General features: G+C 33.0%; 101 protein-coding genes, 1 tRNA gene and 1 riboswitch (1 of these 103 running past the window's edge). Of the genes, 38 read left to right on the top strand and 64 right to left on the bottom strand.

Annotation, left to right across the window (positions count from 1 at the left end; translation table 11 throughout):
- Window positions 1–232, bottom strand: the beginning of a protein-coding gene (locus FJV36_RS10350) for a fasciclin domain-containing protein (protein ID WP_158729740.1). Its footprint begins 323 nt before the window's first position; the window shows 232 of its 555 coding nt (coding positions 1–232); it begins with the start codon at window positions 230–232; the stop codon falls past the left edge of the window.
- 199 nt (window positions 233–431) lie between these two features.
- Here FJV36_RS10350 and FJV36_RS10345 point away from each other — a divergent pair, with 199 nt between their 5' ends.
- Window positions 432–950, top strand: coding sequence for a biopolymer transporter ExbD (locus FJV36_RS10345; RefSeq protein ID WP_158729741.1), 519 nt, complete (start codon window positions 432–434; stop codon window positions 948–950).
- Window positions 951–1,277: 327 nt separating this feature from the next.
- Here FJV36_RS10345 and rpsA read toward each other — a convergent pair whose 3' ends face one another.
- Window positions 1,278–3,056: a 30S ribosomal protein S1 gene (rpsA, locus tag FJV36_RS10340; RefSeq protein WP_144891072.1), complete on the bottom strand. Its 1,779-nt coding sequence runs from the start codon at window positions 3,054–3,056 to the stop codon at window positions 1,278–1,280.
- A 302-nt stretch (window positions 3,057–3,358) separates the two neighbouring features.
- On the opposite strand from rpsA, the gene FJV36_RS10335 reads away from it, so the two are divergent.
- Entirely contained in the window at window positions 3,359–3,958 is a 600-nt protein-coding gene (locus FJV36_RS10335; RefSeq protein ID WP_158729742.1) for a hypothetical protein, read from the top strand.
- 70 nt (window positions 3,959–4,028) lie between these two features.
- On the opposite strand, the gene FJV36_RS10330 is transcribed toward FJV36_RS10335, so the two are convergent.
- The 4 genes from FJV36_RS10330 to lon all read right to left on the bottom strand — a co-directional run bounded on the left by FJV36_RS10330 (window position 4,029) and on the right by lon (window position 10,044).
- A complete protein-coding gene (locus FJV36_RS10330; protein WP_158729743.1) occupies window positions 4,029–5,405 on the bottom strand; it encodes a nucleoside permease in 1,377 nt (458 codons plus the stop codon).
- A gap of 77 nt (window positions 5,406–5,482) precedes the next feature.
- Window positions 5,483–6,178, bottom strand: coding sequence for a (d)CMP kinase (cmk, locus tag FJV36_RS10325; protein ID WP_158981069.1), 696 nt, complete (start codon window positions 6,176–6,178; stop codon window positions 5,483–5,485).
- A gap of 33 nt (window positions 6,179–6,211) precedes the next feature.
- Complete coding sequence (gene porQ / locus FJV36_RS10320; RefSeq protein ID WP_158729745.1) at window positions 6,212–7,234, bottom strand: type IX secretion system protein PorQ; 1,023 nt, start codon at window positions 7,232–7,234, stop codon at window positions 6,212–6,214.
- Window positions 7,235–7,593: 359 nt separating this feature from the next.
- Complete coding sequence (gene lon / locus FJV36_RS10315) at window positions 7,594–10,044, bottom strand: endopeptidase La (protein ID WP_158729746.1); 2,451 nt, start codon at window positions 10,042–10,044, stop codon at window positions 7,594–7,596.
- Window positions 10,045–10,329: 285 nt separating this feature from the next.
- Between lon and FJV36_RS10310 the strand changes: the two genes are divergently transcribed.
- The 4 genes from FJV36_RS10310 to FJV36_RS10295 are packed head-to-tail and all read left to right on the top strand — an operon-like array spanning window position 10,330 to window position 13,214.
- Window positions 10,330–10,884 carry an RNA polymerase sigma factor gene (locus tag FJV36_RS10310; RefSeq protein ID WP_158729747.1) on the top strand — a complete coding sequence of 185 codons (555 nt, stop codon included), beginning with the start codon at window positions 10,330–10,332 and terminating at the stop codon, window positions 10,882–10,884.
- Window positions 10,881–11,417, top strand: a complete 537-nt coding sequence (locus tag FJV36_RS10305; RefSeq protein ID WP_158729748.1) for an anti-sigma factor — start codon at window positions 10,881–10,883, stop codon at window positions 11,415–11,417. Before FJV36_RS10310 ends, FJV36_RS10305 begins: the two co-directional genes overlap by 4 nt.
- Window positions 11,401–12,462, top strand: coding sequence for a hypothetical protein (locus tag FJV36_RS10300; RefSeq protein ID WP_158729749.1), 1,062 nt, complete (start codon window positions 11,401–11,403; stop codon window positions 12,460–12,462). Before FJV36_RS10305 ends, FJV36_RS10300 begins: the two co-directional genes overlap by 17 nt.
- A 17-nt stretch (window positions 12,463–12,479) precedes the next feature.
- Window positions 12,480–13,214: a head GIN domain-containing protein gene (locus FJV36_RS10295; RefSeq protein ID WP_158729750.1), complete on the top strand. Its 735-nt coding sequence runs from the start codon at window positions 12,480–12,482 to the stop codon at window positions 13,212–13,214.
- A gap of 33 nt (window positions 13,215–13,247) precedes the next feature.
- On the opposite strand, the gene FJV36_RS10290 is transcribed toward FJV36_RS10295, so the two are convergent.
- From FJV36_RS10290 to FJV36_RS10265, 6 genes are all read right to left on the bottom strand, one after another.
- Entirely contained in the window at window positions 13,248–14,576 is a 1,329-nt protein-coding gene (locus tag FJV36_RS10290) for an MFS transporter (protein ID WP_158729751.1), read from the bottom strand.
- A gap of 158 nt (window positions 14,577–14,734) precedes the next feature.
- Complete coding sequence (locus FJV36_RS10285) at window positions 14,735–15,547, bottom strand: M48 family metallopeptidase (RefSeq protein WP_158729752.1); 813 nt, start codon at window positions 15,545–15,547, stop codon at window positions 14,735–14,737.
- A 78-nt stretch (window positions 15,548–15,625) separates the two neighbouring features.
- The gene (locus FJV36_RS10280; protein ID WP_158729753.1) at window positions 15,626–18,031 is read right to left on the bottom strand and encodes a glycoside hydrolase family 31 protein; all 2,406 of its coding nucleotides are present in this window, start codon (window positions 18,029–18,031) and stop codon (window positions 15,626–15,628) included.
- Between the two features lie 160 nt (window positions 18,032–18,191).
- Window positions 18,192–20,099, bottom strand: a complete 1,908-nt coding sequence (glgB, locus tag FJV36_RS10275; RefSeq protein WP_158981067.1) for a 1,4-alpha-glucan branching protein GlgB — start codon at window positions 20,097–20,099, stop codon at window positions 18,192–18,194.
- A 38-nt stretch (window positions 20,100–20,137) separates the two neighbouring features.
- On the bottom strand, window positions 20,138–21,418 hold the full coding sequence (locus tag FJV36_RS10270) for a glucose-1-phosphate adenylyltransferase (RefSeq protein WP_158981065.1): 1,281 nt from the start codon (window positions 21,416–21,418) through the stop codon (window positions 20,138–20,140).
- A complete protein-coding gene (locus tag FJV36_RS10265; RefSeq protein WP_158729756.1) occupies window positions 21,415–22,836 on the bottom strand; it encodes a glycogen synthase in 1,422 nt (473 codons plus the stop codon). The genes FJV36_RS10270 and FJV36_RS10265 overlap by 4 nt, the downstream gene beginning before the upstream one ends.
- A gap of 309 nt (window positions 22,837–23,145) precedes the next feature.
- On the opposite strand from FJV36_RS10265, the gene FJV36_RS10260 reads away from it, so the two are divergent.
- Together FJV36_RS10260 and msrB are read left to right on the top strand one after the other, a co-directional pair.
- Window positions 23,146–23,844: an alpha/beta hydrolase gene (locus tag FJV36_RS10260; RefSeq protein WP_347752963.1), complete on the top strand. Its 699-nt coding sequence runs from the start codon at window positions 23,146–23,148 to the stop codon at window positions 23,842–23,844.
- Between the two features lie 20 nt (window positions 23,845–23,864).
- Window positions 23,865–24,251, top strand: coding sequence for a peptide-methionine (R)-S-oxide reductase MsrB (msrB, locus tag FJV36_RS10255; protein ID WP_158729758.1), 387 nt, complete (start codon window positions 23,865–23,867; stop codon window positions 24,249–24,251).
- Between the two features lie 397 nt (window positions 24,252–24,648).
- Here the strand turns inward: msrB and FJV36_RS10250 are convergent.
- A tRNA-Val gene (locus FJV36_RS10250) sits at window positions 24,649–24,723 on the bottom strand.
- Window positions 24,724–24,934: 211 nt separating this feature from the next.
- Between FJV36_RS10250 and FJV36_RS10245 the strand changes: the two genes are divergently transcribed.
- Window positions 24,935–26,722, top strand: a complete 1,788-nt coding sequence (locus FJV36_RS10245) for an ABC transporter ATP-binding protein (RefSeq protein ID WP_158729759.1) — start codon at window positions 24,935–24,937, stop codon at window positions 26,720–26,722.
- A gap of 61 nt (window positions 26,723–26,783) precedes the next feature.
- Here the strand turns inward: FJV36_RS10245 and FJV36_RS10240 are convergent, their stop codons facing one another.
- The gene (locus FJV36_RS10240; RefSeq protein WP_158729760.1) at window positions 26,784–27,953 is read right to left on the bottom strand and encodes a proline dehydrogenase family protein; all 1,170 of its coding nucleotides are present in this window, start codon (window positions 27,951–27,953) and stop codon (window positions 26,784–26,786) included.
- Window positions 27,954–28,612: 659 nt separating this feature from the next.
- Between FJV36_RS10240 and aroB the strand changes: the two genes are divergently transcribed.
- The 6 genes from aroB (at window position 28,613) to FJV36_RS10210 (ending at window position 35,531) form a co-directional block, all read left to right on the top strand.
- Complete coding sequence (aroB, locus tag FJV36_RS10235; protein ID WP_158729761.1) at window positions 28,613–29,680, top strand: 3-dehydroquinate synthase; 1,068 nt, start codon at window positions 28,613–28,615, stop codon at window positions 29,678–29,680.
- Window positions 29,681–29,970: 290 nt separating this feature from the next.
- Window positions 29,971–31,371: an arginine decarboxylase gene (locus tag FJV36_RS10230; protein WP_158729762.1), complete on the top strand. Its 1,401-nt coding sequence runs from the start codon at window positions 29,971–29,973 to the stop codon at window positions 31,369–31,371.
- Between the two features lie 93 nt (window positions 31,372–31,464).
- The gene (locus tag FJV36_RS10225) at window positions 31,465–32,436 is read left to right on the top strand and encodes a deoxyhypusine synthase family protein (RefSeq protein WP_158729763.1); all 972 of its coding nucleotides are present in this window, start codon (window positions 31,465–31,467) and stop codon (window positions 32,434–32,436) included.
- A gap of 9 nt (window positions 32,437–32,445) precedes the next feature.
- The gene (locus FJV36_RS10220) at window positions 32,446–32,847 is read left to right on the top strand and encodes a DNA primase (protein ID WP_158729764.1); all 402 of its coding nucleotides are present in this window, start codon (window positions 32,446–32,448) and stop codon (window positions 32,845–32,847) included.
- A 90-nt stretch (window positions 32,848–32,937) separates the two neighbouring features.
- Window positions 32,938–35,049 (top strand): DNA helicase RecQ, encoded by a 2,112-nt coding sequence (recQ, locus tag FJV36_RS10215; protein ID WP_158729765.1) that lies wholly within the window; start codon window positions 32,938–32,940, stop codon window positions 35,047–35,049.
- A gap of 8 nt (window positions 35,050–35,057) precedes the next feature.
- The gene (locus FJV36_RS10210; protein ID WP_158729766.1) at window positions 35,058–35,531 is read left to right on the top strand and encodes a DNA-deoxyinosine glycosylase; all 474 of its coding nucleotides are present in this window, start codon (window positions 35,058–35,060) and stop codon (window positions 35,529–35,531) included.
- Window positions 35,532–35,535: 4 nt separating this feature from the next.
- Here FJV36_RS10210 and FJV36_RS10205 read toward each other — a convergent pair whose 3' ends face one another.
- The 4 genes from FJV36_RS10205 to FJV36_RS10190 form a co-directional block, all read right to left on the bottom strand.
- Window positions 35,536–36,051 (bottom strand): DinB family protein, encoded by a 516-nt coding sequence (locus tag FJV36_RS10205; RefSeq protein WP_158729767.1) that lies wholly within the window; start codon window positions 36,049–36,051, stop codon window positions 35,536–35,538.
- Between the two features lie 11 nt (window positions 36,052–36,062).
- On the bottom strand, window positions 36,063–38,648 hold the full coding sequence (locus FJV36_RS10200) for a phosphoenolpyruvate carboxylase (RefSeq protein ID WP_158729768.1): 2,586 nt from the start codon (window positions 38,646–38,648) through the stop codon (window positions 36,063–36,065).
- 88 nt (window positions 38,649–38,736) lie between these two features.
- The gene (locus tag FJV36_RS10195) at window positions 38,737–39,216 is read right to left on the bottom strand and encodes an Lrp/AsnC family transcriptional regulator (RefSeq protein WP_072943262.1); all 480 of its coding nucleotides are present in this window, start codon (window positions 39,214–39,216) and stop codon (window positions 38,737–38,739) included.
- Window positions 39,217–39,292: 76 nt separating this feature from the next.
- Window positions 39,293–40,447, bottom strand: coding sequence for a M14 metallopeptidase family protein (locus FJV36_RS10190; protein WP_158729769.1), 1,155 nt, complete (start codon window positions 40,445–40,447; stop codon window positions 39,293–39,295).
- 310 nt (window positions 40,448–40,757) lie between these two features.
- Here FJV36_RS10190 and FJV36_RS10185 point away from each other — a divergent pair, with 310 nt between their 5' ends.
- A complete protein-coding gene (locus FJV36_RS10185; RefSeq protein ID WP_158729770.1) occupies window positions 40,758–41,228 on the top strand; it encodes a helix-turn-helix transcriptional regulator in 471 nt (156 codons plus the stop codon).
- Between the two features lie 78 nt (window positions 41,229–41,306).
- Here FJV36_RS10185 and FJV36_RS10180 read toward each other — a convergent pair whose 3' ends face one another.
- Window positions 41,307–41,858 carry a 1-acyl-sn-glycerol-3-phosphate acyltransferase gene (locus FJV36_RS10180; RefSeq protein ID WP_158729771.1) on the bottom strand — a complete coding sequence of 184 codons (552 nt, stop codon included), beginning with the start codon at window positions 41,856–41,858 and terminating at the stop codon, window positions 41,307–41,309.
- Between the two features lie 61 nt (window positions 41,859–41,919).
- Between FJV36_RS10180 and FJV36_RS10175 the strand changes: the two genes are divergently transcribed.
- Window positions 41,920–42,585 carry a spermidine synthase gene (locus FJV36_RS10175; protein WP_158729772.1) on the top strand — a complete coding sequence of 222 codons (666 nt, stop codon included), beginning with the start codon at window positions 41,920–41,922 and terminating at the stop codon, window positions 42,583–42,585.
- A 12-nt stretch (window positions 42,586–42,597) separates the two neighbouring features.
- On the opposite strand, the gene kdsB is transcribed toward FJV36_RS10175, so the two are convergent.
- From kdsB to FJV36_RS10155, 4 genes are all read right to left on the bottom strand, one after another.
- Window positions 42,598–43,323: a 3-deoxy-manno-octulosonate cytidylyltransferase gene (gene kdsB, locus FJV36_RS10170; RefSeq protein WP_158729773.1), complete on the bottom strand. Its 726-nt coding sequence runs from the start codon at window positions 43,321–43,323 to the stop codon at window positions 42,598–42,600.
- Between the two features lie 103 nt (window positions 43,324–43,426).
- Complete coding sequence (gene ygiD, locus FJV36_RS10165) at window positions 43,427–44,257, bottom strand: 4,5-DOPA dioxygenase extradiol (protein ID WP_158729774.1); 831 nt, start codon at window positions 44,255–44,257, stop codon at window positions 43,427–43,429.
- Between the two features lie 98 nt (window positions 44,258–44,355).
- On the bottom strand, window positions 44,356–45,777 hold the full coding sequence (locus FJV36_RS10160; RefSeq protein ID WP_158729775.1) for an ATP-dependent RecD-like DNA helicase: 1,422 nt from the start codon (window positions 45,775–45,777) through the stop codon (window positions 44,356–44,358).
- Between the two features lie 152 nt (window positions 45,778–45,929).
- Window positions 45,930–46,211: a hypothetical protein gene (locus FJV36_RS10155; RefSeq protein WP_158729776.1), complete on the bottom strand. Its 282-nt coding sequence runs from the start codon at window positions 46,209–46,211 to the stop codon at window positions 45,930–45,932.
- A 485-nt stretch (window positions 46,212–46,696) separates the two neighbouring features.
- On the opposite strand from FJV36_RS10155, the gene FJV36_RS10150 reads away from it, so the two are divergent.
- From FJV36_RS10150 to FJV36_RS10130, 5 genes are all read left to right on the top strand, one after another.
- Window positions 46,697–48,277, top strand: coding sequence for a bifunctional response regulator/alkaline phosphatase family protein (locus FJV36_RS10150; RefSeq protein WP_158729777.1), 1,581 nt, complete (start codon window positions 46,697–46,699; stop codon window positions 48,275–48,277).
- 72 nt (window positions 48,278–48,349) lie between these two features.
- Complete coding sequence (gene tsaE, locus FJV36_RS10145) at window positions 48,350–48,757, top strand: tRNA (adenosine(37)-N6)-threonylcarbamoyltransferase complex ATPase subunit type 1 TsaE (protein WP_158729778.1); 408 nt, start codon at window positions 48,350–48,352, stop codon at window positions 48,755–48,757.
- Window positions 48,758–48,763: 6 nt separating this feature from the next.
- Window positions 48,764–49,237, top strand: coding sequence for a GNAT family N-acetyltransferase (locus tag FJV36_RS10140; RefSeq protein ID WP_158729779.1), 474 nt, complete (start codon window positions 48,764–48,766; stop codon window positions 49,235–49,237).
- Between the two features lie 81 nt (window positions 49,238–49,318).
- On the top strand, window positions 49,319–50,518 hold the full coding sequence (locus FJV36_RS10135) for an alanine dehydrogenase (protein ID WP_167496929.1): 1,200 nt from the start codon (window positions 49,319–49,321) through the stop codon (window positions 50,516–50,518).
- A 35-nt stretch (window positions 50,519–50,553) separates the two neighbouring features.
- The gene (locus FJV36_RS10130) at window positions 50,554–50,928 is read left to right on the top strand and encodes a DUF4258 domain-containing protein (RefSeq protein ID WP_086453736.1); all 375 of its coding nucleotides are present in this window, start codon (window positions 50,554–50,556) and stop codon (window positions 50,926–50,928) included.
- A 160-nt stretch (window positions 50,929–51,088) separates the two neighbouring features.
- On the opposite strand, the gene ung is transcribed toward FJV36_RS10130, so the two are convergent.
- Both ung and FJV36_RS10120 read right to left on the bottom strand, forming a co-directional pair.
- Entirely contained in the window at window positions 51,089–51,769 is a 681-nt protein-coding gene (gene ung / locus FJV36_RS10125) for a uracil-DNA glycosylase (protein ID WP_158729780.1), read from the bottom strand.
- A 48-nt stretch (window positions 51,770–51,817) separates the two neighbouring features.
- Complete coding sequence (locus FJV36_RS10120; protein WP_158729781.1) at window positions 51,818–52,153, bottom strand: nuclear transport factor 2 family protein; 336 nt, start codon at window positions 52,151–52,153, stop codon at window positions 51,818–51,820.
- A 199-nt stretch (window positions 52,154–52,352) separates the two neighbouring features.
- Here FJV36_RS10120 and FJV36_RS10115 point away from each other — a divergent pair, with 199 nt between their 5' ends.
- Window positions 52,353–54,518 carry a DNA mismatch repair protein MutS gene (locus tag FJV36_RS10115; RefSeq protein ID WP_158729782.1) on the top strand — a complete coding sequence of 722 codons (2,166 nt, stop codon included), beginning with the start codon at window positions 52,353–52,355 and terminating at the stop codon, window positions 54,516–54,518.
- Window positions 54,519–54,583: 65 nt separating this feature from the next.
- Complete coding sequence (locus tag FJV36_RS10110) at window positions 54,584–55,000, top strand: thiol-disulfide oxidoreductase DCC family protein (RefSeq protein ID WP_158729783.1); 417 nt, start codon at window positions 54,584–54,586, stop codon at window positions 54,998–55,000.
- A gap of 126 nt (window positions 55,001–55,126) precedes the next feature.
- Here FJV36_RS10110 and ettA read toward each other — a convergent pair whose 3' ends face one another.
- From ettA to holA, 3 genes are all read right to left on the bottom strand, one after another.
- On the bottom strand, window positions 55,127–56,821 hold the full coding sequence (gene ettA, locus FJV36_RS10105) for an energy-dependent translational throttle protein EttA (RefSeq protein WP_158729784.1): 1,695 nt from the start codon (window positions 56,819–56,821) through the stop codon (window positions 55,127–55,129).
- 53 nt (window positions 56,822–56,874) lie between these two features.
- Window positions 56,875–57,051 (bottom strand): CAL67264 family membrane protein, encoded by a 177-nt coding sequence (locus FJV36_RS10100; RefSeq protein ID WP_086453741.1) that lies wholly within the window; start codon window positions 57,049–57,051, stop codon window positions 56,875–56,877.
- Window positions 57,052–57,117: 66 nt separating this feature from the next.
- Window positions 57,118–58,122 (bottom strand): DNA polymerase III subunit delta, encoded by a 1,005-nt coding sequence (gene holA / locus FJV36_RS10095; RefSeq protein WP_158981063.1) that lies wholly within the window; start codon window positions 58,120–58,122, stop codon window positions 57,118–57,120.
- 93 nt (window positions 58,123–58,215) lie between these two features.
- Here holA and FJV36_RS10090 point away from each other — a divergent pair, with 93 nt between their 5' ends.
- The 5 genes from FJV36_RS10090 (at window position 58,216) to FJV36_RS10070 (ending at window position 62,146) form a co-directional block, all read left to right on the top strand.
- Window positions 58,216–58,665, top strand: coding sequence for a type I restriction enzyme HsdR N-terminal domain-containing protein (locus FJV36_RS10090; protein ID WP_158729786.1), 450 nt, complete (start codon window positions 58,216–58,218; stop codon window positions 58,663–58,665).
- Window positions 58,666–58,679: 14 nt separating this feature from the next.
- Window positions 58,680–59,663, top strand: a complete 984-nt coding sequence (locus tag FJV36_RS10085) for a glycosyltransferase family 2 protein (protein ID WP_158729787.1) — start codon at window positions 58,680–58,682, stop codon at window positions 59,661–59,663.
- A gap of 73 nt (window positions 59,664–59,736) precedes the next feature.
- Complete coding sequence (locus FJV36_RS10080) at window positions 59,737–60,570, top strand: OmpA family protein (protein ID WP_158729788.1); 834 nt, start codon at window positions 59,737–59,739, stop codon at window positions 60,568–60,570.
- Between the two features lie 185 nt (window positions 60,571–60,755).
- The gene (locus FJV36_RS10075) at window positions 60,756–61,562 is read left to right on the top strand and encodes a DUF3822 family protein (protein WP_158729789.1); all 807 of its coding nucleotides are present in this window, start codon (window positions 60,756–60,758) and stop codon (window positions 61,560–61,562) included.
- Window positions 61,559–62,146, top strand: a complete 588-nt coding sequence (locus FJV36_RS10070) for an RsmD family RNA methyltransferase (protein WP_158729790.1) — start codon at window positions 61,559–61,561, stop codon at window positions 62,144–62,146. Before FJV36_RS10075 ends, FJV36_RS10070 begins: the two co-directional genes overlap by 4 nt.
- A gap of 58 nt (window positions 62,147–62,204) precedes the next feature.
- Here the strand turns inward: FJV36_RS10070 and FJV36_RS10065 are convergent, their stop codons facing one another.
- The 19 genes from FJV36_RS10065 to FJV36_RS09975 form a co-directional block, all read right to left on the bottom strand.
- Window positions 62,205–62,762 (bottom strand): hypothetical protein, encoded by a 558-nt coding sequence (locus tag FJV36_RS10065; RefSeq protein ID WP_158729791.1) that lies wholly within the window; start codon window positions 62,760–62,762, stop codon window positions 62,205–62,207.
- A gap of 344 nt (window positions 62,763–63,106) precedes the next feature.
- Complete coding sequence (gene hisIE / locus FJV36_RS10060; protein WP_158729792.1) at window positions 63,107–63,706, bottom strand: bifunctional phosphoribosyl-AMP cyclohydrolase/phosphoribosyl-ATP diphosphatase HisIE; 600 nt, start codon at window positions 63,704–63,706, stop codon at window positions 63,107–63,109.
- Between the two features lie 231 nt (window positions 63,707–63,937).
- A complete protein-coding gene (gene hisF / locus FJV36_RS10055) occupies window positions 63,938–64,693 on the bottom strand; it encodes an imidazole glycerol phosphate synthase subunit HisF (protein ID WP_158729793.1) in 756 nt (251 codons plus the stop codon).
- A gap of 99 nt (window positions 64,694–64,792) precedes the next feature.
- Entirely contained in the window at window positions 64,793–65,518 is a 726-nt protein-coding gene (gene hisA, locus FJV36_RS10050) for a 1-(5-phosphoribosyl)-5-[(5-phosphoribosylamino)methylideneamino]imidazole-4-carboxamide isomerase (protein ID WP_158729794.1), read from the bottom strand.
- A gap of 88 nt (window positions 65,519–65,606) precedes the next feature.
- Entirely contained in the window at window positions 65,607–66,188 is a 582-nt protein-coding gene (gene hisH, locus FJV36_RS10045) for an imidazole glycerol phosphate synthase subunit HisH (RefSeq protein WP_158729795.1), read from the bottom strand.
- Between the two features lie 77 nt (window positions 66,189–66,265).
- On the bottom strand, window positions 66,266–67,402 hold the full coding sequence (gene hisB / locus FJV36_RS10040) for a bifunctional histidinol-phosphatase/imidazoleglycerol-phosphate dehydratase HisB (protein ID WP_158729796.1): 1,137 nt from the start codon (window positions 67,400–67,402) through the stop codon (window positions 66,266–66,268).
- Window positions 67,403–67,426: 24 nt separating this feature from the next.
- On the bottom strand, window positions 67,427–68,476 hold the full coding sequence (gene hisC, locus FJV36_RS10035; RefSeq protein WP_158729797.1) for a histidinol-phosphate transaminase: 1,050 nt from the start codon (window positions 68,474–68,476) through the stop codon (window positions 67,427–67,429).
- On the bottom strand, window positions 68,466–69,758 hold the full coding sequence (gene hisD / locus FJV36_RS10030; RefSeq protein WP_158729798.1) for a histidinol dehydrogenase: 1,293 nt from the start codon (window positions 69,756–69,758) through the stop codon (window positions 68,466–68,468). Before hisD ends, hisC begins: the two co-directional genes overlap by 11 nt.
- An 86-nt stretch (window positions 69,759–69,844) precedes the next feature.
- A complete protein-coding gene (hisG, locus tag FJV36_RS10025) occupies window positions 69,845–70,702 on the bottom strand; it encodes an ATP phosphoribosyltransferase (protein ID WP_158729799.1) in 858 nt (285 codons plus the stop codon).
- Between the two features lie 264 nt (window positions 70,703–70,966).
- Window positions 70,967–71,470 carry a hypothetical protein gene (locus FJV36_RS10020; protein ID WP_233264601.1) on the bottom strand — a complete coding sequence of 168 codons (504 nt, stop codon included), beginning with the start codon at window positions 71,468–71,470 and terminating at the stop codon, window positions 70,967–70,969.
- Between the two features lie 53 nt (window positions 71,471–71,523).
- On the bottom strand, window positions 71,524–72,642 hold the full coding sequence (locus FJV36_RS10015) for a VIT1/CCC1 transporter family protein (protein ID WP_158729800.1): 1,119 nt from the start codon (window positions 72,640–72,642) through the stop codon (window positions 71,524–71,526).
- Window positions 72,643–72,656: 14 nt separating this feature from the next.
- Entirely contained in the window at window positions 72,657–73,772 is a 1,116-nt protein-coding gene (locus tag FJV36_RS10010; RefSeq protein WP_158729801.1) for an efflux RND transporter periplasmic adaptor subunit, read from the bottom strand.
- A gap of 10 nt (window positions 73,773–73,782) precedes the next feature.
- Window positions 73,783–78,117, bottom strand: a complete 4,335-nt coding sequence (locus FJV36_RS10005) for a CusA/CzcA family heavy metal efflux RND transporter (protein ID WP_158729802.1) — start codon at window positions 78,115–78,117, stop codon at window positions 73,783–73,785.
- A gap of 66 nt (window positions 78,118–78,183) precedes the next feature.
- Entirely contained in the window at window positions 78,184–79,569 is a 1,386-nt protein-coding gene (locus FJV36_RS10000) for a HAMP domain-containing sensor histidine kinase (protein ID WP_158729803.1), read from the bottom strand.
- Between the two features lie 6 nt (window positions 79,570–79,575).
- Window positions 79,576–80,238 carry a response regulator transcription factor gene (locus FJV36_RS09995; RefSeq protein WP_158729804.1) on the bottom strand — a complete coding sequence of 221 codons (663 nt, stop codon included), beginning with the start codon at window positions 80,236–80,238 and terminating at the stop codon, window positions 79,576–79,578.
- 25 nt (window positions 80,239–80,263) lie between these two features.
- Entirely contained in the window at window positions 80,264–81,640 is a 1,377-nt protein-coding gene (locus FJV36_RS09990) for a DUF3570 domain-containing protein (RefSeq protein WP_158729805.1), read from the bottom strand.
- Between the two features lie 39 nt (window positions 81,641–81,679).
- On the bottom strand, window positions 81,680–81,892 hold the full coding sequence (locus FJV36_RS09985) for a DUF4266 domain-containing protein (protein WP_158729806.1): 213 nt from the start codon (window positions 81,890–81,892) through the stop codon (window positions 81,680–81,682).
- A gap of 11 nt (window positions 81,893–81,903) precedes the next feature.
- The gene (locus FJV36_RS09980; protein ID WP_158729807.1) at window positions 81,904–82,890 is read right to left on the bottom strand and encodes an FAD:protein FMN transferase; all 987 of its coding nucleotides are present in this window, start codon (window positions 82,888–82,890) and stop codon (window positions 81,904–81,906) included.
- The gene (locus FJV36_RS09975; RefSeq protein WP_158729808.1) at window positions 82,887–83,324 is read right to left on the bottom strand and encodes a thioredoxin family protein; all 438 of its coding nucleotides are present in this window, start codon (window positions 83,322–83,324) and stop codon (window positions 82,887–82,889) included. Before FJV36_RS09975 ends, FJV36_RS09980 begins: the two co-directional genes overlap by 4 nt.
- Before the next feature lie 161 nt (window positions 83,325–83,485).
- Here FJV36_RS09975 and FJV36_RS09970 point away from each other — a divergent pair, with 161 nt between their 5' ends.
- Window positions 83,486–85,585, top strand: a complete 2,100-nt coding sequence (locus tag FJV36_RS09970; protein ID WP_158729809.1) for an LTA synthase family protein — start codon at window positions 83,486–83,488, stop codon at window positions 85,583–85,585.
- Between the two features lie 59 nt (window positions 85,586–85,644).
- Here FJV36_RS09970 and FJV36_RS09965 read toward each other — a convergent pair whose 3' ends face one another.
- From FJV36_RS09965 to FJV36_RS09940, 6 genes are all read right to left on the bottom strand, one after another.
- Window positions 85,645–86,643, bottom strand: coding sequence for a zinc dependent phospholipase C family protein (locus FJV36_RS09965; protein ID WP_158729810.1), 999 nt, complete (start codon window positions 86,641–86,643; stop codon window positions 85,645–85,647).
- 140 nt (window positions 86,644–86,783) lie between these two features.
- The gene (locus FJV36_RS09960) at window positions 86,784–87,674 is read right to left on the bottom strand and encodes a YeiH family protein (RefSeq protein WP_158729811.1); all 891 of its coding nucleotides are present in this window, start codon (window positions 87,672–87,674) and stop codon (window positions 86,784–86,786) included.
- A gap of 159 nt (window positions 87,675–87,833) precedes the next feature.
- A complete protein-coding gene (locus tag FJV36_RS09955; RefSeq protein WP_158729812.1) occupies window positions 87,834–88,730 on the bottom strand; it encodes a LysR family transcriptional regulator in 897 nt (298 codons plus the stop codon).
- 12 nt (window positions 88,731–88,742) lie between these two features.
- A complete protein-coding gene (locus FJV36_RS09950) occupies window positions 88,743–90,770 on the bottom strand; it encodes a hypothetical protein (RefSeq protein ID WP_158729813.1) in 2,028 nt (675 codons plus the stop codon).
- A 94-nt stretch (window positions 90,771–90,864) separates the two neighbouring features.
- Window positions 90,865–91,611 carry a 3-oxoacyl-[acyl-carrier-protein] reductase gene (gene fabG, locus FJV36_RS09945; RefSeq protein ID WP_158729814.1) on the bottom strand — a complete coding sequence of 249 codons (747 nt, stop codon included), beginning with the start codon at window positions 91,609–91,611 and terminating at the stop codon, window positions 90,865–90,867.
- 184 nt (window positions 91,612–91,795) lie between these two features.
- Window positions 91,796–93,118 carry a Na+/H+ antiporter NhaC family protein gene (locus tag FJV36_RS09940; protein WP_158729815.1) on the bottom strand — a complete coding sequence of 441 codons (1,323 nt, stop codon included), beginning with the start codon at window positions 93,116–93,118 and terminating at the stop codon, window positions 91,796–91,798.
- A 54-nt stretch (window positions 93,119–93,172) separates the two neighbouring features.
- A riboswitch (SAM-I-IV-variant riboswitch) is annotated at window positions 93,173–93,269 on the bottom strand.
- Window positions 93,270–93,499: 230 nt separating this feature from the next.
- Between FJV36_RS09940 and FJV36_RS09935 the strand changes: the two genes are divergently transcribed.
- Window positions 93,500–94,681 carry a cytochrome-c peroxidase gene (locus FJV36_RS09935; RefSeq protein WP_158729816.1) on the top strand — a complete coding sequence of 394 codons (1,182 nt, stop codon included), beginning with the start codon at window positions 93,500–93,502 and terminating at the stop codon, window positions 94,679–94,681.
- A 55-nt stretch (window positions 94,682–94,736) separates the two neighbouring features.
- On the opposite strand, the gene FJV36_RS09930 is transcribed toward FJV36_RS09935, so the two are convergent.
- The 11 genes from FJV36_RS09930 to FJV36_RS09880 all read right to left on the bottom strand — a co-directional run bounded on the left by FJV36_RS09930 (window position 94,737) and on the right by FJV36_RS09880 (window position 108,269).
- Complete coding sequence (locus tag FJV36_RS09930; protein ID WP_158729817.1) at window positions 94,737–95,159, bottom strand: hypothetical protein; 423 nt, start codon at window positions 95,157–95,159, stop codon at window positions 94,737–94,739.
- A gap of 200 nt (window positions 95,160–95,359) precedes the next feature.
- Window positions 95,360–96,232: a succinate--CoA ligase subunit alpha gene (gene sucD / locus FJV36_RS09925; RefSeq protein ID WP_086454387.1), complete on the bottom strand. Its 873-nt coding sequence runs from the start codon at window positions 96,230–96,232 to the stop codon at window positions 95,360–95,362.
- Between the two features lie 96 nt (window positions 96,233–96,328).
- The gene (locus FJV36_RS09920) at window positions 96,329–96,691 is read right to left on the bottom strand and encodes a nuclear transport factor 2 family protein (RefSeq protein WP_158729818.1); all 363 of its coding nucleotides are present in this window, start codon (window positions 96,689–96,691) and stop codon (window positions 96,329–96,331) included.
- 1 nt (window position 96,692) lies between these two features.
- A complete protein-coding gene (locus FJV36_RS09915; protein ID WP_158981061.1) occupies window positions 96,693–97,622 on the bottom strand; it encodes a UDP-3-O-(3-hydroxymyristoyl)glucosamine N-acyltransferase in 930 nt (309 codons plus the stop codon).
- Window positions 97,623–97,695: 73 nt separating this feature from the next.
- The gene (gene efp, locus FJV36_RS09910; protein ID WP_158729820.1) at window positions 97,696–98,262 is read right to left on the bottom strand and encodes an elongation factor P; all 567 of its coding nucleotides are present in this window, start codon (window positions 98,260–98,262) and stop codon (window positions 97,696–97,698) included.
- A 167-nt stretch (window positions 98,263–98,429) separates the two neighbouring features.
- Window positions 98,430–99,215, bottom strand: a complete 786-nt coding sequence (gene lpxA / locus FJV36_RS09905; RefSeq protein WP_158729821.1) for an acyl-ACP--UDP-N-acetylglucosamine O-acyltransferase — start codon at window positions 99,213–99,215, stop codon at window positions 98,430–98,432.
- A gap of 71 nt (window positions 99,216–99,286) precedes the next feature.
- Entirely contained in the window at window positions 99,287–100,675 is a 1,389-nt protein-coding gene (locus tag FJV36_RS09900) for a bifunctional UDP-3-O-[3-hydroxymyristoyl] N-acetylglucosamine deacetylase/3-hydroxyacyl-ACP dehydratase (protein ID WP_158729822.1), read from the bottom strand.
- The gene (lpxD, locus tag FJV36_RS09895; RefSeq protein WP_158729823.1) at window positions 100,668–101,711 is read right to left on the bottom strand and encodes a UDP-3-O-(3-hydroxymyristoyl)glucosamine N-acyltransferase; all 1,044 of its coding nucleotides are present in this window, start codon (window positions 101,709–101,711) and stop codon (window positions 100,668–100,670) included. Before lpxD ends, FJV36_RS09900 begins: the two co-directional genes overlap by 8 nt.
- 40 nt (window positions 101,712–101,751) lie before the next feature.
- Window positions 101,752–102,981, bottom strand: coding sequence for an HD domain-containing protein (locus tag FJV36_RS09890; protein WP_158729824.1), 1,230 nt, complete (start codon window positions 102,979–102,981; stop codon window positions 101,752–101,754).
- A 209-nt stretch (window positions 102,982–103,190) separates the two neighbouring features.
- A complete protein-coding gene (locus tag FJV36_RS09885) occupies window positions 103,191–105,113 on the bottom strand; it encodes an amino acid permease (protein ID WP_158729825.1) in 1,923 nt (640 codons plus the stop codon).
- Between the two features lie 240 nt (window positions 105,114–105,353).
- Window positions 105,354–108,269: an FAD-binding and (Fe-S)-binding domain-containing protein gene (locus FJV36_RS09880; RefSeq protein ID WP_158729826.1), complete on the bottom strand. Its 2,916-nt coding sequence runs from the start codon at window positions 108,267–108,269 to the stop codon at window positions 105,354–105,356.
- 226 nt (window positions 108,270–108,495) lie between these two features.
- On the opposite strand from FJV36_RS09880, the gene FJV36_RS09875 reads away from it, so the two are divergent.
- The 7 genes from FJV36_RS09875 to FJV36_RS09845 form a co-directional block, all read left to right on the top strand.
- Entirely contained in the window at window positions 108,496–110,031 is a 1,536-nt protein-coding gene (locus FJV36_RS09875; RefSeq protein ID WP_158729827.1) for a glycoside hydrolase family 10 protein, read from the top strand.
- A gap of 13 nt (window positions 110,032–110,044) precedes the next feature.
- Entirely contained in the window at window positions 110,045–111,370 is a 1,326-nt protein-coding gene (locus FJV36_RS09870) for an MFS transporter (RefSeq protein WP_158729828.1), read from the top strand.
- Window positions 111,371–111,527: 157 nt separating this feature from the next.
- Complete coding sequence (locus FJV36_RS09865; RefSeq protein ID WP_158981059.1) at window positions 111,528–113,150, top strand: glycoside hydrolase family 3 protein; 1,623 nt, start codon at window positions 111,528–111,530, stop codon at window positions 113,148–113,150.
- Between the two features lie 126 nt (window positions 113,151–113,276).
- Window positions 113,277–113,915 (top strand): peroxiredoxin, encoded by a 639-nt coding sequence (locus FJV36_RS09860; protein ID WP_086453956.1) that lies wholly within the window; start codon window positions 113,277–113,279, stop codon window positions 113,913–113,915.
- Window positions 113,916–114,040: 125 nt separating this feature from the next.
- A complete protein-coding gene (locus tag FJV36_RS09855; RefSeq protein ID WP_158729830.1) occupies window positions 114,041–114,349 on the top strand; it encodes a co-chaperone YbbN in 309 nt (102 codons plus the stop codon).
- 110 nt (window positions 114,350–114,459) lie between these two features.
- Entirely contained in the window at window positions 114,460–114,717 is a 258-nt protein-coding gene (locus FJV36_RS09850) for a hypothetical protein (RefSeq protein WP_158729831.1), read from the top strand.
- A 149-nt stretch (window positions 114,718–114,866) separates the two neighbouring features.
- Window positions 114,867–115,343: transposase (locus tag FJV36_RS09845; RefSeq protein WP_199251037.1), on the top strand; the 477-nt coding region annotated here is incomplete at its 3' end.

The raw sequence follows: 115,343 nt of genomic DNA, 5'->3' as shown, positions 1-115,343 counted from the left end.
TTGTTGGGGCAAAAACGGTGAATGGTCCTTTACTTTGTAATGTTTCTACTAGTCTGGCTGCTTGTACTGCTGCAACTAGCGTGGTATGCTCTTTTGAGTTTACAGCATTTTCAACTATGTTTTTTGAAGGATACATGGCAGCTCCACCTACCATTACTGTTTTTTGAGCGAAAGAAGTTGCTCCAAATACTAATGCCATAAAAGCAACTGATAAAAATTTTCTAGTTTTCATAATATTTATTTTTTTAAAGTTATATAAATTCATTTACGCACCTTTTGTAAATATGGTTTTAAGTAAACAGCAAAGAAAAGTAAATAAAAACCATAAATATTTGATTACCAATATATTAATAAATATACATATAAATAAATTAGCACTTTTTTAACAACTGTAAACTATTTTTACTATCTTAGGATATAAACTTTATGCTATGAAAAACCTACCTGAAAAAATTAGAAGCAAAAAATTAGAAGCAAGAGTAGATCTAACCGCCATGGTTAGCGTGTCTTTCCTTTTGATAGTGTTTTTTATGGTCACTATTAATTTGGCAAAGCCTAATGAAATACGACTAGATTTACCATATCATGATGAGTCAACTTGTGGAAAAATCTCATGTATTAGTGAATACAGAATAATTACAATGCTATTAGATGACAACGACAAGTTAATAAGCTATCATGGGCTTTTATCTTACCCTACTGAAAAACCCAAAACGTTATCTTACGGCGAAAATGGAATTCGTCAAGAGCTCCACAATAAAAAGAAATCAATTCAAGAGTTTTATGGTGATACTTCAAGAGGACCAGTTGTAATCATAAAACCCAGCTCAAAATGCAATTATAAAAATCTAATTGATATATTAGATGAAATGGCAATAGCTAACATTGATACTTACAGTATCATTAACGAGTTCACTCCAGAAGAATCTCAATTATTGGCAGCTAACTAGAATATAGCTTATTAGAGATTTACTCATAAAAAATAAAACACGAATTTCACAAATTCACACGAATAAGATTCAATAAAATCCGCGGTGAGAAAAAGTTGAACGATGCATAATTAAAAAACTAAAATGATTAGTAAAGAATATCCACTAAAAACTAATTCCCTAGCCCTGATAGCAGCGTAAATCCTTTTTTATAGTGTGCAGCCTTTTGAGGGCTGTACGCTATAAAAAAGATTGCAGCGAATAGCAGGACAAAGCTCCTAGAAAATACAACCACAAAAAAAAGTCCCACATTGCTGTGGGACTTTCTATATTCAAAAAATCAAGAAATTACTTTTTCTCTGATTTTTCCATTTTAGCTTTCAATGCAGCTAACATATCATTATTATCTCCTAAAGTTGCAGCAGGTGCATTTGTAGAAGAGTTAGATGATGTGTTTTCTGAAGCTGATTTCACATTTTTCTCTTCTTCTTCACGGAAGATAGCAGTGTGAGATGCAACTACTCTTTTGAATTCTTTGTTGAATTCGATTACTTTGAAATCAGCAGTATCGCCTTTTTTCAATTTCTTTCCGTCTTCTTTTTCAAGGTGACGAGTTGGAATGAAAGCAACGATATCATCTCCGAATTCTACAGTAGCTCCTTTGTCAACAATTTCAGAAATTTCACCATTGTGGATAGTTCCTACAGCGAAAGAATCTTCATACTGATCCCAAGGATTAGCAGTAGTTTGTTTGTGACCTAAAGATAATTTACGTCCATCAACATCCAACTCTAATACTACAACGTCAAGTTTTTCACCAACGTTTACGAATTCAGATGGGTGTTTGATTTTCTTAGTCCAAGATAAGTCAGAGATGTAGATTAATCCATCAATTCCTTCTTCTAATTCTACGAAAATTCCAAAGTTTGTAAAGTTTCTAACGATACCTGTGTGCTTAGAACCTACTGGGTATTTAGCAGTGATATCAGTCCAAGGATCTTGAGACAATTGTTTGATACCTAATGACATTTTACGGTCATCTCTATCTAAAGTTAAGATAACAGCTTCAACAACATCACCAACTTTTACGAAATCTTGAGCTGAACGCAAGTGCGTAGACCAAGACATTTCAGAAACGTGGATTAAACCTTCAACACCTTCAGCAACTTCGATAAATGCACCGTAATCAGCGATTACAACTACTTTACCGTTTACTTTATCACCAATTTTCAAATCAGCATTTAAAGCATCCCATGGGTGAGCGTTTAATTGTTTCAATCCTAATTGAATTCTTGTTTTCTCATCATCGAAATCAAGGATTACAACGTTCAATTTTTGATCTAATTCAAGAACTTCAGATGGGTGGTTGATTCTAGACCAAGAAAGGTCAGTAATGTGAATCAATCCATCAACTCCACCTAAGTCAATAAACACACCATAAGAAGTAATGTTTTTAACAACACCTTCTAATACTTGTCCTTTTTGTAATTGACCAATGATTTCTTTTTTCTGGATTTCAATATCCGCTTCAATAAGCGCTTTGTGAGATACAACTACGTTTTTAAATTCGTGGTTAATTTTCACAACTTTGAACTCCATCATTTTGTTTACGTATACATCGTAATCTCTAATTGGCTTAACATCAATTTGAGATCCTGGTAAGAACGCTTCAATTCCGAAAACGTCAACGATCATACCACCTTTAGTTCTGCATTTAACAAAACCATTAACGATTTCACCTGTTTCGTTAGCCGAAATAACTCTATCCCAAGATTTGATAGTACGTGCTTTACGGTGAGATAATACTAATTGACCTGTTTTATCCTCACGGATATCAATTAATACCTCAACAGTATCACCTACTTTTAATGCTGGGTTGTAACGGAATTCATTCAATGAAATTACACCTTCAGATTTAGCGTTGATATCAACGATAACGTCTCTATCTGTAATTCTTACAACTGTACCTTCTACAACTTCCTCTTGATCAGTTGCAATAAAAGTTTTAGAAACTAATTCTTCAAACTCTAATAAGTTTTTTTCATCAACAGCATCAATACCTTCTTCGAAATTGTGCCAGTTAAAATTTGCTAAAAACTCTTCTTGTGATTTTACTTGTTCAGACATGCTGATTAAAAATTTGTATTCTGTATTTTCTCGAGTTTCATAATGTGATAGAAAACAGCAGAAGTTGTTTGTATATTTTATATAACCCTAAAGGAAACTCTTATTCACCTTAAGGACTGCAAAAGTAATACATTAATTTTGAATACCAAAATTTTAAACACGAGATAATTGTTTGAAAATCAGGAGCGAAATACTGAGCTGTACCGGTTGGTATTGTTCAAGATAGGAATGTAATACGATGTAATCCTCTTTATCAGTTCAATTTCTTACTAATTACATATATTTGTAAGAAAAAAACGTTTATGTACAATTCATTTCAAATTTTTATACCTGATAAAAACAAACTGACAATCAACACTAATATAGCTTTTTATATCCCTTTGGCATTTTTTGTAACCTTGTTTTTGAATATACGAGTACAACCCTACCATGGTATTTTTTCCTTCATATTAATAATTTTCGCTATAATTTACTTCTATTTAGGTATAACAAGAACAGACAGAATCAAGCCAATCAAAGGCAAATTAGAGGGATTCATTCTTTTTGAAAAAGAATACCTTGTGGCAAACAATACTAAAATTGATTTGTCAGAAATTCAATCAGTTCAAATATCTGTTGGGGATTTTATTGGTGAAATATATTACAAGAGTAATCTTGATCGTTTAGATTTACAACCACTAGCTTCAAACGGTACAAATAATTGGATTGAATATTGTTTACAAAATGGTGTCAAAAATAAAATCTTTTTCAGACAAGAATATGAGGCGCAACATGAATCAATATACCCTTTTTTACGAACTTTAATTCAAAGAAAGATAATAACACTACCTGAAGTTTTGAAAATTCTGGATTTCGAAAGTGAATATAATCTGCAATCCTTTAAAGACTCCTTAAAGGAATAATTGATTTGAAATTATAAAAAAAACCCGAGAACAATTCTTTGATCTCGGGTTTTTTATATTGATATACTATTTAATGACTTACGTTTTCTACATCCAAAGGATTGTGCTTGTGCTTAAACAAAACCGCAAAAGCTATTGCAATTGCTAGCGCGTACAAAGCAAAAGATAGCCAAATTGTGTGCCAATCTTTCATAAGTATAACCGAATCAAAAAGGCCGTCTGTACCGATAGTTTTACCTTGACTTGTAACAAACTCTGCCATTTTTGCATTAGTAGGTTCCGTTTGCAAGAAAGCTGCTAAATCGCCAGTTCCCGCAAATGATTTCGTAAAAAATTTATCAATTGCCCAACCAGAGGTAAAACTACCTAAAACCGCTCCTACTCCATTGGTCATCATCATAAACAATCCTTGAGCTGACGATCTGTTTTTGGTATCTGTATTTGTTTCAACAAATAAGGATCCTGATATATTAAAAAAGTCAAACGCCATTCCATACACTATACATGACATAATAATCATCCATAAACCACTTGTAGGGTTTCCGAAAGCAAACAACCCAAAACGCAATACCCAAGCGAGCATACTGATTAACATGACTTGCTTAATTCCAAAACGTTTCAAGAAAAACGGAATTGCTAAAATAAACAAAGTCTCTGAAATTTGAGAAATCGACATGATAATTGTAGAGTATTCTACTACAAATGAATCGGCGTATTTAGGAAAATGCTTGAACTCATCCAAGAAAACATCTCCGTAAGCATTTGTTAATTGTAATGCTCCTCCTAAAAACATGGAGAAAACGAAGAACAACGCCATTTTATAATCAGCAAACAATTTAAAGGACTCCAATCCTAAAGTCTCCATCAAAGAAGCATTTTCTTTTGACAATCGTTGTGGTTTACATGGTGGCAAAGTAAATGCATACAAACCAAGTGCTACAGCTGCCAATCCCGCAATATAGAATTGATATTCAGTTGCTTTATTGCCTGTTAAATTAGTAATCCACATAGCTGCTATAAAACCAACTGTTCCCCAAACTCTTATAGGTGGAAAATTCTTAATGACATCCTTATTGTTTAATTTAAGCGCGTTGTAAGAGATTGAATTACTCAATGCAATAGTTGGCATATAAAAGCACATAGCCAAAAGCATGATGTAAATAAAATTTTCAGGTGTTGTAACTTGAGGAATGTAAAACAATACTGCTGCATAAAATATATGTAACACTCCGTACAACTTTTCAGCATTGATCCATCGGTCTGCCAATATACCAGTTAGAGTTGGCATAAATAATGACGCTATTCCCATGGTGCTAAAAACCAATCCAAACTGGGTTCCTTCCCAACTTTTTGTACCAAACCAATAATTTGCAATTGTAATCAACCAAGCTCCCCAAACAAAAAACTGGAGAAAACTCATTATGATCAATCTATTTTTAATTCCCATGAGATGAATTGTTTTTTTTTTACTTTAAAAAATTTACAAGGCGTAAATCTACCATTAAAAATGATATCTGCAAATAATTATATCGTTTTAGTGATATCGTTGACCATTTCTAAAACTTGAGCAAATTGTTCCTCACGACTCAAATGTGAATTATCATTTTCAATTGCATCTTCAGCCATCACTAAGGGTGAATCTTCGCGATGGGTATCTATGTAATCTCTTTCTTCTACATTTTTTAGGACTTCATCATATGTTACTGCATCACCTTTAGCTATTAACTCATCATATCGCCTTTGTGCTCTCGTGCTGGCGCTTGCTGTCATGAATATTTTAAGCTCGGCATCAGGAAATACCACAGTACCAATGTCTCGTCCATCCATAACAATAGCCTTGTTCTTGCCCATTTCTTTTTGTTGTTCAACTAATTTAGCTCGAACTTGCGAAACCTCTGCAACCTTGCTCACAAAACGCGATACTTCAATGGTTCGAATTTCGGTTTCAACATTGAAATCGTTCAAAAAAACCTCTGCAAATCCTAACTCCGCATTAAATTCAAAATGCAGTCTTATTGCAGGCAAACTAGCAATTAAAGAGGTACTATCAAAAGCATCTGTATTGATGTACCCTTGCTTCATAGCAAAAAAAGTTACTGCACGATACATTGCTCCTGTGTCTACATAAATATATCCTAAATGTTTCGCTAATTGTTTTGCTAGCGTACTTTTTCCCGTTGATGAAAATCCATCTATTGCAATGGTAATTTTTTTTGTCAAAATATAAAATTTAAGGTAATTGAAATGAATAAACTATTCTTGAAAATTTATGGTTAGCCCAAAAAGACTTGTGTTTCCAGCAGGCGTATATCTGGAATAGGAATAATTGAACTTGAGTTTATTTAATTTGAGTCCAAAGCCAAAAGAAAGTCCAGAAAAATTACGTTGTTCCAGAATGCGTAATTCCTCGGCTCGCCTAAAATTGTAACCCAAACGCAAGTTAAATCCTCTTTTTGGGAACAACTCTACTCCAGCAATTACATGCCTCAAAGCATTATTTAAGAAAGATACTTTTTCAGGAGTTGTTGTTCCATCAAATGATTGTTCTGATCGCGCTGGATTAGCAAAAGCAATATTCCATTGTTGTAAATTCTCTAATGTTAAATGCCATCGAATAGGAACATTTTCTAACTCTTGCGACACTCCTACTAAAACCTCCAAAGGTAACTTTTCTCGAACACCATTGTAAGTTGAAAATTGAGTACCTAGATTCCGTATGACCAACGCCCAATTGACATCGTTCCGTTCATCAATATATAAAGCACCAATGTCTAATGCTCCTCCAAAAGAATGATAGGTTTCTAGACTAGACGAAATCAACTTGGCACTAGCTCCAATGTGCAAATCGGTATAAGGAACATTGTATGCATACCCCATAGATAAGGATACTTCGCTACCTGAAAAGGCAGATGTGGCTTGACCATTTTCGTCATAGCCCTCAAAACTACCATAATTAATATAATTCACACCGGCTTGAAACGTTTGCAGGTGTCTGTCATAGGTGTACGCATACGAAGCAGTTCCGTACGTAAGCGCACCATAGTAATTTCCGTAATTCAGTGCTAAATGATTATCCATCTCGGCATTGATTGTGGCTGGATTAAAATGAGCCTGATTCACATCATTATCATATATAGTCAAAACCTTACCTCCTAATGCCGCTTGCCTTGGAGAAGCAACGAGATTTAAAAACTGATATATTGTTTTACCGCCTATCTGACCGATTGATGCGGTACCGTAGAGTAATAAAGTGAATATCAATATTTTTTTAAACATGTTGCAAAAGCGCCAAAAGTATACAATGATAACGCCAGTGCGAAGATATTATTTTTTAGAAAAAGAAAAGTTTAAAAAGGGACAATTCGGTCTTTAAAATCAATAGTTCAGTTTAAAACCTTTTTGAATCATTTGGTTTACATCCAGTTTTGACAAAGAATTCAACCCTATAAATAAAAAAGAACTTAAGCTATATGAAGGCGACCAATTGAAATAACTATAATTATTCCCAACTATTTTCATACGAAAAGTAAACGCACTATTGCAATAACGATATCCCATTTATAAAAAAATCCAAATTCTTGAGCTGAAAAACAGTTTAGGAATTTGGATTTCTATTGATTTCGAAAACGACTTATTTACAAAGTTTTTGCGTTTTTTACTTTTTGTTCTGTAAGTGCAAATTCCAATACTTCGCTCATTTCCTTTACATAATGAAAAGTTAGTCCTTCAAGATATTCTGGTTTGATCTCGTCAATATCATTTTTATTTTCATGACATAAGATGATTTCTTTAATATTTGCTCTTTTAGCAGCAAGAATTTTTTCTTTGATTCCGCCTACAGGCAATACTTTACCACGCAAAGTAATTTCGCCAGTCATGGCTAAGTTCTTCTTGATACGTTTTTGAGTAAACAAAGAAACTAATGACGTCAACATAGCAATACCTGCACTTGGTCCATCCTTTGGCGTAGCTCCTTCAGGAACGTGCAAATGAATGTTGTATTTAGAAAGCATATCCGATTCTAATCCTAAAAGTTTGGTATTGGCCTTAATGTATTCCAAAGCAATTGTAGCCGATTCTTTCATGACAGTACCTAGATTACCAGTAATAGTCATGGTACCTTTCCCTGGAGAAAGTAAAGATTCGATAAACAAAATATCACCACCAACTGAAGTCCACGCTAATCCAGTAACTACACCCGCTACATCATTATTCTCATATTTATCGCGTTCTAAACGCGCAACACCAAGTGTTTTTACAAGATCTTCATCGGTTACTTTTTTATTATATTCTTCCTCCATTGCAACTGACTTGGCTGCATTTCGAATCACTTGCGCAATTTTACCCTCAAGTCCACGCACGCCCGATTCTCTGGTATAGCCTTCCACAATTTTTTCCAATTGTTTTTTACCAATAGTCAAATCTTTAGTAGTTAAACCATGTTCTTTTAATTGTCTAGGAAATAAATGCTGACGCGCAATTTCTACCTTTTCTTCAATGGTATAGCCAGACATTTTGATGATTTCCATTCTGTCTCGCAAAGCAGGCTGAATGGCTGCCATATTATTTGACGTTGCAATAAACATTACTTTTGAAAGATCATAGCCCATTTCTAGGAAATTATCATAAAAAGAATTGTTTTGCTCCGGATCTAAAACTTCAAGCAATGCTGATGATGGATCACCTTGATGACTGTTTGACAATTTATCAATTTCATCTAAAACAAAAACTGGATTTGATGTACCCGCTTTTTTCAAACTTTGAATGATTCGGCCTGGCATAGCGCCAATATACGTTTTTCGGTGACCACGAATTTCAGATTCATCACGCAAACCACCCAATGAAATTCGCACATACTCTCTACCCAACGCTTCTGCAATAGAACGCCCAATAGAAGTTTTACCAACACCCGGAGGTCCTGTCAAACAAATGATTGGCGATTTCATATCATTACGCAATTTCAACACAGCAAGATGTTCTATCATTCGTTTTTTCACATCTTCGAGTCCAAAATGGTCTCTATCTAAGATTTTTTGAGCGCGTTTTAAATCAAAAATATCTTTGGAGTATTCGTTCCAAGGCAAATCTAGAAACAACTCTAAGTAATTTCTTTGAATACCAAAATCAGGTGCCTGAGGATTCATTCGGCGCATTTTAGAAAGTTCTTTTTCAAAATGCTTTTTGGTTTTATCGTCCCATTTTTTGGTTAAGGATTTTTGCAGCATCTCGTCCATTTCTTCCTCTTGCGAAACGCCACCCAATTCTTCTTGAATGGTTTTCATCTGCTGATGCAAGAAATATTCTCGTTGTTGCTGATCTAAATCAAAACGAACTTTAGACTGAATATCATTTTTTAATTCGAGTTTTTGCAACTCTATATTCATGTAACGCAAAGTTTCTAATGCTCTTCCTTTCAGTTCATTGATAGCCAGTAAATCTTGCTTTTCTTTAACTAATAAATTCATGTTTGAAGTCACGAAATTGATTAAAAAAGATTGACTCTCTATGTTTTTTATTGCAAAAGTTGCTTCGCTAGGAATATTAGGACTTTCTTTGATAATTTGAATCGCTAGTTCTTTTATGGAATCAAGAATGGCTAAGAATTCCGTATCATTTTTCTTCGGACGTTTTTCTGGAACTTCTTTGATTTTGGCGGTTAAATACGGTTCCTCTGAAACTACCGAATCAATTTCGAAACGTTTTTTACCTTGTAAAATAACAGTCACATTGCCATCCGGCATTTTTAAAACGCGTAAAATTCGAGCAACAGTACCTATTTTATGAATATCATCCTTGGTTGGATCTTCATCTTCCTCGTTAATTTGAGCCACTACTCCTATGGTTTTACCCGCAGCATTAGCATCATTTATCAATTTTATAGATTTATCTCTACCGGCTGTAATAGGAATTACAACTCCTGGAAATAAAACCATGTTTCGTAAAGGTAAAATGGATAGTAATTCAGGCAAAGCTTCATTATTCATTTCTTCTTCGTCCTCTGGAGTCAATAATGGAATTAAATCTGCTTCTGAATCAAATTCTTGAAGTGACAAATTGTCAATGGTAAGTATTTTATGATTTGACATATATTTAATTAAGTCTTTTTGTCATTAAAAAAAGTTTTTGGATCACAAATATAGGATTTCAGAATCGTCTTTATTGAAAAAAACAAGGATTAATCTTTATTAAATGACCATAAAGTAAAAGTCTCAATCTTTATGCCAAAAGAAATGAATCAAATGCTAATTATCTTATAAATAAGATTCATAAAAACAAATGGTTTGCGGTAAATCAATATCTTTAAAATTTATTTTTATACAAAGTGTAACATTTGCACCATCGCCAAGTCTTTATTAAAACGAAAACATTATTTGAACATTAACCAATGTAATATCGAGGAGCTGATTGTATTGTGCAAGCAAAACAATCAAAAAGCACAATACGAAGTATACAATCGTTATGCTTCTGCTATGTATAATGTAGCTATAAGAATTGTAAAAGACAGTCATTATGCTGAGGATGTTATGCAAGAAAGTATTTTGAAAGCATTTTCAAAACTAGAACATTACAAACAAGAAGTTTCATTTGGCGCTTGGTTAAAAAGAATTGTGGTCAACCAAAGCATTGATTTTTATAAAAAAAATAATCAGTTTAAGGCGGAAGATTTTGAGGTGACTTTACATAAAATTGAAGATGTAGATTCGGATTTCTCAATTGATAGTGACTTTACTAATTTAAAAGTCAAACAAATTTTAGAAACCATAGCAACTTTAAAATACAACTATCAGATGGTTTTGACATTATTTTATATTGAAGGATATGACCAAGAAGAGATTAGTGAAATACTTAATATTAGCTACGTAAATTGCAGAACAACCTTGAGCCGAGCAAAAGACAGTTTGAGAAAAAAATTAGAGGAAATATGAAAAGGAAAGAAGACCCCATAGACGAACTCTTTAGTAAACACCAATTTCAATGGGACATTGAGAATTTAGATGCAAATCATGAAGTGCGTTTTAAAGAAAAATTAAGTCAAAAGAAATTTAATTGGAGATTCATAGTAAGTATTGGCATTGCAGCGTCAATAGCAATATTTCTATTTACAACTATTGGTGATACAGCTTATAAGAAACCCTCGGAATTACAATATGCATCAAAAGAAACCATTCAAACCGATTCTATTTTTACAGTTCTAATTGAAAGAGAATTAGAAAAAATTAACGAAAAAAAATCTCCTGAGAACAAAAAAATCATAGTGGATGCTTTAAGTCAAATGAAAATTCTAGATGCTGATTATGATAAAATTATTCAGGAATTAGAAGCCAATGGCGAGAGTAAGCAGATTATCTATGCCATGATTAGCAACTTACAAACTAGGATTTCTTTTTTACAAAAAGTATTAGAACATCTTGAAATTAATGAACAAAAAAAAGTACTTCCTGATGAAAAAACGATGTAACCTATTATTCATATTGCTCTTTATACCATTTTTGTCGCAGGCCACGAATATAGATTTTGTGCATTCGAAACAAAAAAACATCAAAAAGGCCTATTATGTCAATCCTGATGCCATACTTGCGGTAGACAATTCTTATGGCGCACTTGTAGTAACAACTTGGGACGAAGATAAAATAGAACTGGACATCCAAATAAAAGTTAGTGGCAACAATGAAGATTGGGTAAACCAAAGAATCGATGCTATAACAATTGAAATCCAAGCATTAAAGGGATTAGTTGCTGCAAAAACAATTTTGGGAAATTCAAATTTTAAAAGTCCCGGAAAAAAAAATAGTTTTGAAATAAATTACATACTTAAAATTCCTAGAAACGGCAGTATAAAATTGAATAACAAGTATGGAAATATCACTACAACAGATATTGATGCAAATGCGGAAATAAAATGCAAATATGGGAAAATTACGACTGGAAAATTACAAGGAAATAGTGAGGTAAGTATAGAATATTGCTCTAATTCTAGCGTAGAATTCATAAAAAACGGACAAATAAACGCCCGATATTCAAGTATTAAAATTAATGAGGTTGCCAAACTACAATTGTCTTCTGACTATACTGATATTGAAATTCAAACTGCTGATGTGATTGCTTATAAAAGTGATTATGGCAAAATTAAACTTGCAAAAATAAGAAACCTAGAAGCAAGCGGAGATTATCTCACAATTCAAATAGGAGACGTCATGGGAACTATGTCTATGAACACAAAATACAGTTCCCTGAACATTACTTCCATTAATTCGAAAGCGAAATCCGTTTTTATTACATCCTCTTATACTGGGATTTCTATTGGATATCATCCTAGTTATTATTTTGACTTGAACGCTGTTTTAAAATACGCTAATTTAAAATACGATAGTTCTCTTGAAATGGATAGTAAAGAGGACGCCATGCAAACAAAAAAATACACTGGTTTTCATAAAAGAAAAGGCATGAACAATCTGAATATTAATTCTAATTATGGAAACGTTATACTAACACAAAACCAATAAACTTAACTAAATTAATTATGAAAAAATCACTTTTATTACTTGCAGGTTGCGCTTTATTATCAACAAATTTAGCCTTTGCTCAGTGGTCTAGCAAAAGTAAAATTCAAGGAAATGGAAACATAGTTTCTGAAAAAAGAACCACAACAAATTATGATGCCATTGCTGTATCTGGTTTCTTTGATGTAGAACTGGTTTCAGGAAAAGAAGGAGACATTACTGTTAAAGGAGAGGAAAATTTAATTCCTTTCTTAAAAATTGAAGTTGTAAACAATGTGCTTAAAATTAGTTCCGAAAAAAATAAATACTTCAGCACGAGTCAAGGCAAACAAATTTTGATTTCGGTTCCCTTTGAGGAAATCAACAAAATAAGTTTGACTGGATCTGGTGATGTTAATACAAAAAAAACGATCAATAGTAATTCGTTATCAGTGCAGTTAACTGGTTCTGGAGATATTAACTTAGAAGTAGCATCAAATTCAGTTGCAATAGATGTAACAGGATCCGGAGATGTCACTATTTCAGGAACTACAGCGGAACTAAATACAGCTCTAAACGGTTCTGGAGATATAGATACTTCAAAACTGAAGGCTAAAAACGTTCATACTGCCGTATCAGGTTCAGGAGATACTACTGTTTTTTGTTCTGATAACTTACACGCTAGAGTTTCGGGTTCGGGTGACATTCAATACAAAGGTGATCCAAAGAAAAAAGACACCAAAGTAAGTGGATCAGGAAGTATATCGAAATCCTAAAAAACCTATTTTAAAAGATATTGAAAAGGTGTTTTACGATTGTAAAACACCTTTTTTTGGAACTTTGCTCAAAAGAATTACAGCAATTATAAAGAAAAGCGCCAATATAGCAATAGCAAGTCTAGGACTTCCAGTCTTTTGATCTACAATTCCATAAACTACCATTCCTATAACAATACCTATTTTTTCGGCTACGTCATAAAAACTAAAAAAAGATGCCGTATCTGTAGTTTGAGGCAACAACTTTGAATAAGTAGACCTAGATAATGACTGAATGCCACCCATAACAAGTCCTACGCAACTGGCCATAATATAAAATTCCTTTGGTTGTGTGATCAAGTAAGCTGCAAGGCATAATAATACCCAAAAGCAATTGATAAAGATTAAAGTTGGAATATTACCAAATTTATTAGAGGCTTTTGACGTTAAAAATGCGCCTAAAACTGCGACCAATTGAATAAGCAAAATACAAATTATCAAACCTGTTGTACCTTGTTCTTTAGTTGGCCATTCAATTTCTTGAGCACCAAAATAAGTTGCTACCAGCATCACGGTTTGAACTGCCATACTTGACACGAAAAAACTTCTTAAATATGCTTTTAAAGCTTTATTTTCTTGCAATAAAAGCCATACTTTTTTGAGTTCATTAAAACCATTAAACACTACTTGACGGGTAACTTTGTGACCATTATTTTTGTTTCCATTTGGTAGATAATAATATGAATATTGGCTAAAAAGAATCCACCAAACACCTACCATAACAAAAGAGTAGCGCATTGCCTTCATTGCAGCTTCTCCATCAGTGCCTGAAATTCCAAAAAGCTTAGGTTTCATAATCATTAATAAATTAATAACTAATAGAATAACACTCCCGCAATATCCCATGGAATAGCCTTTGGCACTTATTTGATCTTGTTGGTCTTCATGGGCAATATCTGGTAAATAAGAGTTATAAAAAACCAAACTCCCCCAATATCCTATTAGTCCTAATAAATAAAATAATAAACCAACATATATATTATCAAGGTCAAACCAATACAAACCCATACAGGATAAGGCCCCCAAATAACAAAAGAATTTCATAAACGCCTTTTTATTTCCAACATAATCAGCAATCCCAGATAATAACGGAGATAAAAATGAAACTAGCAAAAAAGCAAAAGCTGTGATAAAGCTTATCAACGCTGAATTCTTAAGGTGCATCCCAAAAACATCAATATAATGACTGCGGTCGGCAAACAATGCATCATAAAAAATAGGAAAAACAGCTGATGCAATTGTTAAGGTATAGACGGAGTTTGCCCAATCATAAAAAGCCCAGGCATTTAATAATTTTTTACTTCCTTTTTCTAATTTAGCCATGTGCTTTTTTTTGGTTACGAATGTATTTATTTTTTTTCAAGAACAATGCAAAACCTTTATTTTTTACACATTAAGAAATCATTATTCATGAAATCATCTTTTATAAACAAGAAAAGCTATCCATTACGGATAGCTTTTCTTGAAAACAAATTTATATACTATTTCAGTACTCCTATTTTAGCAGCTATTGCTTTAGCTTCGGGTATGTATGCTTGTAAATTAGTAATTCTGGTCGCATCAGATGGGTGCGTACTCATAAATTCTGGTGGTGCTTGACCATTAGATTGAGCCGACATACGCTGCCAAAAAGAAATAGACATCTCAGGATTATATCCTGCAATAGTCATTAAAACCAGTCCTATTTTGTCAGCCTCTGTTTCATGACTTCTACTAAAAGGAAGCATACCGCCAAACTGAGACCCTAAACCATACGCCTGACTCCATATTTGTTGTGTTTTTTCACTTTTGCCTCCAGTGGCAACTGCTACTCCAACGGCGCCTAATTGTTGCAACTGAGATGCACTCATACGTTGCGCGCCATGATCTGCAAGAGCGTGTGAAACTTCATGCCCCATAACCGTCGCCAGACCTGCATCATCTTTAGTAACAGGTAAAATCCCGGAATACACTACAATTTTTCCTCCAGGCATACACCAAGCATTTATCTCTTTATTCTCAATTAATTTGTATTCCCATCGGTAGTCTGCTAAATACTGTCCTTGACCTAAATACTTTAAATATTTTTCTGCAGCCGCTTTAATTCGGAAACCAATAGTTTCTACTTTCTTTGCATCAGCAGTTCCTGTAATTACTTTATTCTCTTTCAGGAATGTATCATATTGTTGAAAGGCTGTTGGGAACAACTGATTATTTGGTACAAAATTGAGTGTTTTTTTACCTGTAATGGGATTGGTAGCGCAAGAATATATCAAACCTAAAGTGATCATACCAACTAATACGTATTTTTTCATAACTGTAATTTTATAAGAATCAAAAATACAATAAATGCACCTTCTGTACTTACATAATTATTAAAAATAGTTTCAATATTAATCCAAGTTACCCATAATATGAAAAGATGTAAATCCTTTTTCAACAAGAATATATCCTTCTTTTTCTAAGGTATTACTATCAAATGCGACTGCTACATTATCAATTTCTAAAGTTTTAACCTTAAAAGGCAATCCTATTAAATTCATTTTATACTTTGAATAATTGGTAACGTACTTCCCTTCTTGATGCGATTGAATGATCAATTCATTTTCTTTACCAGTAGCTTGGAAAGACATAAAACTGTAGCGCCCCTTTTTATAATCATAACCGTCTTGCGCATCCTCATACACCACGGATAATTCTTTACCCTCTTTGTAAAAAATATCTAGTATCAATTCATCAAACTCAAGTTCTCCCACGTACTGTTGAACCGGATATTTTGGAATAATAGATCCTGCTTTTATAAAAATTGGAATTTGATCAAACTTAGTATCCACCCAAATTTCTTTTCCTCCTTTACACAACTCGTTAGTCCAATAATTATACCATTCGCCACGTGGTAAATACATTCTTCTACCTAAAGCATTGGGTTCTAAAATGGGACAGACTAATATTTGATTGCCAAAAACAAACTCATCATTTCGATAGTGGGTTTGAGGATCTTCTTGATCAAAGTACACTAATGGCTTCAACATTGGTACACCTTCTTCGATGTACTGCCAAAACATGGTATACAAGTAAGGCAACAATTGGTATCGTAAATTTACAAACTTTCGAGTAATATCAATCACTTCATCATCAAAAGCCCAAGGTTCTTGATCGCCATGATCTCCAGAAGAATGCGTTCTACAAAAGGGGTGAAATACTCCTAATTGTATCCATCTAGCATACAATTCCCCCGAGGGTTGCTCTGCAAAACCACCAATATCTGAACCTGTAAAACCCATTCCTGAAATGGACATACGCTGTACTTGTATGTTTGCAATCCATAAATGCTCCCACGTAGCTACATTGTCACCTGTCCATGAAGAAGTGTAACGTTGTGCACCAGCATAAGCTGATCGTGTAATAACAAATGGCCTCTTAGGGTAGGCAAAACGTTTTACACCATGATAAGTGGCTCTAGCCATTTGAGTACCATAAATATTGTGTGCTTTCCTATGGCTACATGGATTTCCATCGTAATGATGACGCACGTCCATAGGAAATGTTTTATTAGGAACTTCCATAACGGCAGGCTCGTTCATATCATTCCAAACTCCTTTTACACCAATATCCGATATTAATTCTTTAAATAAACCCGCCCACCATTCTCTTACAGTGGGATTTGTGAAATCAGGAAAATTACATTCACCTGGCCAAACTTTCCCTTTCATATAAGGACCATCGGCACGTTTACAAAAATAATCATTTGCCAATGCTTCTTTATAAATGGAATATTCCTTGTCTATTTTTATCCCTGGATCAATAATTACTACTGTTTTAAAACCATCTTCGGCAAGTTCAGCTACCATTTTTTTAGGATCCGGGAAATAGTTTTTGTTCCATGTAAAACATCTAAAACCGTCCATATAATCAATGTCAAGATACAAAGCATCGCAAGGAATCTTTAGCTCTCTAAACTTAGCAGCAACATCTTTTAAATTACTCTCGGGATAGTAACTCCATTTGCATTGGTGGTAACCTAATGCCCATAAAGGTGGTAATTCTGGCTTACCTGTTAAATCCGTGTAAGTTGTTACCACATCTTGCATTTGTGGACCGTAAATAAAATAATAATTCATCTCTCCACCTTCGGCCCAATAACTAGTTACGTTACGACGTTCATGACAAAAATCAAAAAATGTTCTAAAAGTATTGTCAAAGAAAATTCCGTATGATTTTTTGTTGTGTAAACCTATGTAAAACGGAACTACTTTATAAAGTGGTTCTTGATCTTTTTGAAATGCATATTGATCTGTTGCAAAATTTTCAATACGTTTTCCTTTAAGATTCATTTGAGTGGCTTTATCACCTAAACCGTAAAAACATTCGCCGTCTTTTGAGGACTTACTCATTTTTACAATGTTCCCACCATATTCATAACTTTCTTCCCAGTGAAATCCTAGTTCGTCCACGAGAATAATTGTATCTTCTAAGTCATAAATAGAAAGTCTCATGTCTGATTTTTCAATCCTACATTTAACTTTGCTTGTTTTTATTTGGTAAAACTCTTCATGTTCACTTACCTCAAGAAAATTATACCCATGCGAATGGCTTTTATCAATAGCATACGAAAAATCATTGCTAAAATAGCCTTTGGTGGTAAACCTAAAACGTATTAAACTATCCCTTAATACTGTTACTTTTAGAATAACACTGTTGGATGTGTGAAAAAAAACAGAATCAACATCATGTTCAAACGATACTATTCTTTTAGGATACATGTCTCCTTTATACTCTAGTTCTGTATTTGTAATCATGTGGTATGGTATTTATTTAGACTTGTTTTTAAAAATCAAACATACAAAAAACGAACGTAATCTATTTAAAACCTGATATTTATTAACGAAAACGTTATATATGATTCTTGATATGCGCTATCCGTTTTTTAAATAAAAATGAAAATTTGTACATCAATATTTATTCAATCTGGAAAGTAATAACACTCAATGGAGGAAGAGTCAAAGCAACTGAATAATCTTTACCATCATAAGGAATATTTTGAATTAACATCCTGTTTGAGTTTTGCACACCACTACCTCCATAAATCAAGTCGTCACTATTAAAAATTGAATTTAAAGATCCTGGCTTTGGAATACCAATACTATAGTTTTCTCTAACCACTGGCGTAAAATTACACACAACAACTAAATCATCTTCTTGATTATTTCCTTTTCTTATAAATGAAAAAACTGCATTTTGATGATCTGAATAATTAATCCATTCAAAACCATCAGGACTAAATTGTTTTTCATATAATGCAGGTTGTGATTTATACAATGCATTCAAATCTGTAATAATCTTTTTAATTCCTTTGTGAAAAGAAAATTCAAGTAAATGCCAATCTAAGCTTTTTTCAAAATTCCATTCGCTACTTTGACCAAATTCACCGCCCATAAACAGGAGCTTGGTACCTGGATGCATGAACATATAGGCATATAAAAGTCTAAGATTTGCAAATTTTTGCCACTCATCACCGGGCATTCTTCCTAAAATAGATTTTTTGCCATAAACCACTTCATCATGTGATAGTGGTAACATAAAATTTTCTGTAAAGGCATATGTCATGGAGAATGACAATTCATTTTGATGGTATTTTCTATAGATAGTATCTTTTTTAAAATAGTCCAAGGTATCATGCATCCAACCCATCATCCATTTCATACCAAAACCTAAACCACCTATTGAGGTAGGTCTTGAAACCATTGGAAACGATGTACTTTCCTCTGCAATGGTTTGAACACCTTCATAATTAAGATAAACTGCTTCATTAAACTCTTTAAGAAAACTAATTGTATCCAGATTTTCCCGACCTCCGTAAATGTTGGGCTCCCACTCTCCTTCTTTTCGAGAATAATCTAAATACAACATCGACGCCACTGCATCTACACGCAATCCATCTGCATGGTAATGCTGTAACCAAAACAATGCGTTACTGATCAAAAAGGAACGAACTTCATTGCGTCCGTAATTAAATACCAAACTTTTCCAATCTGGATGATAGCCTTTTCTTCGATCTGGATGTTCAAAAAGATTAGAACCATCAAAATATCCTAAACCATGCGCATCATCTGGAAAATGAGATGGCACCCAATCCAGAATCACTCCTATTCCCTCTTGATGTAATTTATCTATCAAATACATGAGATCTTGAGGGTTTCCAAATCTTGATGTTGGAGCAAAATATCCTACTAACTGATATCCCCAAGATGGATCGTAAGGATATTCCATTATAGGCATAAATTCTACATGAGTAAACCCCGTTTCTTTGAGATATTGAACTAAATCAAGTGCTAATTCTTGATACGAAAGAAAACTATTATCCTCAACGTGACGTTTCCAAGACCCTAAATGCATCTCGTAAACAGAAATAGGTTTGTTTAAACTATTACTTTCTTTTCTGTTTTGCATCCATTTTGCATCGTTCCAATCGTAATCAAGATCCCATACAACAGAGGCTGTTTTTGGCGGTTGCTCACAAAAAAAAGCAAAAGGATCTGCTTTCTCAGTGATAATACCATCAATATTAGATTGAATTTTGTACTTGTAAATGGCACCTTTTTCAATATTAGGAATAAATCCTTCCCAAATTCCTGATGAATCCCATCTTACGTTCAACAAATGTTCATTTTGTTGCCAAAAATTAAAATCGCCCACTACAGAAACAGAACTTGCCGATGGTGCCCAAACTGCAAAGTAAACCCCTTGCACTCCGTTCACAGACAAAATGTGTGCACCTAGTTTTTCATAAAGTCTAAAATGCTTGCCCGCTTTGAACAAGTCAATATCAAAATCAGTAAAAAGAGAGTGTGTGATAACAGTATTCATATAGGATTTGTGCACATTTAAATGATGTACTATTTAAATTATTTAATACTAAAATTATCTGGTAATACGGCTCCTTTTTTTATTACGACAATACCATCTTTAATGGCATATAAATCTGCAGAGAAATCAGCTAGATGACTTCCTCCGTTTATGTGAACATCATTCCCTATCCTACAATTTTTATCTACTATTGCATTATTGATGTAGCAACGCTCACCAATTCCTACTAATAGTTTTCCATTGGTAATGTCATGATCCATCTCATCAATGTTTTGATAAAAATCATTTCCCATAATATAACAATTCTGAATAATTGTTCCAGTACCTATTCTTGAACGAATTCCTATAACAGAATTGTTTATTTCTTTGGCGTTCAAAATACAACCTTCAGATATCAAAGAACGTTCAACCATGGTCTTTTGAAATTTAGAAGGAGGCAAAAGTCTCGGTCTTGTAAAAATCTTATTGGTATCATCAAATAAATTAAACTTTGGTAAATCCTCGGTTAAGCCAATATTTGCTTCAAAGAAAGAATCAATATTTCCAATATCAGTCCAATATCCTTCATATTGATAACTTAGTATTTTTTTACTGCCCACTGCTTGGGGAATAATTTCTTTACCAAAATCCTTTGTTTCTTTATTAGACATGATGTCTACTAACAAATCTTTGTTAAAGATATAAATACCCATTGAGGCTAGGTAATGCTTACCCTCCTGTTTCATTTGGTCACTTACATCTGATTCCCAATCTGGCAATAATTCTTTAGCCGGTTTTTCAATAAAAGATTCAATACAACTTTCAGAATTAGTTTTAAGGATACCAAATTCGGGTGCATCTTTTGCATTAACTGGTAAAGTTGCAATGGTAATATCGGCTTGTCGTTTGATATGTTCTTCAACCATCTCATTAAAGTCCATTTGATACAATTGATCTCCAGAAAGAATCAATGCATAATCAAACTCATGATTTAAAAAATGGGGCATACATTGTCTTACAGCATCTGCAGTGCCTTGAAACCAAGTTGGGTTATCTGGAGTTTGCTCCGCAGCCAATATGTCAACAAAAGAATGACTAAAAATGCTAAAGTTATAGGTGTTTTTTATGTGAGCATTTAAGGACGCCGAATTGAATTGAGTCAATACAAATATTCTATAAATATCTGAATTCATACAATTTGAAATAGGAATATCTACCAATCTATACTTCCCTCCAATGGGCACAGCAGGTTTAGATCTCGACTCTGTTAAAGGATATAATCTGGAACCTTGTCCACCACCTAAAATAATTGCAATAACATTTTTCTTTTTAGCGTTCATTTTTTGTCAATTATAGCATTGTACATTTCTAAATATTCTTGACAGACACGTTCCCACGAATTGTCTGTTTTCATTCCTCTCTCAATAACTTCGTTAATTGCTTCTTTGTCTTGAAAAAGCTGTTTTGCACGCCGTATTGAATAACAAATATCCACAACAGATGCCTGATCATGACAAATACCGTTTCCATCATCACCAAAATCAATTACCGTATCTCTTAATCCTCCTGTTCTTCTCACAATTGGAATTGTCCCGTAACGCATAGCATACATTTGATTCAGTCCACAAGGCTCCACTCTTGATGGCATTAACATAAAATCAGAACCTGCATAAACTAAATGGGCTAGGGCTTCATTGTAACCAATACTGGCATTAAAATTACCTTTAAATTCCGGAATAAGATTTTTTAATTTGTCCTCTATAACTTCGTTTCCTGACCCTAAAACAAAAATATTGATTTCTTTAGCGTGTTCATTTAAAGCATAGTAGGCTGCATCTGGTAATAAATCACCTCCTTTTTCATCAAATAATCGTCCAATAAAACTAAAAAGCGGTTTTGTGGAGTCAAGATTAAAGAGCAAACAAAGCTTTTCTTTATTGGTCATTTTCCCCATTTCAAAGTCAGCCATTGCATAATTCCTTTCTATCATTTCATCCGTCAGAGGATTCCAAATCTCTACATCTATTCCGTTCAAAATTCCTTTGGACTTGTACCGTACATTTTGAAACAGCGATTCTAATCCATTGGCAAAACCATTTATTTCGTCTAAATAACTAGGAGAAACGGTTGTAACTCCACCTGCACATTTTACGGCTACAGCCAATGAATTAATACAATTATCCCATTCTAAAATGTTTTTATGAATCAAATCAAACTCTGGAATGTAATTCATTTTTTCGAATCCAAATTGCCCTTGATACAAGCCATTATGAATTGTAATCACGGTGGGAACTGCTCGGAGTTTTTCATATTTAAAGCTATACAACATCATAAACGGAATTAAACCTGTATGATGGTCATGGCAATTGATAATATCTGGAATTGTATCTCTATTTGAAATAAAATCTAAAGCAGCTATCTGAAATGCCAAAAAGCGTTCAATATCATCTTGAAAACCATATACTTGCTTCCTATCAAATAATTCAGGTATGGCAATCAAATACAATTCAAATCCTAATTTATTAGTTGCTTCTTTGTGAACACTAAAAGGAAAATTTAAATTACCTAAAGATACATTTCCATTAAAAACCGTTTCAAATGCATTTTCATTTATAAAAACCACATCATATTCAGGGATTATAACCCGAACCTCATGACCTGCTTTAGCTTGATACTTAGGTAATGCCCCAACAACATCGGCAAGACCACCAACTTTTGCAACGGGAAAACATTCTGCACTAATATGAAATAACTCCATGAATTTAAACTGTGTTTCAAAAAAATACTTTTTGTTAAAAAAACATTTAAATATCTTTTAAAGGTGTAAAAAAAAGTACTTTTATATTTTTCTAAATTTAGTAAAAAAATTACAAAAAAATAATCCTAACGCAAATTTAGTATAATGACAAAAAAGAGTACCGTTCATACACAATCCTTAAAAATTCCCAAGATAATTTTACATACAAGCAAATTAATCGCTTTTTTCTCTTCAAAATTAGTGACCCTATTTACTGCAAAACTATTCACTACACCCACAAAATATAAGGTTCCCAAAAGAGAACTCACAATGGAAAGTAAAAGTTTAAAAAGTAAATTATACGTTCCTGCAATTAACAAAGAAATTTTCCTCTATAAATATGGCAATAGCGAAAGAAAAATACTACTTGTGCACGGTTGGGCTGGTCGTGGAACACAACTATTTAAAATAGCAGATGCTCTTTTGCAAAAAAATTATCAAACAATTAGTTTTGACGCACCTGCACATGGAAAATCCCAAGGCTCATCAGCAGTGATGACGGACTTTATAGCATCAATAGTTGAAATTGATAAAATACATGGTCCGTTTGACGGTATTGTTGGTCATTCATTAGGAGGAATGGCAGTACTAAACGCTATTAAAAATGGAATCAAAGTCAATAAAGCAATTATTATTGGTAGCGGTGATGTTGTGTCAGATATTATAAATGACTTTATTGCTAAACTAAAACTAGACCCAAAAATAGCTATTTCATTACGCGCTCATTTTGAAGAAAAATACAAGGATGATATGAATAATTATTCGGCATCTCATGCAGCAAAGGAAGTACATATACCTGTTCTAGTAATTCATGATGAAGATGATCCAGAAGTTCCAGTAACTGCTGCAAAGAACATTCACAATCATTTAAAAAAAGGAGAATTAATGGTAACAAACGGTCTTGGACACCGAAAAATATTAGGAAACTCAAAAGTAATTGAAGCAACAATAGATTTTTTAGAAAAATAAATTTACAAACTACTTATAACATGAAATATCCAATAGAAAAAACAGAAGAAGAATGGAAAGCGCTTTTGGGAGAAGATAGATATCGAATTTTACGTCTCAAAGGCACCGAATATCCACATACAGGAACGTTCAATTTGCACTTTGAAAAAGGAACCTATACCTGTGGAGCTTGCAATGAAAGTTTATTTGAAAGCAATACAAAATTTGATGCACATTGCGGATGGCCTTCTTTTGATGAATCAATACCCGGCAAAGTACAGTATATTGATGATGTATCTCACGGAATGAAACGTACTGAAATTTTATGCGCCACTTGCGGCAGTCATTTAGGACATGTATTTAATGATGGCCCTACAAAAACAGGTCAAAGATATTGTGTGAATTCGCTCTCTATCAACTTTAAGTAAACGATAAAAAGGGATTAAGTCATTCGTACTTAATCCCTTTTTCTATTTAACTCAAGAAAGAAGCTTTATATATGGTCTTGCTGTTCATTGTGTAGAGGCTTACTTAAAATAAGGCATCGCATTTTCTTGGTTTGAGTTATTAAGATCAAAGACGTTCTTTACTGTATTTACAGTAGTGTTAGCAAAAGCTAAATACTGATTGAGTCCGTCCTTGAATTCCTATTACAATACTTGAAACATAGCTTATCCTAGTTTAGAACAGAAGGGATTTAGATTTCTTCAGATTTAGATTATCTAATCTTTTTGCATAATCCCCAACTTTTGAACTTGATCCCACATTACCTTATTAATTAAAAAAAGGACAAAAAAAAACTTCTCAATTTCTTGAGAAGTCTTGTGGGCGATGAGGGGTTCGAACCCCCGACCCCCTCGGTGTAAACGAGGTGCTCTGAACCAGCTGAGCTAATCGCCCTATTTTACTAGGTTGCTATCATTACCTGATTGCGAGTGCAAATATAGGCTTAGAATTTGATTCTGCAAGCCCTTTTTGCAAAAAATTTAAAAAAAAAATCGAATTAAAACATAATAATTTGATATACAGTTATTTGAATACAAAGCAAAACTACATATATTTTTTGTATTGATATATGATAGTTCTACATTTGCAGTATAAACAAATATCAATGGCTAGGTTCAAAGAAAACGATTTACCAAAATCAAAAATTACGGCATCATCCTTACAAAAAGCAACTGTAATTTTTCGCTTTGCGGGGAAACATCAATGGAAGTTTTATGTAGGTTTACTTTTTTTAGTTTTTACAGGAGGTACAGCTTTGGCATTTCCTAAGTTAATGGGGATGCTGATTGATTGTGTGAAGAATAAAGACAACGACCAAGCAAATCTAATTGCAGGAGGATTACTTGTGATCTTATTTCTTCAATCTATTTTTTCATTTTTCAGATTGTCCTTATTTGTGAATTTTACCGAGAACACACTTGCAAATCTAAGACTGGCATTATATTCTAATTTGGTTAAATTACCCATGTCTTTCTTTTCGCAAAAACGTGTAGGTGAACTTAACAGCCGAATTAGCTCTGATATTACACAAATACAAGATACACTTACATCAACCATTGCTGAATTTTTACGCCAGTTTATCTTAATTGTTGGAGGAGTTCTTCTATTGGCCAATGAAAGTATAAAACTTACCCTTTTGATGTTATCAGTTGTACCGCTGGTTGCAATTGCAGCTGTTGTATTTGGTAGATTTATCAGAAAATATTCTAAAAACGTTCAGGATAAAGTAGCAGAAAGTCAAGTTATTGTAGAGGAAACAATGCAGGGAATTAGTATTGTAAAAGCTTTTGCAAATGAATGGTATGAAATTGCTCGTTACAATTTAAAAATTAAAGAAGTTGTTTCAATTGCTATTAAGGGCGGTAAATACCGTGGATATTTTGCTTCCTTTATTATCTTCTGCCTTTTTGGGGCTATTGTGGCAGTAGTATGGTATGGTGTTCAATTGAGTATTAGTGGCGAAATGAGCGTGGGGCAATTGATTTCATTTGTTTTATACTCCACCTTTGTAGGCGCTTCTTTTGGTGGTATAGCAGAGCTTTATGCACAAATTCAAAAAGCAATTGGAGCAACGGAGCGCGTGTTTGAACTACTTGATGAAACTCCAGAAAAAATAAATTCAGCTGAAGCAATTGCTGCGATTCAAAAAATTGAGGGTACAGTAGAGTTCAGAAACGTAGCCTTTAGTTATCCGTCAAGGAAAGAAATAAAAGTATTAAAAAACGTGAATTTTTCGGCAAGTTTTGGTCAAAAAATAGCAATTGTAGGACCTAGTGGAACAGGTAAATCTACAATAGCTTCGCTCCTGCTTCGTTTTTACAATATTGACGGCGGTGAAGTTTTAATTGATGGAAAAAACATTTATGATTATGATCTTGAAAACTTGAGAGGAAATATGAGTATTGTTCCTCAAGATGTTATTCTTTTCGGAGGAACTATTAAAGAGAATATTGCTTACGGAAAACCAAATGCAACGGACCAAGAAATTTTAGTGGCAGCAAAACAAGCTAATGCATATCAATTTATAGAAAGTTTTCCAGAAAAATTTGAAACAATAGTAGGTGAAAGAGGAATAAAACTTTCAGGCGGACAACGTCAACGCATTGCAATTGCTAGAGCTTTATTAAAAAATCCTAGTATTTTAATCCTAGATGAAGCAACATCAGCTCTTGATAGTGAAAGTGAAAAATTAGTTCAAGAAGCTCTTGAAATTTTAATGGAGGGTAGAACCAGTATTATTATAGCACATAGGCTTTCTACCATTCGTTCTGCAGATCAAATATTAGTTTTAGATAATGGTATAATTGCTGAAAAAGGAACACATCAAGATTTAATTGTTCTTGAAAATGGAATTTATAAAAATTTAAGCAATCTTCAGTTTAGTAATTCTTAAATTATTTTTAGAACCAAAAAAAAACTCCAATTTGATAACAAATTGGAGTTTTTTGGTTTTATTATTTTCCTTTTCTTCTATTTCTTTCCGCTTTAATCATCATTAACTCTCGGCTTGTTTGACCGGCTACTGATGTGTTTTCTTCTGCGCGACGTATTAAATAAGGCATAACATCTCTTACAGGACCAAAAGGTAAATATTTAGAAACATTATAGCCTGAATTAGCCAGATTATAACTGATATTATCACTCATACCGTACAATTGCCCGAACCATATTCTATTATCATTTGATTTAATCCCTTTTTCAAGCATTAAATTCATAAGTGTATACGTACTTGACTCATTGTGAGTGCCAGCAAATATTGACATCATATCTAAGTTTTCAGTCATGTAACTAATGGCCGCATCATAATTAATATCCGTAGCTTCTTTAGAGACACAAATAGGTGTAGGATACCCTTTTTCTTGAGCACGTACATTTTCTTTCTCCATATACGCACCACGAACTATTTTCATACCTATATGAAATCCTTCATTTTTAGCTTGCTCATGTAATTTTTTCAGATAATCCAATCTGTCCCAACGGTACATTTGCAAAGTATTAAAAACAATTGCTTTTTCTTTATTGTATTTGCGCATCATTTGAGTCACAAGATCATCGGCAGCATCTTGCATCCAACTTTCTTCACCATCTATTAATAGTGACACATTTTTTTCATGAGCTTCTTTACAAACCAAATCAAATCGAGCTACCACTCTATTCCATTCAATTTGTTCTTCTTCATTTAATTTTTCATTATTACCTAGCTTTTCATACAATTCAAATCGTCCAAAACCTGTTGGTTTAAAAACGGCAAAAGGAATTGCATCTCTTTTCTTAGCAAAATCAATTGTTTTTAATGTCATCTTCAAAGCAGCATCAAACTGATCTTCTTCTTCTTTTCCTTCTACTGAATAATCCAATACAGAAGTCACGCCTTTAGTAAACATTTTATCTACAACGGTAAGACAGTCCATTTCATTGATACCACCGCAAAAATGATCAAAAACCGTAGCTCTTATTAATCCTTCTACTGGTAAATTTGCTTTGATTGCAAAATTGGTAACTGCAGTTCCTATTCTAACAAGAGGTTGATTAGCTATCATTTTGAATAAAAAGTAAGCACGATCAAGTTCTGTATCGCTTTTTAATGCAAAGGCAACTTGTGTATTATCAAATATCTTTTCCATTATCTGTTTTAATTTTATACAAATATAGGCAGACTTTGAATATTTTTATAAAATTTGATGCCAAAAAAAAGAAAAATGCAATATGAACTTTTTTAAAATATTAAATAATTTAAGAATTGATAAATTTATACATTTGACACTTCAAAATAAGATGTAAAAAAGATGCGAAAATATCAAACAACAATCTAATTAAGACAGTGAAATTGGGATGTTTTTTTTTTTGAAATGAGGTCAAGGCATAGTAAAGCTTAAACATGGCTTTCGACATTAAGCTAATTCTCACTATAATTAGCCGGAATGACCCCACTAAATAATGATACTAGGGCAATTTTTAAAATCAAAAAACTTTTTAGTAAATACTCACGCATGCCAAAAAAACATAAAAAAATCAGCTGCTCCGTTAGAACAAGCAGAATACAATGGAGTACAGATAGCGGTTTTTATTTTCGATGGATTAAATAAGAAGTAAACTGCTACAGGTTATTTGTTTAAAATTATAAACGAACCAACACGTAATGATTTTAAAACCGAATATTTGCTGTCAGGATTTTTTTAGGAAATACACGATAAAATAAATTATTGCAAGTGCATGAATATAACAGCTAATAAAAATGACCCGCAACAAACCTATTTAATAAACTTTATAAATAAAAATAAAAATGCAAACCATACAAGCCAATAATTATCCCATATACTTTAATGAAAATGCATACGTTGCACTAAATGAATATATCGCTAGTAATAAGTTTTCTAATATTTTTATTATTGTAGATAGTAATACAAATGAACATTGCTTGCCTATTTTTTTACCAAATCTTGAAACCGATTTAACGATCGAAATCATTGAATTTGAATGCGGAGAGGAAAATAAAAATATCGAAACATGTGTTCAAATATGGAATGTCCTTACGGAATTAAAAGCCGATAGAAAATCACTAGTTCTTAATTTAGGTGGTGGTGTTGTAACTGATTTAGGCGGATTTATTGCGTCTACTTTTAAGAGAGGTATTGAATTTATTCACATTCCTACTACACTACTGTCTATGGTTGATGCCTCTGTGGGAGGTAAAAACGGCGTTGATCTTGGTAATTTAAAAAACCAAATTGGGGTTATTAATGTTCCTAAAATGGTATTGATAGACACGCAATACTTAGAAACAGTGCCACAAAACGAAATGCGCTCTGGTCTTGCTGAAATGCTCAAACATGGCTTAATTTATGATGCAACGTATTGGAAAACATTCACCAATCTTGATGCCTTTGATTTTGCTGACTTTGACAAACTCATATATCGATCTGTTGAAATCAAAAATGAAATTGTAATGCAAGACCCAACAGAAAATAATATTCGAAAGTCTCTTAATTTTGGACACACATTAGGTCATGCAATTGAAAGCTATTTTCTAGAGAATGAATTAAAAAAAACACTACTACACGGTGAGGCAATAGCAGCTGGAATGATTTTAGAAAGCTATCTATCATGGCAAAAAGGGCTGTTGAAAACAGATGAATATTCTCAAATAAAGACAAGTATCAAACACATTTACGAAGATATTGTATTTGATCAAAAAGACATCGATCCCATCCTTGAATTACTTGTACATGACAAAAAAAATGAATACGGCGAGATACAATTTGCCTTAATTGAAGGCATTGGTAAAATTAAAATAAATCAATTGGTTGAAAATGAAATGATTCTTCAAGCCTTTCAGGATTATAAATCCTAAATATTTTTTTATAAAAAAGGATTGCATTACGTATATATTATTTTTTACATTTGCAGCAATGAAAAAAAGCCGAAACAAATTCAAGTATTGCTCTAATAAAAACAGTAACAAAATGTCCTTTTTAAGGATGTTAAAGCGTTTTTATTCTATTAAGGGAAATTTTAGTTTTGATGTTTTTCAATACATGAAATCAGAAACTGAGAAACTTCAAATTGTGTATGCTAATATTAGGGTTTGAATGATAGATTACACTATTTTTTTTAAATATTTAATCTACAAAACCCACATCCATGAATACTAAATATTCTGATTTAATAAATCAAACATACTATTTTCCTCAAGAAGAATTTACACTAAATAAAGACCACCTACTTTTTCATAATATTGATTTAATGAAATTAGTAGAGCAATACGGTACGCCTTTAAAATTTACCTATTTGCCTCAAATTTCTAATAACATTAGCAAAGCAAAAAGCTGGTTTAGAAAATCAATGGAAAAAAACAAGTATGAGGCAAAATATTACTATTGCTATTGTACTAAAAGTTCTCATTTTGAATACATTATGAATGAGGCTTTCAAGAATAACATTCACATAGAAACCTCTTCAGCTTTTGACATTAACATTGTTGAAAATTTAATGGAGAAAGGCAAAATAAACAAAAGTACCTATGTAATTTGTAATGGTTTTAAAAGAGATCAATACATAGAAAATATTGCTCGTTTAATTAATAACGGACATAAAAATACAATACCAATAATTGACAATTTTGAGGAGTTAGACTTGTTACAAGGTCAAATTAAAAATAAGTTCAAAATAGGTATTCGTATTGCTGCTGAAGAAGAACCTAAATTTGAGTTTTATACCTCAAGACTTGGCATTGGGTACAAAAATATCGTTCCCTTTTACAAAAAGGAAATTAAAGAAAATAAAAAATTGGAACTGAAAATGTTGCACTTTTTTATTAATACAGGAATCAATGATAATGCATATTACTGGAATGAATTAGTAAAATGTATTAAGGTTTATGTAGCGCTCAAAAAAGAATGTCCTACACTTGATGGATTAAATATCGGTGGAGGTTTTCCAATAAAAAACTCATTAGCTTTTGAATATGATTACCAATATATGATTGATGAAATCATTAATCAAATAAAAATTGCTTGTGATGAAGCTGAAGTTGATGTGCCAAATATTTTTACTGAATTTGGATCGTTTACAGTAGGAGAAAGCGGTGGTGCAATCTATCAAGTTTTATATCAAAAACAACAGAATGATAGAGAAAAGTGGAATATGATTGATTCATCATTTATCACCACTTTGCCAGATACTTGGGCCATAAACAAAAGGTTTATTATGCTTGCAGTGAACCGTTGGAATGACACTTATGAACGGGTACTGTTAGGTGGAATGACTTGTGATAGTGATGATTATTACAACTCTGAACAAAATATGAATGCCATTTATTTACCTAAATACAACAAAGAAAAACCATTGTATATCGGGTTTTTTAATACCGGAGCTTATCAAGAAACTATTGGAGGTTATGGTGGTTTACATCACTGTTTGATTCCGCAACCTAAACATATCTTAATTGATAGAGATGAAAATGGTATTCTAGCAACAGAAGTTTTCTCAGAACAACAAACATCTCAAGATGTTTTAAAAATTTTAGGTTACGATCGAAAATAATTCTTTCTAAATAAGTGAATAATCCAAAAAAATGTTAAATTTGAGATGATTTTAACATAAAATAAAAAAAAAGATTTTAAAATTTATATAAAAATGAGTAAAGGACCAATCAGTCAGTTTATCGAAAAGCATTATTTGCATTTCAACTCTGCATCTTTAGTTGACGCCGCAAAGGCATATGAAGACCAATTAGCAAATGGTGCAAAAATGATGGTAAGTATGGCTGGAGCTATGAGTACTGCTGAGATTGGAAAGATATTCTCTGAAATTATTCGCCAAGATAAAGTACATATTATATCGTGTACTGGAGCAAATCTAGAGGAAGATATCATGAATCTTGTTGCTCACTCTCATTACGAAAGAGTTCCAAATTACCGTGATTTAACACCTCAAGATGAATGGGATCTTTTAGAGCGTGGTTTAAATCGTGTGACAGATACATGCATTCCTGAACATGAGGCTTTTAGACGCTTACAAAAGCATATTTACAAAATTTGGAAAGATGCTGATGATAAAGGAGAGCGCTATTTTCCGCATGAATTCATGTATAAAATGTTACTTTCTGGAGTCTTAGAAGAGTACTATGAAATTGACCTTAAAGACAGTTGGATGTATGCCGCTGCCGAAAAAAACTTACCAATTATAGTTCCAGGATGGGAAGATAGTACCATGGGTAACATTTTTGCTTCATATGTCATAAAAGGAGATTTAAAAGCATCTACCATGAAATCTGGAATTGAATATATGGTTTACCTTTCAGATTGGTACCCAAAAAACAGTTCAAATGGAATTGGATTTTTTCAAATTGGTGGAGGTATTGCGGGAGATTTCCCTATATGCGTTGTACCAATGTTGTATCAGGATATGGAAATGCATGATGTTCCATTTTGGAGCTATTTCTGTCAAATTTCTGATTCAACTACAAGTTATGGTTCTTATTCAGGAGCAGTACCAAATGAAAAAATTACTTGGGGTAAGCTAGATATTAAAACACCAAAATTTATTATTGAGTCTGATGCAACTATTGTTGCCCCATTAATATTCGCTTATTTATTAGATCTATAATATACATTTATGAAAAGAGTAATTGTTGATTACGCAAAACTTACGAATGAAATTTTAAACCTTCTTGTTGATAAATTTCCAGATGGTTATGATGATTCAAACGTTATTAGTTTTAGAAACGCCAAAAATGAATTAGTGGAAGCAGTGGAAGTTCGAACTGAAGATACCATTTATTTAGTAAAAGTAAGTACTAAACTAGCTGATAGAATTGAAAACTACGATGAAGATGATGAAATAATGATTGATGACGTGGTAGAACCAATTAAAGGTTTAGACCTAGATGACGACATTGATGACGATGATGATGACGAAGTAATTGACAAGCCAGATACTGATTTAGGTGATGATGAAGATGAAGACGACGTTGATTCAAAAGATTACGCAGACGATGATGAAGAAGAGGAAGATTAATTAACTCAAATTTTCTACCTATTGATACAAAAGGAACTCATAATAGAGTTCCTTTTTTTATTACTTATAAGAATGTAACTATTTTAACAAATGACCCAAGCTGTATTACACGCTAAACTAAAAGAAAGTTTTGGATTTGAAAAATTTAGACCAAATCAAGAAGACATAATTAACAGCATTCTTTCAGGACAAGATACGCTAGCAATTATGCCCACAGGTGGCGGAAAATCAATTTGTTTTCAATTACCTGCTTTACTTTTTCCAGGGATTACAATTGTCATCTCACCTCTGATAGCTTTGATGAAAGATCAAGTGGATAGTTTAAAAGCGAATGGAATTGAAGCTTGCTTTATCAATAGTAGTCAAACAGAAAGTGAAAGAAATTTTTATACGGAACGTTTACAATCAAATACTATCAAACTAGTTTATGTTGCGCCTGAAAGCTTGTCTTTTTTAGATAATCTCTTTAACACGTTAACTATTAGTTTAATTGCAATTGATGAAGCGCATTGTATTTCATCATGGGGACATGACTTTAGACCTGCATATACCAATTTGGGTTATTTAAAAAACAGGTTTCCCTCTACTCCTATCTTGGCGTTGACCGCCACAGCCGACAAAGCAACTCGCAAAGATATAAGCAATCAATTAAATTTAAAAAATCCGAAATTGTTTGTTGCTTCTTTTGATAGGAAAAATTTAAGCTTAGAGGTGCGTCCCGCACTAGATCGAGTGCAGCAAATAATAGAATTTATTCAAAATAAACCAAATGAAGCGGGAATAATATACTGCTTGAGCAGGAAAACAACCGAGGAACTTGCCGAAAAACTTCAAAAAAATAGCATCAATGCAAAAGCATATCATGCTGGTTTAGATAGTAGCGTTCGTTCAAAAACCCAAGATGAATTTATAAATGATGATTGTAATATCATTTGTGCTACTGTTGCTTTTGGAATGGGGATTGATAAATCAAATGTTCGCTGGGTTATTCACTACAATTTACCTAAAAACATTGAAGGCTATTATCAAGAAATTGGTCGTGCAGGTAGAGATGGTTTGCCATCAGAAACAATTATGTTTGAGAGTTACGGAGATGTTATTCAGCTTCAAAAATTTGCATCACAAGGATTAAACGCTGAAGTACAATTGGCAAAACTGGAACGTATGAAGCAATATGCCGATGCACTAAGCTGCCGAAGAAAAATACTCTTATCCTATTTTGGTGAATTAGTATCCGAAAATTGTGGAAATTGCGATATTTGTAAAAATCCACCATTATTTTTTGACGGAACAGTTCTGGCTCAAAAAGCTCTTTCAGCTATCGTTCGATTGCAAGAACTAGAGCCTTTACCTGTAATTATTGATTTTTTAAGAGGATCTAAAAATGCTTATATTTTTGAAAAAGAATATCAAAATTTGAAAACCTATGGCGTAGGTGCTGATCAATCTTGGTACGATTGGAACCAATACCTAATTCAGCTAATCAATTTGGGCTATTGTGAAATTGCATTTCATAGACAGAACAAGATTAGACTTACCACTTTGGCAAAAAAAGTTTTATTCGATAATGAAAAGGTCCAATTAACGGCTGTTCAAAAATTAAATGTAGAAAAACAAGAAACTAAAGTAAGTAAAAGTAAAACAGTAGCAAATTCTCTTTTTGAAAATTTAAGGAAATTGCGTTACGAAATTTCTAAAGAAGAATCAGTTCCTGCGTATGTCATTTTTAGTGATGCGGCTTTACGCCAAATGGAAACCGAAAGACCTACCAGTGAAAATGAATTACTAGCCATAGATGGTGTGGGTAAAGCTAAATTAGAAAAATACGGGTCTGCTTTTATACAAGCAATACTTGATTTTCAAAAATCCAAAGGTGTTAAAAAGAAAAAAGAGGCTACAACATATAAAGAAACTTTTGATCTGTATCAACAAGGATTATCAGTTGAAGAAATTGCTCAAAAAAGAAAACTAGGTTTAAGCACGATTATGTCGCATCTAGCAAAACTTTTTGTTGACGGTAAAAACATTGATTTAACTCCATTTATATCTGATGATGAAGTTATAGAAATTTCGGTGGCCAAAACCAAACTTGAAGCACCAAGTACATTAAAACCTTATTTTGATTACTTTGAAGAAAAAATAGATTATGGTAAAATCAGATTAGGATTGGCAATTTTAGAAAAAGAAAATTCAGTTCTATAAAATTTTATATGATTCATTCATTCCCTCCTTTTGTAAATGCACAAACTAAAATTTTAATTCTAGGAACTATGCCAGGAATAGCTTCATTAGAAAAGCAAGAATATTATGGAAATAAAAGAAATCATTTTTGGAAAATAATGTTTACGCTATTAGATAGTTTTCCTGCAGCTGAAGAATTTGAACAAAAAATTCAAGTGCTTCAAGCAAATAATATTGGGCTTTGGGATGTTTTAAAAAGTTGTGATAGAAACGGAAGTTTGGATATTCATATTAAAAATCACAAAGTGAATGATTTTGAGACTTTATTTATCCAATTTCCATCAATAAAAACAATTGTGTTCAACGGAAAAGAGAGCCATAAGTATTTTTTGAAGAAATTTGGACAAATAAAAGGCATCACGTATTGTGTGATGCCTTCTACGAGTCCTGCAAATACAATGTCGTTCGATAACAAACTTAAAATTTGGTCAACTGCTTTTTAATACATTATAAATATCTTTCTTCAAAAACTTTTTGATGATGTTTTTGATGACCAATCATAATGAATCCAATTGCTCTAACTGATATTGCTGAGTTAGATGCAGTTCCAATTCTTGTAAATTGATCTGAACTTAAGCTTTTAAAAAACAATAAATTAGAATGACGAACAGCAGATAATTCTGTAAGCAATTCTTGAATGCTTCTTTTAGAAGCCTCAGTATTGATTACATACGTATTTTCATCAAAACCAGGTAAAGGCGTTTGATCGTTTCTAGAGATTCGTAAGGCTCTATATGCAAAAATACGCTCCGTATCAATTACATGCTGAATAATTTCTTTAATATCCCATTTTCCATCAGCATACCTGTAGTCAAACTTATCCATAGGAATGTTTTGAACAAATTTAATGAACTCATGTAATGAAATTTCTAATTCGTCAATAAGATCTACCTCTCCTAAAGCTTGAATATATGGAGCATAGAAGGGAGCATATTCATTAATTGGTAACTGTGTTGATTTCATATTTGTATTGTTTAAGCAGAGTTTCTACTGGCGTTTGTATTTCCAAATAAAGAACGGGTTACTATTTTCTCGTATACCTTAATTAAAGCTTCGTCTGGTTTCGATTCTTTATTCAATTCATTTATTCTTAACAGTGCATATTGTTGTATTGTTAACAATGGCAATACAATACGCTCTCTTATTTGAATTGATGCTTTTCCATCAGGATAATTCTCCATTAATTCCTTATGACCAGCAATTTTTAATAATAATCGTTTTGTTTCTAAAAATTCGTCGTAAATAATTTGCCAAAAAGGTCCAAATTTGGGGTCCTTTTTCATATAAGCTGTTAAAGGAAAAAACGATTTTGCCAGTGCCATCATGCTGTTTTCTAGTAATGTTTTAAAGAACAAAGAATTGTCATATAAATCTTGTACTTTATCCCATTGATTAGAATCTTCAAAGTGTTTTAATGCAGAACCTACTCCGAAAAAACCAGGTACATTTTGCTTCAATTGACTCCAAGAACCTACAAAAGGGATTGCTCGTAAATCCGCAAAATCTAATTGAGCTGATTTACTTCTCTTAGCTGGTCGACTCCCTATATTAGTCTTAGCATAGTATTTTAGCGTACTCATTTCCTCTAAATAAGGAATAAAATGAGGGTGATTTTTAAAACTTAAATATTTTTCGTACCCCAAATTTGCCAGTTGATCTAGAATATCCTTATCGCTAATAGATAATTCGTTTTGATTATGATCAAAAACTTGGTTACTCACTCCGGCACTCAACAAGTTTTCTAAATTGTATCGGCAGGAATCCAACGTTCCAAAATTAGAGCTTATTGTCTGACCTTGAACAGTAACTTGAATTTCATTATTCTCAATATTAGGTCCTAACGAAGCATAGAATTTATGTGTTTTTCCTCCACCACGAGCTGGAGGTCCACCTCTACCGTCAAAGAAAATAACTTTAATATTGTATTTTCTAGAAATCTCCGTAAGCATTTCCTTCGCTTTATAAATACTCCAATTTGCCATTAAATACCCACCATCTTTTGTTCCGTCAGAAAAACCTAACATAATAGTTTGCTTATTGTTTCTGTTTTTCAAATGCTCAGCATAAATGGTATTGGTATATAATTTTTCCATTATAACATCAGCATTTTGTAAATCCTCTACTGATTCAAAAAGAGGTACAATATCAACAGTAGGATTTTCCCAATTACTCAAACGAAACATAGCCATGGTTTCCAAAACATTCAGCGCACTTTCATTGTTACTAATGATATAACGGTTTGCACCAAATTCACCATTATTTGATTGTATAACACGAATAGCATTAATTGATTCTAATGTAGATTGTGTAATTTCATTTTGAAATACTTTTGGATCTAAATTTCCTCTAACGGTTTCTAGGACTGCAATCTTTTCGTTCTCAGTAAGGTTTTTGTAGTTTTTTGGAAAAGTAGTTGATTCAATTTGGTGACAGTGATCCACGATGTCACTAAAAACAGCATCATGAATTTTACTATTTTGTCTAATGTCTAGCGTAGCAAAATGAAAACCAAATAAATTCAATTTTATCAATAAAGCATCTAATTCATCCAAATATAGTGATTGGTGCTGCTCAATAATAATTTGTTTAATTTTTAATAATTGAGTGTTGAAATCTTCAAGAGTTATATAAATATCACCTTTTGAATAAAAAACAGAACGATATAGTTTTTGTTCAAGTTCCGTAATCAAAGTATCTACACCAGAGAACGTTAACTTTCTTTTTAAATTTCTTATCTCGATATAATAACACTTTAAAATAGATGTCCTTAAACGTTCAGCTACTTTCAAAGTAATCTCTGTAGTTACAAATGGATTGCCATCACGGTCGCCCCCAGGCCAAAACCCTAATTTTATTAAAGGATTTTTTATAGAATTAGAATTAAAGATATTTTTTTGCAAGTACTGGACAATCTCACCAGAGGTTTGATAAAAAACATTTTCTAGAAACCAAATCAAACTTACTGCTTCATCAAATGGGCTAGGTTTTTCTTTTTGAATAAAAGGAGTTTTTCCTAATTGGGCTAATAATTGTTTAATATCAAGAAGATCATTTTTACGAATGGCTTCGGTTAAATCATTAATTATTCCAAGCACTGCTCCAGGATAAAATTGAGTAGGATGAGCCGTTAAAACTGTTCTAACATTAAAATTCTCCAAGAATTCTACTAATTCCTCTTCATTATCCTTTGAATCTGATTTTTCTTTTATATCCCTTAATGAACCAAGTCCTTCCATATTATTTACAACTGGGAACGCAGCGTCTTCAATAGCATCAAAAAGTACAATTTGACGTTCAATGTATTGGATAAACCGAAACATGATATCTATTTTACCTTGTTCCGTTGCATTATGTAAATATCTCTCTGAAAAAAAATCTACTATCTCTTTAGGTGTCTCTTGTTTTTTAAAACCAGTATCACAAATATCAGTAAAAAGCGGCAATAACGCTCCTGTATTATCTATCGAGTGAAAAGGCAAGGTAATAAAAACACTGTTATAAATATGGTATTTAGATAAGACGTCCTGGTTGAAACGTTCAATTTTGGGTAAAGTATACATAGTTTTATGAAGTTGGTTTAGTTAATTTTTTATAAAAAAACCCCAAGAATAAACTTGAGGTTGTATTTAATTACAGCGCATTCAAGAATTACATGTTTTTGAATATGGTATGCATTAAGCGCTTCTTATCATTAATGCTTTCTTCAAGAGAAATCATAGTTTCTGTACGGTAAACGCCATCAATATCATCAATCATAAAAATAACATCCTTAGCGTGTTTAGTGTCTTTGGCTCTTATTTTGCAAAAAATATTAAACTTACCAGTAGTTACAGAGGCTACAGTTACAAATGGAATTTCATTAATACGTTCTAATACAAATTTTGTTTGAGAAGTATTGTTTAGAAAAACACCCACATAAGCAATAAATGAATACCCTAATTTATCATAATCAAGAACAAGTGAAGAACCCATTATAATCCCTGCATCTTCCATTTTTTTTACCCTAACGTGCACCGTTCCTGCTGATATCAATAGTTTTTTTGCGATATCTGTAAAAGGAACCCTTGTATTGTCTATCAACATATCTAAAATCTGGTGATCTACTTCATCTAAACGAAATTTACTCATAACTCTCTAATTAACATTATTAACTGCTTTAACAAAGCATAAAATTATACATAAAAACAATAAAAAGAGAAAAATATTAAATATTTATCATTCCATTAACAAATTTTATGTTATTATCTAAACAAAAATCGGCTTTTTGATTCAAAATAGGCAAAAACCCGGTGCTGTCAGAATATTTAGCACCATTTGCATCATACTCATAATGACCATGATAGTTTTCCAAGTCGTCTATTTTAGAAAAATAAGCATTAAAAAACAGCTGATTACCAACAATTTCTTCTTTATATTGCGCGGCAAAATTCGTTATTTTTTCGATACCATCATAATTTATCATGACATTTTTATAAATAAAATCATAAAAAACGACCTTATTTTGAGGAATATTCAAATATTTATCGATTCCGTTGCTAACTATATCGTTTTCGCTTAGCGCTTTAAAACCCAAAACAAAAGCTATGAAGACAAATTTTCGTGCTATTTCTCGATCATAATCATTAGGGAAATGACCAGCTTCAAATAAAAGCGTAGGAACTCCTAAAAACTGAAAAGTATCACCAATACAATTAATATTGAAGGAATCGTCAAACCTGCCTATTTGACTTGGCAAATAGTGCATCATACCTTCATTTATAGTTGCTATTAAATCAATTGCTTTTAACCTACAATCATTAATTTCACGAGCATCATTATAAGAAGGAGCCAAGAACGATAATGTAGCAGGCTGACCACTATCGTCTACTCCAAAAATAGTTCTTTGATCGTGCAGATTAAAACAATAATCGGGCTTAAAAGTTTCAAAAACTTGTCTTAAAATCTTGCTTTCTGGCTGAGATAAAAGTTGAGAATCCCTATTTAAATCAATACCATTTGCATTTTCTCTAGTGTACGCCTGCGCTCCATCGGGATTTAACATCGGTAAACATAAAAAAGTGATATTGTCTAACATTTTCGTCGCTAAAGAGTCACTACTCTTTAAAAAAAACAAAAAATCAAGCAATGCTTTTGTAGTTGTACTTTCGTTCCCATGCATTTGAGACCAAAGGAAAACTTTAATTTTTCCTTTACCAGTTTTATAGGAATAAATAGGTTTGTCTAAAACAGACTTACCTATAATTGCTAATTCTCCCGAGGTATTTAAATCAGCTAAAATGTGTTCAATATGATCAAGTGTTATGTATTTCCCATTAATCTCTTGAACTACGTTGTGAATATGTAAAGCTTCTAAATTCATAATTACTATTTAATTTACAAAAGTAAACATCTTTGAAATTACAATTGTAAACAGGTAAAAAACTTCTATTTTTAATATTGTAAACACCTTGAAGGCCTTTAAAAGCCTTTTGACAGTACTGTTTGTAAACAAATGTATTTACTTTAATTGGATATATAGAAATATATGTATATTAAGTAGTTAGTGTATTTTAAATATACTTTTACTTTAGATAAAATAGTGTATTATAATGCTTTTTTGACTTAATATATTGTTTATTGGCTTATATTTGTTACATTTGTAAATAGATACGTTTTAAACATAATTTACAATGGTAAACATCGAAGACTTTATTAAAAGATTAGAAACTATATTGGATTATTATGGACTTAATGCTTCATCTTTTGCAGATAAAATAGGTGTGCAACGGTCAAGTTTGTCTCACCTCCTCTCTGGAAGAAACAAACCCAGTTTGGATTTTGTCTTAAAAATTTTAGATGTTTTTCCCGAAGTTGATTTGTATTGGATTCTAAACGGGAAAGGAAGTTTTCCTAAACTACCAGAAGTTGACGCAAATAATTTAAATGTCACAAAAAATAGAAACAGTTCAAATTTTGGTATCGAAGATAAAAACAATATTCCCGCTGCCGATTTGTTTACTGACTTTACACCTCCTATTCCAAACATAATTTCAGAAATTCCATTTCCTACGAAAAGTAAAACTGATTCAGATCAGGAAGAAATTGAAACAATCATGATTTTTTATAAAAACGGCACCTTTAAACAATATACTCCAAAATAAAAATGCTTCTCTAGAAACTCTAGAAAAGCATTTATTTTTGTGATAATTCAATCTTGTATCAATTTCTAAATTTTAATTTTAGAATTGAATTCCATTTTCGGGAATTTTACCCAAAACTCCTTTGTAGTGTTGTTTCAGTATTGTTAAGTCTTCCTCAATATTGCCAGACGGCTTGACCGGTTGTCCTAAATGAACTTGTTTTCTCCCAAAATCAAAAGAAACAGGAACAATAGGGACTTTAGCTTTTAAAGCGATATAATAAAATCCCGTTTTTAATTCACTTACTTTTTTACGAGTGCCTTCTGGTGCAACAGCCAATCTAAAAGTATCTTTTTTATCAAATATGGCAGCTATTGAATCCACTTTGTTCAACCCTCCACTTCTATCCAGTGGTTCCCCGCCCATATATCTAAAATAAATTCCGAGTGGAAAACGAAACAACTCTTTTTTACCTACCCAATTCATTTCAAGTCCCGTAATTCCTCTTGTAAAAATGCCCAAGTAAAAATCATGCGCGCTGGTGTGTGGCATAACCATCATGACGCACTTTTTTAAATTAGGATCTATTCCGCCTACTATTTTCCACCCCATTAGTTTAAAAAATAGGAATTGGTATATTATTTTTTTCATTATTTAGATTTTGTGACAAAATAAATGATAAAAAACTTATTTTTGGTTAAAACCATTCGTAATGATTAAAAAAATATTGAGTTATTTACTTCCAATTAAAATTTTTGAAACAAAATCAAGCATTAGCCAGTCAATTGAAGTTACTTGGGCAAATGGAGAATTGGTTTTAGATTCAAAAAATGCGAACTACTCTTATGGTAGTTTACAACGTATTTTAAGACTCGGATTGAAAAGTATTGGTTTTGAAAAAATAGTAAAAATGGAACGCATCTTACTACTAGGTGTTGCCGGAGGAAGCGTTATTAAAACACTAGTTGACGATGTAAAATTTAAAGGCAAACTAACTGGAGTTGAGATAGATCCCGAAATTATTCATATTGCAAATACCTATTTCAAATTGAATGAAGTTGAAAATCTGGAAATTATAATCGACGACGCTTTTGAATTTGTGTTAAAAACTAAAGAAAAATACGATTTAATCATCATTGATATATTCCAAGACACGACCATGCCTAATTTTTTATTTGAAACTTTTTTTACCAATAGGCTATGTTATCTGATTAAATCAAAAGGTTTTATTCTATTCAACACCATGATTTTGACCGATGATCAGAACAGTAGAAATAAAAAATATATTACTGATTTTGTCCATCCGCAATTTAAAATTAGAACTATTCCTCGAATAGAAATTCACAACGAACTCATTGTAATTGAAAAATTAGCGTAGTAACTCCTTATATTAAAGCATTTTTCTGGCTTTTTCTAAATCTTCAAGAGTATCAATCCCGATGCCTACGTGTGTGGTCTCGACCATTTTGATTCGTTTACCAAATTCAAGATAGCGTAATTGCTCTAGTTTTTCGGATGCTTCCAAAGATTGCATTGGTAAACTATAAAAATCCAACAAAGCTTCTTTTCTAAAAGCATAAATACCAATGTGTTGCATGTATCGAACACCTACATTTTGCTCTCTCGGAAACGGAATCACAGATCGGGAGAAATACAAAGCAAATCCGTTTTGATCAATTACAACCTTAACATTATTTGGATTATTGATATCTTCTTGATTAGTGATTTCACGCATTAACGAAGCTAAATCTACTTTTTTATCCAAATCATTTCTAAAAACTTCAATAACTTTTGCAAGCGGTTCGGCATCAATAAAGGGTTCATCACCTTGTACATTAATCACAATATCAACATCTAGATTTTCGACTGCTTCGGCAATTCGATCACTTCCAGATTCATGTTCCTTGACACTCTTAATAGCTTTTCCACCATTAGAAATAATTTCGTCATAAATTAAATCGGAATCTGTCACTACAAATACATCATCAAACAATTGCGTGTTTATGGCTGCTTGATAGGTTCTTAGGATTACGGTTTTTCCTCCAAGATCTTGCATTAATTTTGCTGGAAATCGTGTAGAGGCATAACGTGCTGGAATGACTGCTATTATTTTCATATTGGTATAAAAGTTTGTCGCCAAAAATACATTTTTGCAACTAAGGATGAAATTATTTTCGTGCTATTTTAATATTCCTTTTGTGTGGTATAGTTTGCCGATGCTACATTATTTTCACCGAAGTCATACTCAACGATCCTCCCAGTAACTTATCATTGAACAAACTGAGTTCTTCTTGTTTTCCTTTTAAACCCAAAGTATAAATCAAAGGCAAATAATGTTCTGGAGTTGGAATCGCTAATTGGAAAGCTCGGCTTTGTTTTTCAAAATCAATAAGTGGCTTGAAATTTCCGTCTATCAAATAGGTATTGATAGTTTCACGAGCTTCAATTGCCCAATCATAGCCGTAATTATCTTTATCTAAATTCGGAAAATCGACTAATCTCAAATTGTGGATAATGTTTCCGCTACCAACAATTAAAATTCCTTTGGTACGTAAAGCACTTAATTTTTGTGCCAAATCAAAATGATATTGCGGAGGTTTTGTATAATCAATACTTAGCTGAATTACAGGAACATTGGCCTTCGGATATAAATGTTTAATAACACTCCAAGCACCGTGGTCTAATCCCCAATGTTCGTCGAGTTCAACCGCGATCGGCGTCAATAATTGTTTAGTTTCTACTGCTAATTCAGGACTACCCTTAACAGGATATTGCACGTCAAATAACGCTTGCGGAAAACCTCCAAAATCGTGAATCGTTCGCGGCATTTCCATTGCTGTAACTTTGGTTCCGTTGGTATACCAATGAGCCGAAATACACAAAATAGCGTTGGGTTGTGGTAGCGTTTTAGCCAAATTCCGAAATCCAGATACAAATTGATTTTCTTCAATGGCATTCATTGGACTTCCATGACCTAGAAACAAAACTGGCATTTTTTCGGTATTTGAAAAAGAGCCCGAAATTTTATATAAATCGTTTAATGAATTCATAACTAAACTATTTTAAACTTATTGAACCATATAAATCTTATAAATTCATTTAAGTTTTTCTTTGATTTTGGCTAAAATGACTTATATGTTAATATGATTTACTCAACAAAACTATCATCTTTAAAATCAATTAAATACAATTTATTTTTGGCACGTGTCATGGCTGTATACAACCATCTTATATAATCACGGTTAATTCCATCTGGCAAATAAGGTTGCTCTATAAAAACCGTATTCCACTGCCCTCCTTGTGATTTATGACAAGTAATGGCATAAGAGAATTTTACCTGCAAGCCATTAAAATATTCATTCGCTTTTACTTTTTGAAATTGTTTAAATTTAGTTTCACCCTCGTAATCCTTCAAAACTTCTTGATAAAGTCGGTTTGATTCTTCGTACGTGAGTGAAGGAGATTCGCTTTTAATGGTGTCTAAAAGCAAAACAGTTTCAATTGGTTTTTGATCTGGATAATCCACCATTCTTATTTTTACTTTGGCAAATTTGAAGCTGTACAACTCTTTGATGCTAAAAATTTCGAGTACTTCGATAATATCACCATTGGCGATAAAACCTGCCTGGTCAGAATCCTTTAGCCAAAAATAATTGTTCTTCACCACCATTAAAAAATCTCCTGTAGAAAGTTCGCTTTCTTTGTCCAGAATTTTGGTGCGAATTTGTTCGTTGTATTGATTGGCTCTTTTATTAGAGCGCACAATAAATGCGGTATCTTCAATGCTGTAATTACTGTAGGCAGAGTTGATGGCGTCTTGAATATCATAACCGTCTGTCAAACGTACAATGTCTTTGAATTTTTTGAGATCGAATTTAAAATCAGTTATAAAAGATTCCTTGAGTACTTCTCGCAATTCTGTGGCGTTGAATAAAATACCTGAGTTTTCCTCTTGACGCATTACTTCGTCTAGTTCAATATGTTCAACTTCTTTATCGTAATTCATTCCAAGCGTACGAATATCAAGCGCTGGGCTGATATCCAAATTCACCGGAGGCAACTGAGCCGTATCTCCTAATAAAATCATTTTGCAATTCGTACCTGAGTAAACGTATGAAATCAAGTCATCTAATAAAGAGCCGTTTTCATACAACTTAGAATCTGAATTCGTATCCGAAATCATCGAGGCTTCATCGACGATGAAAATGGTGTTTTTATGTTTGTTGGGCTGTAAAGTAAAAGATACGCCACCACCAGAAGATTTTTTAGGAAAATAAATTTTTTTGTGAATGGTAAAAGCAGGTTTGTCAGAATAATTAGCAATCACTTTAGCTGCACGACCAGTTGGGGCCAGTAGAACATATTTTTTATTAATGTCTATTAAGCTGTTAACAATGGTAGAGATTACAGTTGTTTTTCCTGTTCCTGCATATCCTTTGAGTACAAAAATGGTCTTATTCTCTGTTTCAGTCAAAAAAATGGCTATTTTTTGAAAAAAAACATCTTGTTTGTAAGTGGGCTGAAATGGAAATTTTTTTTGTAAAAGACTGTAAAACAAGGAGGAATTCATAAGAATTTTGTTGGCATAAATGAGTATCAAAGATACGTATTAACTATCATTTACGCTACAACAACTTTTTACAAATTGATTGAAACGCGAAACAAAATTGATAGCATCTTTTTTTAGATTTTAAAAATTTTGTTTCGCATAGCTTCTTGGTTTTAAAATAATTTATGAATTCTGTGAATTGGGATCATAACACCTTGTTTCAAAATAATATTTTTATCCGTTACAGCCCAAACAGTGGTATCAACTACTTTTTTTGACTCAAAATCTTCAAAAAATATTTTGATCTTGGAATGTTCCAGGTTTCCTAATGATAACGCTCTGTTGACTTCGCTAATTCTCATTTTTATTTGGTCATTATCTTCTAAAACATCGGTATTAGGGAATTTAAGTGCAGCAATGGCTTCTTTGTCGATAGTTATAAAATCTTCGGTCATGATAGTACTGTTTTAATTAACAATTAGTTAGGGTGATATTTAATGTTTTTGAAAATAATATTATTTGTTCTTACAATTTACTAAACAAAGTGTATTATTAACGTGCTTGTAGTCCTAATTTTTTATTAAATTTTAGGCTAAAAATCTTTATTTTTACAATATAATTAACTAAAAAAGGTGTCTACATATTGTATTTAAACAATTTTAATTAAAATATGTCATATTGTAGTTTAATAAGCGTGAAGGATGGAAGCGGCATCCTTTGCTTTTTTTCTTTAAAAAAGCAAAGATACAGCGCACAGCCTGACCCAAGTGGAGTTTACGGAACTTGGGGGCACGCCCAATGAGAAAATGAAAAAAAAATGAATGGATTAGTTTACCAGTAGATGTCTTAAAATTTTATCAAAATATTAGTAGATTGGAGTGGCAAAATGATGTAATTTGGCACTTTGATTACCTATTATTCAACAAAATTTGACACAGTTATGGACGCGATAAAAATACTTTGGGTTGATGATGAAATTGACCTTTTGAAACCACATATATTATTTCTAGAAAAGAAAAACTACGAGGTTACCACCTGTAACAATGGCTTAGATGCGATTGCTATATTTGAAGAAAACAATTTTGACATCGTTTTTTTGGATGAAAATATGCCTGGAATGAGCGGATTGGAAACACTTTCAGAAATGAAAGAAAAGAAATCAGCAATTCCTATGATCATGATTACAAAAAGTGAGGAAGAGTATATCATGGAGGAGGCGATTGGGTCTAAAATTGCAGATTATTTGATCAAACCCGTAAATCCGAACCAAATTTTACTGAGTTTGAAGAAAAACTTAGATCATTCGCGATTGATTTCTCAAAAAACAACACTCGATTATCAAAAAGAGTTTCGCAAAATAGCGATGGAAATGGGGATGGTGAATTCATTTGAAGATTGGATAGAATTGTATAAAAAATTGATTTTTTGGGAGCTTGAGTTAGAAAACATTGATGATCAAGGGATGATTCAAATTTTAGAATCTCAAAAAGTAGAAGCCAACTCGCAATTTGGTAAGTATATCGAACGAAATTATGAAGATTGGTTTGCACCGATGCCTAAAAAAGTCGCCAGCGTTACCGATGCCGATCGACCAATACAATCGCATACCTTATTTAAAGAGCTAGTGTTGCCGGAACTTAAGAAAAAAGACAAGCCTATTTTATTTATTGTGATTGACAACTTGCGCTACGACCAATGGAAAACCTTTGAAACGGTGGTAGGCAATTATTATAAATTAGAAAAAGAGGTTCCCTACTACTCTATTTTACCAACTGCCACGCAGTATGCAAGGAACGCAATCTTCTCGGGTTTAACGCCCTTAGATATGGAAAAACAGTTTCCACAATATTGGAAAAATGATCCTGAAGAAGGCGGTAAAAACTTGTTTGAAGCTGAATTTTTGACCGCACAAATCAAGCGATTAGGACTTAATATTAAAGAAGATTATTTTAAAATTACGAGTCTTGCTGGTGGTAAAAAATTATCTGAAAGTTTCAAGGCTTTAAAAGATAATGATTTAGTCACCATTGTTTATAATTTTGTCGATATGCTATCGCATGCCAAAACAGAAATGGACGTGGTGAAAGAATTAGCATCTGATGATAAAGCCTATCGCTCTTTGACATTAAGTTGGTTTAAAAATTCGCCTTTGCTAGAAATTATTCAGCAGGCACAAAAAATGGGCTTCAAATTAATTATCACTACAGACCATGGTACTATAAATGTAAAAAACCCATCAAAAGTTGTGGGAGATAAAAATACGAGTTTGAATCTGAGATACAAAACAGGTAGAAGTCTTACGTACGAATACAAAGATGTATATGCAGTAAAAGATCCAAAAAATATTGGCTTACCTGCAATTAATATGAGTAGTTCGTTTATTTTTGCAAAAAGTGATTTGTTTTTGGCCTATGTCAACAATTACAACCACTATGTAAGTTATTACAAAAACACGTATCAACACGGAGGAATTTCTCTGGAAGAAATGATTATTCCGTTTTTAGTTTTTAATCCGAAGTAAAAAAGCAATCAGTCTCAGTTTTCAGTCTAAGACCAAAAACTTAAATTGTCAACTTTAAATAATTTTATCAGAATGGATATCATTTTTTCTATAGATCAGCTAGAAGAAGTAGCACAACAAATTATTGCCCAGAACCCGAATAAAGTCATACTTTTTCACGGTGAAATGGGTGTTGGAAAAACTACTTTAATCAAGCAACTTTGTACATCATTAGGCGTACAAGGCGCAACAAGCAGTCCAACTTTTTCTTTAGTTAATGAATACGAAGCATCTCAAAATCAATTGGTTTATCATTTTGATTTTTATAGAGTAAACAAAGAAGAGGAAGCTCTTGATATGGGTGTTGATGAATACTTGTACTCTGGGCATTGGTGTTTTATAGAATGGGCTGAAAAGATTGAAAACTTAATTCCTGAAACACACTCTGTGATCCATATCGTTGCATTAGCAGATGGAACTAGAAAATTAACTTTGACATAAAAAAGTATGCTACAAGAAAACTTGGTTTCCATAATTCCTTTTTCTGATGACTTGGCAGCGCCAATAAAGACTTTAAATTTAGAGTGGTTGCAGAAATATTTCAAGGTAGAGCCTAAAGATGAAATTGTACTTTCGGACCCTAAAAAAGAGATTATTGACAAAGGCGGAATGATTTTTTATGCCAAATACAACGATGCAATAATTGGAACCGTTTCTTTAATCAAAATAGACCACAGCTGTTTTGAGTTGAGTAAAATGGCGGTAACAGATGGATTTCAAGGGCTGGGAGTAGGAAAAAAAATGATTCTACACTGTTTTGCTATTGCAAAAGAAAAAGGAATAGAAAGAATCATTTTATACTCCAACAGAAAATTGAAATCAGCAATTCACTTGTATGAAAAGTTTGGCTTTAATGAAATTCCACTCGAATCAGGAATTTACGAAAGAGCCGATATCAAAATGGAAAAAATAATAGCTTAAATTTGAGTTTTAATTTACTAAAATGTAGTGCTTTAATTAGCAAAATTTACGTAAATTGGACGCTTAATTCATCATAAAAAAATGTCAATTACTACTACGCCATTCACCAAACAGCAGCTTTTACCTCAAGAAGAAAAGCTAGAGATTGCTAGACATAAAAGTGAACTTTTTATTGGTATTCCAAAAGAAACTAGTTTTCAAGAACGACGTATTTGCCTTACACCCGATGCCGTAAACTCATTGACTTTTCAAGGACATCGTGTGATGATTGAAGCTGGAGCTGGACTTAGTTCAAGTTACACGGACAAAGAATACAGCAATGCTGGTGCCGAAATAACAAGTGATACCAAAAAAGTTTTTGGATGTCCCATGATTTTAAAAGTGGAACCTGCCACACTTAGTGAAATTGAAATGATGAATCCTCAAACGATCATAATTTCGGCCATTCAATTAAAAACGAGAACAAAAGCTTACTTTGAAGCTTTATCCAAAAAGAAAATCATTGCATTAGCTTTTGAATATATTAAAGATGAGGATGGAACCTATCCTGCAGTAAAATCATTAAGTGAAATAGCCGGTACGGCCTCTATTCTTATTGCTGCTGAATTAATGATTACCAATGACCTTGGAAAAGGCTTGTTATTTGGTAATATTACAGGAGTTCCTCCTACTGATGTTGTAATTTTAGGAGCTGGAACTGTGGGCGAATTTGCTGCAAAAACAGCTATAGGTCTTGGAGCTAGTGTCAAAGTTTTTGACAATTCTATTACTAAATTGCGAAGATTACAAAACAATTTAAACCAACGCATTTTTACATCAACCATTCAACCAAAAGCACTTTTAAAAGCGTTAAGACGTTGTGATGTAGCCATTGGTGCCATGAAAGGAAAAGACAGATGTCCCGTGGTAGTTTCAGAAACAATGGTAGAGCACATGAAAAATGGTGCCGTAATTGTTGATGTTAGTATTGATACAGGAGGTTGTTTTGAAACTTCAGAAGTAACCTCACATGAAAAACCTACTTTTATAAAGAGTAATGTGTTGCATTACTGCGTACCTAACATTCCTTCTCGTTACTCAAAAACGGCTTCCTTATCCATTAGTAACATTATTTCACCCTATTTAATGAAAATTGCCGAAGATGGTGGTATTGAACGCGCCATTCGTTGTGATAAAGGCTTAAAGAATGGAGTTTATATGTACCACGGTATTCACACCAATAGTGCCATTGCAGACTGGTTTGACCTGCCTCATAGTGATATAAATTTAATAGTTTTTTAAGAAATTTTTCAAGTACCTTTGCACAAAAATATTTTATGAAATTTTTTCAGCGTTTTGCTTATTATTTAGTTGGTTTAGTGATCGGACTTTTTTTTGTAGCCCTTGTTTTCAGTGGGAAAGACACCCGTTGTAACTATTTTCCAAATGCCAGAGTCTTAAATGACTTGAGAAACAAACCTTTCTATTACTCTGATAAAGCATCTACAATATTGGCGCAAAAATGGATCGATACCGCTGATATAAAAAACTCTTTGCAATATGGTGATGTTGATTTTGACAACAGTAACCTAATTGTAAAAAAAGGAAAAATGTACACCATTGAAGGCAAAACCATCAAAAATCAAGAAGTTGTTTTAAAAATCATCAATTACAGCGACAAGGCTGTTCTAGAAGATATTATCAAAAAATAGTCTCAGCATATTCAATTTTTGGGCGTGCCCCTACGCAAAAGCTTCGGGTCCTGCTGTACGTTCCCGCTTTTCTAGTTGGGCAAAAAAGCCCGCCTAAAAAGAGCTCCACTGCCATCAGTCACGCAAAACAACCTAAAAAAATTAAACATCTTGACTCAGACTAATTATCGGTATTCCAAACAATAGCTTTTTTATTATTCGCTACTAGATAATCATTCACTTGACTAAAATGTTTATAGCCAAACCATTTCCCTTGATTTGCACTCAATGGTGATGGATGACCTGATGTTAAAACTAAGTGTTTGTTCCGATCTATTTTCACTCCTTTTTTTTGTGCAAAACTGCCCCAAAGTACAAATACAATACCTTCTTTTTTAGAATTGATGAACTCAATTACTGCATCAGTAAACTGACTCCATTTTAAATGCTTATGACTATTAGGACTATCCTGTCTCACTGTTAAAGTAGCATTGAGCAACAAAACACCTTGCTGAGCCCACGACTGCAAGTTACCTGATGTAGGCAAAAAAACCGTTCCCAAATCGTCACTCATTTCTCTAAAAATATTTCTTAATGATGGCGGTATGCGCACCCCATCAGCTACCGAAAAACATAGACCATTAGCCTCTCCCACTCCATGATAAGGATCTTGGCCAATAATTACCACTTTTACAGCATCAAAAGAACATTGGTTAAAAGCCTCAAAAATCAATTCTTTAGGAGGGAAACAGATTTGATTTTGATATTCTACCGCCACTTCCTTCATTAAGTCTTGAAAATAAGTTTTTTCTATTTCATTTGCAATAATGGTTTGCCAAGCAATATTTAAATTTGGTAGCATAATGATTTCTTTTAGGAACTTTTTAAAAAATGTATGTATTAAACTTGACTATTGTCGAATAAAAAACACTTTAATGATGATATTGTCTTTAATTGTATAAATTGCTATAACATTTATGTCAATACCATTTGCTCTCCCAATCACAAGTTCTTTGTCTATTACTGTATTGTCAAGAAACATCCTTTCGTTTACAATAGCTTTTTGATTTGGATTAAGTTTCCAAGCATTTTCATAATAGTCTCTCATATTTTGGATTCCTGTGTAAAGTAACTCATTTGGAAAAGTATATATTTCAATATTGTCTGAAAAAAAACTTAAAAACAACTCTAAATCTTGCTTGTTGTATGCGTCTAGTTGTCCTTGAATGATGGTAATTGGATCCATTAAAAATAGTGCTTTTTTATAAAATTTATTGGTACAAATATACAAGAAGATAGAAATAACTTTCCTAAAATTAGTAAAACAAAGCGTTATATATATGTGAGTTTCTTTCTGTTTTTATTTCTTTGAATCTATGTAGAATAACTACTCGTTTCTTTCTTAAAATAAGCTTATTTTTGTAGTTCAAAAGACTGTAGCATAAATGATCTCCATTACCGAAAAAACATTACAAGATTTACAATTTCCAACTGTACTAGAAACAATATCTTCTATTTGCAATACTGATATTGGAAAAGAAAAAGCACTTGAAATAACTCCTTTTAAAGACAAAGAAACTTTGATGCAAGCTTTATTGCAAACCTCAGAGTATGTTTCGTCTTTTCAAAATAACAATGCCATCCCAAATCATGGTTTTGAAGCCATCTCACACGAGATCAAATTTCTTGCTATTGAAGATAGTTTTCTTGAAGTAGGTAGTTTTAGAAAAATTGCAAACCTTTCGAGTACCGTGAATTTTTTATTGCAGTTTTTAAAAAAATTCGAAGACTACTATCCAAACTTAAATCTCAGAGCAAATCAAGTAGAATTGACCAAAGACATTATCACTATGATTGACGATGTGGTTGATAAATACGGTGAAATAAAAGACAATGCCTCTCCAGATTTATTGAATATCCGTAGGAGTATGAATGCGGTGCGCGGAAAAGTAAATCAGAGTTTTGGAACAGCACTAACGCACTATAATTCGTTGGGTTACCTAGATGACATTAGAGAGAGTTTTGTGCAAAATAGAAGAGTGTTAGCTGTTTTGGCCATGTACCGCCGTAAAGTAAAAGGCTCTATCATGGGCAGTTCAAAAACGGGTAGTATTGCGTATATTGAACCCGAAGCAACTTTGCAATATTCCAGAGAATTGAGCAATCTAGAGTACGAAGAAAAAGAGGAAATAACCCAAATTTTAAAGCTTTTATCCAATCAAATCAGACCTTTTTTGCCTTTATTGGTTGAATATCAAGATTTCTTAAGTGACATCGATGTTATTGCTGCAAAAGCCAAATATGCCAATAAAATAAACGGAATTCTACCAACGATTACTGAAGAACGCAGATTGTATTTTAGAGATGCTTTTCATCCTATTTTGTATCTAAACAACAAGCAAAAAAACGAAATAACGCATCCACAAACCATTGAGTTAGGACAAGAAAATAGAATTATTGTAATTTCAGGACCTAATGCTGGTGGAAAAACCATCTCGTTAAAAACAGTTGGTTTATTGCAATTGATGTTGCAATCTGGCATATTGATTCCCGTACACGAGCGCAGTGAAACCTTTTTATTTGACAGAATCCTTACTGATATTGGAGATAATCAATCTATTGAAAATCATTTAAGTACGTATAGTTATCGATTAAAAAACATGAATTACTTTCTGAAAAAATGCAACAGAAAAACTATGTTTTTAATTGATGAATTTGGTACCGGATCTGATCCTGAATTAGGAGGCGCTTTGGCTGAAATTTTCTTGGAGGAGTTCTACCACAGAGAAGCTTTTGGTATCATCACAACCCATTATTCGAACTTGAAGATTCTTGCGAATGAATTACCTTTTGCAACGAATGCCAACATGCTTTTTGACGAAAAAACACTCGAACCATTATATAAATTAGTGCTCGGTCAGGCGGGAAGTTCATTTACTTTTGAGGTTGCACTCAAAAACGGAATTCCTTTTAGCTTGATTAATCGCGCCAAAAAGAAAATTGAAGTTGGTAAAGTACGATTTGATAAAACCATTGCCACCTTACAAAAGGAACGCTCTAAGCTTGAAAAAACGTCGCAAACGCTAAAAGAAGAAGAAAGCAAAGCACGTGAAGAGGGCAAAAAAATGGAAAATATCAATGTAAAAATCAAGCAAAAACTGGAAAGTTACCAAGAGTTGTACGACAGCAATCAAAAAACCATTTATATTGGACAAAAGATTGAAGACATTTCTGAAAAGTATTTCAACAACAAAAATAAGAAAGAACTACTTGGTGAGTTTTTGAAAATTATTGAAATTGAAAATTCTAAGCGTAAAAAAGCTACTGCTAAAGAGACAAAAGCGCAAATTGAAAAAAAGAAAGAAGTCATCCAAGAAGTAACCGTTCAGGTGGAAGAAATTCGAAAGGAAAAGAAAGAGAAAAAACAAAAAGTAGTGGTTGAAAAGCCAAAACCAGTTCTAAAAGTAGGCGATCGAGTGCGTATGTTTGACGGAAAAGCCATTGGAACAATTGACAGTATCGAAAAAAATAAAGCCACAGTCAATTATGGTGTTTTTACTTCAAAAGCAAGCTTAGATGTTTTAGAATTTGTCGAGGCAGGAAAAAAGTAAATGCGGAACAATACAATAATTGTTCTATAATTTTTTATTAATCTAATTTAAACCGATTTTTCAACATGCAGGACCTTCCAAAAAATAAGAAAATAATACTCTTTGATGGTGTTTGCAATTTGTGTGATAATTCGGTACAACTCATTATTAAGCACGATACAAAAGACGTTTTTAGGTTTGTAGCTTTGCAATCTACTTTAGGTCAAGAGATCACTAATTATTTAGGAATTGATTCGCAAAAAATGGATAGCATCATCTTGTATCATCCAGGAGTTGCTTACTATTACAAAGCAGAAGCAGCATTAGAAATTGCCAAGGAATTAGGAGGAGTATTTACTTTTGCCCGTATTTTAGGATTTTTCCCTGTTTCATTTAGTAATATTGCTTATGATTATGTTGCAAAAAACAGATACAAATGGTACGGTAAAAAAGAAAGTTGTATGATGCCTACAGAGGCTCTTAAATCAAAATTTTTAAGTTAGAACACGCCGATTAATTGTTTTATTTTAAACAAGTTAATCAACTTCATCTAATTAATTACATAAAGATTTATTACAATAAAAAAGGCTGTCCAAATAGACAGCCTTTTTCAATAAAATAGGAGGAAATTAGTTGCGGATTAATTTTCTATATTTTAAACGTTTTGGAGTTAAATCACCACCTAAACGTTTCTTTTTATTTTCTTCATATTCAGTAAAACCTCCTTCGAAATAATACACTTCAGAGTCGCCTTCAAAAGCTAAAATGTGCGTACAAATTCTATCTAAGAACCATCTATCGTGCGAAATTACCACAGCACAACCAGCAAAATTCTCTAGACCTTCTTCTAATGCTCTTAACGTATTTACGTCCAAATCATTGGTTGGCTCATCCAGTAAAAGTACATTTCCTTCTTCCTTCAAAGTCATTGCCAAGTGTAAACGGTTGCGTTCTCCACCTGAAAGCATCGAAACTTTTTTGTTTTGTTCTCCACCACCAAAGTTGAAACGAGACAAATATGCTCTAGAATTGACTTGTTTACCACCCATCATGATTAATTCCTGACCATCAGCGAAATTTTCCCAGATAGATTTATTAGGATCAATATTAGAATGCGATTGATCTACGTAAGCAATTTTTACAGTTTCACCAACAGAAAAAGAACCACTATCTGTAGCTTGCTCACCCATTATCATTTTAAAAATAGTAGACTTACCAGCTCCGTTTGGTCCAATAATCCCAACGATTCCGGCTTGTGGCAACGTAAAATTTAGATTGTCATATAATAATTTGTCTCCAAAAGCTTTAGCTACATTTTTAGCTTCAATAACATTGGTTCCTAAACGTGGACCATTTGGAATGTATATCTCCAAGTTTTCGTCTAATTGTTTTTGGTCTTCGTTTAACAATTTATCGTAGTTCTGTAAACGTGCTTTTTGCTTAGTTTGACGTCCTTTGGCACCTTGACGAACCCAATCCAACTCACGCTCTAAGTTTTTTCTGCGTTTTGAAGCTACTTTTTCTTCAAGAGCCATTCTGCTAGATTTTTGATCTAACCAAGAAGAATAATTCCCTTTCCACGGAATACCTTCTCCTCTATCCAACTCTAGAATCCAACCAGCTACATTATCAAGGAAATATCTATCGTGCGTTACAGCAATTACTGTTCCTGAATATTGTGCTAAATGCTGCTCTAACCAAAGAACGCTCTCAGCATCCAAGTGGTTGGTAGGCTCATCTAAAAGCAAAACGTCAGGTTGTTGCAACAACAAACGACACAAAGCTACACGACGACGCTCACCACCAGAAAGGTTTTTAATTGGCGTATCACCATCTGGAGTACGTAAGGCATCCATAGCAATTTCCAGTTTGGTATCGATTTCCCAAGCTCCCAGCGCATCAATTTTGTCTTGCAAAGCCGCTTGACGATCCATCAATTTGTCCATTTTATCTGGATCAGAATAGTTTTCTTCAAGTCCAAACAAATCATTAATTTGATTGTATTCTGCTAAAACAGCCATAGTTTCTGCTGCGCCTTCTTGAACAATTTCTAAAACGGTTTTAGAATCGTCCAAAATTGGTTCTTGCTCTAAGTATCCTACCGTATAACCCGGTTGAAAAACAACATCTCCTTGATAATTTTTATCAACACCTGCAATAATTTTTAAAAGTGATGATTTTCCAGAACCATTAAGTCCTAATATACCTATTTTGGCACCATAAAAGAAACTCAAATAAATATTTTTAAGTACTGGTTTATCTGCACCTTGATAGGTTTTACTCAATTTTTGCATTGAGAATATTACTTTTTTATCGTCTGACATAATCTATGTTTTACAGTTATCTTTTTATTTATTTTTCTCTTTGTGTTTGTATTTTACAACCTGCCTTTGAGTGAGCTAAATACCCAAGCATTTGCTAAAAATCCAATTCCTACTGCTGCAAATCCCCATCCAGCAACATCATCATATCGAAACGCGCCCAGAGCAATAAGCAATAATCCCATTAAAATCATAATGAGTGTTGCCCAACCTAAGATTGTATTTTTATTCATGTTCCTTACTTTATTTATAAATGTTTTGTTACGATTTGAGTTGCAAATATCGTAATTTTTATAATTTTAATTGAATATTTTAAAAAGCATCTCTCGTAATAAATCCGATTGTGAAATTGCATTTGCACCTACTCCTTTACTTTTCACGTCAATATCTCGAAGTGCTCCAACTATTTGGCTCACTTTTTTCATTGGATAATTTTTCAAAGCAACATCGTATTCTTTCATAAAAAATGGGTTCACACCTATTACGGCTGCCACATTTTTTGGGTTTCTATCCTTTAAACCATGATATTTTAAAAGTTGTATAAAAAATCCAAATATTAAACTAGTGGTCACCACCATAGGGTTTTCCTTTGGGTTTTGAGCGAAGTTTTCAGCTATTTTATATGCTTTCAACTGATTGCGCTCTCCAAGTGCTTTTCTAAGTTCAAACACATTATAATCTTTACTAAAACCAATATTATCCTCAATATGTTGGGGTGTTATTGTACTACCCACAGGTAAAATAATTTGTAATTTTTCTAATTCATTGTTTATTTTACTCAAATCAGTACCTAAAAACTCTACAAGCATTGCTGCAGCTTTAGGCTCTATCATGTATTTTTTACCAGAGAGTACACGCTTAATCCAATCGCCTACTTGGTTTTCATATAATTTTTTACTCTCGAAAACCAATCCGTTTTTTGCAATAAGTTTGGTTACTTTTTTTCGTTTATCAACTGTTTTGTATTTATAACACAGCACTAAAACGGTTGAAGGCATTGGGTTATCTGCATAAGCTTCAAATTTATCAAATGTTCGATTTAAATCTTGAGCTTCTTTTACAATTACAACTTGGCGGTCCGCCATCATAGGATATCGCTTTGCAGTAGCAATCACATCTTCAACAGTTACATCTCGTCCGTATAAAACGGTTTGATTGAATCCTTTTTCTTCTTCAGATAATACTTTTTCTTCAATAAAATCTGAGAGTTTGTCAATATAATAAGACTCCTCACCCATTAAAAGGTAAATGGGTTTTATGGAACCGCTTTTTATATCATTTACAATTTTTATGACTTCGTCCATTTCAATTTAATTCAAGTTCTCAAGGGCAAAGAATGTTTATTAAGAATGCATCTTTAAACTTTACTTTTTAAACTTATTTAATACTTTTGCACCATGCAAATTCTAAATTTTCCACACTACACTTTTCGGTTCAAAAATAGCGAAAATAAAGCAGCTATATTTGATGTTGTTCGTAAAAAATTCATAATACTTACTCCCGAAGAATGGGTTAGACAGCATGTAGTTCGGTTTTTATTGGAACAAAAAAAATACCCACTTTCTTTAATAAATGTTGAAAAAGTTTTAAAAGTCAATGGCTTACGCAAAAGGTACGATGTTGTTGTTTACAATACTGACGGTACAATTAATATCCTTATAGAATGTAAAGCTCCTCAAATTCAAATAGCACAAGTTACATTTGACCAAATAGCACGTTATAATATGACACTACAAGCCAACTTTTTGATGGTAACAAATGGATTGAATCACTACTTTTGCCAAATGGATTTTGAAAATGAAAAATATCAATTTCTGAAAGATTTACCCAACTACGGGCCACTTTAGCACATTATTACACCATGAAAATAGCCGTTGTTATCCTTAATTGGAATGGAACCAAATTATTAGAACAATTTTTACCCTCAGTAGTACAATTTTCAAAAGAAGCTACTATCTATGTTGCAGATAATGCTTCTACAGATACCTCAATTGCTTTTTTAAAACAAAATTATCCTGAGGTTGTGATTATTCAAAATTCTGGTAATTTTGGGTTTGCGAAAGGCTATAACGAAGCACTTCAACATGTGAATGCTGATGTGTATGCGCTAATCAATTCTGATATTGAAGTAACCGAAAATTGGTTGCAACCTATTTCAAAAACCTTTGAAATCGAACCAAATACGGCCATTATCCAACCCAAAATACTAGATTTCAAAAATAAAGAATATTTTGAATATGCCGGAGCAGCTGGAGGTTTTATAGACAAGTACGGATACCCTTTTTGCCGCGGAAGAATATTTGAAACTTTAGAAAAAGATTTAGGACAATACGATGATGAAACAAAGTTGTTTTGGGCTTCTGGAGCTTGTTTTTTTATACGAAGTGCTATTTATCAAGAACTCGGAGGCTTTGATGGAGATTTTTTTGCTCATCAAGAAGAAATAGATTTATGTTGGCGAGCCATAAATAAAGGATATTCAATTAAATATTGCTATAAATCAGTAGTCTATCATGTAGGCGGTGCTACTTTACAACAAGGAAACCCCTTAAAAACGTTTTTGAATTTTAGGAACTCCTTATTGATGCTAACAAAGAATTTACCTAAAAATCAATTGTTTCCAATTCTATTTACAAGAATGATACTTGACGGAATTGCTGGACTTAAATTTTTATCTCAAGGAAAAGGAAAACATTTTTTAGCCATACTTAAAGCTCATGCGGCGTTTTATGCACTATTTAGAACAAATTTTGCAAAACGCGATACAGTACAATTAAAAAGCTATTATAATAAAAAAAGTATTGTTTATCATTATTTCATTGAAAAACGGCACGTTTTTTGGTAAAATTTATGAGAATTATAAACAAAACTTAACACCTTTAAACTAAATTTGTTTGAGTAACAAAAAAAAATTATCTATGAAAAAAATAGCATTAACCTTAACTATTTTAGCCCTTATGACGTCATGTGTTTCTAAAAAGAAATATGCTGATTTAGCGGCAAAAAATAAAGAGACACAAGACCTTCTAAATACTGCCACTGTAAAGCTCAATTCTTGTTTAGAGGAAAAAGCAGGACTTGCCGCAACTGCCGCAACTTTAAAAGAACAAAATCAAGGCCTGATTAGTGTTTCTAAAGACATGACCGTTTTATCTACAAAAGGAGCCGAAAATATTGAAAAAGCACTAGAATCAATCAAAGAGAAAGATTTAAAAATAAGCAGAATGCAAGATGCTTTAACTAAAAAAGATAGTGTAACTCTTGCACTTGTTACTAGTTTAAAAAGTTCAGTAGGAATATCTGATCCAGATATTGAAATAAATGTTGAAAAAGGGGTGGTATTTATTTCTATTGCAGATAAATTATTATTTAAAAGCGGAAGCTATGATGTAACAGATCAAGCCAAAGGAGTACTTGCCAAAGTAGCTAAGGTTGTAAATGACAAACCAGATTTTGAGTGTATGGTTGAAGGTCATACAGATAATGTACCTTATAATGGGACTGGAGTCTTACTTGACAACTGGGATTTAAGTGTAAAACGTTCCACCTCAATTATACGCGTACTTACAAATCAACTTGGTGTAAAACCAGAACAATTGATAGCCGCTGGTAGAAGTTCGTACATACCACTTGTTGCTAATGATACTCCAGAAAATAAATCAAGAAACCGTAGAACGAGAATTGTTGTTCTTCCAAAAATTGATCAATTTTATGAAATGATTGAAAAAGAAATGAAAAAGCAAAAACAATAGTTTTTTATTAAATTTATATTCTAAACGCCTCAATCAGAGGCGTTTTTTTTGTTACTAAAATCAAGCCCTCATGTGGTTTATAAAGTTAAAATATATTATTTGAAATCAACACCATTTCCTTTACATTTGGATACTTATTACTGATTAAATTTGTAAGTTTGCGATGTTAAAAAATATGAGTTTTCATGGATGTAATCGAAAAAAATTATAAAAAATTATCTGTTCAAGTTTCCTTGACTGGACTTTCTTTTTGTTGTTTTGATACCTTAAATGATACGGTTTCTTCTTTTAATGAAGTTTATTTTGATGCTTTTCCTAAAACAACAAAGATTGAAGATTTATTTGAAAATGCTTTCAAAAAACATTTAGAATTATCTGAAAAATACGACGAAATTCTTGTCATTCATAACAATAATTTAGCAACTTTTGTTCCTACTTTATTTTTTAATGAAGAAGCATTGGGGAGTTACTTACAATACAATACTAAAGTTTTTGAAACTGATTATTTCACATTTGATACATTAGAAAACTTCCAAATGAATACGGTTTATATTCCGTATGTAAATATCAATAACTTTTTTATAGATCATTTTGGATCCTTTACATACAAGCATGCACACAGTATTTTGGTCTCTAAATTATTAGAGTTAACAAAAGATAAGTACCATAAAAAAATGTTTGTTCACCTTAATACAGGTCATTTTGAAATAGTAGTTATAGAAAATCAAAAACTGATATTTTTCAATTCATTTGATTATAAAACATCCGAGGATTTAATTTATTATATACTTTTTACAGCAGAACAGTTAGGGATGAATCCTGAATATTTTGCATTAGAATTCATTGGAAAGATAGATATAGAAAGTGATTTTTACACTATTGTTTACAAATACATTCGAAACGTATCACTCATAGATGTGGAAGATTTACGTTGGAACAATTATTTTTCTGTTGCCGAAAACAGAGCCCATTACATACTTTTTAACTCATGAGAATCATATCCGGAAAATATAAAGGAAGGAGAATTTCACCTCCAAAAGGCCTACCTGTTCGACCTACAACAGACATGTCCAAAGAAGCTTTATTCAATGTTTTAAACAATCATTTCAGCTTTGAAGACCTCAAAATATTAGATTTATTTGCAGGGACTGGAAACATAAGTTATGAGTTTGCTTCTCGTGGTAGTACTCCAATAACTTCTGTTGATGGTGACTTTGGTTGCGTAAAATTTATCAAACAAGTTGCAGCCGAATACGATTTCAATATAGCTGCTACAAAAAGTGATGTGTTTTCTTATTTAGAAAAATGCAAGACATCATATGATATTATTTTTGCAGATCCCCCTTATGGTTTAGACCAAAAAACATTCGAACGATTAGTCATGTTAGTTTTTGAGAAAGAATTACTCAACGAAGATGGCATGATGATTATTGAACATTCTAAATATACAAAGCTCGATCATATGATGCATTTTTCGTTTCAGAAAAGTTATGGCGGTTCTATTTTTAGTTTTTTTGAAATAGAAAACGAAAACGAAGATGAAATAAAAGTGATTTCACTGAATCAAGAAGATTAAACCTTTTTCTTTATTTCACAAAAAAAGCTCTATTTAAGAGCTTTTTTTGTGATTTATATTATTTACCAATTACCCATCCAAGCGTGAAATTAATAATTGGTATCACATTCGAATCAGCTTTTTTAAAATTATACGCAATACCTGCGTTCAAATCGAGGTTAAAATTTTTATTATATGTTCTCTGAAATCCCCATACTGGTCCTGCAATTAATGAAGCATCTGATTGAAGAAAATTTTTATTCGTATTTATTGATTTGAAGTGATAACTAGCTTCAAAAGCAACAAAGCTACCTGTATTTTTTTTGATTGTTTTATTTTTGGATACCCTTTTATCTAAATTATAATAATGCCTAATCTGAGTATTTATAAAAGGATAAAATCTCGAAGTATTTCCAAACGTATTTGAGGTATATCCGTATCCTGAACTGATTTCTGAATACAACGTGTTTTTTGAACTCAGTCCGTGCTCGTACACAAAACCTGGAAGCAACACATTTATCTTAAATTGACTTTTAGCTACAGTTGGTTTTTCTTGTGCAGAGGAATGTGAAACAGTGATGGCTGAAAATACTGCTAAAATGACTATTTTACTGTTTTTAAATACCGATAGGTGCATAAGTAAATATTTATATTTTAAAAAAAAATTGATTTTATAAAGCACAAACTTACTAAATATAAATGTTAAAAAATAAGATTTTTACACTATAATAATTCACAAACGTGAAAATTTAGCCAAAATTAATTGATACGTAGGAGTAACAAGACCGTATTATAATCCTTCAATAACTATATAACTCTGTTAATGAATTCACTTCAGTATTATTGCCTGCTAAATCATCTTTGCGGTTTGATGATGTATTGTCTTGAGGTGATTTCTCTACTTTTAGACTAGTTTACGTACTAATAACCCAATAGACTTGTATTCTTCTATTGGGGGTACAAGTTTCAAAATTTATTAAATTATTTTTGGCGACTTTTTAGTACTTCAATAACATCATTCAATTTGAATCCTTTGGCTTGAAGTAAAATCAAATAATGAAACAATAAATCAGCACTTTCACTCAAGAACAAATCATCATTATCATCTTTGGCTTCAATAACTACTTCTATTGCTTCTTCACCAACTTTTTGTGCAATTTTATTGATTCCTAATTGAAATAAAGAAGCAACATAACTTTTTTCAGAGTCAGCTTTTTCTCTACGGGTTTCAATAGTTTGCTCTAGGTGTGAAATAAAACCATAATCGGCTTTGTTCACTGTTTGCCAGCAAGTATCAGCACCTGTATGACATGTTGGGCCAACTGGCTTTGCTTGAATCAATAAAGTATCGCCATCGCAGTCATTTTTTATATCAACTAAGTTTAAAAAGTTGCCACTCTCCTCACCTTTTGTCCAAAGCCTTTGTTTAGAACGGCTAAAAAAGGTTACTTTTTGTGTTTCGATAGTTTTACGATATGCTTCTTCATTCATGTACCCTAACATCAAAACGGCTTTCGTATCGCTATCTTGTATAATGGCTGGAATTAATCCGTCTGTATTTTTTGAGAAATCTATGTTCATTTTTTTTAAGTATTAAGGTGTAAGTATTAAGTAGTAAGTAATAAGTTGTAAGTTTTAAGGTTTAGATTATGATTATTAAGTTGTAAGTCTTAAGTGCTTTGTATTAAATTCAAAGTTATAAGTATAGTATTTAAAGCTAAATAAGCAACTCTATACTTAATACCTAATACTTCATAATTCATACTTAATACTCAATACTGCATAATTAATACTTAAAACTTATGCCTTAATTTAAATTCGTACTTCAATATTATTGTTTTTGAGAGCTTCTTTCAATGTTTTGATTTCAATTTCTTTAAAATGAAATACACTTGCTGCTAAGGCTGCATCGGCTTTCCCTTCTAGGAATGAATCTACAAAATGCTGAATATTTCCTGCACCACCGGATGCAATAATTGGAATATTAACTAGTTCCGAAAGTTTGGCCAAAGCCTCATTCGCAAAACCATTTTTAGTTCCGTCATTATCCATCGAGGTGAATAGTATTTCACCTGCGCCACGTTGCTCCACTTCCTTTGCCCAATCAAATAAATTCAGTTCAGTAGGCACTTTTCCGCCCACTAAATGTACAATCCATTGACCGTCAATTTGCTTAGCATCAATTGCAACCACAACACATTGGCTTCCAAATTTTTGTGCCAAATCATTAATCAACTCCGGATTTTTAACAGCTGATGAATTTATCGAAACCTTATCTGCACCATTTTGCAATAAAACATCAACATCCTTAACAGAGGAAATTCCGCCACCAACTGTAAATGGAATATTAATAGTTGCAGCTACTTTTCGAACCAAATCAATTAAGGTTTTTCTTCTTTCTTCGGTTGCCGAAATGTCTAGAAAAACCAATTCATCAGCTCCTTCATCCGAATATATTTTGGCTAATTCAACCGGATCGCCGGCATCACGTAAGTCTACAAAATTGACACCTTTTACGGTTCTTCCGTTTTTTATGTCAAGACAAGGGATTATTCTTTTTGTAAGCATATTTTTTGTTGTTACACAGAGATTCACGAAGGTAGCACAGAGACACACAAAATTTTTAGTGAATCTTTCTATTTTCTTTCTGTGCCTTCGCGAAATAATCTATTTGTTTAATATGTATTGTTCCAATTGTTTCAATGAGATTCGTCCTTCGTAAATAGCTTTACCTATGATCGTTCCTTCGCAACCTAATTCCGCTAATCTAGGTAATTCATCAAAAGTAGAAATTCCTCCTGAAGCGATCAATTTTAAACTTTTATTTTCATTCAAAATCTTCGCATACAAATCAAATGATGGTCCTTCTAGCATACCATCTTTGGCAATATCAGTACAAATTACGTACTGAATTCCTTTGTTTTGATAGTCTTGAATAAAGGGAATCAAATCTTCATTTGAATCTTCTAACCAGCCTGAAACAGCTACTTTTTCATTATTAGCATCTGCTCCCAAAATAATTTTATCCGCACCGTACTCTGCAATCCATTTTCCGAATAATTCTCTATTTTTCACAGCAATACTGCCGCCAGTAATTTGATTTGCACCACTTTCAAATGCAATTTTCAAATCGGAATCTGCTTTTAAACCACCGCCAAAATCAATTTTTAGACTTGTTTGTGTTGCAATTTGTTCTAATATTTTATAATTCACAATTTGGCTTGATTTTGCACCATCTAAATCCACCAAATGTAAATATTCAATTCCGTGCGCTTCAAATTCTTTAGCAACTTCAAGCGGGTTTTCGTTGTAAATAATTTTGGTATTGTAATCTCCTTTGGACAAACGGACACATTTCCCGTCGATGATGTCTATTGCTGGTATTATTCTCATTTTTGTTAATTTAAAGATTTAATAATTGAATTATTTAAAGATTAACGCTATTGGTCAAAGAAATATTTGACTCACTAATTTTTCAATCTTATAATTTTAAGAAATTCCCTAAAATTTGTTCACCAATATCACCGCTTTTCTCTGGGTGAAATTGTGTTCCGTAAAAATTATTTTTCTTCAATGCTGAGGCATATTCTACTTCATAATTTGTAGTAGCAATCGCATCGGGGCAATTTGGCGCATAAAAACTATGTACCAAATACATGTACTCCTTTTCAGAAATTCCTATGAACAAATCTGATTTCAAATTATAAATTTGATTCCAGCCCATTTGCGGCACTTTTACTTTTGAAGTGAATTTAACCACATCTACATCAAAAATTTCCAAACCAGCAGTGTTTCCTTCTTCTGATTTGTTACACATCAATTGCATCCCCAAACAAATCCCTAGAACAGGTTGTTTCAGGGTTGGAATCAATACATCAAGACCACTATCGATCAGCATTTTCATTGCAGAACTTGCTTCGCCAACACCAGGAAAAATAACCTTATCTGCTGCTTTTATTTCCTTCCAATCGTTACTAAGCACTGCTGTAAAACCCAGGCGTTCTATGGCAAACATAATGCTTTGAATATTCCCGGCTCCGTAGTTTATAATTACTATTTTCATTTGACTTTTGTTTCAAGTTTCAAGTTTAACGTTTAAAGTTGCTCAAGTCAACCTGAAACTTTAAACTTGAAACAATTTTAAAGCATACCCTTCGTACTTGGTAAAATCATTTTTTCTGTATCCCGTTTCACAGCTACTTTTATCGCTTTTGCAAAAGCTTTAAAAATCGCTTCAATCTTGTGGTGCTCATTAGTACCTTCAGCCTTGATGTTAATATTGGCTTTGGCACCATCTGAGAACGATTTAAAAAAGTGAAAGAACATTTCGGTTGGCATTTTACCCACCATTTCTCGGTTGAATTCGGTTTCCCAAACCAGCCAATTTCTACCTCCAAAATCGATAGCCACTTGAGCTAAACAATCGTCCATTGGCAAACAAAAACCATAACGTTCTATACCCAATTTATTACCCAATGCCTTTCCAAAAACTTCTCCAAGCGCAATAGCAGTATCTTCAATAGTGTGGTGTTCATCTACTTCTAGATCACCTTGTACTAGGATTTCCAAGTCCATTTGACCGTGACGCGCAATTTGGTCTAGCATGTGATCAAAAAACGCTATTCCGGTTTCAATTTTACTCTTTCCAGTTCCATCAAGGTTCAAATTGATGTAAATATCAGTTTCATTCGTCTTTCTTGAAATGGTTGCTGAACGTTCTTCTAATTTTAAAAACTCATAAATCGTTTTCCAATCCGTGGTTTGAAGCGCTATAACCGAGTCTAATTCTTCTCTTTTTGAAGCTATTTCGTCACTTCCTAAAGCTTCATCTGTATTAATGAAAATCCCTTTTGCACCCAAGTTTTTCGCTAATTCCACATCAGTAATGCGGTCTCCAATTACAAATGAGTTTGCTAAATCATAGTCAGAACTATTGATATATTTAGTCAATAAACCTGTTGCTGGCTTGCGTGTAGGGGCATTTTCATGTGGAAACGTTTTATCAATTAAAACGTCACTAAAAACAACCCCTTCATTTTCAAAAGCTTTCATCACCAAGTTATGCACGGGCCAAAAATTCTCTTCGGGATGAGAAGCCGTTCCTAAACCATCTTGATTGGTTACCATTACTAGTTCAAAATCTAATTCTTTGGCAATTTTACCTAAATATTGAAAAGCATTTGGGTAAAATTCTAATTTTTCAAAACTGTCTAATTGGTAGTCATGAGGTTCCAAAACCATCGTTCCATCACGATCTATAAAAAGTATTTTTTTCATTAAAAAAAGTTTAAAGTTTAAGGTTTAAAGTTGTTTTAACACCTCAATTAATTTTTTATTTTCTTCTTCAGTTCCTACTGTCAAACGCAATGTGTTTTCACAAAGTGCTTGTGTAGTTCTGTTTCGAATTACAATTCCTTTTACAATTAACTCAGCATATCTTTTATTGGCATCATCCACTTTAACCAAAACAAAATTGGCTTCCGTAGGATGAATTTTTTCCACATAACTCACTTCTGATAAAGCTTCAATTAAAAGTTCTCTTTGTGATATAATTAACTCAATTTCACCTGTAATAGCTTGCTGATCTTCAAGTCTTGCTACCGCTCTATTTTGCGATAATTCGTTTACATTATAAGGAGGTTTAATTCGGTTTAAGATCGTAGTAACCGCGCTAGAAGCATAACAAATTCCTAAACGGATTCCCGCCAATCCATAAGCTTTAGATAGCGTTTGTGTAATAATCAAATTAGGATATTCATCCAATTCATTGATCCAACTTTCTTTTTTAGAAAAGTCAATATACGCTTCGTCAATAACAACGAGTCCTTTAAAGTTTTGCAAAAGATACGCTACACTTTCATCCAAAAAGGAATTTCCCGTAGGGTTATTTGGCGAACATAAAAAGATCATTTTGGTATTGGCGTCAACCGCTTCCATGATTTTTTCAATCTCTGGCTGAAAATCTTCCGAAAGTAAAACTTCTCTATTCTCAATGGCATTCAAATTAGATAAAACGCCGTACATGCCATACGTTGGAGGCAAAGTAATCACGTTATCAGTATTTGGTTCACAAAATGCTCTGAAAAGTAAATCTAAAATTTCATCACTACCATTTCCTAATACAATCTGATTCGTTTGCACACGACGTTGTTTCGCTAAAAGGCGTTTTACACGCATTTGTTGAGGATCTGGATATCTATTTACGCCATTTTCAAACGGATTTTCATTGGCATCCAAAAAAATCATTTCGGCTGTATCAAAGTCTTCAAACTCATCACGAGCAGATGAATACGGTTTCATGTTTTTTACATTCTCCCGAACTAAATTAGTAATATCGAACTTATTTTCCATTTTCAAGTGCTTTTAATCGTAATGTAACTGCGTTTTTGTGTGCTTGTAATCCTTCGGCATCAGCCATAATTTCAATTGCCTTTCCGATGGCTTGAATTCCTTGTTCGTTAATTTTTTGAAAAGTCATCGTTTTCATAAAACTATCTAAGTTTACACCACTGTAATTCTTGGCATAACCATTCGTTGGTAAGGTGTGATTGGTTCCCGAGGCATAATCGCCTGCACTCTCAGGAGTATAGTTTCCTATAAAAACCGAACCCGCATTTTCTATTTTGTCAATATAAAAATCATCGTTGGCGGTGCATACAATAAAGTGTTCAGGACCGTATTCGTTGATTAAATCTAAAGCAATTTGATCATTTTCGACAAAAATTAATTTGGAGTTAGCAATGGCTTTCTCAGCAATGGCTTTTCTTGGCAAAGCCTCAATTTGAGTAGCAACTTCATCAGCAACAGCCTCGATTAATTTTTTTGATGTCGAAACTAAAATCACCTGACTATCTGCTCCATGCTCTGCTTGCGACAATAAATCCGACGCTACAAAAGCAGGAACGGCAGTATCATCAGCAACAATCAATAATTCTGAGGGGCCTGCTGGCATATCAATAGCAACTCCAAATTGTGTTGCCAATTGTTTGGCTACCGTTACAAATTGATTTCCTGGTCCAAAAATTTTGTACACTTTAGGAATACTTTCTGTACCAAAAGTTAAACCTGCAATAGCTTGAATTCCGCCCACTTTCATGATTTTAGTTACTCCACATAAATTGGCCGAAAATAAAATAGCAGGATTAATTTTACCTCCTTTATCGGGTGGTGAACACAAAACAATCTCATTACAACCCGCAATTTCAGCAGGAACGGCAAGCATCAAAACAGTCGAAAACAAAGGCGCTGTTCCACCCGGAATATATAAACCTACTTTTTGAATAGGTCTTTTTTCTTGCCAGCATGCAACTCCTGTTACGGTCTCAACAGCCACACGCTCTGTTTTTTGAGCACGGTGAAAGGCCGTAATATTAGACTTTGCCAAAGCAATTGCTTCTTTTAACTCTTGCGGTACTGCAGCGATGGCCTCTTGAATTTCAGCTTCAGAAACAATCATTGTATCTACTGCAACGCCATCAAAAAGCCATGTATATTTGGCCACAGCCTCATCCCCTTTTTTCTGTACCTCTTTGAAAATTTCTTTTACAGTAGCTTCAATATCATCTACCGTTTTTGTAGGTCGTTCTAAAATACTAGACCACGTTTCTGGTTTTGGATTGTATATTTTGTTCATTGTATTGTTTTTTACCGCAAAGTTCACAAAGGTTTTCGCAAAGTTCGCAATGAATTTTTACTTAAATACGTTTTACTTTAAAGTGGCTATAGTACCATTTTCTCAATTGGACAAACCAAAATTCCTTCGGCTCCAGCCTCTTTCAACTGATCGATAACATCCCAAAAAGTATCTTTATCAATTACAGAGTGTACACTGCTCCAACCTTCTTGCGCCAATGGTAAAACGGTTAAGCTGCGTAAAACTGGAAGAATTTTACCAACTGCCTCAATTTTATCATTAGGAACGTTCATCAATATGTATTTTGATTTTCTAGCTCTTAAAACCGACTCGATTCTGAATTTCAACGTGTCGATAATTTTTTGAGATTCTGGACTTACTTTTGGCGAAACAGCCAACACCGCTTCACTCTTGAAAATTACTTCAACCTCTTTTAAATTATTTTTAAATAAGGTACTTCCGCTTGATACAATATCTACAATAGCATCAGCAAGACCAATGTTTGGTGCAATTTCAACCGAACCCGAAATTTGGTGAATGTCAACCGTAACACCTTTTGAATTAAAGAAATCTAGTACCGTTTTAGGATACGATGTAGCAATGCGCATTCCATCAAGATCTTTGACAGATGTGTATTGAAAAGATTTAGGTACAGCAACAGATACTTTGCATTTTGAAAACCCTAATTTTTGAATGACTTCAATATTTCCGCCTTTTTCAACCAATAAATTATCTCCAACAATAGCAATATCTACTACGCCATCCATTAAATATTGTGGGATATCCGAATTTCTTAAATAGAGAACTTCAAGAGGAAAGTTAGAGGCTTCGGCTTTTAATTGGTCGATTCCGTTATCAATAGAGATACCAGCATCTTTTAGAATTTGAATGCTGTCTTCGTTTAAACGACCTGATTTTTGAATTGCAATTTTTAATGTACTCATTTTTTTGTTTTTTTTAGAATGATAATGTTTGAGTACAATGTGAGGTAATAAAAAACCCGTTTGATGTACTCAAACGGGTTTTTAAATATGATGATTTACATGCATACCATTAACACATCGCTTGAGAGCAATAATGAAAATGATGATGATGTAATTGTATTGTAAACATGTGCTTTTATTTTTCTTAGCAAAGATAGATTCTTTTTTTATTAAAAAGCAATTAATACTTTAACTAAATGTTTCTTTTTTGTTAAAATATTTTTTTTATTCCTTTTCGTCCTCATTTGTAGGAGCAATTTTCTCTGTGCTACTGTCCGCAGCAGCACTTTGAGTTCTTATTTCAGTATGTCGAACTTCGCCTCCTGTTGTGCCCGTTTGTTGTGCAAAAAACACAGCGATGATTGCAACAACTGTCGCGATATAAGAAACTAGATTTGCTTTTGGCTTGTTTTTCAAATTAGAATAAAGGCCAAACAATGATGTAATTGCTAGCGCATATAAAACAATTGCTAATTTTTCAGCCATTTCCTCATGTTCATGAATAATTGCTTTTCCTATTCCTGGGAAATCTTCCACCATTTCCTCTGCTCCTTCACCGGTAGACATGCTAAAAAAGCCAAAAACAGCTGCAATTACAAATAATACATAAGCGGTGTTTTGTACCGATTTATTCTTGAGTACTATTCCAGCGATTAAAATCCCAAGTCCAAGGATTGTTCCAATAATAGGAAAATGGTTTACAACTAGATGTAAGTGTGCATCATTCATAATTTTATAGTTTAAGTTAGTATTCGTTAGTGATATTTAATTTTTTTAGAATTTTATCCTGCTAAGGAAACGCCAATTAAGGAACCGATTCCGTAGGTAACTGCTGCTGCTAATAAACCGAAAGCCACTTGTCTGAATCCCGAGAATAAAATGCTTTTTCCTGTCAATAAAGTGATGGCTGCTCCTATTCCAAAAAGCCCTATAACACTGCTTCCGACACTCAGTAAAATTGCATTTTTTCCGTCTAAAAACATAAAAGGATATAACGGAATAATCGCTCCAATTGCAAAAAGCACAAACGATGCTGTTGCTGCTTCCCAGGCTGATCCTCCTAATTCTTCTTTATCAATTCCTAATTCCTCGGTAATGATGGCATCAATCGCTGTTTGTGGATTTTCAAAAGCTTTGTCAGCCAATTTTTGTGCTTCGACTGCACTCATTCCTTTGGCTTGATACAATAAAACCAATTCTTTTTTCTCTTCTTCGGGAGAAGCTTCTAATTCTTCGGTTTCTAAATCAATTTGACGCTGGTTTAATTCTCTGGAACTTTGTACCGAAAGCCATTCGCCTAGTGCCATTGATATCGCACCGGCCAAAAGTCCTGCAATTCCGGTTAGCAATATCGTATCATTAGAAACGGCTGCTCCTGCAACTCCCATGACCAAACTCATATTAGAAACCAATCCATCATTAGAACCTAAAACTGCCGCTCGCAAGGCATTTCCTCCAACGGATTTATGCCTGCTTTCAAATTTAGACAACAGCCCCCCAGAAACATTTAGAGCAGCATTATTATTTACAGCTTCAATGATATTTAGATGATTGTGCTCAAAACCAGTTGGTTTTTCACCCGTTTTAATTTTATTTCGAACCGAATTTTCGGCAAACTGTTTTTCAATTGAGGATAAGGAGCTAATTATGGAACTGTATCCAAAAATTTTACCCAACTTCAATTGAAATTTTGCTCTACCAGATGGCAAAGGCGTGTTAAAATTTGGTTCTATGGTACGAACTTTATCTAACATGTGTTTTGCATGTCCTTTCTCGATTTCGCCTAAACTAAGTAAAACTCTCGAAAGATTTTCGTCAGACTGAATGGCAGCAATACTATCATACAAAAAGGCCGTATCAACCTCTGTTTGCAATTGATCTTTAAGTTTATTCAAGTCCATTATTTCATTTTTTATTAATTAACCAAATCAAAAACTCCTTTTGTTAATAGTCTTGAAGAAGCAGATATTGCTGTGTTTGGCAGTATTTCGACAAACTTTTCAGACTTCGAACCAACAGTAACACTTACTTTCTGGAACGAATACCCGTTTTTTTCATTCTTGACTAAAAGTACAAAATTTTTATTGTTTTCTGTCACCAATGCTTCAGCAGGAATCGCTAATCCTTTTTTAGAATCGATAATTATTTCAGATTCTACAAACATGCCTGTCAACAGTTTTTGTTTTATAGCATTGTCTAAATGTCCGTGAATATTAATCGTTCTGTCATTTCCTTCAATTGATTTTCCTACTAAATGTACTTCGGCATTAAAAACATCTTTGGATGCTTCGGGAACTTTAAACTGTATTTTTTGTCCAATTTTCACATTCAAAATATCTTTTTCAAAAACGGCTAATTCTAAATGCAAGTGATCCGTATCAACAATTTCTAAAATCACATCCGAAGGTGCTACATACATACCTACATTGGCATTCATAATCACAATATCACCCGTTATTGGAGAAAAAATGGTGATAGTTGAAGTCAAAATTCCTCTCTCCACATTTTTAGGATTAATGTTTAAAAGCAGTAATTTGGCACGTAAACTTTGATGCATTGCTTTGGCTCTTTTATACTCGCTTTCGGCCTTTAAGTAGTTTTTTTGAGAAGTAATTTTCTCATCGTATAAGGTTTTTTGGCGGTCGTATTCTGATTTCAAGAAATTTAGTTGCTCCGCTACTTCCATATACTCTTTTTGAATATCCAGAAATTCGGTGTTTTGCAAAGTCAACAAAGCTTGTCCTTTTGTGACTCTATTTCCAACCAAAAGCGTTGTCGATTTTACGTAACCGCCCATAAAAGTATTCACTTTAGCTCGGTTTTGCGGCGGCACGTCAATTTTTCCTGATGCTTTTACTGTAACATCAAAATCCTGTTCTGTTGGACTCGAAATCTCCATTCCCGAGGTTTTGAATTGAGTTTCAGATACTGTAATTAAACCGTTATCTTTTGGTTCTGTTTCTTCTGTTTTAGCTTCTTTGCAAGAAAATAAAAAAAGAGATAAAGTAATTATATAGAGTACGTTTTTCATTGGTAAAATTTTAAAAATTGAGGTATTGTAAATCTAATTGGGTTTGGTTGAATTGCAAAATAGTGTCTAAATAATCTACTTGAATGGTTGTGGCATTTTCTAGACTTTGGATGTATTGAAAGAAATCAATTTCACCATGTTTGTAGCTGTTGTTTCCCACCTTTATAATCTCATCCGATAATTTTTTACCGTATTGATTGTAGTAGTTTATTGCCTCCTGATGTTTTGCTAATTCATTCTTTTTTTGAGTGATGTACTTCTCTATTTTTGTGGTTTCATTTTGTTTTTGTTGTTCCCAACTTTGCAATTCAAGTTGTACTACTTTACTTTTTGCAACTTGTCCTGAGAATAAAATAGGTACAGCAACTCCCACTTGAAAGCCATACAATGACTGCGATAATCCATTATTTCTACCTTGAAAATAATCCACGTTAATATCCGGTAGCCAATGTTGTTTTTGCAACATAATTTGGTTTTTGTAATTAGAAGTAATACTTTCTAAATAAGCAGTATATAGTATTTTACTTGTTTCATCCATAGAAGACGCTAACGGTGTGATTTTATTACTTTTTACCACAATAGTTTCATCGGTTTGAAGTAAGGACTGCAACAGTTCGTATTGTGCTTTTTTGTCATTCTCAATTTGCGAAAGCTTGGTTCTTATTTGCCTAAACTTGGCTTGAGCCGTAATTTTTTCTAGATAATTTGTTTCTCCTAATTCAAAACGTCTGTCACTAGCTTTCGAGAAATTTTGATACAAACTGTCCAAATACTGATAGAGTTTTTCTTGATGTTGCAAATAAACAATGTGCTGATAGGATTTGGCTACAGCCAAAGAAAGTTTGTTTTTCTGAATTTCAAAATTTGCTTTTTCCTTTTCATATTCAGATGAAAATACTTTTTTCTGCGCCCCATAAACCGTTGGGAAAGCAAATCGTTGTTGAACGCCAAAAACACGCAAGGGCAGTTCATTCAGTGCCAAATTATTTTGATCGTAACTGTAATAAATATTGGTTTTATCAAAGGTATTGGCCGATTTGATATTGGCTTTAGCCTTCTCGACTTGCAATTGAGCCGCTTTAATTCCTTTATTATTTTGGATTGCTTTCGACATCAAACTATCCAATTCTGGATTAGTATTTTGTGAAAAAGCCAATGAAGAACTCAACAGTAAAAAAATGATAAAAGTAGCGCTTTGATGCTTTTTAAACTTTACTTTTTTGAAAGACTGACCCTCAAAAACTTTGTATAAAATAGGCAATACAATCATGGTTAAAATAGTTGCCGTAAACAATCCGCCAATGACAACCGTTGCCAAAGGTCGTTGCACCTCCGCTCCTGCAGAGGATGATATTGCCATCGGTAAAAATCCTAGTGCGGCAGCAGCTGCAGTCAATAATACCGGACGTAATCTATCTGTAGTTCCTTTCAAAATTAAAGCATCAATATCTTTCATTCCTTGATGTTTGAGTTCTTTAAAATGTTCGATGAGCACTATACCGTTTAAAACTGCGATCCCGAAAAGTGCAATAAAACCAACACCCGCTGAAATACTGAACGGCAAATCACGTATCCATAAAAACAAGATTCCACCCACTGCTGACAAAGGAATAGCTGAATAGACCATTAACGCTTCTTTTACCGAGCCAAATGCAAAATACAAAAGGATAAAAATCAAAAATAAAGCGATAGGAACTGCAATCATCAATCTGGCTTTGGCACTTTGTAAATTTTCAAATTGTCCACCATATTTCACGTAATAACCTGCTGGTAATTTGATTTTGTTTTTAACAATTTGCTGAATATCAGTAACTACACTTTGCAAATCTCGGTTCCTTACGTTGATTCCCACTACAATTCTTCTATTGGTATTATCTCTAGAAATTTTCGCAGGACCTTCAGTATATTCGATCGAAGCCAACTCGCGCAAAGGAATTTGTTCACCGTTAAGAGTTGGAACGTATAAATTTCGCAAATCTTCAATATCTCGTCGGTTTGTTTGATCCAAACGCACAACCATATCAAAACGTTTTTCGCCTTCGAAAACAGTTCCAACGGTTTTTCCGGCAAAGCCAAGTGCAATCATTTCGTTCAAATCGGCAATACTCAACCCATAACGGGCAATTTTAGAACGATCATAAACTACGGACATTTGTGGCAAGCCTTCTGTCTTTTCGATGATAATATCCGAAGCACCGTCTACTTTTGCAATTGCATTTTTTATTTCGTGTGCTTTTTGTGCCAAAACATCCAAGTCTTCGCCAAAAACTTTAACTGCCACATCAGATCGCGTTCCCGAAATTAATTCGTTGAAACGCATTTCTATCGGCTGCGTAAATTCGATTTCCATATTTGGAATTTGCGCTTCCAAAGCTTCTTTTATTTTATCTGCCAATTCATCTTTGGTGGAAGCCGAAGTCCATTCTGATTTGGGTTTCAATTTCACAATGACATCGCTTTCTTCCATAGACATGGGGTCAGTAGGTACTTCGGCAGCACCAATTCTACTCACAACCTGAGTAACTTCTGGAAAATTTTTAAGGATTATTTTTTCAATTTTTGTAGTTATTGCAATCGTCTTAGTCAATGACGTTCCTGTTTTTAAAACGGGCTGAATCACAAAATCACCCTCATCTAATGTTGGAATAAATTCTCCTCCCATGGTTGCAAAAAGACCCGCTGCCAGCACTAATAAGCTTAACGAGCCATATAAAACTTTTTTGGTATTGGCTATAGCCCAAGTAATAATAGGTAAATACCATGAATTCAACTTACGGATTAACCTGCTGGATAAGGAGTTTGGATTTTCCTCTTTTGGTTTTAAAAACAAAGAAGAAACGACGGGAACGTAGGTAAAACAAAAAATCATGGCGCCTAACAAAGCAAAACTAAACGTCATTGCCATTGGTTTAAACATTTTACCTTCGATTCCGGATAAGGATAGAATTGGAATAAAAACTATCAGAATAATCAACTGGCCAAAAATAGCCGAATTCATCATTTTGGAAGCGCTTTTATAAGTGATTTGGTCAATCTCTAGCTGGCGTTCTTCCTTACTAAGATTCCCTAAATGAGCAGATTTACTAGCAATTTGAAACGCAATAAATTCGACAATAATTACAGCGCCATCGATGATAATTCCAAAATCTATCGCACCTAAACTCATCAAATTGGCATCGATAGCAAATATATTCATAAACGAAATGGCAAACAACAAACATAACGGAATGACAGAAGCAACAACCAAGCCCGAACGCCAGTTTCCTAGCAATAGCACCACAACAAAAATTACGATTAAGCATCCCAAAATCAAGTTTTCGGCAACGGTGAACGTTGTTTTTCCTACTAATTCACTTCGTTCTAAAAATCCGTTTATGTAAACCCCTTCAGGCAGTGATTTTTGGATTTCGGCAACTCTATTCTTCACATCATCAATAACTTGTTTAGAGTTTCCTCCTTTGAGCATCATGACTTGTCCCAAAACTTTTTCACCTTCGCCATTGCCCGTGATCGCACCAAAACGATTGGCATGACCAAAACGAATCTGCGCTACATTTTTAATATAAACAGGCAGACCATTATTGTTTTGAACTACAATATTTCCAATATCTTCTAGTGAATTAACTTTACCTTCACCTCTGATAAAATAACTTTGATTTACTTTCTCGATGTAGGCTCCACCAGCAATACTGTTGTTTTTTTCCAAAGCGTTGAAAACATCCGAGGTAGTGATGTGCATCGCTTTTAAACTCGATGGACTAATTGCAATTTCATATTGTTTTAAAAATCCACCCCAAGTATTAATTTCTACAACACCTTTAATTCCAGATAACTGACGTTTTACCACCCAATCCTGAATGGTGCGTAAATCTGTTACGGAATAATTGTTTTTAAATTCTGGTTTTACTTCTAATGTATATTGGTAAATTTCACCAAGTCCGGTGGTAATTGGACCCATTTCTGGTGTTCCAAAACCTTGCGGAATTTTCTCAGAAGCGGTTTTGATTTTCTCAGCAATAAGTTGTCTTGGAAGATAGGTTCCTAAATTTTCATCAAAAACAATGGTGACTACAGACAAACCAAATTTAGAAATCGATCGAATTTCCTTTACTCCAGGCAAATTAGCCATTTCAATTTCAACAGGATAAGTAATAAATTGTTCAATATCTTGCGTAGAAAGGTTACGAGAAGTTGTGATTACCTGAACTTGGTTATTGGTCACATCTGGAACTGCACCGATCGAAATTTGGAAAACAGAAAAGAGACCAAATCCAAAAATTCCAAGGGTAAATAGTAAAACAATGAGTTTGTTTTTTAAACTGAAAGCAATTATTTTTTCAAGCATTAGTGATCTTTTTTATACCCCAAAAGTAAGATTGAAAGATAACAATTTCCTTAAGAACTACTTAAGTTATGCTTCAAATAATCTTAAAATAATAGTGGTTCCTATGTTTTCTTGACTAACAATTTTAATATCGATGTTGAGTAAAGTACATAGTCTTTTTACAATTGAAAGTCCTAGACCTGTGCCTTTAATCTCAGGATGACTACTCGATTGAGATCTGTAAAATTGATTAAAAATTTTATCCACATCTTCAGCAGGAATTCCTATCCCGGTATCACTAATTTGGCATTCAATTGTAGAGTTAACTTCTTTTAAAACTATTGTTAAGCTTCCATCTTGATGAGAATATTTTAAAGCATTCGAAATTAAATTATTAATTACAATCGAAAATAAATACCCATCTGTTTCTGTGTAATGTTCTGCAGCAAAATTGTTACTAACATTGATTTTCTTGCTTTGAATAATTGCTGAAAATCGAGAAATAGTATCTAAAAATAAGGCATTTAAATATACTTTTTCTGTTTTTAAAGTCTGTTTTTGATTTTCAAAACGAGCTAACAATAACAATTGATCTACTAAGTTATTTAAGCGGTTTACTTCGTTGACACAAAAGTTAATTTTCTCTGTGTACTCTTCATGTTCTCTAGGTTTTCTGATCAAAACTTCGAGTGTTCCTTTGATTACCGTTAATGGAGTTCTGAGTTCATGCGATGCATCAGAAGTGAATTGTTTTTCACGTTCTACAGCGGTTTCAATGCGGTCTAACAAATTGTTTATTGTTTGCGATAAAACATACAATTCATCCTGTTGCGGAGGTAGCGATATACGCGATGATAGATTGTCTTTTGTTATATCATTGGAGGTTGTTATAATAGAACTGATGGGCTTTATAAAGCGACCGGCAATAAAACGAGCGAGAAAAAAAAGGACTAATAAAATTAGAGGATAAGTAATAATCAATACTTTGGAGATATTATCAAGAACCATCGTAGCATCTTCAAGTGACATAGCAACGATTAAATATCCAATAATTTTAGATTTATTGTAAATAGGAACCTGCATTTGCCTGATGGCGCTATTGGCTAGAACATCGTCAAAAAGTACATTTGAAACATGCTTAGGGTCAAAAGATAAAGTCTTATTTTTAAGATTTGGTGACTTTTCAATTAATTTTCCTTCTTGATCAATAAACTGAATAAAAACAGGATTCACATCAAGTGTATTGTGTTCGCGTTCCTTCCACTCCTCTTTGTGAATTAAATGAAATGAATTGCCAACGATTTCAATTTCGCTCAAATGCTTATCTGCCTCACTATCAATATCAGTATTGACATGATTGTACACACTAAATTTTACGATCGAATAGATGATGCAAAACACCACAAAAATCAATAAAGCTGTGGTGACAATATAATTGAGAGCAATTCTATTTTTAAATGAAAGTTGTTGCATTTTTATTTAATCATTTGCGATATACCCTACTCCTCGCACAGTTTTTATATTGTCTTGTTCTAATTTTAAATTCAATTTTTTACGAATAGCATTCATAAAAACATCAATAACACCCGTATCATATTCAAAATGAATGTCCCAAACATCTTCAATAATTTGTGTTCTGGTACAAACTTTACCTTTATTTTTAATTAAGTAAGTCAGAAGCTCAAATTCGCGTTGTGTAAAAGCTACCTCCGTATCGTTTACTACTACCTTATGTTGAGCAATATCAATTGTTATGCTTCCCAATGTGAGTTTTGTAATCTCACCTTGATTCCTAAAATGGATCTTAATTCGCTCTAACAATTCATCAAAACTAAATGGTTTTTTAATGTAATCGTTTGCTCCTGCTTTCAACCCTTCAATAGTTTCTTGAACCGTATCTTTAGCAGTTAAAAAAATAATAGGAGTAGTATTGTTTTTCAACCGAATGGCTTTGCACAGCTCTAAACCTGTCATTTTTGGCAACATCCAATCTAATAAAATGAGGTCAAAATTTTCCTTTTGGATTTTCTCAAATGCAAGACTCCCATCAGCTGCGCTACTGACTGTGTAACCTTCTTCTTCTAATCCTTGTTTCAAAAACTGAATAATCCCAGCCTCATCCTCTACAATTAATAAGTGCATGTTTCTTTTTTTGTAAAATTAAGCTTTATTGCATTATAAATTTAAATGCAATGGTTGCAATATCAGCTGTAAGATTATCACTTCGTTTATAATGATTGAATCTAAAATCAATATTTTTTAGTCCAAATTTCCAAACTTTAGCAGCTGTAAAAATATCGGTATAATTCACTCCAAAACCATATTGATTGGCATCAAAAGTAGCTAAATCAGCGTCTGAAGTATAAAATTTTTCAGTAGACAAATGGATTTCGTATGGCGCATAATACTTAGACTGCGTTTGAGTATAATACCTATACATTGGAAAAACCGTAAACTTATCCGTCAGTTTTACCGGAACTTCAATACTCGCGGTATGCGATTGTATGTCCCAATTATCTGAATAATAGCGGTAATAGGTTCGCAAAGCAACACGTTCATTTACATAATAATTCAATCGTGCTCCAATTGGAAGTTTAAAACGAGTATCAGGCAATCGCTCAATATCATCGGCTAATTGATACGCTCCTTTATTGTTTTCATTGGTATAATTAGCAACAAATTGCGGCTGCCCTACATAAAAGTTCGCTTTATCAGCAAAATACATTCTGTGATACGGTGAGGATAAAAGTCCTTGTTGTTGCAACACATCAAAGAAAAACGAAACTTGTAATTTCTTGGTTAAAACCTGTGAAAATCCAAATGAAGCGGAAAAAGAATTCCTATTAACTGCCGTAACTGGCTTAAAAGCACTCGGTAAATAAGCCGTCGATGCTTGTCCGTTTTGATCCCAAATAGTTCTTCCATTAAAAATACCTTGGTTTAAAAAACCATTTCCATTACCATCAAAATCTGATAACTCTTTTGGGTAAATAGGTCTCCATTGGTCCAAGTATGCATTCACTTTTACGCTAAGTTCTGTGTTTTTTTCATTGAATAAACGTGCTACTCCACCACCTACACCTACAGAAGTGTAATCATACTCATTAGAAAAAGATACATCTCCGTTCCAAATAAGATCTCGTGAGTCACTACTATGACTGTAATTAACTACGATAGATGTAAGTTGATCGCTTTGGGACGCACCTGAGGAAGCTTGCCAAGGCGTGCCGTTTGTAGTGTCGTACGGATTTATATTACTCGAGGAAGCTGACGAGTAAGCTGAAATACCCAAATCAATAGTCAAGACATCGTCATCATTTAATGGCATTGCCACTACAATATTTGAAGCGACATCTGAAAGTTTTTCAGAACCAAGTCCTCCTGAAACAGCGGATCTTGAGCCATCTTGCGTATAATAACTTGCCAAAAAATCAACTTCGGTAGTTTCTAATACGCGCTTTTTAAACACAGGTTCCTTGGATGTATCTTGTGCAAATGCAGTTGCTGTTCCAATAAGCAAGAGTGCTATAATTTTTATCTTCATTTTAAATTGAATTGCTATTAAAGTCAACTATTTGCAATGTTAATTGCAACCACAACCACCACCCGATTTACCGCCATTGGCACCAGCTGAAGCTTCACGGTACACTTGAAAAGAAGTTTCATAACGCTCTGCCGTTCTCGCTGATAGTTTCATATCAGGATCGTTAATTTTTTCTTTTTCATATTCCTTTACGGAGCTACAAGATTGCAAAACGAACAATCCTACCAGTATTAATCCTAATTTCTTTTTCATCTCAGTACTATTTAATTGATTGCATTTTTGGTATCTATTCCTTTTGAAGAATGCACTTTACCCGTATCGTCTACAATGATGCACTCTACTCCTTTTATTTGATTGACTAAATCCAAACCTACATCAACTCCCAAAACAAAAATTCCTGTAGCTAAGGCATCTGCAATTTCTGTTTGCTTTGCAAAGACAGAAACACTAACAATTCCAGTGGCAGGATAACCCGTTCTTGGATCAATGATGTGTGAGTACCTTTTGCCATTAAAAACAACAAATTTCTCATAACTTCCTGAAGTCTCCACCGCGCTATCAGTAAGTGGAAAAGTGGCAAAAATTTTATTTTTATTTACAGGGTTTACAATTCCTACTGTCCATGGTTTTCCATCAGGTTGTTTTCCCCACGCATTGATATCTCCCGAAACATTTATGATTCCTGCCAAACACCCTTTGGAAAATAATAAACTTTTTATCTTATCGGCTATATATCCTTGTCCTATTCCTCCTAAACCTAACTTCATTCCTTCGAATTTCAGAAAAATTGTCTTCTCTTTAGGATCTAATATGATGTTTTGATATCCAATTTTTGCTACTGATTTTTTAATAGCTTCTTCAGTAGGCATCACTTTCATAGACCCATCAAACTTCCAAATTTTATCCATAGAAGCATAAGAAATATCAAAAGCTCCATTAGTTAACTTCGAAATTTTTATAGCTCTTTCGACCAATTCAAAAACTTCAGCATCGACTTTAACAGGTTTTATGCCCGCATTTTTATTGACTTGAGAAATTTGAGTAGTGGGAATCCAATCTGAGATTAAATTCTCAATTCGTTTTGATTCAGCTATAGCCAAATCAATATATTCGTTGGCAGCAATAGTATCTTTTGCAACAGCAGTAACCTCAAATGGGCTCCCTAACATAAACAATTTTCGTTTATGAATAATTTGTGACTGTGCCGAAAGACTACAAATAACTACTATTAAGAAGACTATTTTTTTCATTTTTGTTCGAAAGAATGAATCAATTGAATATATTCTTGTGGACTTACGTTCTTGTAACCACTAATTCCAAGTACTTTACCTGTTGGATTCAAAAGCAATACCAGCGGAAAATTCCCTGCTTTGTTATATTGTTCAGCTAACTTTTTATTGCTTTCAGTTAACTCTGCTGGTAATAAATTGGCTTTTTTCTTTGGAAAATCAGCTTTATAGATCACCCATTTTTGAGCAGATTCACTTTTAAACTCTTCCGATTGCCAGATGGTTTTGTCTAATTTTATGCAAGGAGCACACCAATCCGATCCTGAGAAAACTAAAAGTATATTTTTGTTTTCGGCAGCAGCTTGGGATTTTGCTTCTGTAAAAGATGTTTTCCAGCTTTGAGAAAAACCTATTGTTCCTATCATAAGGAATAAAACAATACTGCATTTTTTCATTTGAACTTGAATTTGAATTCTTTGTAAAATTATTTATTTTATTAATTACTAGTTTGTCTAACGGCTATTCTTAAGTTAATATTAATCTTATTACTAACATTAAGCAAATCTTAAAATAATACTACATTAATAAAAGTTACTTTTACGACAAAAAATAAAATATGAAGCTTTTTAAGATAACGTCGCCTTTCAACTATTTAGTATTGTTTTTTGTCAGTATTAGCTTTATAGTTCGGTTGATTTTATTTTTTCATCCAATTACTCAAACCTCCTTTACTGTTATTGAAACTTTTTCAATATTCATTTTAGGATTTCTATCGGATGCATTAATTTTTGTGCTCTTAAGTCTATTTTTATGGCTTTACCTTATATTTATATCAAATGCGAAATACTATTCCCCATACGGGTATGTAATTTTGGGATTCTTTGTAGCACTACTTTGCTACGTAGCTTTTGGAAATACTATTTTGAACGAATATGGTAGCGCGTTACCAAAAATTGCAATTGGTTTTCTTTCTATAAAAACCATATTTTTTGCACTTTTACTTTTTCTACCGAAATATCGCAATGCTAATCGGTTTTGGTTGTTCTCTTTTGTTATTTTACTTTATGTTCTGTTGATTTTGCAAAATGGGATTAGTGAATATTTCTTTTGGAATGAATTTGGTGTTCGATACAATTTTATTGCAGTCAATTATTTAATTTATACTAATGAAGTAATTGGTAACATCATGGAGTCTTATCCTGTTATTCCATTGTTTTCAGCTTTGTTTGCATTAGCAGGTATCATTACGTATTTCATTGTCCAAAAAACAAAAAGTTATATAGAAAACATTCCTACTTTTACACAAAAAATTAAAACATCAGGAATCTATCTCTTCCTTTTTGGTGTTGCATTGCTTGCTTTGCCTTATTTATCGACGAAAGAAAATTCGCGAAATGTCTTTGCTAATGAGCTACAAGCTAATGGTATTTATAAATTTTATTTTGCTTTCGTACATAGCGAATTGGATTACTTCAAATTTTATAAAACGATACCAACTCAAGAAGCATTTTCTCAGCTAAAACAACAAATTCCAAATATTACAGACAATAGCTCTTTACGAGACATTCAAAATGTAGCTGCTGAACAACATAAAAATGTTGTTTTAATCACGATTGAAAGTTACAGTGCCGAATTCATGAAAATGTATGGTAACGAAAATGGTATTACTCCCTTTTTAGATAGTTTGGCTACCAAAAGTTTGGTTTTCACCAATCTTTATGCGGCTGGAAATAGAACCGTAAGAGGCCTTGAAGCCGTAACCCTATGCTTTCCTCCTACTGCAGGCGAAAGTGTTGTGAAGCGCGAAGACAATAAAAATAAATTTTCAACAGGGAGCATTTTCAAGCAAAAGGGATATGTAGTTAAATTCATGTATGGAGGTGATGCTTTTTTTGATAATATGGAGGATTTTTTCACAGGCAATGGCTATGACATTGTAGATAAAAAAACATTTGAACCCAGCGAAATTACGTTTGCCAATATTTGGGGTGTTTGTGACGAAGATATGTATCACAAAGCAATTAACGTAATGAATCAAGAAGCAAAAACAGGGCAACCGTTTTTCAATCATATCATGACTGTTAGCAATCACAGACCTTTTACGTATCCGAATGGTAAAATTGACATTCCTGGCGATGCTAAATCTCGTGATGGCGGGGTGAAGTATACGGATTATGCTATGCGCAAATTTTTTGCAATGGCACAAAAAAAGCCATGGTTTAGCAACACCGTTTTTGTGATTGTAGCTGATCATTGTGCATCAAGTGCAGGAAAAACAGAATTACCGGTTGATAAATACCGTATTCCAGCTATGATTTACAGTCCTGGTTTTATTGCACCAGCTCAATACACTAACCTAATGTCACAAATAGATGTTATGCCTACCCTTTTTGGTCTTCTTAATTTTGATTACCAAAGTAAATTTTATGGACAAGACGTACTAAAAGCAGACTACAAGCCGAGAGCTTTGATTGCTACGTATCAAGATTTAGGATTAATAAAGGATAACGTTTTAACCATTATTTCACCAAAACAGAAGGTCAAACAATTTGAATTGCATTTAAAACCAGATCAAAAAGTAGCTCCAATTTTTCAAATTTATTACGATCAATTTCCAATAAAGAAAGAGAGAACAGATCTAGTGAAAGAAACAATTTCCTTTTACCAATCGGCATCAGATATGCTTAAGAATAAAAGGTATCAAAAAATAAATTAATACAAAAAAAAGCGGGTGAAACATAAGTCTCACCCGCTTTTTTTTAAGTTATTATGGCTTTATTCTTTATCGCTTGTTAGTCCAAAAAGATCCCCTTTCAAGTACGTTTTCATGTCTTTTTTTAGCAATTTGCTATTTCTTTTAGTCAATTCTGGAGTATCTAAACCACTCAAATCAGGTTTTCCTGCATTTACCCAAGCTGTATACCAAAAACTTGCTGTGACGGTTATGGCCTTTCTCATTTGCTTTTCAACCATACCATTCATATCAGCATGCAATTGTTTTGCATATTCATCGGAATAGAGGGTTCCTCCGTATTTATTTTTTACTATTTCACCAGCAGCATCAGTGACAAAAATTTTGTTTTCAGCCGTAGCAGTTCTTAATTTTTTATCAATGGCTAATAACGGCTCTACTAAGCTGTGCGTATCAAAAATCAAATCCCAAGTTGCTTTCTCCACATTTTCTAAATAAACACCTTGAGGAACATTGAATTTATAATCCTTGGCAAACAACTCCGGTAAACGACTTTCCCACAAAGAGTGAATTCCTTTTTGGTTTGTATTTTGACCGTCATGATTGTCTGAAGTATGCAAAGGCATGTGACCATCTGCTATGTAATGCCCTAAATCACCTGCAATAAAAAGGATTTCGTTTTTTCTCTTTTCTTTGAAAGCCTTTGTTAATTTTACCATTAAATCTTGAATGTGCCAAGGTAAGATTCCATTTTTGGTTAAAAACTTTTCGTCATATTTTGCTTTAGCTTCTTCCATTGTTTTAGGAAAAGAAGCTGCATCACCAAAGTTTTCCATATCAAAATAATGACGTGGTGGTTCCATTTTATCATTCAAAACATTGCGTCTTAAATCTGGAACTGTTGATTCCTGAGTAATAAAATCAATATGATTGTAAAAGAAAGTCTGCAGTGGTTTAGGCAATGCCATAACAGCTGCTCTGTTGATACGCTCATGACCAATTACGCCCCATGAAATTAAAAAAAAAGCAACTCCAACTGACGATAATGCAATAAATGTAGATTTAAATTTAAATTTTTTCATTAAATGTTATTTTTTTAGAAAAGCAAATGTATTTCATTAATTTGTGATAATAAAGAAAAACATTTTGAGATTATGTTAAAACGTTTCTAAATAATTTTTTGATTGAACTATAATAATTATCTAAATGTTTATTTTTAAACTTAAAACAAAACAATCCATATAAAAGTAAAACTCGCAATACAAACCCAAAGTATTATTCCTTGTACAAGTGGTCTAAATCCAACTGATTTTAAAACCTTTCTATTTAAACCTGCTCCAATCAAAAATAAAGTAATCGTTAGTCCTATTTTAGAAACGGAAACCAATTGCGGTACAAAAATCTGTACTTGTGGTAAATAAGTATTGGCAACTAGCGCCAAAATAAAGAATCCTATAAAGTATGGAATTTTCACTTTACCCGATTTGTTTTTAAATACAAAAGCCGTGAATAAAGCAACTGGAATAATCCACAATGCCCGAGCTAATTTTACGGTTGTCGCAATTTGCAAAGCCTCAGGACCATATTTACTAGCTGCTCCAATAACAGAACTAGTATCATGTATTGCGATGGCACACCACATTCCAAAATCACTTTGAGATACTTTAAAATAATGACCGATAGCCGGAAACAGAAATAAAGCAACCGAATTTAATATGAATATGACTCCTAAAGATACTGAGGTTTGTTTTTCGTCAGATTTGATTACTGGTGAAATTGCTGCTATAGCACTACCACCACAAATTGCAGTTCCACAAGAAATCAAATGAGATGTTTTACTTTCAACTTTAAACCATTTACCCAACAAAGTTCCTAAAATCAACGTACTGACAATTGAAATAATGGTAAATAAAAAGCCTTCCTTTCCTGCGGCCATTGCGCTTTGAACATTCATACCAAAACCTAAACCAACAACAGAAAATTGCAATAAGTAATTGGTAGCTTTTTGATTCCATTCTAAAAAAGGATGCCCAAATACATTAGCTACAATCAATCCTAATCCTAAAGCAATTGGAGGAGAAACAAAAACGGTGGTACAAAGTAAAAGCAACATTACAAAAAAAAGTTGTTGTATAAGTTTACTTTCGCTAAAAAATAAATAGGATTGTTTATGAATATCTTTATAAGGAGTTTCCAATGTAAAGTTGTTGAATTAGTACTTTACAAAGGTGCGTACATTAATCTAAAAGCACCAATTGCAAATTATAATCTACTATAACTTTAAATTATAATGGTTCGAAATATTTTGAATAAACAATTCAGACAAAGAATCTGTTTTTCCTTGTAATGTAATGATATAAAAATAACGTTCTATTACTAAGTCTTTAATATCTAGAATAGCCAATTCATTGTTTTGAAGCTCTTTTTGCACCGCATGAATTGACATAAAAGCAACACAATTGGAATTCATTAAATATGACTTTATACTTTCAGTACTTCCCAATTGCATTTCTACTTGTAAATCAGAACCTTTAATTTCAAAAGGTTTTAAAGCATGCTCAATTACTTCAAGTGTTCCTGAACCTTGTTCACGTATTAAAAATTGCATTTTTTTAAGGTCAGTTAGCTCAATCTCATCTTGTTGCACCAGCGGATTGGAGCTATTACAAACTAACACCAATTCATCTTTTAAAAATGGTATGTATTTTATTAATTTATTTTTAGACTGCCCTTCTACAATGCCCATTTCAATTTCTTGCTGTGCCAATGCATGCTCAATTTGTTCCGTATTGCCGTTTAACAAACTCACTTTGACGTCCTGCAGTTTTAAATGAAATTTAGCTAATAATGGCGGAATAATATATTGTGAAATTGTTGTACTCGCACCTAATCGTAGTAATCCTGAACGCTGGTTAATCAGCGTACTCATGTCAAAATCGATCTCGCGATACATTTCAAAAATATTTTTGGCATGTTTTAACAATACAGTTCCGGCGTGTGTCAAAGCAATTTTAGAACCATTTCTGTCAAATAATTTAATTCCGTATTGTTCTTCTAACTCTTGTATGTGCTTTGAAATGGCAGGTTGAGTGATAAACAATTCAGTTGCGGCTTTGGTAAAACTCAATCGATTGGCAACTGTATAAAAAACTTTTAGTCTAAAATCCATAATAAATCTGAATTATAGTAAACCATTGTATTTACGTACAAACCATTCTGTAGCAAGTGAAATAGCAATAATTATGAGTAACCAAATCCAGTCTATTAATGGTGTTTTAACACTATTGCTTTTTTGAATCGCTTTGTATTCTTGACTATCTAGTAGGGTTTTTATTAATTGTTCTTCTTCATTTGCAAAAAATACTTTTCCGCTAGTATGAGTTGCTAATTGGCTTAGTTTTTCAACATCTGAATTTACAAATTGCTTTTCAATATCAAAATCTAAAATTTCAAAACTACCTGTATAAGATGTTTTGGAATTCAACTCTTGAACTGTAAAATCATAAGATCCCGCCTTTAAACCATCAAGATTGACTTTAAAAGTATTGTTTCCTTTAACTAAATCGTAATTTTTAGTTTGCTTATTGCTTTTGTTTTTTAACGAAATAGATAGTCGAGCTTTTTCATCAAATTCATAATTTTTATTAAAAAACTGAGCTGTTATCTCAATAGGTTCTCCTGAGTTGTAAAAACGTTCATGCTCAACCACCAGTGATTTTTTGGAATTGTTTGAAGCTAGAAACTGAATAATTTTATCAAGAAAACCATCGTACTTTTCAAAAGATTTATGAGTTACATGAGACTGTAGACGCCATTTCCAGCTATTCTCTCCCATTAAAAAAGCATTTCTACCAGATTGACTTTCTGCAAAAACAAGTAAAGGCATTTGCGTATCAATTGCTCTAATTCTTGACGACAACAGTGCGGTAACACCAGCATTTGTCGTTATAGTGCCAAATGGATTTTGAATAGGAGGGAAATTTTCAAAGCCAATGTTTTCAGCAGCAAACAAATTAAATTGATTGTTAAAAACAGGTAAATAATCCTCTTTTTGTCCGCTCATTTTAAAATTAAGAGAATTTTGCTGATTGTTCAAAAAATTAAAATCCGTACTATTACCAGTGATAATAAAGCTGTTGATTTTCAATTTTGTATTGGCATCAAAAACTGATTTAAACTCTGAATTAGGTTGATACAAAATCAAAACCGAATATGGTGTTAAATCTTTAATATCGTTAGGTTTAACAACAGTAACTTTACGCTGTACATTAGATTCTATTGCTCGTTTTAAAGCTCCTAAATCCGGATGATTTATTGCAGATACTATTGCAATATTTGTTTTTTGATCTATAACATCAACTGCGAAATTCTTTACATTATTAAAAGTATTTCTTTCTTTTACTTTTGAAGAAATTGTCGCTTTATAAAGTTGAAGTCCGATTTTATCTGCAGGTAAAAACAACGTTAGGGATTGTGTTCGTTTTGAAGGAGAAAAACGCATGCTTTGCTTATTCAAAATAGTTTTCCCTTGAGACAATGAAAAATCAGCTTCCATAGTTTTGGAACCTGAATACTGTAAAAATACTTCTACTGGAAATTTATTTTTATGAAAAGCATACTTATTAACATTCAACTGATTGATTTTAAAATCAAGATAAGTAACAGTATCACCTACTACAAGAGGAAATACTCTATTTGATGGATCAAAACTATAAACATAGTCGTTACCTGATGTTTGATTTCCATCAGTAATCAAAACCGTTGGAAAAACTGTATTTTTAAATATACTTTTTAGATTGTTCGCTACAAGATCAATATTGGTTTGACTTCCTTTAAAATCAATTGTTGACAAAGGACTAAAATCCTCAGAAAATTGAAAAACTTGAACATCAAATTTATCATTCAAAGCCGTATTGCTCTGAATATTTTGGAGAATTTCTTTGGTTTTCTTTTCATTTTTAAGAAAAGCTATAGAACTTGAATTATCAACCACAACAGCAAGAGGCGTCTTTGTGATGACTAAATTATCCCGAGTTATTATTGGATTTAGCAATAATAAAAAAAGACAAAAAATAGAGGTAAATCGAAAAAAAGCTAAAAACAAACTCAATTTTGACTTGTTTTTAGCTTTATATAAATATTGAAAATATGACAATACGCCCGCTATTAATAATGATAAAACTAATAGTAGCAAGGTAGATGTTGTCATATAGTGTTTATTAAAATATTTTAAATTTGAAAACTTAAATGTAATCTAGAATTCAATAAAAGTGTAGAATGAATTAAATACTCATTTCGCAAACCTAAGTAAGCATTCCTCCACAAACATTCAATACTTGCCCTGTAACATAAGCACTCATATCAGATGCAAAGAAAAGACAAGCGTTAGCCACATCTTCTGTAGATCCACCTCTTTTTAACGGAATTCCATCTCTCCAACCTTTTACCACATCTTCGTTTAATTTGGCAGTCATTTCAGTTTCAATAAATCCAGGAGCGATTACGTTACAACGAATATTACGAGATCCTAATTCCAGTGCTACAGACTTTGAAAAACCAATAACTCCAGCCTTAGATGCTGCATAATTAGTTTGTCCTGCATTACCTTTTACTCCTACCACTGAACTCATATTGATAATTGATCCCGAACGTTGCTTTAAAAAAGTACGTTGAATCGCTTTTGTCATATTAAAAACCGATTTCAAATTCACATCCATCACGTTGTCAAAATCTTCTTCGGACATACGCATCAATAAATTATCTTTTGTGATTCCAGCGTTATTAATTAAAATATCAACCGTTCCGAAGTCTGCCAAAACAGCATCCACAAATGTTTGCGCTTCGTTAAAATCTGCAGCGTTTGATTGGTATCCTTTAGCTTTAATACCTAAAGCGTTTAACTCATTTTCTAAAGCCATCGCAGATTCTACTGATGAACTATATGTAAAAGCAACATTGGCTCCATGTTTAGCAAAAACCTCTGCAATCCCTTTTCCAATTCCGCGACTTGCGCCTGTGATAATGGCAACTTTTCCTTCTAGTAATTTCATATTCAAAAATTAGTTTATTTTTTATTTGAAGCTATTCCTGCTATTCACTGCAATCTTTTAGGTCCGCTGTCGCGTACCCAAAAGGATTTCCGTTGCTATCAGGGCTAAAAACGACTTGCCAAATATATACTATTTCCTTTTTTAAAAAAAATTTAGCTTTGATTATGAACAATAATTTTTACAATTAAACCTTCAAAAAACGATATGCTAGTTTATCCCAAAAAGCAGCATAAATAGCAATCAATGTAAATACTAGCAAAAACAAATGATACCATGCATTACTTAAAATATCTATAAAATTTAATTTACCATTTGCATAGTTTAATATCAACAATATCTGAGCACCATATGGCAATATCCCTTGTATTACACATGAAAAAATATCTAAAATGGTAGCCGATTTTTTAGCACTTAATCCATATTCATCATTAATTTCCTTTGCTATGGGCCCCGTAATAACAATAGAAACCGTATTATTTGCAATAGCTAAATTTGCAAAACCTACTAAAACTCCAATTCCTGTTTGTGCTGATTTTTTACTTTTAATTCTTTTCTTTATCTGATTTAAAACCCATGTTATACCACCAGCCCTGTCCACCATAGCTGCTAATCCACCTGTAAGCATTGAAAGTAGAAAAATATCGGTCATGCTCGTAAATCCTTCATAAATTTTCTGAGTAAACTCCATTACTGTAAAAGAATCATTATAAAAACCAATAAAACCCGCAATTACAGTACCTAATAGTAAAGTGTAAAAAACGTTTACACCTACAACTGCTAAAATTATCACTAAAACATAAGGTAAGATAGCCCATAATGAATAATCACTTTTTGCAATATCCACAGAAACAACATCTGAATTAAATCCCAAATAAAAGAAAATTAAAATAGTTACAATTGCCGCCGGAAGCGCGATAAACAAATTAATCTTAAACTTATCTTTTAAATCACAACCTAGAGATTGAGTGGCAGCGATGGTAGTGTCTGATATCATTGATAAATTATCTCCTAACATAGAGCCACCAAGTAAAGCACCTGCTATCAATGGCATAGAAGCACCACTTTTATCAGCAAGTGATATAGCAATAGGTCCTATTGCAACTATAGCTCCAACAGAAGTACCTGTAGCAGTTGATAAAAACGAGGCTATTAAGAAAATTCCCAATGGAAAATACGCTACATCAATGGTATTAATACCTAGGTTCACAACTGCATCAACTCCACCCATGGCTTTACTCACCACAGCAAAAGCGCCTGCAAATAAATAAATCAAACACATGGTTATAATTTTACTATCACCACAACCAGCAATTAAAGTATCAACTTTATCTTCTGTACTGTTTTTAAATAAAATAAAAGCAGCAACAATGCCTACCAAAACAGCAACAGGAGAAGGAAAAGCATAAAAATCATTAAGCAAAATACCTGCTCCTAAAAAAGTAAAAATAAAAATAAATAGCGGAATCAATGCAAAAGGATTTCCAGATTCCTTAGTAAACTTTGTCATAAAAATAATTTTAAATTAAGTGTTATGACGAAAAACAAAGCTGGTATTGGGAATGTAAACAACATTTTTTCCAAAAGATTTGGCTTATCGTTTTAGCACCTTGCTTGTTGTTGCAGGTTGCTATCCTATTGAAGGATTCGTGATAACGGGTGCAAAAGTAATTAATATTTTATGATAAACTAAACAAACACTTTAAAATTTAAAATATTATGCAATATTTAACAAATAGAACTTTATTAACAAGTTAAAACATTATATACAAAAAAAAAGAGTTATTAAATTAAATACCATTGCTAATTAAACTATTTTTGATAAACATAGTCTAAATATTATCACAATTTAACATACAATATATATAATATTAACATTAACACAATCATTATGAAAAAATTCCTATCATTAATCGGCTGTATTTTAGTTCTAAGTTGTAGTAAAAATGATGATGCTAATGAATATGTAGCAATCGATCCGTATCCTAATATTACCACAACATTTACCGGCAAAATAAATGTTAACAAACTGGATAATTATGCTAACCAAACGATTCCTAGCTACATTGCAAAAGATAATACAGCTGGGAATACTATAACAGACAAAGGTGCTACTTTAGGTCGGGTCTTATTTTATGATAAGAATCTGTCATCAAAAAACACCATCTCCTGCTCCTCTTGTCACATTCAAGCAAATGCTTTTGGAGATGTTGCAGCAGCTAGTATAGGAGTAAACGGAACAACTAGTAAACACTCTATGAGATTAATAAATACCAGATTTTCAAATGAAAATAAATTCTTTTGGGACGAGAGAGCGGCAACTTTAGAGAATCAAGTAACCCAACCTATTCAAGACCATATTGAAATGGGTTTTAGTGGTACATTAGGCGATGGCAACTTTACTACATTAATTACTAAACTACAAAACATAGGGTATTATAAAGAATTGTTCAAGTTTGTATACGGATCTGAAGATATTACTGAAAATAAAATTCAGTTAGCTTTATCACAATTTGTAAGAAGCATTCAATCATTCGATGCAAAATATGATGCTGGTCGCGCCCTTGTTGCAAATGACAACCAACAGTTTCCTAATTTCACGGCTCAAGAAAACCAAGGTAAAAATTTATTTTTAACACCGCCTGTTTTTGACGCTACCGGAAATAGAACAGCAGGAGGTGTAGGTTGTGCAGCTTGCCATCAAGCTCCTGAATTTAGTATTGATCCAAATAGCAGAAACAACGGCATAATTGGTATTCTAAATGGAAATGGAATTGATATTAGAAACACTAAATCACCATCACTTAGAGACTTGGTAAAAGCAGATGGAAGTACAAATGGCGCCTTCATGCATACCGCAAATTTGAATACGCTTCAAAATGTAATTGGCCATTACGGCACAATAAACCTAGCTACTGGAAACACGAATCTAGACCCAAGGTTAAGGCCAAATGGTTTTGGTCAAAAATTAAATTTAAATGCCTCAGAAGTAGACGCTTTAATCGCCTTTCTAAAAACCTTAACTGGAACAAATGTCTATGTAGATACAAAATGGTCAACACCTTTTAAATAACAAAAAAGTCCCCAAATCTACATTTGGGGACTTATAATTTTTAATCAATATGAACTTAAAAAGCTACATTCCATCTTGGTAATTTTCCATTTTCATCAAAGAAATTTTGTAAAATTACACCTTCAACTGCAGTTGGAATTCCTTTTGTGTCTGTATTAAATGTTTCATACCAAACAACTTCAAGTGTGGTAATGTCTTCAATTTTCATTTGTGCTGGCCAAGAATATTTTCTTCCCGTTTTAGCAAATTGATGCCCCTCTACAATCTTGTCATAAAGCCCGCCATTTTTTGCTTTTAAAGCACCATTATTTTGAACAGTTCCTGTAGAACCTACCATAATCAACTCTTTTGAATCACCTATGGCATACACTAAAAACACACCTGATCCATCCGAAGCATTGCAAACTTCAGCAAGACTATCTTCAATTGTGAAAGAAAATTGATTGGTAACTTTGAATTTTTCTAATTCTTTGTACATATATAATATTTATTAGGAACTGGCCATGAACATTACTCTACATGTTGTAGAACAAACCATAACAAGTTCATTTGCGTTTTATTGATTTCACTGTAAAATCAGATTTTCAATAAAGTGCAAAGGTATTTTTTTTAATTCTATTTATCATAAAAAAGCCTCACAAATTGTGAGGCTTTAATACTATTTAGAAAAAGCTTAGATTATCCTAAAACTTCTTTTACTTTTTTACCAATTTCAGCTGGTGAATCCACAACGTGAATACCACATTCTCTCATGATTTGTTTTTTAGCCTCAGCTGTATCGTCAGATCCACCAACAATTGCACCTGCATGCCCCATTGTACGTCCTGCTGGAGCAGTAACTCCTGCAATGAAACCTACAACTGGCTTACGGTTTCCATCCGCTTTGATCCATTTTGCAGCATCAGCTTCAAGTTGACCACCAATTTCACCTATCATTACGATACATTCAGTCTCTGGATCATTCATTAACAATTCAACAGCTTCTTTTGTAGTTGTTCCAATGATTGGATCTCCACCAATACCGATAGCAGTTGTTATTCCTAAGCCTTGTTTTACAACTTGATCCGCAGCCTCATACGTTAAAGTTCCTGATTTAGAAACTATCCCTACAGTTCCTTTTTTGAAAACAAAACCTGGCATAATCCCTACTTTAGCTTCACCTGGAGTAATAATTCCAGGACAGTTAGGTCCTATTAATCTTGCATTTCTTTCTTTTACATAACTGTTAGCTTTTATCATATCAGCAACAGGAATTCCTTCGGTAATTGCAATGATTACTTTAATTCCAGCATCTGCAGCTTCCATTATAGCATCAGCAGCAAAAGCTGGTGGTACAAAAATGATAGTTGTATCAGCACCTGCTTGGTCTACAGCATCTTTTACAGTATTAAATACAGGTCTATCTAAGTGACTTGTTCCTCCTTTACCAGGAGTCACACCACCTACAACATTGGTACCATACTCAATCATTTGAGAAGCATGGAAAGTACCTTCACTTCCTGTAAAACCTTGAACAATTATTTTGGAATCTTTGTTAACTAAAACACTCATGATATATTATTTATGTAGTTTTTAAAATCGTTATGCAAAAGTATAAAATACTAATCAGTAATTGGTATTCAAAAATATTTTTTTTGACACTAAATATTACGATAATTGGCTCATTTGATAACCTCGATATAATTTTTCGTCTTTGATTTGCCAAAACACAATAAAATGTGCCAATAGCATTTCCTCTCTGGGATTTTCAATCGTTTTTACAAAATGTGAATAACGTACTGAAACCATATCATTTTCGGCTAGAATGTTACTAATTCTTACCTTTGAACGAACGTATGCCTTGCCCAAGTCATCAGAAATATCAATCAAAGCATTGTAATCTAATTCTAGAAAACCTTTACTGCTGTTCCATTCAACAATTACTTCAGGATGCAAAAAATGTTTAATAGAAGTGCTATCTATCAAAGCATCTGATTTATAAAAATTCTGAACTATTTCTTTGGCAGACATATTACTTTAGTTTATTTAAAATTTCTGGAATTTTCTTGATATTAGCCAATTGTTTCAACTTTTCTCTAGATTCTTCAATCGGTGTACCAAAATAGGATTTACCACCTTCAACAGATTTTGTAACTCCGGTTTGTCCCATAATAACAGCCTTTGTCCCAATAGTGATTCCACTAGTTGTGCCTACTTGTCCCCAAATAGTGACTTCATCCTCGATGATAACACAACCAGCAATGCCAGTTTGAGATGCAATCAGACATCTATTTCCAATAACAGTATCATGACCTACGTGAACTTGATTGTCAAGTTTGGTTCCTTCGCCAATGGTTGTATCCCCAGTAACTCCTTTATCAATAGAACAAAGCGCCCCTATTCCTACGTTATCTTTTATCACTACCCTACCGCCTGATAATAATTGATCATAACCATCTGGACGTTTTTTATAATAAAAAGCATCTGCCCCAATAACGGTTCCTGCATGAATTATAACATTGTCACCTATGACAGTATTATCATAGATTGCAACATTTGGATGTATTAAACAATTTTTACCAACAAGAACATTATTACCAATAAAACAATTAGGTTGTACCATTGTGCCCTCACCTATTATTGCTGTTGTAGCGATAGAAACATTTGAAAACTGAAATGGCCTAAAGTAAGAAGTTAATTTATTAAAATCTCTAAAAGGATCTTCAGAAACTAATAATGCTTTACCCTCAGGACAGGCGACATTTTTATTGATTAAAATAATAGTTGCCGCAGAATTCAAGGCTTTATCGTAATATTTAGGATGATCAACAAATACAATATCACCAGGTTCTACAACATGAATTTCATTCATGCCAGTTACTGTAAAATCAGGTTCACCAATGTATTCACACCCTATAATAGATGCAATTGCTTCTAAGGTAAAAACTTTTGAAAATTTCATAATTTTAAATAAGAAAAAAAGTACTAATAAATGCAATAATTACCATTAGCGCATCTACTAGTACTAGTTGGGGTTACTCTTTTACACGTTCCATGTAAGAACCTGTTGCAGTATCGATTTTTATTTTGTCCCCTTCATTAATAAACAAAGGTACATTTACACTAGCACCAGTTTCAACTGTAGCAGATTTTGTAGCATTAGTAGCTGTATTTCCTTTAATACCTGGTTCTGCATAGGTGATTTCAAGAATAACAGAAGCTGGCATATCTACAGAAAGTGGTAAATCAGTTTCAGTATTAATACTTACCATCACGTTTTCACCTTCTTTTAATAAACCTGGTGAATCTAGGATATCCTTATTAAGTGTAATTTGTTCAAAAGTCTCTGTATTCATGAAATGAAACTGATCTCCTTCTGGGTATAAAAATTGGAATTTGTGGTTTTCTACACGAACTTCATCAATTTTGTGACCTGCAGAAAAAGTATTATCCAACACTTTACCATTTGTTAAACTTCTTAATTTAGTTCTAACAAAAGCAGGTCCTTTTCCTGGTTTAACATGTAAGAATTCAATAATTTTGTAAATATCGTTGTTGTACTTGATACACAATCCGTTTTTAATATCTGATGTAGATGCCATTTGAATGTTTTTTTTCACCACCCCAACCCTCCCCGAAGTAAAGAGAGATGACGTGGAAATTAGTTACTAATTATTTTTTACTATTTATTTATTTTTCCTTTTATTTTTTTGTAATAAAAAAAATTACATTTAATCTTCTTCCCTTTCGGGGAGGACTGAGGAGGGGATCAATAATTCCCTGAATATCCTTTCATAACACCTCGTGAAGAATTCCTGATAAAGTCAATTATTTCATCTCTTTCTGGAGTTGCTTCCATTTCGGCTTCAATAATCCCTAAAGCTTGGGTGACATTATAATTTTTTTGATATAAAATTCTATAAATATCTTGAATTTCTCTGATTTTCTCAGATGAAAACCCTCGCCTTCTTAAACCTACAGAATTAATACCCACATAAGAAAGCGGTTCTTTTGCAGCTTTTGTATAAGGTGGTACATCTTTTCTTAATAAAGATCCGCCAGAAATCATAGCATGGTCACCTACGCTTATAAACTGATGTATTGCTGATAATCCTCCAATTATGGCATAATTCCCTATGGTAACATGTCCTCCTAGTAAAACACCATTAACAATTATGGCATTATTCCCCACATGACAATCATGTGCAATGTGTGCAGTTGCCATGATAAGACAATTGTCACCAATAACAGTTTGTCCGGACGCAATTGTCCCTCTATTTATAGTAACACCTTCTCTAATCGTACAATTATCACCTATAATTACTAGTGAATCTTCTCCTCCAAACTTTAAATCTTGGGGAACTGCAGATATTACTGCGCCTGGGAATATATTACAATTTTTTCCAATTCTTGCTCCTTCCATGATGGTAACATTAGACCCAATCCAAGTTCCATCACCAATAACAACGTTATTATGAATGGTCGTAAAAGGCTCTATTACAACATTTTTGGCTATTTTAGCACCAGGATGAACATAGGCTAGTGGTTGATTCATCAGCTCTTTTTTATTGATTTTAAATTATTGCACTCCACATCTATATCTAAGAAATAAATGTTAATCCAATTTTACTGTTTTTTTGCAATTTGAGCCATGAGTTCAGCCTCAGCAACAAGCTTCCCATTTGCATAGGCATTTGCTTGCATGTGACAAATCCCTCTTCGGATTGGCGTAATCAAATCACACTTAAATATTAATGTATCACCAGGTAATACTTTATGCTTGAACTTTACATTATCAATTTTCATGAAATAGGTCAAATAATTTTCGGGATCTGGCACCGTACTTAATACCAGTATCCCTCCTGTTTGAGCCATGGCTTCTACAATCAAAACACCTGGCATTACAGGAGCTTCTGGAAAATGCCCTACAAAGAAATTCTCGTTCATGGTCACATTTTTCATACCTACCACGTGACTTTCAGACATTTCAATGATTCTATCAATTAATAAAAATGGAGGTCTGTGAGGCAACACCGCCATGATTTTATGAATATCCATCAAAGGCTCTTGATTCAAATCATAAACAGGAACGTAGTTTCTTTGTTCAATTTTTATGATTTTTGCCATTTTTTTTGCAAATTGTGTATTCACAAAATGACCTGGTTTATTGGCAATTACTTTCCCTTGAATGCGTGTTCCTATCAAAGCTAAATCACCAACTACATCAAGTAATTTGTGTCTTGCAGCCTCATTAGGATAATGCAACGTTAGGTTATCTAGAATCCCATTTGGTTTAACCGAAATTTCATCTTTACCAAATGCCACTTTTAAATTTTCCATCGTAGATGTTGATATTTCTTTATCAACATATACAATTGCATTGTTTAAATCACCTCCTTTAATTAATCCATTTTCTAATAAAGACTCTAATTCGTGCAGAAAACTAAACGTTCTGGAATCAGCAATTTCATTTTTAAAATCGGTAATGCTTTTGAGATTTGCATTTTGAGTACCTAATATTTTAGTTCCAAAATCAACCATCGTTGTAACGCAATACTGGTCGCTTGGCATAACTAGAATTTCACTTCCAGATGCTTCATCAAGGTATGAAATCACCTCTTTAACAACATATACTTTACGTTTTGCATTTTGCTCTTCAAAACCTGCATTTTCTAGTGCTTCTACAAAATACTTAGACGAGCCATCCATTATAGGAAGTTCTGAAGCATTTAATTCAATGATAATATTATCAAGATCACAACCTATTAACGCCGCCAAAACGTGCTCTGGAGTTTGAATTTTAACTCCTAACTTTTCAAGGTTAGTTCCTCTTTGTGTGTTTACAACATAATTTGCATCAGCTTCAATAACTGGTTGTCCTTCTAAATCAACTCTTACAAAAGTAAAACCATTATTCACAGGAGCCGGTTTAAAAGTCATTTTAACTTCTTTTCCAGTATGTAAGCCTACTCCTGTAAGTGAAATTTCTGTTTTGATGGTTTTCTGTTTAACCATTGTTTCCATTTTTTTGGTTTAAAATTTTCTTCTTTAATTCTTCTATTTCAGCTACAATCTTAGGTAAGTTTTTAAAATGAACATATGATTTGCTAAAATCATTGTATCCAAAGGTAGGACTACCTTGTAAAACTTCATTGTCTTTTATGTTTCTCCCCACACCTGATTGGGCTTGAATACGAACATTGTTACCTATTGTTAAATGTCCTGATATACCTACTTGACCACCTATAAGGCCGTTTCTACCTATTTTTGTTGATCCAGCTACACCTGTTTGAGCTGCTATAACCGTGTTCTCCCCTATCTCAACATTATGAGCAATCTGAATTTGATTATCAAGTTTAACACCTTTTCTTATTATCGTAGATCCCATGGTTGCTCTGTCTACAGTTGTGCAAGAACCTATATCAACATTATCTTCAATAATTACATTGCCTATTTGTGGTATTTTTGTGTACGTTCCGTCTGGATTTGGAGCAAAACCAAAACCGTCAGAACCAATGATAGCACCCGAATGAATGGTGCAATTTTTCCCTATTATAGTTTCAGAATACACTTTTGCACCAGCAAAAAGAGTTGTATTATCTCCTAAAACCACGTTGTCTCCTACAAAACAATTTGGATAGATTTTTACATTATCCCCAATTGAAACATTTTCGCCAATGTAACTAAAGCTTCCTAAATACAAATTAGCTCCAAGAATTACATTTTTCGAAATAAAAGAAGGTTCTTCTACTCCCGCTTTATTGAGTTTTACTTGATTATAAAATTCTAATAATTTAGTAAACGATGCATAGGCATCTTCAACTTTTATCATTGTTGTACCTACCGTATTTTCAGGTGTAAAACTCTGATTTACAATAGTTACAGATGCTTTTGTAGTATATATATGATTGTTGTATTTAGGATTTGAAAGAAAGGTAAGGGAACCTTCAGACCCCTCTTCAATTTTTGATAATGTCGAAACTTCAGCCATAGGATCCCCTATAACTTCGCCCTCCAAAATCTCCGCTATTTGTGCTGCTGTAAATTTCATTGCGACAAAAATATAAAAAAATAGATTTTAAATGCTGTTTTTATAACAGTTGTTTTGGGAAACATAAATAATACTTGGTCACCAACTTTGATAATGATTTCAAATTTAACTGATCAGATGACTCAATTACATCCTCAATTGTACTATCTTTTTTAAGAATTCGGATCGGATCTGCTTCTTTGCTGTAGGCTTGATTCTTGATTTTTCCTTTAAAAATAAAATAATTGGTATCGGCAATAGAAATAGAATTTTGAGCTGCAAAACGTTCTTGCATAGGCTGTAAATCCTCGAGAGTTACTTTATCAGTTGTTAATTTTATTTTTAACAAATCTCTGTTAACAATCATCTTACTTAGAGAAGACAGAATGAAATCATCGTTTTTTTGCCAACTTTTTAAAGCTCCTATGATGTCAAAATCATCTAGCTGCGCAAATAAATCTAATGTAGTTTCGTCAAATGTATCAATGGTAACTTTATGTTGCATAAAATACAAAAGTGGATCACTGCAAGGAAGTTCAATCCCTTTAAGAGTAAGTTCTTTTGCACGTTTCAAAATTTTCATTAATATCAACTCGGCTACAAGACTTGTTTTGTGTAAATACGCTTGCCAATACATCAATCTTCTTGACATTAAGAATTTTTCAACTGAGTATATTCCTTTCTCTTCAATAACTAAATAATCATCAACCACATTCATCATTTGGATTAAACGCTCCGAATTTACATTGCCTTCAGCAACACCAGAGTAAAAACTATCTCGTTTTAAATAATCCATTCGATCCATATCTAGTTGACTAGAAATTAATTGCAACATGAATTTTCGGTTGTATTCTCCTTTAAAAACCTGGATTGCTAAACTGAGTTGCCCATTAAATTCATGGTTTAATTTATTCATAAAAAGCAATGAAATAGCTTCATGATGCACATCCTCTACAATACTTTTTTCCATAGCATGAGAAAAAGGACCGTGCCCAATATCATGTAATAAGATGGCAATATATAGCGCATTTTCCTCTTCTATCGATATTTCTACTCCTTTAAAACGAAGTACATCAACTGCTTTTTGCATCAAATGCATACACCCTAACGCATGATGAAAACGAGTATGATTGGCACCAGGATAGACTAAATATGACAATCCCATTTGAGAAATTCTTCGCAAACGCTGAAAATACGGATGCTGAATCAAGTCATATATTAAAGCATTTGGTATGGTAATGAAACCATAAATGGGATCATTAAATATTTTGAGTTTATTAATTTGAGTCACCTTGTACGTAAAGTTTAGTCAGCAAATATATGTAAAAATGATGTTGAAAAAATATATTATACAATCTGAATGAAATCACACTGCCATTTGATGTGCAATTGCGAACATAAAAAAAAACACTTTTTAGGTTCATACAGTAGTAACCAAATGTAATTTAAAACAACAAACCTTTATTTTCATAAAGGTTTGTTGTTTTATACGGATATCAATTATATGTTAAGTTTGCTGTTTTTTCGGCTAAAACTAAAATAAACTACAAGTCCGATTAGCAACCAAACTCCGAAATAAATCCAATTCCACACACTTAGTTCTGCCATCATGTACAGGCAGCAAATTAAACCTAGTAATGGTATTAATGATAAATTTGCTTTATAAGACCAAACTGTAAGTCCAAGTAGTGTAATAATAAAAATCCACATTGGAATTTTATGTTTAAACAAGCTAAAACCACTTTCATATTTAATGGAGTCGTCAACAGGAAGTGCAGAGATTATTTTTGAATACTGCACATCATCATCTTGATATTGACTTAACAATTGTTCTAAATCTGGTGTTTCTGTTGTACTATTTTTTTGATCAACTGTAACTAAGTATTGGTAAACTTTTTGATTTTCTTCTTTGTTTAACGCAGTAATAATAGCTGATGAACTGTTAGCCTGAGTTTCATTCGTAATAAAATTCATTGTTGCTTTCTTGTTATAGCCAAATGTTGCAGCAATTCCTATAAGTAATAAAACAGGCATTATAAATTTTGAATTCACATATGGTGTTTTAAACTTACCACGAGGAATGTCTTTTTTATTTTGCAACACTAATACACCAGCACACACTAGCACAAAAGCAAACAAAGTCCCAATACTACATAAGTCTGTAACCAATGTTAAGTTTAAAAACAAAGCGGGAATAGCAACAACAAAACCAGTAACGATGGTAGCGTACGAAGGAGTTTGATATTTAGGATGCACTTTAGAAAAACGTTTTGGCAATAATCCATCACGACTCATACTCATCCAAATACGAGGTTGTCCCATTTGAAAAACCAATAAAACACTTGCCATTGCTACTACTGCACTTACCGCAATAATACCAGACATCCATTTTAAATCTAGTTTTTCAAATACAAAAGCAAGCGGATCACCTACATTAAGTAAATCATAACTCACCATACCTGTAAGCACAAGTGCAATAGCAATATACAACAGCGTACATATAATAATAGCCCACATCATACCTCGAGGTAAATCACGTTGTGGATCTTTGCACTCCTCGGCAGTTGTAGATATTGCATCAAAACCAATGTAGGCAAAAAATACAGCTGAAACTCCTTTTAAAACCCCCGAAACTCCATTTGGAGCAAATGGATGCCAATTTGCAGTATCTACATAAAAAACACCCACGGCTATTACTAAAAGAACAATGCATAATTTTACAACAACCATGATATTACTTGCATTTCGCGACTCTTTCATTCCGCGGTAAATTAAAGCAGTAATCAAAACAATGATCAATAAAGCGGGTAAATCAGCAACAAAATGAAAAGAACCAATTACTGGAGATGTATTCCAAGCCGTATAAGCATCTTGTAATGCAGGACTTAAATCTGCATAGCTTTTTCCTGCTTGCATGAGCGCTGTTGCTTCATCAAATCCGCGTGACGCCGATAAGAAATCCATTTGGATCCATTGGGGCAAATAAATGCCTCCGCTAGACAGCAAACTGGTAAAATAATCACTCCAAGATATGGCTACTGTAATATTCCCGACGGAATACTCCATAATCAAAGCCCAACCTATAATCCATGCTATAATTTCACCAAAAGCAACATAAGAATACGTATATGCACTTCCAGAAACAGGAACCATTGAGGCAAATTCAGCATAGGCAAAAGCAGCAAAACTACAGGCAATAGCTGTAAATAAAAATAAAAATATTACTGCTGGACCACCATCAGCACTTGCTTTACCAATGGTACTAAAAATACCAGCTCCTACAATTGCGGCGATTCCAAAAGCTGTTAAATCCCTAGCTGTTAAATGTTTTCCTAATGCATTGTGACCATCTGCATTGTTTTTTTCAACTTGATTTAATATATCTTGAACTGTTTTTTTTCTAAACAAACCCTTTAATGCCATATTGACTATTTTAATTGATACTATTCGTGCAAAACTTCTATACAAAATGTTCCTAAAAGTTAGTTGCGGTTTCAAAAGTATAAAACTAATTGAATTAATACGGTTTTATACACTTATTTTTTAAATATTTTTTGATTTAAATGACTTGAATTATGAAAATAAAAGTCAAATAAATTATTTAACATTCTTTAAAAAATTAAATTCACTTAATTTTAACTTATTTGATGTTATTTTAATAATTTAGATTAAGAAACTTTTCAAAATTGTGATAGGATGCTCTGCTTTTTTCCCTGTTCCGTCAAAAATTTGATGTCTACAGCTTGTACCTGCTGCAACTAGAACTATTTCAGGATCAGCAGTTCTAATTTTTGGGAATAAAGTATCCTCTCCCATTTGCATACTCACTTCGTAATGTTCTTTCTCATAACCAAAAGAACCTGCCATACCACAACAACCCGAATTGATGATGGTAACCGTGCTATTCTCAGGAAGATTTAGCATAGCAAATGTAGCTTGAGTTATACTCAATGCTTTTTGGTGACAATGTCCATGTATTTTTATGGTTTGTTTTTTATTTGAAAAATGAGCTTTTGTAATTTTACCTTTTGTAATCTCATTTTTAAAAAATTCCTCAATAGTGTAAACATTTTCAGCTAACTCTTTCGCTTTTGATTTATCGTCTGCTAGGCGAAGGTATTCATCCCTAAACGTCAAAATGGCGGATGGTTCAATACCTAGTAAAGGTGTATCTTCAGAAACATATTCTGAAAAAACAGAAACATTATAATTAGCAATTGCTTTCGCTTGTTCCAAAAAACCCTTTGATATAAAGGCACGTCCACTTTCTTCATGATCCAAAAGAATTACTTGGTACCCTAATTTTGTTAATACTTGACAAGCGTCTATTCCAACTGAAACATCATAATAATTTGTAAACTCATCACAAAACAAGAATACTTTTCCGTTTTCAAAAACACGAGTAATTTCGTTTTCACTATTTTTCTCATACCACTTTCTAAAAGTTTGTTTAGCTAATAATGGTACTTCTCTTTTGGGTGCAATTCCTATGCTTTTTTTTACAAATGGCAAATTAACCATGTAATTAGTAAGTCTGGGAAAAAGACTTCCCAAACCATTCAGTTTAGCATTATAAGCAAAAACTTTATTTCTCCAAGAATAGCCATTCGTTTCTTGATATTGATATAAAAACTCCGATTTCAATGCAGCAACATCTACGTTACTTGGACATTCGCTTGCACATGCTTTACAACTTACACATAAATCAAAAACCTCATACAACTCCTTGTGATTAAACTTATTAGCCTGATCTGAATGTGTTAAAAATTCACGCAATGCATTAGCTCTTGCTCGGGTTGTATCTTTCTCATTTCTAGTTGCTCTATAACTGGGACACATGGTTCCTCCTGCCGAAGGTAGTTTTCTACAATCGCCAGAGCCATTGCATTTTTCGGCAGCTCTAAGCACCCCCATACTGTCCGAAAAATCTTGAATTGTTTTGATTTCTGGTTCTAATCTTCCAGCTTCAAATCGTAAATTTTCATCCATTTTAAAAGCATTCACAATTTTACCCTCATTCATAATACAATGAGGATCAAAAGCAAATTTGATTCTTTTAAGCAACTCGTAATTTTTTTGCCCAATCATAAATGGTAAAAACTCACCTCTCACAATCCCATCACCATGTTCTCCGCTGAGTGAACCACGATATTTTTTGACCAAAATTGCAACTTCTGTAGCAATATTTCTGAATTGGTGAACCCCTTCCTTGGTCTTTAAATTCAGTACTGGCCTAAGATGCAATTCACCAGCACCAGCATGAGCATAGTAAATAGCACTTTGGCCGTGACGTTCCATCATAGTTGAAAAATCAGCAATGTATTGCGGTAAATCACTTAATTCAACCGCTGTGTCTTCAATAGAATCAGCAGCTTTGTCATCACCCACAATACTTCCCAAAAGTCCTAAACCTGCCTTTCTTAACTCATTAATCTTATCAATATCAGCCCCATAAATTTTAGGCAACGCATAGCCAAAATTATTTTTTTCTAAATCCGCTATCAATAGATCTGCTTGATTTTCTGCATCTTCCATACTTTTATAGGAGGCTACTTCAAGCATGATTACCGCTTTGGGTTCACCCTGAATAAAAAACCTATTTTTGGCCTGTTCTCTATTGCTTTTTGTGCAGTCAAGTATGGTATCATCCATCATTTCACAAGTGTACAAATGATGCTTCATAGCAGTAACTACGGCCTCAAGACTTTCTTGAATAGAATGAAAATGAGCTACAACCATTACATTATTGGTAGGCGGAAGTACGTCAACTTTTAATGTAATTTCAGTAATAAAAGCAAGAGTTCCTTCGCTTCCACAAATGAGTTTGGCTACATTTATAGTTTTTTGGTTTCCACCAAAAAGTTCTGACTGCAAAAGCAAATCCACTGCATAGCCTGTATTTCTTCGATGTATTTCAGGTTTTGGAAATTCATCGATAATTTCTTTTTGGTTTTCAACATTTGAAAGTTCCTCATATAAAGAGCTGTAAATAGCACTTTCAAGTGTATTTCCTTTTGTTTTTTCGATAAATGCATCAGAAGTAATTTCGTTAAAAACAACTTTCGAGCCATCACTTAAAACGGCATGAATCTCCTGAACCTTGTCTCTTGTCACTCCATACCGTATGGAAGTTGTGCCCGAAGAATTGTTACCTACCATTCCTCCTATCATACATCGGTTTGAAGTAGACGTATTGGGACCAAAAAACAAACCGTATTCTTTTAAAAACAAATTAAGTTCATCCCGAATCACTCCTGGCTGTACCGTTACGCTTTTATTTGTAGCATCAAATGAAATTATCTTTGTAAAATGTTTAGAAACATCAACTATGATTCCGTTTCCTACCGTTTGCCCAGCAAGTGATGTACCAGCTGTTCTGGGCGTAATTGAAATTTTATTTTGAGCCGCAAAATGTATTATTTTAATGATGTCATTCTCAGTTTTGGGTATAGCTACAAGAAGCGGTTTAATACGATAAGCAGATGCATCTGTGGAATACAAGGTTTTATGTAATTCATCTTGTAAAAGAGTTCCCTCAAATGATTGGGATAATTGTTCCAATTGAAGCGTAATTGACATCTATAAGTACTAAATTTGTTAATTTACAAATATAAAAATATCACTTGGTTTTAAACCAAAAAATAAAAAAGATAAAAGAACAATTTAGAATCTTAATTTGAAAGATGAAGAATGAAGTTCTAATTTTGGCCTATAAATTGCGATGTTGTATTAGTGAATATTTAAAAATTTAGCCTTCTATTTCACTAAAAAAACTATTTTTGAAAATTAAAACGATTAGACTTTAATGAAGACCCATAAAAACCTCTTATTTCTCACAATTCTTTTATTCCTTTATTTTACAAACGGTATAGCGCAATCGCCGTCTCTGCATCCAAAAAATGAATTTAGAGCTGTATGGATAGCTACTGTAGTAAATATAGACTGGCCTAAAGCTGGAAATGATGGAGTTGCAAAACAAAAAGCTGATTATCTTGAATTGTTAAACACTTATAAAAAATTGAACTACAATGCTGTTATTGTGCAAATAAGAAGTGTAGGCGATGCTTTTTATCCGACAAAACTAGCTCCATGGTCACGTTTTCTAACAGGAAAAGAGGGAAAAGCTCCAAATCCTTACTACGATGCACTTCAATGGATGATTACAGAAGCACACACCAGAGGTTTTGAATTTCACGCGTGGTTAAATCCATACAGAGCGACTATGGATTACAACACCCAAATTTTAAGTTCTGAGCACGATTATTTTAAACATCCTGAGTGGATGATAAAATATGGTGGTAAAATCTATTATAACCCTGCTTTACCAGAAGTACAAGCACATTTATTGAATGTGGTAAATGAAGTAGTAGCAAATTATGATATTGATGCCATCCATTTTGATGATTATTTCTATCCTTACCGAATTCCTGGAGAAGCCTTTAATGATAGTGCTTCTTATTCGAAGTATGGAAACGGAATGAAACTTGAAGACTGGAGACGCTCTAACGTGAACACTTTTGTAAAAGATGTAGCTGTTGCTATCAAGAAAAATAAACCTTGGGTTCAATTTGGCATAAGTCCTTTTGGCGTATGGCGCAACAAATCAGTTGATCCAAAAGGTTCTGATACCGAAGCGGGTCAAACCAATTATGATGATTTATTTGCCGATCCTCTGGCTTGGATGGATCAAAAATGGATTGATTACATTATTCCTCAATTGTATTGGAGCATTGATCATCCTAAAGCATCGTATGCAAAACTGTTAGGCTGGTGGTCTGAGAATTCAAAAAACACAGCCATTTACATCGGAAATAGCAGTTATAAAGTCAACGCAGATTCTGATAAAAAATGGAATAATCCCAATGAATTACCCAATCAAATTGACCTAACAAGAACGTATAAAAATGTGCAAGGAAATGCTTTTTTCAGCGCCAAGTCATTTGTAAATAAAAATCAAAATATTACAAATCTACTAGCACAAAACCAATATAAATACCCAGCCTTACCTACTGTGGTTCCAGCTGCTATTAAAAAAAATGACGTTATTCCTGTTGTACAAGCTACTTTTAGTAATGTTATTGCTTCTGGATTTCAAATTGTATACCCTACTACGGCAAAAATGCGCTATGTTGTAATTTACGGCTCTTCGGCCAATGCTAAAATTGACATCAATGATGCAAGTCATATTATAGATAAAGTAGCATTAATTGAAAATTTAGAAATACTTCAATTATTTGTACCAACTTATAAACTGCATAAAAACAAAACCTGTGCAGTAACTTTTATAGACTATTTCGGTAATGAAAGTGAACCAACCCTTGTAAGATTATCGGAACAATAATATTCTAAAAAACATGAAAACAGATAATAAACCTTGGTATTGGATACCGCTTTTAAACTTCGCATCGGGATTTCCTTATGTAATTATTATTTCCGTTTCTGTATTGATGTACAAAAACTTAGGCATTAGTAATGAAGACATTGGCCTCTACACAAGTTTACTTTATTTACCATGGGTAATTAAACCATTATGGAGCCCGTTTATTGACTTGCATGGAACCAAAAGAAAATGGTTTTTAAGCATGCAATTTTTTATCTCCATTGCTTTCTTACTTGTTGGTTTTATTATCCCTACAAGCCAATTTTTCTTACTTAGTCTTGCTATATTTTGGGTAGCTGCATTTGCATCAGCTTCTAATGATGTGGCAAGTGATGGATTTTACATGCTAGCATTGAGCAAAGACCAGCAGTCTTTTTTCCTAGGAATTAGAAGTACTTTTTACAGAGCTTCCATGCTTACAGGAAATGGATTGATTATTTTGCTTGCAGGTTATCTAGAGCAACACTATGCTAATACACAAAAAGCATGGTCCTATACAATGATTTTCGTAGGATTGGTAATGGTTTTCTTGACTGTCTATAATTATTTTGCTACACCAAAAAAAGAATTAACACTAGAAACTGTAGTAAAAGAAGAAAAGAATTTCAGCACCGTTTTTGCTAGTTTTTTTAGAAAGAAACAAATCGGCTTAATTCTTTCTTTCATCCTTTTATTTAGGCTGGGAGAATCTCAACTTCTTAAAATGCTCACTCCTTTTTTAGTAGATAAAAAAACAGTAGGTGGACTTGAATTAACTACCGAAAATGTAGGACTTATTTACGGCACTTTTGGATTAATAGCCCTTACAATTGGAGGAATACTAGGTGGAATTGCTATTTCAAAAAAAGGATTAGGCTTTTGTATGTTGCCTATGATTTTAATCATGCACTTGCCTATTATTGGATTTGTATTGCTAGCTCATTTTCAACCTACTACACTAATTAACCTTTATTTAGACTTGAATCTTTTTACTATTGATTGGTCCTTTAATCCGTATATCACTGCTGTGGTTATAATTGAACAATTAGGCTATGGTATAGGTTTTGCAGCTTTTATGATGTACTTAATTTATGTTGCTGAGGGAGAATCAAAAACTTCACATTATTCTATTGCTACAGGTTTTATGGCACTAGGAATGATGCTTCCAGGAATGTTAAGTGGTTATATCCAAGAATATCTCGGGTATGGCAATTTCTTTATTTGGGTGTTTTTGGCAACCATTCCAGGAATCATTTTGTCTAGATATTTAATTTTTCCAAAGGATTTTGGTAAGAAATCAGAACAAGAAAAAACAAACTAGCTTTTTTTTAACATATAACTCATATAAGTTCCTTTAAGTAGGTAAGACTTTCTTAAAATGACTGTTTTTATACAATCTGTTTAATGTAATTATTTATTCTATATGATTTAATTTATATGACTTATATGTTTAAAATTAGCGACATATTCCTTTCAAAATGACATTAGAACAAAAAGTAGGTCAATTTTTCTTTCCAGCTGTTTTTATCAATGACAGCGAAGAGCACATTCAAGAAATGGAGTCTCTTATCAAAAAATACAACATTGGCGGACTGACTTTTTTTCACAGTCGTGCTAGTGCTGCAACAAATTACGAATCGAATAAAAAAATAGAGTTCAACGATGATAGCGCCATTCGATTACAAGAATTGATTGTCCGCTATCAAAAATGTGCCTCTACTCCACTTTTAATGAGCATAGATGCTGAGTGGGGACTAGCCATGCGTGTAGAAAAAACACCTCAATATCCATATGCCATTACGCTTGGCGCTTTGCCAGATAGCGAAATTGATTTGGTTTACCAAGTTGGTAAACAAATAGGATTAGACTTAAAATCAGTAGGAATTCATTACAATTTAGCGCCATTGGCTGATGTTAATAACAATCCCAACAATCCTGTGATTGGATATAGATCTTTTGGCGAAGACAAAATTAAAGTAGCTGATTTTGCTGTTGCTTATTTACAAGGCCTTACTGACGCGGGTGTATTAGGTTGTCTTAAACATTTTCCAGGTCACGGAAATACTAGCGTAGATTCACATTTAGGATTACCGGTACTGCAAGAATCACGAGAAGAATTGATGGAAAATGAATTAGTACCTTTTATAGAAGGAATTAAAAATAACGTCGATTCTATAATGATTGGTCATTTAGCAGTGCGGTCTTGGAACGAAAACCAGAATACATCAGCTACACTTTCAAAAAACATAATCGAAACACTTTTGCGAAAGGAATTAGGATATAAGGGTCTCGTAATATCAGATGCTTTAAACATGCACAGTGTTTCTAAATTATATGAAAAAAAAGGACAACTAGAATGGGAAGCTTTTCACGCGGGAAATGATGTATTGTGTTTTGCTGAAAACGTAGCCGAAGGTATAGATGAAATTGTAAAAAATGCATCTCTTGAAAGAATCAATGCAAGTTTTGATCGCATCATGCAGTGTAAAGAAAAAGTTGGGATTCTTGATATTGATAATCAAATAGATATCAATAATACAGTCGATTTTGATTTTAATAAAACATCCGACTTAAATTCTAAAATTGCCCAAAAGAGCATAACAACTTTAATAGATTCGGACAATACAAATTCCATTTTTGAAGCACAAAAAAAGAATGGTTTAGCCAAAGTAAGTATTTACAAAGAGGCCAATAATTATTTTTTCGAAACTTTAGAATCCGAATTGCCGACTTCAAATTTCTATTACACCGCTAATAATAATAATAATAATAATAATAATTTAGAAGTTTTAAAAAGTCAATTGAATGCATTTGAAACGGTTTTGATCGCTCTTTTTGTACCGAAAGCAAAACCTTTGCATAATTTTGAAATCGAAGATTCGGTTTTACATTTTTTAAGTGAATTGCTCCAAAATAAAAACTGTTTTGTGTACACCTTTGGAAATCCTTATGCTCTACAAATTATACCCAACTTAAAAAAAGCAAAAGGTTTAGTGCACACGTACCAAGATTTTAAAGAATTTCAGGAAATTACTGCTAAGCAGCTTTTGAATAATGACAAGAGTAAAGGTACACTTCCCGTAAAAATTAACATGTTATAAATTTAAATTTCATATCATAAGAAATCCTTATCAATCAATAAACATTTATAATCATTGAGCGTTTTATTTGTTACAAAGTATGACTACTTTTGCACCATCAAATAAAACAACTTAAAAGTAAATAAAATGTCATTAGTAGGTAAAAAATTTCCAAGTATTGCAGTAGACGCCATCTCTGAAATGGGTGATAATTTAAAAATAAATATTTTTGAAGAAGCTACAAACAACAACAAAAAAGTATTGTTGTTTTGGTATCCAAAAGATTTTACTTTTGTTTGTCCAACTGAATTACACGCTTTTCAAGCAGCATTACCTGAATTTGAAAAAAGAAATACAATTGTAATTGGTGCATCTTGCGATACTAACGAAGTGCATTTTGCATGGTTGAACACACCAAAAAACAATGGTGGAATTGAAGGTGTAACTTATCCAATTCTTGCTGACACAAACAGAAACCTTTCTAACATTTTAGGTATTTTAGATATTGAGTCAACTGGATACAGCGAAGAAACTGATTCTATCATTATTGAAGGATCAAATGTTACTTACAGAGCTACTTATTTGATTGACGAGACTGGTAAAATTTTCCACGAAAGTGTTAACGATATGCCACTTGGCCGTAACGTAAACGAATACTTACGTATGGTAGATGCTTACACTCACATACAAGAAAAAGGTGAAGTATGTCCTGCTAACTGGGAAGCTGGTAAAGAAGCAATGAGTGCTGATAGAATTAGTACTGCTGAGTACTTGAGTTTAAACTAATTTAAATAAAGATACAAAGGTTCAAGGTTCTAAGCATCAAAGGTTTTTTGTTGCTCAAATTCATGGAGTCCTAAAAATCTTATCCTTTGAACCTTTGCCTCTTTAAACCTAAAAAAAAAAAACTTATGTTAATCGAATTAACCGATGATACGCTTAAAGATTTAATTGCAAAAGACGAAAAAGTAGTAGTTCAATTTTCTGCTTCTTGGTGTGGAAATTGTCGTATCATGAAGCCTAAGTTTAAGAAATTAGCTTTGGAAAACGAAACTATAACTTTCGCTCTTGTTGATGCTGAAAACTTTCCAGAATCAAGAAAACTAGCTAACGTGAGCAATTTACCAACATTTGCAACATTTGTAAACGGACAATTGGTAAACGAAACTCAAACTAATAAAGCTGAAGTTTTAAACGAATTGGTAAACGAAATAGTGTAATTATTTTTTTAGTTTAAAGTTTAAAGTTGCTCTACTTTGTAAATAAGTTTAATGTAAATGCAATTCAAAACCTTAAACTGTTAAAAACCCAAACTTTAAACTTAAAACAAATGAAACTACCTGTAATAAAGCATTTAACTCAGTTTATTGAAGAAAATGACGAAGACTTTATAATTGAAACTATTGACGTTCTTGAGTCAATGACTGAAATTCCATCTTTAAAAGATGAAGAATTGGATGTAATTGGTGAGCTAATATCGAATATGTATGGTGCTTTAGAAGTCCACAAACTTGTTAAAAATGGCACTGAGAAAAAAGAAGCTTTAAACTCCTTCATGAAACGAGTTTTAGGTTCTATTGATAAGTAATCAATACTAAAATAAGAATATAACGCACGCTTTTTAGGAGGGCACTGAAAAAGTCTTTTTTCGAATAAATTGATAAATAAAAGGAGTAGAAAGCTTAGTATTTCTACTCCTTTTTTGGTATATTTAGCTGTAATTATAAGAGCTTTTAGATGTTAGTACAACAGCAATCAATACAGTTCAGTGAACATTCTTCTTTATATGATTTAATTATTCCAAAGAATAACATTCTGAGAAAAATCAATGATTTAATTGATTTTTCCTTTATTTATGATGAGTTGTTAAACAAATACTGTACTACTAATGGTCGTATGGCAGAAAGCCCTGTTCGTATGTTTAAGTATTTACTTCTTAAAACAATTTACACTGTTTCCGATGTTGATGTAGTGGAACGTTCTCAATATGATATGTCTTTTAAATATTTTTTAGATATGAATCCAGAAGAAGATGTTATCAATTCTAGTTCGTTGACAAAATTTAGAAAACTACGTTTAAAAGATACCGATTTATTAAATCTGTTGATAAACAAAACGGTAGTCATCGCTATCGAAAAAGGTATCATCCGCTCCAAGTCAATTATTGTTGATGCCACACATACTTTATCAAGATCCAATCCCCATTTTCAGCAA

Origin of the sequence: Flavobacterium sp. I-STPP5a (assembly GCF_009764685.1) — a bacterium.
Lineage (GTDB): Bacteria > Bacteroidota > Bacteroidia > Flavobacteriales > Flavobacteriaceae > Flavobacterium.
This window is presented reverse-complemented; position numbering and strand designations above follow the sequence as displayed.

What these genes read in the sequence shown, in the direction of transcription:
- FJV36_RS10345 (WP_158729741.1), top strand. Translation starts at nt 432, where the DNA reads ATGAAAAACCTACCTGAAAAAATTAGAAGCAAAAAATTAGAAGCAAGA.
- rpsA (WP_144891072.1), bottom strand. Translation starts at nt 3,056, where the DNA reads ATGTCTGAACAAGTAAAATCACAAGAAGAGTTTTTAGCAAATTTTAAC.
- FJV36_RS10335 (WP_158729742.1), top strand. Translation starts at nt 3,359, where the DNA reads ATGTACAATTCATTTCAAATTTTTATACCTGATAAAAACAAACTGACA.
- FJV36_RS10330 (WP_158729743.1), bottom strand. Translation starts at nt 5,405, where the DNA reads ATGGGAATTAAAAATAGATTGATCATAATGAGTTTTCTCCAGTTTTTT.
- porQ (WP_158729745.1), bottom strand. Translation starts at nt 7,234, where the DNA reads ATGTTTAAAAAAATATTGATATTCACTTTATTACTCTACGGTACCGCA.
- lon (WP_158729746.1), bottom strand. Translation starts at nt 10,044, where the DNA reads ATGTCAAATCATAAAATACTTACCATTGACAATTTGTCACTTCAAGAA.
- FJV36_RS10305 (WP_158729748.1), top strand. Translation starts at nt 10,881, where the DNA reads ATGAAAAGGAAAGAAGACCCCATAGACGAACTCTTTAGTAAACACCAA.
- FJV36_RS10300 (WP_158729749.1), top strand. Translation starts at nt 11,401, where the DNA reads ATGAAAAAACGATGTAACCTATTATTCATATTGCTCTTTATACCATTT.
- FJV36_RS10295 (WP_158729750.1), top strand. Translation starts at nt 12,480, where the DNA reads ATGAAAAAATCACTTTTATTACTTGCAGGTTGCGCTTTATTATCAACA.
- FJV36_RS10290 (WP_158729751.1), bottom strand. Translation starts at nt 14,576, where the DNA reads ATGGCTAAATTAGAAAAAGGAAGTAAAAAATTATTAAATGCCTGGGCT.
- FJV36_RS10285 (WP_158729752.1), bottom strand. Translation starts at nt 15,547, where the DNA reads ATGAAAAAATACGTATTAGTTGGTATGATCACTTTAGGTTTGATATAT.
- FJV36_RS10280 (WP_158729753.1), bottom strand. Translation starts at nt 18,031, where the DNA reads ATGATTACAAATACAGAACTAGAGTATAAAGGAGACATGTATCCTAAA.
- glgB (WP_158981067.1), bottom strand. Translation starts at nt 20,099, where the DNA reads ATGAATACTGTTATCACACACTCTCTTTTTACTGATTTTGATATTGAC.
- FJV36_RS10270 (WP_158981065.1), bottom strand. Translation starts at nt 21,418, where the DNA reads ATGAACGCTAAAAAGAAAAATGTTATTGCAATTATTTTAGGTGGTGGA.
- FJV36_RS10265 (WP_158729756.1), bottom strand. Translation starts at nt 22,836, where the DNA reads ATGGAGTTATTTCATATTAGTGCAGAATGTTTTCCCGTTGCAAAAGTT.
- FJV36_RS10260 (WP_347752963.1), top strand. Translation starts at nt 23,146, where the DNA reads ATGGAAAGTAAAAGTTTAAAAAGTAAATTATACGTTCCTGCAATTAAC.
- msrB (WP_158729758.1), top strand. Translation starts at nt 23,865, where the DNA reads ATGAAATATCCAATAGAAAAAACAGAAGAAGAATGGAAAGCGCTTTTG.
- FJV36_RS10245 (WP_158729759.1), top strand. Translation starts at nt 24,935, where the DNA reads ATGGCTAGGTTCAAAGAAAACGATTTACCAAAATCAAAAATTACGGCA.
- FJV36_RS10240 (WP_158729760.1), bottom strand. Translation starts at nt 27,953, where the DNA reads ATGGAAAAGATATTTGATAATACACAAGTTGCCTTTGCATTAAAAAGC.
- aroB (WP_158729761.1), top strand. Translation starts at nt 28,613, where the DNA reads ATGCAAACCATACAAGCCAATAATTATCCCATATACTTTAATGAAAAT.
- FJV36_RS10230 (WP_158729762.1), top strand. Translation starts at nt 29,971, where the DNA reads ATGAATACTAAATATTCTGATTTAATAAATCAAACATACTATTTTCCT.
- FJV36_RS10225 (WP_158729763.1), top strand. Translation starts at nt 31,465, where the DNA reads ATGAGTAAAGGACCAATCAGTCAGTTTATCGAAAAGCATTATTTGCAT.
- FJV36_RS10220 (WP_158729764.1), top strand. Translation starts at nt 32,446, where the DNA reads ATGAAAAGAGTAATTGTTGATTACGCAAAACTTACGAATGAAATTTTA.
- recQ (WP_158729765.1), top strand. Translation starts at nt 32,938, where the DNA reads ATGACCCAAGCTGTATTACACGCTAAACTAAAAGAAAGTTTTGGATTT.
- FJV36_RS10210 (WP_158729766.1), top strand. Translation starts at nt 35,058, where the DNA reads ATGATTCATTCATTCCCTCCTTTTGTAAATGCACAAACTAAAATTTTA.
- FJV36_RS10205 (WP_158729767.1), bottom strand. Translation starts at nt 36,051, where the DNA reads ATGAAATCAACACAGTTACCAATTAATGAATATGCTCCCTTCTATGCT.
- FJV36_RS10200 (WP_158729768.1), bottom strand. Translation starts at nt 38,648, where the DNA reads ATGTATACTTTACCCAAAATTGAACGTTTCAACCAGGACGTCTTATCT.
- FJV36_RS10195 (WP_072943262.1), bottom strand. Translation starts at nt 39,216, where the DNA reads ATGAGTAAATTTCGTTTAGATGAAGTAGATCACCAGATTTTAGATATG.
- FJV36_RS10190 (WP_158729769.1), bottom strand. Translation starts at nt 40,447, where the DNA reads ATGAATTTAGAAGCTTTACATATTCACAACGTAGTTCAAGAGATTAAT.
- FJV36_RS10185 (WP_158729770.1), top strand. Translation starts at nt 40,758, where the DNA reads ATGGTAAACATCGAAGACTTTATTAAAAGATTAGAAACTATATTGGAT.
- FJV36_RS10180 (WP_158729771.1), bottom strand. Translation starts at nt 41,858, where the DNA reads ATGAAAAAAATAATATACCAATTCCTATTTTTTAAACTAATGGGGTGG.
- FJV36_RS10175 (WP_158729772.1), top strand. Translation starts at nt 41,920, where the DNA reads ATGATTAAAAAAATATTGAGTTATTTACTTCCAATTAAAATTTTTGAA.
- kdsB (WP_158729773.1), bottom strand. Translation starts at nt 43,323, where the DNA reads ATGAAAATAATAGCAGTCATTCCAGCACGTTATGCCTCTACACGATTT.
- ygiD (WP_158729774.1), bottom strand. Translation starts at nt 44,257, where the DNA reads ATGAATTCATTAAACGATTTATATAAAATTTCGGGCTCTTTTTCAAAT.
- FJV36_RS10160 (WP_158729775.1), bottom strand. Translation starts at nt 45,777, where the DNA reads ATGAATTCCTCCTTGTTTTACAGTCTTTTACAAAAAAAATTTCCATTT.
- FJV36_RS10155 (WP_158729776.1), bottom strand. Translation starts at nt 46,211, where the DNA reads ATGACCGAAGATTTTATAACTATCGACAAAGAAGCCATTGCTGCACTT.
- FJV36_RS10150 (WP_158729777.1), top strand. Translation starts at nt 46,697, where the DNA reads ATGGACGCGATAAAAATACTTTGGGTTGATGATGAAATTGACCTTTTG.
- tsaE (WP_158729778.1), top strand. Translation starts at nt 48,350, where the DNA reads ATGGATATCATTTTTTCTATAGATCAGCTAGAAGAAGTAGCACAACAA.
- FJV36_RS10140 (WP_158729779.1), top strand. Translation starts at nt 48,764, where the DNA reads ATGCTACAAGAAAACTTGGTTTCCATAATTCCTTTTTCTGATGACTTG.
- FJV36_RS10135 (WP_167496929.1), top strand. Translation starts at nt 49,319, where the DNA reads ATGTCAATTACTACTACGCCATTCACCAAACAGCAGCTTTTACCTCAA.
- FJV36_RS10130 (WP_086453736.1), top strand. Translation starts at nt 50,554, where the DNA reads ATGAAATTTTTTCAGCGTTTTGCTTATTATTTAGTTGGTTTAGTGATC.
- ung (WP_158729780.1), bottom strand. Translation starts at nt 51,769, where the DNA reads ATGCTACCAAATTTAAATATTGCTTGGCAAACCATTATTGCAAATGAA.
- FJV36_RS10120 (WP_158729781.1), bottom strand. Translation starts at nt 52,153, where the DNA reads ATGGATCCAATTACCATCATTCAAGGACAACTAGACGCATACAACAAG.
- FJV36_RS10115 (WP_158729782.1), top strand. Translation starts at nt 52,353, where the DNA reads ATGATCTCCATTACCGAAAAAACATTACAAGATTTACAATTTCCAACT.
- FJV36_RS10110 (WP_158729783.1), top strand. Translation starts at nt 54,584, where the DNA reads ATGCAGGACCTTCCAAAAAATAAGAAAATAATACTCTTTGATGGTGTT.
- ettA (WP_158729784.1), bottom strand. Translation starts at nt 56,821, where the DNA reads ATGTCAGACGATAAAAAAGTAATATTCTCAATGCAAAAATTGAGTAAA.
- FJV36_RS10100 (WP_086453741.1), bottom strand. Translation starts at nt 57,051, where the DNA reads ATGAATAAAAATACAATCTTAGGTTGGGCAACACTCATTATGATTTTA.
- holA (WP_158981063.1), bottom strand. Translation starts at nt 58,122, where the DNA reads ATGGACGAAGTCATAAAAATTGTAAATGATATAAAAAGCGGTTCCATA.
- FJV36_RS10090 (WP_158729786.1), top strand. Translation starts at nt 58,216, where the DNA reads ATGCAAATTCTAAATTTTCCACACTACACTTTTCGGTTCAAAAATAGC.
- FJV36_RS10085 (WP_158729787.1), top strand. Translation starts at nt 58,680, where the DNA reads ATGAAAATAGCCGTTGTTATCCTTAATTGGAATGGAACCAAATTATTA.
- FJV36_RS10080 (WP_158729788.1), top strand. Translation starts at nt 59,737, where the DNA reads ATGAAAAAAATAGCATTAACCTTAACTATTTTAGCCCTTATGACGTCA.
- FJV36_RS10075 (WP_158729789.1), top strand. Translation starts at nt 60,756, where the DNA reads ATGGATGTAATCGAAAAAAATTATAAAAAATTATCTGTTCAAGTTTCC.
- FJV36_RS10070 (WP_158729790.1), top strand. Translation starts at nt 61,559, where the DNA reads ATGAGAATCATATCCGGAAAATATAAAGGAAGGAGAATTTCACCTCCA.
- FJV36_RS10065 (WP_158729791.1), bottom strand. Translation starts at nt 62,762, where the DNA reads ATGCACCTATCGGTATTTAAAAACAGTAAAATAGTCATTTTAGCAGTA.
- hisIE (WP_158729792.1), bottom strand. Translation starts at nt 63,706, where the DNA reads ATGAACATAGATTTCTCAAAAAATACAGACGGATTAATTCCAGCCATT.
- hisF (WP_158729793.1), bottom strand. Translation starts at nt 64,693, where the DNA reads ATGCTTACAAAAAGAATAATCCCTTGTCTTGACATAAAAAACGGAAGA.
- hisA (WP_158729794.1), bottom strand. Translation starts at nt 65,518, where the DNA reads ATGAGAATAATACCAGCAATAGACATCATCGACGGGAAATGTGTCCGT.
- hisH (WP_158729795.1), bottom strand. Translation starts at nt 66,188, where the DNA reads ATGAAAATAGTAATTATAAACTACGGAGCCGGGAATATTCAAAGCATT.
- hisB (WP_158729796.1), bottom strand. Translation starts at nt 67,402, where the DNA reads ATGAAAAAAATACTTTTTATAGATCGTGATGGAACGATGGTTTTGGAA.
- hisC (WP_158729797.1), bottom strand. Translation starts at nt 68,476, where the DNA reads ATGGAAAATAAGTTCGATATTACTAATTTAGTTCGGGAGAATGTAAAA.
- hisD (WP_158729798.1), bottom strand. Translation starts at nt 69,758, where the DNA reads ATGAACAAAATATACAATCCAAAACCAGAAACGTGGTCTAGTATTTTA.
- hisG (WP_158729799.1), bottom strand. Translation starts at nt 70,702, where the DNA reads ATGAGTACATTAAAAATTGCAATTCAAAAATCAGGTCGTTTAAACGAA.
- FJV36_RS10020 (WP_233264601.1), bottom strand. Translation starts at nt 71,470, where the DNA reads ATGAATGATGCACACTTACATCTAGTTGTAAACCATTTTCCTATTATT.
- FJV36_RS10015 (WP_158729800.1), bottom strand. Translation starts at nt 72,642, where the DNA reads ATGGACTTGAATAAACTTAAAGATCAATTGCAAACAGAGGTTGATACG.
- FJV36_RS10010 (WP_158729801.1), bottom strand. Translation starts at nt 73,772, where the DNA reads ATGAAAAACGTACTCTATATAATTACTTTATCTCTTTTTTTATTTTCT.
- FJV36_RS10005 (WP_158729802.1), bottom strand. Translation starts at nt 78,117, where the DNA reads ATGCTTGAAAAAATAATTGCTTTCAGTTTAAAAAACAAACTCATTGTT.
- FJV36_RS10000 (WP_158729803.1), bottom strand. Translation starts at nt 79,569, where the DNA reads ATGCAACAACTTTCATTTAAAAATAGAATTGCTCTCAATTATATTGTC.
- FJV36_RS09995 (WP_158729804.1), bottom strand. Translation starts at nt 80,238, where the DNA reads ATGCACTTATTAATTGTAGAGGATGAGGCTGGGATTATTCAGTTTTTG.
- FJV36_RS09990 (WP_158729805.1), bottom strand. Translation starts at nt 81,640, where the DNA reads ATGAAGATAAAAATTATAGCACTCTTGCTTATTGGAACAGCAACTGCA.
- FJV36_RS09985 (WP_158729806.1), bottom strand. Translation starts at nt 81,892, where the DNA reads ATGAAAAAGAAATTAGGATTAATACTGGTAGGATTGTTCGTTTTGCAA.
- FJV36_RS09980 (WP_158729807.1), bottom strand. Translation starts at nt 82,890, where the DNA reads ATGAAAAAAATAGTCTTCTTAATAGTAGTTATTTGTAGTCTTTCGGCA.
- FJV36_RS09975 (WP_158729808.1), bottom strand. Translation starts at nt 83,324, where the DNA reads ATGAAAAAATGCAGTATTGTTTTATTCCTTATGATAGGAACAATAGGT.
- FJV36_RS09970 (WP_158729809.1), top strand. Translation starts at nt 83,486, where the DNA reads ATGAAGCTTTTTAAGATAACGTCGCCTTTCAACTATTTAGTATTGTTT.
- FJV36_RS09965 (WP_158729810.1), bottom strand. Translation starts at nt 86,643, where the DNA reads ATGAAAAAATTTAAATTTAAATCTACATTTATTGCATTATCGTCAGTT.
- FJV36_RS09960 (WP_158729811.1), bottom strand. Translation starts at nt 87,674, where the DNA reads ATGTTGCTTTTACTTTGTACCACCGTTTTTGTTTCTCCTCCAATTGCT.
- FJV36_RS09955 (WP_158729812.1), bottom strand. Translation starts at nt 88,730, where the DNA reads ATGGATTTTAGACTAAAAGTTTTTTATACAGTTGCCAATCGATTGAGT.
- FJV36_RS09950 (WP_158729813.1), bottom strand. Translation starts at nt 90,770, where the DNA reads ATGACAACATCTACCTTGCTACTATTAGTTTTATCATTATTAATAGCG.
- fabG (WP_158729814.1), bottom strand. Translation starts at nt 91,611, where the DNA reads ATGAAATTACTAGAAGGAAAAGTTGCCATTATCACAGGCGCAAGTCGC.
- FJV36_RS09940 (WP_158729815.1), bottom strand. Translation starts at nt 93,118, where the DNA reads ATGACAAAGTTTACTAAGGAATCTGGAAATCCTTTTGCATTGATTCCG.
- FJV36_RS09935 (WP_158729816.1), top strand. Translation starts at nt 93,500, where the DNA reads ATGAAAAAATTCCTATCATTAATCGGCTGTATTTTAGTTCTAAGTTGT.
- FJV36_RS09930 (WP_158729817.1), bottom strand. Translation starts at nt 95,159, where the DNA reads ATGTACAAAGAATTAGAAAAATTCAAAGTTACCAATCAATTTTCTTTC.
- sucD (WP_086454387.1), bottom strand. Translation starts at nt 96,232, where the DNA reads ATGAGTGTTTTAGTTAACAAAGATTCCAAAATAATTGTTCAAGGTTTT.
- FJV36_RS09920 (WP_158729818.1), bottom strand. Translation starts at nt 96,691, where the DNA reads ATGTCTGCCAAAGAAATAGTTCAGAATTTTTATAAATCAGATGCTTTG.
- FJV36_RS09915 (WP_158981061.1), bottom strand. Translation starts at nt 97,622, where the DNA reads ATGAAATTTTCAAAAGTTTTTACCTTAGAAGCAATTGCATCTATTATA.
- efp (WP_158729820.1), bottom strand. Translation starts at nt 98,262, where the DNA reads ATGGCATCTACATCAGATATTAAAAACGGATTGTGTATCAAGTACAAC.
- lpxA (WP_158729821.1), bottom strand. Translation starts at nt 99,215, where the DNA reads ATGAATCAACCACTAGCCTATGTTCATCCTGGTGCTAAAATAGCCAAA.
- FJV36_RS09900 (WP_158729822.1), bottom strand. Translation starts at nt 100,675, where the DNA reads ATGGTTAAACAGAAAACCATCAAAACAGAAATTTCACTTACAGGAGTA.
- lpxD (WP_158729823.1), bottom strand. Translation starts at nt 101,711, where the DNA reads ATGAAATTTACAGCAGCACAAATAGCGGAGATTTTGGAGGGCGAAGTT.
- FJV36_RS09885 (WP_158729825.1), bottom strand. Translation starts at nt 105,113, where the DNA reads ATGGCATTAAAGGGTTTGTTTAGAAAAAAAACAGTTCAAGATATATTA.
- FJV36_RS09880 (WP_158729826.1), bottom strand. Translation starts at nt 108,269, where the DNA reads ATGTCAATTACGCTTCAATTGGAACAATTATCCCAATCATTTGAGGGA.
- FJV36_RS09875 (WP_158729827.1), top strand. Translation starts at nt 108,496, where the DNA reads ATGAAGACCCATAAAAACCTCTTATTTCTCACAATTCTTTTATTCCTT.
- FJV36_RS09870 (WP_158729828.1), top strand. Translation starts at nt 110,045, where the DNA reads ATGAAAACAGATAATAAACCTTGGTATTGGATACCGCTTTTAAACTTC.
- FJV36_RS09865 (WP_158981059.1), top strand. Translation starts at nt 111,528, where the DNA reads ATGACATTAGAACAAAAAGTAGGTCAATTTTTCTTTCCAGCTGTTTTT.
- FJV36_RS09860 (WP_086453956.1), top strand. Translation starts at nt 113,277, where the DNA reads ATGTCATTAGTAGGTAAAAAATTTCCAAGTATTGCAGTAGACGCCATC.
- FJV36_RS09855 (WP_158729830.1), top strand. Translation starts at nt 114,041, where the DNA reads ATGTTAATCGAATTAACCGATGATACGCTTAAAGATTTAATTGCAAAA.
- FJV36_RS09850 (WP_158729831.1), top strand. Translation starts at nt 114,460, where the DNA reads ATGAAACTACCTGTAATAAAGCATTTAACTCAGTTTATTGAAGAAAAT.